This is a genomic window from Zobellia sp. OII3 (assembly GCF_002211465.1).
Taxonomy (GTDB): domain Bacteria; phylum Bacteroidota; class Bacteroidia; order Flavobacteriales; family Flavobacteriaceae; genus Zobellia; species Zobellia galactanivorans.
On the sequence record NZ_MWRZ01000002.1, the window covers coordinates 634,384 to 749,726 of the forward strand.

Genomic DNA, 115,343 nt, shown 5'->3' on the forward strand with positions numbered 1-115,343 from the left:
GTCGTTTTTTCAATAACAGGTTTGGCTTTTTCCTCGAGGGCGATGTTATGATCGCCATGATAAACTAACGCTTTCATAAGTCTTACTTTTTTATGTTATGAATTACTATGTATGTGTTCTTCCCTGCACTAATCTTTTTGCTGGCATTCTGATGTGTCCTTGTTAAGGATATCCGTTTTTATAAAATCGTTTCTTAACACCGGTTTCCACTTGAAATCGACGGTTTCCGTAACGGTAAAATTGTTCTTAGGGTCGGTCGATAATAGGGTTTCGGTGAAATCGTCCTCCATTTTTCTAAGCTTGTCCAGTTCGCACGGGGGCAATTCCCCTTTTACGGCAAGGGCGCCCAGTTTATCTATTTCCCCTGGTTTTACTCCTTGGTTCATGCGTACGGTTACGGCTTTTTGGGTATCGATACGTTGCACGGTAAACAGGCCGTCGATATCCTTGGAAACATAAAAGGTGTTGAATTGATACCGTGCCCCTGTATCGTATATGGCCGCATCGGTAAGGCAGGGCGAGGGTTGACTCACAATGCGGGTATTGGTACGGTCTATGGGGCCGTCTCGATACAGTTCGCCCAAGGCCTCTTGCAGGGCCAGATGGCCCACTACCAAACCGTCGCAAAGGTGACCGTGAAATTTGACGAGGTCGTTAAGGTCTATATCTTGTACATTTCCCAGTCGCCCTTTGGAGAAATCGGTGTCATTGACCCGCATTCCGGTCTTGATATGGTTTTCCCTTTTGGGCAGGTAAAGTGTAAAGGATCGGGCTCCCGAGTTAATTTTGTCCAAATGGCCCATAAAGCTTTGGTCGTCCTTTAAAAAATGGACGTGGACAAAGCTTTTCGAACCTGTAAATATTCCCTGGTGTTGTGCCGAATAAAAGCCTACCAATTGCCCTTTCTCGTTTTGTGACGTGAATTTTTGGGACTTTACATCGGGTTTGTAACCTTCTACCTCAGGGTTTCTGGGAGTAACGATATGTATCGTCATTTCATCGAACTGCCCTGTAATACGAAACGCAAAAGGTTCTTTGAGATTATAGCCCTTTGTTTCGGCAAGGGCCGCCACCTTTTCCTGGATTTCCTGAACGCTGTTCAGCGGACCGTCTAGATCAAAGCCTTCCCACTCGGGCACATGGCTATACACGAAAAAAGGGGATCGGATGTCCCAACTTTGCCCCACAAGGGCCTTCCCGGTTTCAAAAGCCGAGGCATGGAAGGGCATGCCGTCAACAACGGTTATTTCGCCTTTCATGCGGTCATAGGGCCCCATGCCGTACAAGTGGGATTTCTGGGGAAGGGTATCCAACCAGACCTTAAGATCGTAAGTGTTGCCTATATCCTTCATCGCCCCAACAGCGTACACTTCTGGCACGGTCTGTCCTATGAGGAACTGCGATGTAAAAACGATGATGGAAAAGATGGAAATTAATTTTTTCATAGATGATAGGAATTACAAGATGAGGTTGAATAGATATCCCGATAGAATGATGCACAGCGTCACGACCCCAAAGAAAATAGCAATCAGTTTTAAGGACATCACTTTTTTGAGCAAGGTGGCCTCGGGAATGGAGAGGCCTACCGTGGCCATCATAAAGGCAATGGCCGTACCCAAGGGCACCCCTTTGGCCACAAAGACCTGGATGATGGGAACAATACCGGCGGCATTCGCATACATGGGTACGGCCACCAGAACGGCCAAGGGAACCGTCCACCATTGGCCACCGCCCAAATAGCGGTCAAAGAAGTTCTCGGGCACGTAACCGTGCATGGCGGCGCCAATGGCGATGCCTATAATTACATATAACAGCACTCCCTTGACAATATCCCAGGCGCCACGGGTTATCTCGGGCAGGCGATCGCGAAAACTTCGCTTCTCTTCTTGGTACTCGGCCTGCTGCCTCTTGTTTTCAAGAATTTCCTTTACCCAATCGGAGAGTAAGGGCTCCAAATTCATTTTACCCAAAAGCCATCCCCCGACCGAGCCCAATAAAATGCCCGACAAGGCATAGATCAAGGTGGCCTTTATGCCGAACATCCCCAAAAACATGGCAACGGCCACCTCGTTGACCAAGGGTGAGGTGATCAAAAAGGCAAAGGTGACGCCCAAGGGAATGCCCCCTTGTACAAAACCGATAAAAAGGGGTACGGACGAACAAGAGCAAAAAGGGGTGATGGCCCCAAAGATGGAGGCGAAAAAGTATTCCAGGCCATAGAGCTTTTTCCTGTTCAGATAGTCCTTTAGGCGTTCAATGGGGAAGTAGGCGTTTACGACCCCCATGATAAAAACGATAAAGAACAGGAGGATTAGAATTTTCAGGGTGTCGAACACAAAGAAATTCAAGGCCGTGCCCAAATGGGTATCCGCTCCTATTCCAAACACCGAATAGATCAACCAATCGGCAAAATGCTGAAGCCAATCAAACATTAGGAACGGTTTTTATGGTTCCCGAAATGGAACATGACAGTTTTACGGTATTGTAAATAGTACCGAACTTTTCGATATTCTTTTTCAATAGGGCCGTATTCAATTTGTCATCGTCGCTGTAGATCGTTAAGCTGTATTCGATGTTATCCATTCTTGGGGGATTCTCTAGGCGCGTAGCCTTTACCTCGAGGGTGGTTTTGGTATAGGAGAATCGCATCATGGTAGAAAAACGCTCCACGTTCTTTAGCATACAGGCAGCGAACGACCCCAAGAACAACTCGGCGGGATTGGGCAGACTGTCGGCAGTTTTTGAAGTCGTGCCAAACGCGATGTTCGATTCCTTTATATGGATCGTTGCATCGTCATTGGCCATCGAGGAAGCTTTGATTTGGTAGTCCATAATACCCTTATTAGTTCAACAGTGCCAATACTTCGTCTTTTGAGGGTACCCGGCCTTTTATGGTAATCACGTCGTCGATGACCAATGCCGGGGTGGTCATTACGTTGTATTTCATGATTTCCATGATATCCTCTACTTTTTCGATCGTGGCGTCTATGTTGTTTTCGGAAACCACATCCTTGACAACACCTGTCAAGGATTGACATTTTGGACAACCGGTTCCTAAAATTTTAATTGTTTTGCTCATGACAACTTCTTTGTTTATCGCCAATGGACGATTTGATGATTAAAAAAATTATTTAAAAAAATCCTGAAACAACGCTTTTGCAATGTTCCAGTTTTCTTGGTTGATACAGTATTTTATTTTGGGCGGTTTTAATTCTCCCTGAATAAGTCCCGCATTCTTTAGTTCCTTCAGATGTTGTGAAACGGTAGATTGCGCCAAGGGAAACACGTCCACCAAATCGCCCGTAAAACAACAGGACTGACTTTCAAGGTGTTTTAAAATGGCAATGCGTGTCGGATGCCCCAGTGCTTTGGAAAATTTTGCCAAGGCTTCGGTATCTTCCTTGTATTCGATATGTTCCAAACTTCTTTTCATATTGCTTATCGTAAAATTACGATAGACGATTGGCCTGTAATGTGACCAAAGTCACATAAGGCCATTTTTTTGAAAAAGTTATTTTTTTTGCAGATAGAGGCCGGGTAATGGTGCGGCCAGGGTAGGTATAAACAAAAAGCGGTCCGAGTGCAGGCCCAGACCGCCTTTATATAGATAAAACTATCTTTTTAAGGTAAAGTGACCGGACAATGTTTTTCCCGTTTCTTGGTCTACGTATGTGAACCAATAGTCGTCGGAAGGCATTGGCCGACCGTTGTATGTGCCGTCCCAAGAGGCATTGTTGTTCGGGTCCAATTGCACCAACAATTTACCATAGCGATCGAACACATAAATATAGGTTCTGTTTCCCCCCGCAAGAATGGAAGTGTCCCAATAATCGTTAGTTCCGTCATTGTTGGGTGTGAAGAATTTTGGAAGCTCCAAAGATTCGGAATCGTTACAGGCGACAGTGTCAATGGTCACGGTAAAATTAGTTTCTCGGGCACATCCATTGGATTCCGAACGAACATAGATCAATTGCGTTTCAACGATTTCATCTCCAGGATATAATTGCAGGCCTTCGCCATTACTCTCCGTAAAATAGCTTTCGTCTGTAGGTAAGATGGGAAGAATATATCCCTTACATTCAGTTACATCTTCCAACAGGGTAACGTCGTTTACCCCATTGATGGTAACCGTAAAGTTACTTTCGTCCGTACAGGTATCCGATCCCGAACCGTTTTCCGCATATATGTACAGGGTGGTCGTTTCCGATATGACATCCCCGGGGTATAGTTGTGTTCCCGTTTTGTTCGGCCCCGTATAATAGTAGTTGTTCGCGCTCAACGCTGGCAACTCAAAATTATCGCACCGTTCTACATCTCCAAAGATGTCGGCCACCGGTGCCTCTTGTACAAGAAGGCTGAAAACGGTCTCATTATAACAACCTGAGGAACTGGTCACCCGAACCGTAATATCTTGCTGGCCGGGAGTGGTATTGGTATATGAAGCCGTTAAGTTTAAGGGGTTTCCCATGGCGTCGAAATAGGACACGGTGACCCCGGTCTGTGGGCCGATCACTTGAGATTCGATCTGAGCCAGATCCAAGGCAAAGGTTTCAATACCGTCGCCGTCCGTATCACATGCATATAAATTCTCAATGGGGTTGGCGGTGGACCCTACGTCGCTTACGGTAAGCGTTATCGGGTTTCTTTCCAGTACCAGATCTGTGACGATAGCACTGGTTATTATACAGGTATAGACCCCCGAATCGGAAATTTGGAGGTTGTCGAGTTCCAAATTGACACTGTCGGAACCGGGGATGGCAACGCCGTCCTTAAACCATTCATAAGTGTTGGCGGAACCACTTACCGTGGTTTCGAGGGTAACTGTGTTTCCCGTACAGGTGGTAATGTTCTCTACCTCGTCGACCTTTGCCTGGGGTGTGTCTTCAAATATGATAAGGTTAGAGTTGAAATCATTAAATTGATCCTCAAAGTCCCCAAATTCAAAACGATTATCACCGAATCTCAAAAAGTCCAAATCATTGGCATTGGAAAAATCCGGTAAGACACCTTCAAAATTATTATTGTAGATATATAGTAATTCTAATTCAACCCAATTAACAAGACCGGACGGCAAAGGGCCACTCAATTGATTATTCTCAACCTGAAAAGAATGTAAGTCAAGAAGATTGGAAAATGTATCGGGAATTTCCCCTGTTAATTGATTATCGGATAATGATAAGGTTTTAAGTTTGGTCAAATTTCCTAGCTCATCAGGTATTTCCCCCGTAAAATTATTTTTACTTAAGGATAACTGTTCCAGATTAATTAAATCTTCCAGTTCTACTGGTATTTCTCCTGAAAGATTATTATCCTGCAAAAATAATAGGCTTAGATTATTTAAAAGAGTTAGTTCAATCGGAATTCCGCCCGAGAGTTCGTTAACTCTCAATGAAAGACTTCTTAAATTAGATAACTGTCCAAGTTCAACGGGTATAGTTCCTGTTAATTCATTATACGATAATGACAATGATTGTAAGTTGGGCAAATTTCCCAGTTCCACTGGTATATTTCCTGATAATTGATTACTGCTCAAATTCAATTGTATTAGATTAACAAGCTTTTCTAAAGCAACAGGAATTGTTCCACTTAGATTATTTGCGCTTAACCATAAATATTCCAAAGATGACAAGTTTCCTACTTCTGGGGGAATAGCTCCTGTAAGTAAGTTTCCATCAATTAATAAACTTTCCAGATTAGAAAGATTGCCAATGGAAGGAGGGATTGTTCCCGTCAATTCGTTTTCACGTAATACAAGGTTTATCAGAGAAGTCAGATTCCCAATATCTACTGGAATCTCTCCTGAAAAATTGTTCCTGCCTAGATTAAGAGTTGCTAAATTGCTTAATGAGGTAATACTTTCGGGTATTGTTCCTGATAAATCTTCTGAAAACAAGTTCAATACTTGCAAAAAAGGGAGGTTCTCTATTTCGGGTGGTAAAGTTCCTGTCAAGTTATTTCTATCTACATCCCTAGATGTAGGGTTCATACTGATCTGGGTGATATTATTTCCTGATATGGTCAACCCATACCAATCATTGGTTACCACCGTATTTTCTATGGGGACCACAAAATTCCAATCGTTTGTGGGGTCTCCATCCGATTCGCTGAACCAACCAGGTCCCCCGGTCGCATCATAAAAAGCCTTTAGTGCTTGTATTTCGGATACGGGAATTTGAGCCGATGAAATGAAACTTCCTAAAAAAAGCAACATTATGAATAATAGGGGATTTTTCATGAGCTAAAATTGCTTAAACCACAAAATAGGGTAAAATGTAATAAAAATTATTGAATATTGAAGACATTGGTTAAAATGACAAAAAGAAAAGAGGAAGTACTCTTCTTTTTCTTGTTCGGTGTCGAGATCTAGGTTTTCTATCATTCTGAATAGTGCAATGATATCTTTTGCATTTTACGGCATAGGTAGCTTCTATGTTAATGCTGTATTGGTAGTCGTTGGTAAACAGGTATAAACAAAAAGCGGTCCGAGCCTGCGCTCGGACCGCTTTTATATGTCGGTATAAACGTTTTATGTCCGTGATTACTTGGCCCTTACCGGACAACCGATCGCCTTGGTAAAATTTGGGTCTGGTTCCGTACCGTTCTCCACGGCGCGTATGACATTTTCCACATACTTTACCTTTACGACTTCGGCCGATCGGGCATTATCGTCAATGGTTCCGAAAGACGCTATGCCGTTCACCTATTTTTTGGCGTCAAGAACTGGGCGACCCGTCTTTAATGGCCTGGTTTTTATCCCCCATTTTTGAGGCGAGTACACTTATGACCAATAACTGCAGGGCGTGAAACAGCATAAGGGGCAAAAGAATAATACCGATCGTAGCGGCATTGCCAAAGATAATTTTAGCGAACACCGTACCGTGTACCAATGATTTTTTCGTTCCGCAAAATTGGGCGGTAATTTGATCTTCGGTATTGAACTTCAGCTTCTTGGCCAAGAATCCCGTTAAAACGTATAGGATGACGAACAAAGCCAAAACCGCTATAAAAACTATGAGCAGGTCTAAAAAGGAAATGGCGTTGAAAATATTATAGTCAAAAGACCTTGCAAAACTCTTGTAAATGATGAGCAGAATGACCGATTTGTCGAACAGGGTCAATTGCTTGCCGTATTTCTGTGCATATTCCCCCCACAAACGCTGTAGCACCACCCCGAGCAATACCGGTAAAATAATCTGTACGATCAGTTGTAGATAGATATCGGCAAAGTCAAACTCCGTTTGGGCGTTCTTGACAAAGAGTCCCATCCATAAAGGCGTAAGTAGCACCCCGATAATACCCGAAATACTGGCGTTGAAAATAGCGGCGGGGATGTTGCCCTTGGCTATGGAAAACCATAACTACCGATGAGGATACGGTAGAGGGAAGCGCGGCCAAGAAAAAAAAGGCCAACCAGATGATTTCCTGCTCCCCGTTCTGGATGAGGGGGCGAAATAGCAAGACCAATAGGGGGAAAATCAGAAAGGTGGAGGCCTGTACCAAAAGGTGCAATCTCCAATTTTTAAGCCCGTCCTTTAATTTAGAGGGACTCAATTTGAGTCCGTAGAAAAAGAATATAAGCGAAATTCCTATCGCACTTATGGTATCGATAGGAATCTTACTTTCCGGTATTCCCCACTGGGGAAATAGATAGGCCAAGCCAATAACCACTATTACCGATAGTACAAACCGATCTATCTTTAGTTTCATATTTTTTGGAAATGCGTATAAAAGGTCCAAAAACCATCATGATGTTTATAAAAGGGACAAAGATACTTTTTTGACCTAGGTTAGAAGGGGCAAATATCGATTTTAGGGAGAATTTAAAATCAGAAATACAACTCCCTTGTGTTTGTTTGAACGTGCGAAAACAATGTGGTCACAGGCCTTTTTCCGCCTGTGGTTACTTCAGTAGGTCAATATAAAAAGGACAGTACTTCCAGTTCCCTTTCATTTCGGCATGGTCCACAGCCATTTTGTACGGCATAAGGGCCACCAAGGACGCGTATAGGTAAACTCCCAGTCGGAATAGCACCCCTCTCTTATGCGTCTATCGCATTGTTCCCGTCTGCGTCCTGCACCTTAAAGAAGTAAAAATGCATGCCCCCATCTGGCCCAGCATTTGGCGGAACATGGGCTTCATGGGTTTCAAAAACAGGAAGCATCGGGACATACCTCAACGTTCCCCAAGGGCCGATGCACGGTCGCATCTTCATCGGTAAGAAAAATCGGCAAAAATACGTATCGCATATTACTTATATACAAATACTTACATCTACCCCATTTATCCAATGACAAAAGTCATAAACGAGATGGATTTTGGACTATAGTTTTATCGAATAATTTAATAAAAACAGCAATATGACAATGATTAAAACCATGTACAGGGCCGTCTATGGTATGACGTTCTTCTTATTGATACTGTCGAATACCGTTCGCGCCCAAGAGTTCAATTTAGTAAACAAATCGTCCACTATGACCGTTCTGGGAACTTCCAGTTTACACGATTGGGAAATAGATGCCGAAGAGCAAAGCGGAAAAATCGTATTTAATGATTTGGAGGCCGCCGAGTTAGGGCAATGCCAAGTACAGGTAGTAGCCGAAAGTTTAAAAAGCGGCAAGTCTTCTATGGACAAAAACACCTATAAGGCTTTAAATACCAAAAAGTACAAGCGTATTTATTTCGAATTGGCCGAGGTAAAGGAAAGCACCCGAAAAGGCGATGGAAGCTATGCCGTTAGCGCAATGGGCGACTTGACCATTTCAGGGGTCAAAAAAAGGATACCCTTACAATTTTCCCTGCAAATCGACGGCGATAAAATAACGCTTACCGGAGAAAAGTCGCTCAAGATGACCGATTTTAAGGTAGAGCCGCCAACCGCCTTGTTGGGAACCATTACCACAGGTGATGAAGTAACCATAAAATTTACCACCGTATTTCAATAACAACAAATAAAAACAATTATTAAAAAGAGTAGACTATGAGAGCAATTTTTAAAAACGCAATATTGTTTGGAACCGCTTTGGTCGGGGTCGGTCTATCGGCCCAGAACAGGCAAATCGACAACTATCGGCAACCGGACAAAAGAGGTGTAAATGTGTTTGAAAGCCCAAAGGACACCATAACCACCTTTGAGAACGTAAAAGTAAAGATCGGCGGATCTTTTGCCCTTCAATACCAGGCCTTGGACAATGAAAACTCGGGTGTTCTGCCCTTGGCGGAGGTTGGTAGCAATTTTAACCTCGCAACCGCTAACCTAGACTTGGACGTAGCCCTTTACGATGGGGTAAACATGCACCTAAGAACCTATTTGTCTTCTAGACACCACCACGAACCTTATGTAAAAGGAGGCTATTTTCAAATAGACAAGCTCGATTTTATCAGCGAAGGCTTCTTAGGGGATTTTATGGACCATGCAACGATTAAGATCGGGCATATGGAGAACAATTATGGCGATGCCCATTTTAGAAGAAGCGACAACGCCCAGGCGATTTACAACCCCTTTGTCGGAAACTTGATCATGGATTCGTTCACTACCGAAGTTGGTGCTGAACTGTACTATAGGACCGATAGCGGATTCTTGGGAATGATCGGGTTCACCAACGGTAAATTGAACCAAAGCGTCACCAAATCGAACGGGTCTACCGGCGGTGCCGCCCTATTGGCCAAGTTGGGTTACGACAAACAAATTTCCGACGACCTAAGGTTTCGGTTAACCGGATCCTTGTACAACACCGGGTACGCCCCCAACGTATACCTCTATTCTGCCGATAGGGCCGGATCTCGATATTACGACATTATGCAAGATGCTACGGCCACTGGCGACAACTTTAGATCCGGACGGTTCGACCCCGGTTTTACCAACCAGATTACTGCCGTTATGATCAACCCATTTGTAAAATATGGCGGTCTGGAATTTTTTGGAACGGTAGAGGTCACTTCTGGAAAAGGATTGAGCGAAGCCGATAGAAGAAATGCCGAACAATACGCTGGTGAACTTATCTACAGGTTCGGCAAAAGCGAGAACCTCTTTATAGGTGGCCGCTATAATACGGTCAGCGCAGAATTGGCCAGCGGCGACGATATAAATATCAATAGATTTCAACTAGGTGCGGGTTGGTTTATGACCAAGAACGTTCTTTTAAAAGCCGAATATGTAAACCAAAAATACAAGGATTACCCGGTAGGAGACCTTCTTGAAGACGGTCAGTTCGACGGACCTATACTTGAAGCCGTCATTAGTTTCTAATTAAAAAGGTAAAAATAGCAGGTCTCATTGTGTACCATTTTCTTTATAGTTAAGAACCTACTTTGAGACTTGCTATGTTTATTATAACCTCAGATGATTTAGTATTATGATATTAAAAAAGGTAAGGCTGTTTTTTTTCGTTATGGCCATAATGGCCTTTACTACAGGTGCGACCATCCGACGTACCTTTGTAGCCATTACTCCCGATAGCTCCTTGTACATTAAGGGAACTACCAATGTAAACACCTTTTCTTGCCGGTTCGACGTGGAGAATATTAATAACCCGGTGCATGTGGACTATTATAAGGAAGGCAATAGGATAAAGTTCGACGAAACCGCCCTGGTTTTGAACGTCGATTGTTTTGATTGTGGCGGAAGAGGAATTAACAGGGATTTGCGTGACATTTTAAAATCAGAAGAGCAACCCCATATATTTTTGTTTTTAAAAGAGATCAAGCCTATAGAAAGCACAGCTGCCTATAAGGTGGTGTTGGATATAGAAATTGCAGGGGAGACCAATACCTACGAAGTTCCAGTGGAGGTAGAAAAAGATAATAAGCTCTTAATAAAAGGGGACTTGAATATAAGTTTGCCCGATCACAATATAGCGGCACCGAGCAAGTTGTTCGGACTCATTAACATACATGAAAATGTTGAAATCTCTTTTAAATTGGGGGTTAAAGAGATTCGCAATTAGAAAATGTGCCCGCACCGACGGTACAAAAAGTACAATGGTAATTTGGTCTACACGCCACCTAACGTCACAGACTTCTTTCTGTTCGTTATTCCTTAAGTAAGTCCCCATGAAAAGGACAGTACTTCCAGTTTCCTTTCATTTCGGCATGGTCTACCGGGCATTTTTTGCTCGGCATCAAGGTTACCAAGGGTAGCTCATATTTAAACTCCTTATCGGAGTGTTTTATGGTAAAACTACCCTCTTTGTATTCATCTATGGCCGTCTTCCCGTTTTCGTCCTGCACCTTAAAGAAGAAAAAATGCATGCCCTCCCCCATCTGGCCCAGCATTTGGCGGAACATGGGCTTCATGGGTTCCAAAAAGCCCGAAGCCTCGGGACTTACCTCATCGTCATCTAAGGGCAAGTAGACCTCCCCTTGTTCGTCTATAAGGGAAATCGATTGGCGCAAAGTGGCCTCGTCGGTGAACAATGCCGTGCCATTGGTATGGATATCTACATCGAGACCACATACCAAGACGTAATCGTCGAAGGCCGAAACGATTTGGTCTACCGTTTCACCGGATATTTGAGGATTGCCCTCCGTAGCGATTTTCCAATAGCCTGTGGGGATCCAAAAGGCGAGGGACATATGGTTGTTTTCCTTGTGCCATATTTGGATCTCCCTGATATAATCGGTAAGGTTTACTTTTTGTGGCGCTTGCCCAAAAGAGGTTGCGGTAGATAGTAAGACAAACAATAAGAATAGGCGTCTCATAAAGTACGGTATGGTTTATTAGTGTTTTTTGCCAAGGTAAATAAAATTGATAAGGTGCCAGCAGAAAAATGGTTGCACGGTTGGCTTTTTGCCTTATAAGGGAAAATGAAATGGACTTGTCGAGAGGGAAGAGGGATTATTTCAAACGATTGTTCTGTCTACATTAAATTTGATTCGTATTTAACTTTGCTACTACCGAGTAGTTTTAAAAATTTCTTGGATTCTCCCTCTAGCTGCCGCAAGCGTCACCCTTCTTCCGATATAGCATTATTGGAACGAAAAATCGATTACCAAAACTTCCACCAAGGTTTTGAACTGCCTTTGGACTCCGTGTTTTCCTTTGCAGGGGCCTTGGTGTTGGTCGGTTTTTCCGATGTATCGGAAAATTCGGGAGGAAAGGTTTTTGTGCCTTCAATATAATGGTAAATGGCCGTTCCAAAACCCTCTTCAGGGGCGATGTTCGCACTTTGTTGGATAATGAAGGCCGTGGCAATGGCAGCCGATTGGGCCATTTGTTCGTAGCTTAAATCATTATTTTTCATGATTTCCAAGGCCGGGTCCTGAACCTTGGCAATGGCATCCACAAAATTGCTTTCGGCCCGTTTTCGGTTGCTGCCCGACATCTTGTTATTGTCAATCTGTACTCCATATTTTTGCAGTACGGCGTGGGTAATTTGAACAAGCTGGGGACCTTTGGTATTGGCCTCTTCGGATAACATGGCAGAACCCGGTTTTGCATCCGCTACATTAAAACCAAAGGACCGGAACAAAAAACTGCCGGCCAGTCTCGCAGTGCTCGAAATAGCTTCCGTAGCATCCATTTCCTTTGATCCCTTTCCGATTACCGAGACCACCATCTCAACGATGTCGTCAACGGCCTTGTTTTGTTTTTTTGTGATTTCCATGGATCGTACTTTTTTCAATGGCTCCCAACAACTAAACCTAGATATAGCCATTGACGCTACCTTGTTTATACCCATAAAAGTAAGAATTTCGCAAATACCTAGCCCGACTAGCCCAGGCGTTGCCTGTGTCGATATATTGTACTTTGTCCGGCAGGGGTATGGGTTCCACATTCTGCCGGATTGCCTCCCTTCGGCTTCGAGAGGGCATCCTCCGCCCATCTTTTAATTTACCCCGCTAATTTACAGTGATTTAACATCCATACCTTACAGATTTACGTAAGGTTTTTAAGAAATTTTTCAATAGGGCTTCCGTAGAAAGGGGGCGAAAAATTAACAAAGTCTTTACACCCTACCTTCCTGTGCTTTCTATAAAATAAGTTATTTTTCGCCCTAAAAAGCTTCGCCCAAGCTAGTGCTTGCGGTGACCCTACCCTTAAAAAAATCGCTATGAAAAGCTCTACTTCCCTCTGTCTCTTACTTCTTTCCCTAGTACTCGGTTCTTGTTCCTCGACAAAAAAAACGGCGGACAATCCGCTCTTTGGCTCCGTTTGGGAACTGGAATACCTATCAGGCCCGCGCATTGCTTTTTCGGGACTCTACCCAAATCGCAAGCCCTTCATCCGATTTGACCAAGAGAAGTCCCATGTGGTAGGCAACAACAGCTGCAATGGATATTCGGCCGATTTTACCCTTGACGGCAAACAAATTTCCTTTGGCGAGCCCGGCCCTACCACCATGATGTTCTGCGGCCAAGGGGAAGGCTTCTTTGTCAATACCATGAAGAAAATCAACGCCTACCACATCGATGCCGATGGCAAATTGGAACTGTTGATGGACGAGGTGCCCATGATGCGTTTTAAGCCCAAGGAAGACGCCTCGGCCACCGACCAACGTTAATCCTCCCACCCACCACGACGTACGAAAACGGGCCCTGGCGGTACGCCGTTCCCCTTATCGCACCCCAAACTTCCACTTTCGCACGTTCGATTTGATCTTAACAAAACATTATTGCGACCTTCTAACAGGAAGATTTACTTTTGCCCTTTGTAACCCCTTACGGCTTATAAAACGACCTTATGTCAATCAGCTCCCCTAATCCCTAGCTTAGAGAAAGGCTGTTCGGTCATTGTTGCCCCTTATGTTACTGGGGACTAACCATAGCCCTAACAAGAACGAAAAAACACAAAGTCAAAATCATGAAAAAAATCATTCCCGTCCTCCTTGCCCTGATCACCGTTCACGTGGCCCATGCGCAAGCGGAAAAACTCGAATGGCTCGATATCGAATTGGCCAATTACGAGTATCCCTTTCCCGTGTCCTCCCTGAGCATCAGCAATCAGGAGCAACAACTGAAAATGGCCTATATGGACGTAAAGCCCGAGAACTACAACGGTAAGAACATTGTATTGCTCCACGGTAAAAACTTTAACGGCGCCTATTGGAAGACCACCATCGAGGCCTTGACCAAGGAAGGTTTTAGGGTCATTGCCCCCGACCAGATCGGTTTCGGAAAATCATCTAAACCGGCCCATTTTCACTATACCTTTCAGCAACTGGCCCAAAACACCAAAAGCCTTTTAGATACATTGGGAGTCTCCCAAACGGCCGTTTTGGGACATTCCATGGGAGGCATGATCGCCGTCCGCTTCGCCTTGATGTATCCGGAAACCACCGAAAAACTGATTTTGGAAAACCCTATCGGTTTAGAGGACTGGAAACTTAAGGTACCTTACAAACCTGTGGAATGGTGGTATCAAAACGAATTGAAAAAGAGTTATGAGGGCATACGTAAGTATCAACTTGAAAGCTATTACGACAAGCAATGGAAGCCCGAGTACGATCAATGGGTAAACCTTTTGGCGGGATGGACGTTAAATTCCGATTACGAACGCATCGCTTGGAACGCGGCCCTTACCTACGATATGATCTTTACCCAGCCCGTGGTCTATGAGTTTGAAAACATCAAGGCCAAGACCTTACTGATCATCGGTACCCGAGACCGTACGGCCTTAGGAAAACCTTTGGTTACGGAGAAGGTGAGAAAGACTATGGGACTCTATAACCAACTGGGCAAAAAGACCCAAGAGCGCATACCGGATGCGGAGTTGGTAGAGTTGGCGAATATCGGCCACCTGCCCCATATTGAGAGTTTTGACCGCTATATCGCGCCCCTGACCTCCTTTCTAAAGGAGTAAGGCCGAGTGCCAAAAATCGAAGACTTGTTTAAAGAAAAGAACTAAGACGGGGGGCATACCCCCTGATACGGAAATAGAGGCTACATCCTTTTGCTGGTGGTGGCCTCTTCTTCTTTATAGACCTTTTTTACGATTTCGTACAGGTCCGGAATTACGGTCTTGGCTATGGGCGAGTTATTGTTCAAGAGTACACAGATGCCCAAATCCGATTCCGGATACACGGCAATCTCGTTTCTGTAGTTATTGACGCTTCCACCATGGTGCCAGATCGTTTTTTCTACATTGGCCTGCCCTTCGGTAAACTTATGGATTCTCCATCCAAAGCCGTAATAAGAACGGGTGTGGCCCGGCCATCGCTGATAATATTTTCTATGTCCTGAAATCTCGATAAAGGGATTAAAGGCTTCCCTTATGGCCGAACTATCCATAACATCAGGGTTGTGTCCCAATAAAAAACGCATCCACCTTCCCATATCGTGGGCATTGGAACTGATTCCCCCTGCAGCTACGGCATTGTAGTAATTGTCCCTTAAGTGGGCAGCCCTCCAACCGTTCCGAGCTTTTACGTGCGGCATGGCAATATTGGCCTCATGCGTCAGGGTCTCGAAATCGGTAGTCGTGGTACACATTTCCAAGGGCTTAAAAAAGCGATCGTCTAAAAGGGTGTTTATCTTTTTGCCCGTAGCCTTCTTCATCATTTCCCCACAAAGGGCGAACATGGCGTTTTGATAGCTGTACATGATTCCCGGCTTGCTAATGGGCATTACCTCCTTAAAACGCTTGGCTATATCCTTTAGGGGAAGACCGGCTTCCACTAGATTCGTATAACTGTGATAGGGCGTGCCCGAAGTGTGCGATAGAATATTGGCCAAGGTGATGCTTTTGGTATTGGAGCCATCACCCAATTGAAATTCGGGAAGGTAATCGCTTACCCGATCCGTCCAATTCAATTTTCCCTCGTGCTTTATGTTGGCGGCCAACATGCCGGCAAAACCTTTTGATAATGAACCCAACCTAAAAACCGTCTCCCCGTTTACGGGACTGTTATCCGTACTTTTCTTTGTTCCAAAACCGTCGGATATCACTATGGAATCGCCCGTAACGATGCTCACCCCTGCCCCGACGACATCGCCATTGGCAATGGCCTTCTTGAAATAGGCATTCAGGGCGGCCTGTAATTTCTTTTGTCGGGAAGCGTAAAGAAGGACTTCCTTATCGATTTTAGGGTCTTTTTCAATTGTCGAGGCCGTTACCGCCTTCTTGGGGGCTTTGGTCGATTCTGCATTGAATGCACGTGAAATAAATACGGATAAAGTGAAGACGACGAACGCAGATGCGATCAAAATTTTATATCTCTGCATTGATAAGCTATTCTTTTGGTAGGTTGAGATGCACGAAAATAGGATGAATTGCTTAAATAACGGATAAAATGCACTTTTTCTTATAAATTTTTCCCGTTTTTATATTGTTTTTAACATTTTGAACAATTATACCCCTTATTCGATACCGTCTCGTACATTTTCACCATATAATCAGTGCCGATGTTCTTACTTTTGTTCCCTTTGCACAGTTCTTCCTTAATTTCATCCTATGAGTTCAAAACTAGAAAGCCTTTCGCTCCGTGAAGCCCAAAAACTGGCCTTGTTATCGCAAGGTTTACCGCCTACCGCCCGTACGGGTCCCGCCCAGGCTACCACGCTTTCCGCCATTGAACGTTTGGGCTATATTCAAATCGATACCATTTCCGTAATCGAAAGGGCACATCACCACACCCTGTACAACCGAAACCCGAACTATAAAGCTTCCCATATACATAAGTTGATAGCCGACAAGAAAGTTTTTGAATACTGGTCGCACGCCGCCTCGTATTTGCCCATGTCCGATTATCGCTTCAGCCTTCCGCGCAAACACGCTATTGCCACGGGCCAAATGAAACATTGGTTTAAACGCGACCTCAAGCTTATGAATGCCGTCAAGGAACGCATAAAGGACGAAGGCCCGTTAATGGCCAGGGATTTTGATAAAAAGGGAAGTAAACTGGGCGAATGGAAAACCGCACCCACCAAACAGGCCCTTGAAAATTTGTTTATACAGGGCGACCTGATGATCTGTAACCGTATTAATTTCCATAAGGTATACGACCTTACCGAAAGGGTGCTTCCCGACTCCGTGAACACCACGGCCCCGACCCAAGCGGAATACGGAAAGTTTTTGGTGAAAAAATACTTGCGTGCCAATGGGCCGGGCAAACTTTCAGAAATGACCTACCTGCTCAAAAACGTAAAACCCCTAGTCTCAAAGGCGCTTGACCATATGCTGGCCGAGGGTGAAGTATTGCCTATCAAAGTTTCCGGAAATCCCTATTACCTTTTACCCGAATCCCTTGAACTATTAAACCGGCCCTTGCGAAAGAAAGCCAAGATTTTATCGCCTTTTGACAATCTCCTCATACAACGAAAACGAACACAGGAACTCTTTGGTTTCGATTATCTTTTGGAGTGTTATGTTCCGCAACACAAGCGCCAACACGGTTATTTTACCCTGCCTATTTTATGGGACGGAAAACTTGTGGCCCGTATGGACAGTAAGGCGGACAGAAAAACGGGAATTTTGCACATCCATCGATTGAGCCTAGAACCAAGCTTAACGAAATTGGACGCATTTTCGGCCGCCCTTGGGAAGGAACTCAAGGCCTTTGTTCGGTTCAATGGCTGTAAGGGGCTCTACCTGCACACCACCGTTCCCGCAAATTACAAACCACAGTTCTTCAATATCAACCCCGATTTGGTCGTTTAAATAAAACATGCGACATTTAGTCTGATACAACATAAACACTTAGTGCCATGAAGCCAAGAATAAGTATGATTTCTTTAGGAGTGAAAAATTTAGAAGCTTCGATCCGCTTTTACAAAGAAGGTATGGGCCTCCCCCTATTCGAATCCCCTCCGGGTGTGGCCTTTTTCGATTTGAACGGAACCTGGCTCGGGCTCACCGAGAAGGAACACTTGGCAAAAGATGTGGGTATTGCTCCCGAAGGAAGTGGTTTTTCAGGTATGACCCTCGCCCATAACGTCTCTAGCGAAGAAGAGGTGATTTCGGTATTGAACGAAGCCATACATGCCGGGGCCATTTTGGTGAAGCCACCGCAAAAGGCCGATTGGGGCGGTTTTCACGGCTATTTCAAAGACCTTGACGGATATCTATGGGAAGTGGCCCACAATCCCTTCGTCTGGATGGGTCCCGAAGATTAACGCCCCCATACCTGGTATACGGCCGAAAAAGCATAGTTTTGCCGCCTTTTAATTGTCCAAACAAAGAAGGAGATGATCGAAATACAGAACGTAAAATTCAACAACGAGACCAGGCCCGATTCGGGTTTTGAGCTGCTTAAGTTGGAAGTACTTTTTGCACGAAATATAGAGCAAGATATTACTTCGCCCCATAAGGTGGAATTTTACCAAATTATGATCATTACCGAAGGAGATTCAAAGCATACCATTGATTTCACCGATTATCCCTATGGTAAAAACACCATTTTTACCATACGCAAAGACCAAATACACCGCTTCTTTAAAAGCCCGGGGACCAAAGGATTTATATTAATTTTTACCGAAGACTTTTTGGCCAGCCTCTTAAGTCAAAAAGAAGTTGCCCGCTCACACGAACTCTTCAACGAGTTTTTGACTACGCCCTGCATCAATACCAGCGATACCGATTTTGCGGGTATCCATGACCTCGTTAAGGAAATAGAGGTGGAATACAACGAGAATTACGACGAGTTTTCTAGCGGCATTATCAGGAACCTACTCCATATCTTGATCTTTAAACTCTTCCGCGTCAAGCTGAAGCAAGGCGTCAGTTTTACCCAGCATAAATACGTAAGCGATTTTATCGCCTTTCAACAGTTGGTGGAAAAACGCTGTTTTGAAACCAAAAAGACCTTGGACTATGCCAGTTTAATGGGCTGTACCCCAAAAACCCTAAACAATATATGCAAGACGATCGTAGGTAAATCGGCCAAGGCGATCATAGATGACATTCTTGTCACCCAAATCAAACGTTTGTTGATCAACACCTCCATGTCCATTACCGAAATTGCCTATACTTCCGGTTTTGACGAACCTACCAATATGTATAAGTATTTTAAAAAAAATACCGAGACCACCCCCGAAGTTTTCCGCCAACTCCACTCCTAGCCTGCTTTCCGTTTTTTACAGTATAACTTCATTTTTATATAGTCCCTCCCACAAAGCGCCGAACTACTTTTGTCCTATAAATTTTAATACATCCATCAAAACCTATAGGAGATGAAAATAGCAGTAACCGGTGCCACCGGAAAATTAGGCAGACTTGTGGTTGAAAAACTAAAGGAAAGAACCGCTGAAGCCAACATTGTCGCATTGGCCAGAACCCCACAAAAAGGACAGGACCTAGGGGTTGAAGTACGCGCATTCGACTATGGAAACCTTGCACAAATGACGGAATCCCTGGCAGGGATCGATACGCTTTTGTTGATTTCAGGAAGCGAGTTGGGGCAACGTTTGGCCCAGCACGCCAATGTAATAAACGCGGCAAAAAACGCAGGGGTAAAAGCCATGGCCTATACCAGTCTTTTACATGTCGATACATCTAGTTCCCCCTTGGTTCCCGAACACCTGGGCACCGAAAAGGCCTTGGCCGAATCGGGAATTCCGTACACCCTTTTGAGAAACGGATGGTATACCGAAAACTATACCGATACCCTGAAAGACGTTATCGCCAAGGGCGCCGTATACGGTAGCGCGGGCGAAGGAGAAATCTCTTCCGCCAGTCGCGAAGACTATGCCGAGGCGGCCGCCATCGTATTGACCACCGAAGGCCACGAAGGAAAAACCTATGAATTGGCCGGTGACAAATCGTTTACCATGACCGATTATGCCCTAGAGCTTTCCAAACAGGCCGGAAAGGCAATTCCCTACGTAAACCTTCCGGAAGCCGAATACGCCAAAGCCTTACAAGAAGCGGGAGTGCCCGCCCCTATTGCGGAGTTCTTGGCCAGTTCCGATGTATCTACCGAAAAAGGCGACCTCTTTGACGAGGGCCATCAACTATCCCTGTTATTGGGCAGGCTTACTACCCCATTATCCAGCTCCATAGCGGCCAGCATAGGGTAAACCCATTGGTTGTTCGTAAAAGGGGGTGCCGTTTGTTTATATACCAAACGGCACCCCCTTTTTCAATTCATATTGTGTACATCGTTTACAAAAGTGGTGTCCCATATTTTTGTCACATCTTTGTAAGTAACACAGAACATTTCATCTTTTCACCCCTTAACAGTTCAAGTCATGAGCGATTCAGAATACAAGCTTCCGCAAAACACAAGTATCGGACACATACATTTAAAAGTAGCCGACCTGCAACGCGCCCTTGATTTTTACCACGGCCTGCTCGGCTTTGAGATTACCACCTTATACGGAAAAGAAGCGGCATTTATTTCCGCTGGCGGATACCATCACCATATCGGCCTAAATACATGGCAAAGTAAAAATGGACCTCGACCTCCAAAAAACAGTACCGGTTTGTTTCATACGGCCATTCTCTACCCCACGAGAAAAGATCTCGCGCAAATACTGGCCCGCTTGAGAGATGCAGGCTATCCGTTGACCGGGGCGGCCGACCACGGTGTCTCGGAGGCCATCTATCTAGACGACCCGGATGGAAACGGGGTGGAATTGTATTGGGACAGGCCAAGGGAGCAATGGCCGAAGCAAGCGGACGGTAGCCTCGAAATGTACACCAGACCCCTCGACGTTCAAGGGCTTCTGGCCGAATTAGCATCTTAAATACCCCCTTCTAGCCAGCCCCTATTCCTCTTTAACCTACTAATTTTTAGGGACCAGTAGAAACACGCGCATTACAGCCTTGTGTTTTTTCGTTCCCAACTTCAAACTTTCCCTTTTTTACAGTTGAAAGGCATTTTTTTATCCCGAACAGGGTGGATGCCCAACGTATTTTTGCCCCGAATTTAACACCTATAAACTTAGAAAAATGAAAAGCACATTCTTAACAGCAATTTTTATTTCGGCCTTGAGCCTTTCTTCTTGCAACGGGCAGGATGATGACGTGACCACACCGAAAGTATCGAACAAGGAAAAAGTAATTGAAGTACTCAAATCGATAGAGACAGGCGCACAAGAACCCGCCTCCTACATCAATCCCGAATCATATACACAACACAATTTAGGGGTGGCCGACGGTCTGGCCGGTTTTGGTGAAATTTTACAGGCCTTGCCCCCAAATTCCGCTAAGGTAAATACAATAAGGGCCTTTGAAGATGGCGACTATATATTTACGCATACAGACTACAACTTTTTTGGCCCAAAGATCGGCTTCGATGTGTTTAGGTTCGAAAACGGCTTGATCGTAGAACACTGGGACAACCTACAAGTAACGCCCGAACAGCCCAACCCAAGCGGCCATACCATGATCGATGGCGCCATCGAAATCACCGATCTCGATAAAACCGAAGCGAACAAGACCTTGGTAAGAAACTTTATTACCGATATTTTGATAAACGGCAATATGGATAAAATTGGAAATTATTTTGAAGGCGACCAATACATCCAGCACAATCCGAACATTGCGGACGGCCTATCGGGCCTAGGAAGCGCCTTGGCCGCCATGGCCGAACAAGGGGTTACCATGGAGTTCTCTGTAATACACAAGGTATTGGGGCAAGGTAATTTCGTCCTGAGCATTAGCGAAGGTCATTTTGGAGGGGCACATACCTCTTACTACGATCTGTTTCGGGTAGAGAACGGAAAAATAGCCGAACACTGGGATGTTATCGAAACGATTGCCCCCGAAGCCGATAGAAAGAACACTAACGGTAAGTTTAACTTTCCTAATTAATCCATCATGAAATATCTAATTATAATCATCACCTGTTTCAGCTTGGCAAGTTGGAACCAAAGAGAAGAACCAACGGATCCCTACATTTTGGAAATCACCAGTTTTCAATACAAAGACACGGTCAACCCCGATGATTTTTGGAAGGAAGACGCCAAGATACAGGAGACGTATACCAGCAAGCAACCCGGCTTTATCAGCAGGGAAAGCGCCTATAACGAGGAAGGAAATGAGGTTTTAGTGGTCGTACGATGGAAGTCAGAAACAGACGCCGAAGCTTCTATGAACAAGTTTATGAACGATACATCGGTAGCCCCTTATGCGAAAATGATCGAAGGAAGTACCATGAAGATGATGAGGTACAATGTAAAGTGATGCATAAGTTTGCATTCCGATTGGGAAAAGGCTGCCTTGGGGCGGCCTTTTCCTATTTTTTACCCTAGTCTTCAAATACGAACTCCTCTTTTTGCTTCCGGCAGCTTGACCCAATTCGTCTAAAGCACGTTCCATATTCAACAATGGCTCCTTAGTGAATCGCTTTGTAGGCCAATGAATTTTCCGTAAGAAAGCACACATGCTCTTTCAAAGGCAATAAAACACCTAAAGACATACGTTATCAAGATTAATTCTGTTAGATATAAATCTTTACTGTATTTTAGGAGTTGACATTCGTCCCACATATAAACTAGACCATTGCCCTTGGAGTCTCTGATTGAAGACATTATTTTAAATTATAGTTATACAGTGCTATACGGCCTTACCTTCGGCTACTTTATAGGCTTGTACTTTGGCGTAGGCTCCCTGTTTTTATTCGTTTGCAAGGTGTTGGAGCGCAAAGGCATCCTCAACAAGATAAAATCCATAGCCGTTCCAAAAGACCAAATCGCCTTTGAAATCAAGCACTCCGTAAAATCGATTGTAATTTTTGGGTTTTCCATCATCCCCATCGTTTTTCTTATTCGGAAAGGAGTGATTGAGCTCTTGCCCAATACGTGGTCCAATATATTGATCGGGATCGTAATCCTTTCCCTGTGGAACGAGGTCCACTTTTATTTGGTACACCGGTTAATGCATCAAAAATTTATGATGAGGCATGTGCATTTCATACACCACAAATCTAGGATTCCGACGGTATATTCCGTTTTTAGTTTTCATTGGGTAGAGGCCCTTCTACTTAGCACGGTTCCCGTAACCATTGCCCCCTTCGTCCCTTTTTCGATAATAGCCATATTTATTTATCCGCTGATAAGCATCTTGTTGAATTTTGCGGGACATTGCAACTATCGCTTTGGAAGCGGAAAAGGGAAAGGCTGGAAACTTTTTGGCACCCATCACAACGAACACCATAGCAGGGGCCGACAAAACTACGGATTTGCGTTACACCTTTTAGATAAAATATTTTCAAGACATAACAAATAATATATGAGTGAGGTATATATAACAAGTACAGGTTCCTTTTTACCCAACAAGGCTGTTTCCAATGAGGAAATAGAAGATTACCTAGGCCGGATAAACGGCAGGGATAGCCGCGCAAAAAGCCGTGTACTGAAACAAAACGGAATCAAGACCAGGCATTATGCAATCGATAAAAACCAAGAGAGCACCCACTCCAATGCGCAATTGGCGGTTAGCGCCATTAACGATGCCATACAAAAAAGTGGTCTAAGGAGCAGTGATGTTGAATTGCTATGTACGGGAACGACCCAAGGTGACCTCCCCATACCCGGTTTTGCCAGTATGGTACATGCGGGATTGGACTTTAACAGATGTGAGGTGGCCAATTTTCAAAGTGTATGCGCTAGCGGTATAATGGCCTTAAAAAATGCCTATGCGCAAATAAAAAGCGATGAAAAAGAGAATGCCGTCTGTGTGGGAAGCGAATTGGCCAGTAGATTGTTCAAAGCCTCACGATTTGAAGCCCAAGGCGTAGATGACCTGCCCTTTGACGCCGAGTTCTTAAGGTGGATGCTTTCTGACGGTGCAGGTGCCTTTGTGCTTCAAAACAAGAAAAACAAAAACGGAATTTCCTTAAAAATAGATTGGATCGACTTAAAATCACATGCCAACGAATTTCCCGTTTGTATGTATACCGGGAAGACGGACAACAAAAATGAAACGGAAAAAACATGGTTGGACTACCCGAGTTACGAAGAAGCTTCAAAGGCCGGTGCCATTAACTTAAAACAAGACACCAGGTTATTGGACAAAGTAATAAAAACCGGAGTTGCCCACTACTTTGAACTTATCGACCAAGGAAAAATAAACCGGAAGGAAATCGATTGGCTATGCTGCCACTATTCTTCGGAAATGTTCAAAGCCCCCATTAAAGAGCTCATGCTCAAGGGAGGGGGCGAAATCGCCGATAAGAAATGGTTCAGCAACCTTACGTCTAAGGGAAATACAGGCTCGGCCTCCATTTTTATCATGTTGGACGAATTGATGCACTCCGGAAAGTTGGTACCCGGAAACAAAATCCTGTGTATGGTACCTGAAAGCGGCCGATTTATCACCTCATTTATGCAACTCACCGTAGTAGGCGACAACAATACCGCCACTAAACGGTATCCCTTGCGAAAAATTGAATCCCCTGAATTGGTTATTAACAAGAGTGAGACTTCCGAATGGTTGATCAGGAACCTTACGCAAGTATGGATAGATTTCGAGACGGCCTTACTTAAAGTGCCCATCGTCGAGAAAATACACGATGGCACCCTTAGCATGTCGGATTACAAACTTTTATTGACCGATCTCAGACAACAGGTAATCGATGGCTCCCAATGGATATCAAGGGCGGCATCAAATATCGACATCCATCTTTTTGACCTACGGTCGGCCTTTATAAAACACACCGCTACCGAACATAAAGATTATCAAATGCTGGAGCGAAACTATGTGGCCTTGGGAGAAGACCTGGAAGCAATCCAGAAAGCGGAAAAGAATATCGGTACCGTGGCCCTAACCTCCTTTATGTTTCAACAGGCCAGTAAGCCCAACCCGGTCGATTTACTGGGATCTATGTTTATCATTGAGGGTATTGGCAAGCGTTTAGCGGGATATTGGGGCGAAATGATTAAAGATCAATTAAATTTGAAAGACAATCAGGTCTCCTTTTTCACCTATCACGGAGTGGCCGACGAAAACCATTTCCACAACTTGGAAGAAGCATTGAACCATCCGGAAATGAATATGGAGGTAGCCGAAAAAATAGTAAAGACCGCAAAGATTACAGGTAAATTGTACACCATGCAGTTAAACGAATTAGGTAATTATTAAATTGAGGATATGATAGACGAAAACTTAGATATATCAAAGCATGACGAAAGGGACCCCAACCCTTGGTTGGCTCTGTTTTTAGACGAAAGTATTCCTATAAACCAAACTACAAAGTTGGCCTTAATGCGGGACAATGCTTCCAAATCGGCAAGATACCTACTGCCCATTATACACCTCTGGTCGAAGGTGACCATGTTCTTTATCCACATTTTCAAGTTCTTCTTTCCCAACCTTATAAATTCATCGAAAGTATTGCACCGAATTTTGGCATGGGGACTCAAAAACTTCGTTAGCCCAGATGCCAATTTGCTCGTTTTTCGGCATTTTCATATCGGAACCGAGATCTTACAATTTATAGCGGCGAACACTCCCGAAGCGGAAATCGTGGGAAATCCTTTAAAACCAAAGGACTTTGAAGATGTCAAGGATGACCTGTTTTTACAGCACGACTTGAACCTGTACAATTTTGTGATCCAATTGAACAATCAGTTGAAACAGAAGGGCACCAAAATCCAACCTCCTGAAAAGATAAATTTGGACATGATTACCGAGGATCAATTTGACCATATCGAATTTCCGAAAAAATGGACCAATTTTCTCGATCTTAGGTCGGCCATAGAGTTGTTTACCCCCTATTACCAATTGTTTTTAACCTCCAACGACTTTATACGGGCATCCAATTCATTGCAATTAGACGAAACCATAGCCATTTACACTTCGCAAATCATAAACACCCCGGGGCATTTGGGCCTAGTGAACAACAAACACCCCATGGTGCCCGCTACCACATACAGTGTAGCCTATAGATTGGTATTACATGGCCTGGCGGCCGAAACCCTGCACGAAGTCTTGGTAAAAATGAAACTCAATAAAAACCGTGACGGTATCGTAACCCCCATGGCCTAGACTTGACCTTTAACGGCAAGGGGCCCAAGGCAACCTTTATACAAAACCTAATCTTCCAATAAGAACTCGCCCTTGGTTTCCGCGGCGTAAAGTCCCCAATCACGTATCCCGTGGAGAATGGGCACCAAACTTTGTCCGAATTCGGTCAAGGCATATACTACTTTTAACGGTGGCTTCTTCGAGAAGACCTTCCGCGTCACCAAACCATCGGCTTCCAATTGCTTTAACTGCAGACTTAGGGTACGTTCCGTAATTCCCTCTATTTCCTTTCGTAATTCATTATAGCGCTTCTTGTCGTCCGCCAAATGGATCAGTATAACACTCTTCCATTTTCCACCGATCAACTCCATTGCCGCACTGGTCGGACAGGAAGAAATCTTTCCGTTGATCTTAATCTTCGGTTTTTTTTCAAACAACTCTTTTCTATCCATATATCAATTTATTTAAAAACCTATCCCTAGATAGTACTACATATATAACAATACAAATTTACGTAACTATACTTTAGTATACAACTATAATTTTGATAGTAAAAATTTTACACCTCAAACAACTGATTACAAGTGTTTTAAAAAATATTTTACATACTATCAATCTTGACCGTTATTGCACACAAAAGTCACTATACATACTTTTGCTACTATAATTTTGATAGTGTAAAAAAATAAAATAAAATGAACATCACAGAAATTTTGAACAATCGTTACTCCGTAAAAGAATTCGATGCCACTAAAAAAATCTCAGATTCAGACTTTGAACAAGTAAAGGCTTTATTGCGTTTGAGTCCTTCAAGTGTAAACCTACAGCCTTGGCATTTTCTGATTGCCGACACCCAAGAAGGTAAAGAACGAATTGCAAAAGGCACGCAAGGCTTTTTTCGGTTCAACACCCCCAAGGTTTTGGACGCATCGCATGTTATCGTCGTTGCCGCAAGAACGGATGCAGACAAAGCCTATATGAGCAGCATTTTGGAACAAGAAGATAAAGATGGCCGATTTGCCGCCCAGGAATTTAAAGATCAAATGCATGGCGGACGTATGTTATTTGCCGACATACACAAGTACGACCTCAAAGACCTTCCGCATTGGATGGAAAAACAAGTGTACCTGAATATGGGGTCTCTATTGTTAGGGGTTGCCGCCTTGGGTATAGACGCCGTACCCATGGAAGGTATAGATGTAAAAGCTTTGGACGAGGAGTTTGGTTTACGTGAAAAAGGATACACAGCCTTGGCCGTGGTTTCCTTGGGCTACAGAAAAGATACCGATTTTAACTCGAAATTACCCAAATCAAGATTTCCCGAAGAAACTATAATCACCCAGCTATAATCCTCTTAAAAAAGGTAGAAATCATGAAAAAATTCTTAAAAATAGGAGCAGGAATCGTCTTGGCGTTGATGGCAGTCGGTGTCCTTATATTTTTCTTTTTCCCAAAAGTACTTGTCGACCAAACCAACGCAAGTTATGCCAGGGCGGCAAAACTTGAAAAGAAAACCGTGGCTGTAAATGGCTATATCGTAAATTTTTACGAAAGCAAGGCCGGTGAAGACAAGCCTTATTTTGTACTTCTTCACGGTATGGGAGACGACAAGAGCAGTTTTTTGCAAACTGCCCAATTTTTATCGGAAGACTACCATTTGATTCTTCCCGATCTGGCCGGTCACGGTGAAAACGAAAGAAAGGCGGGACTAAATTATTCCATAGACGGCCAAGCCACTTTTGTAAAGTCCTTTTTAGAGCAAATCGGCGTACACAGGTTTTATCTCATTGGAAACTCAATGGGAGGCCATACCGCCGCCGCTTACGCCATAAAATACCCTAAGGACGTAGCCAAACTGATCCTTCTAAATGCCGCTGGCATTACCTTAGACGACCATGTGGTCTATGGCGGATTTGGCAAGGAAATAGAAAACAAAGAAGAACTTAATGCCGTGCTTCAACGCGTTTTTTATAAGGTACCTGAACTTCCCGGACCCATAGCGGATTATATGATCGAGCAGATCAACAATAGCAAGGATTTTGTCGACGACACGCTGATTCCCGCTATAAAGAACGGAACCTATTTCAACTTAAAAGATGAGGTAGCTTCCATAAAGGCTCCCACCTTGGTGCTATGGGGAAAACACGACAAGGTGGTGAGTTTTAACGTAGCGGAATATTACCGCGACCATATTCCCAACGCCAAATTGGAGCTTATTCCAAACGCTTCACACTCCCCTCAATTGGAAGTTCCCGAAACCGTAGCCACAAGTATCAACCGATTTATTCAATAAAGATGGAAGTATCAAAACTAACGACAAGAGACCAACATTTGGCAAAGGTTCAGTTGTACCGATGGTATCAATTGTATGAACGCCCCATGAATGACCAGCGTATTAACAACCAACTAGAAATGTTGGACGAAAACATTACTATGATCAATGCCTCAGGAGAATTTAAAGGGACCAAAGACTATCCTAAAAGACTTAAGGTGTATGACGGCTGGCAAAATGCCCACCATATTAAATCTATCGAGGTTTCACTATTGGAAGACAATTCTATCGGGTTGGAAGCCGATTTGCACTACCAAAACATCAAGCCCAATGGAGAAAAGCAAAGTTATGCCCTGCATTACAATGATATTAGGTTAGAAAAATTTGTTAGCGACCTACCCAAATTCACACGAGTGGAAATCGTACCCGTAGGGCCTACCGATGAAGATTTTGAAGATGCCTACCCTACGAACCGAACCAAGTCACTCATGCATTTTTGGTTGGCCCACATGGAAAGCCTAGACGGAAATGTAAGTCCTTTTAAAGAATTGTTAGTGGACAATTTCAAGCTTCACTTTTCAACCAACAACGCGCCCATTGTCAATATAGACGATCTTGAAAAGTGGTTGAACGGAACCCCTAAACAATTAAAGGAAAGCAGTCACTTCCCCGAAAATTTTTCCGTGAAGGTAATTTCTGAAAAAGAATACGAAGTCGATGTAGATTTTGTTTGGGAAGGCCTAACGAAAGAAAACCAAAAACTTACTGCTACCACCACACACCATTGGGTCGTACAAGATAATCCCAATGACAGGTTTGCAAAAATAAAAGAGGCGACCATAACCCAAAAAGTACCTCTTGCGCCATTAAAATAAAACTCTAATTCAATATATAAGAACAACTATTATGAAAAGTACTATTGTAAAATTTACGGCAAAACCGGAATATAGGGAAGCGTTTTCCACTACCTTAAAAGAAGTACAGGCCGCCACGAGAAAAGAAGCGGGCAACAAAGAAATCAGCGTGTTTGTTTCTAAAGCAGATGCCAATGTATTCTTTGTTTATGAACGTTGGGCCAATAAAGCGGCCATTACCTCCCACGATAATGAGCCGCACACAAAAAAGCTAATGCAAGTGGGGCAAACCGCCTTAAAGTCTGCTCCGGATTTTTATTTTTTAGGAGATACACCCCCCCTACCCGACCATTCTAAATCGGCTAACCCAGAAGATGAGGTCTTTGTCATTTTCTTCATTTTTAAATTGAAAACGGAATTTAGGCCCGCACTTCTAAAACAGTTTGAAGACCATATTACCCACACTCGAAAAGAGGAAGCAGGAAACATCATTTTTGATTTATATACAGTAGATGATCAGGAATATACACTAGCAGTTTATGAGCATTGGAGAAAAGAATCTGATGTTTGGGACATTCACTTCAACCAAACCTATGCAGTAAAAACAGGCAAACTAATGGAAGAAGCTGTCATTGGTGACTTAAAGCAGTATATGAATTTCGTCACGGAAATCTAAACGAAACGTCAGGTTCAACTAAAAACCACTATCATGAAAACAGCAATAACATTACTTTCCTTGGCAATTTTAGCAAGCTGCGGAAATCAGGACAAAAAAGAAGCAGGTTCAACTACAGAAACGCAAAATCACGAACATCCGCATCCACACAATGTAGATGAAAACGGATTAGCACCCCATACCGAAAATACCATTCATCAATACGCACCCACCGTTGCCTTATTGAACAGTATCTACGAAGGCGACATTACTCCTCGACAAATGGTACAACAAGGCAATATTGGTATTGGCACCGTAAACCATTTGGCCGGTGAACTGGTCGCCGTAGACGGAGTGGTATACACCATTGATGCCGAAGGCGGAATTAAAGAGGCTCCAGAAGATTTAGAGTCGCCTAATATGACGATGATTAATTTTCAACCTAAAAAAACGGTAACCGTTGAAAACATTACTTCATACGAAGAACTAAACAAAGAACTTCAAAAATACTCTACTTCTAAAAACAGTTTTTATGCATATAGAATTAAAGGGGAGTTTGAGTATTTAAAAATGGCATCGGCACATAAGGTAGAAAATGAAGATGTCTCTTTGTTCGAGTATTTAGACACGCGGGTAATGTATACCAGGGAAAACATTAAAGGGACATTAGTAGGCTTATTTACTCCAGATTATTTAGGGAATATTGTCATTCCCGGCATGCACTTTCACTTTTTATCGGAGGATATAAAACTAGGTGGACATTTAGAGGACATAAAGTTCGATAGACTTCAGGTTGAAATTCAAGAAGTAAACCAAGTAAACCTGCAGCTTCCTCAAACCGAAAAATTCAGAAACAAAACGTTGAAGCAAGGTGCCTCACCAAAAGCAACCGCAAAGCAAAACGGTAAATAAATAATCTTATGAAAAGCCAAGTATTACTACTGTTGGCATTGGTTTTGGCATATCTAGTTCCGTGTTTACACAAGACGAAGCCAAAGGCATGCAATTTGCCCAAGGTATCGAAGCTGGAATGACACATATTAACGACCAACCTGTCAACGACAGTGCCTATGCACCCTTTGGAGGCGTTAAAAATTCCGGTTTAGGCAGGTTTAACGGACAATGGGGCATCAAGTCATTTACCGTTGCCCATTGGATCAGCATTCAAAAAGAACCGAGAAAGTATCCGTTTAGGGCAGCGGATTTTCAATAATGACCGTCCCTATATATCACATTCCCGTATGTCTAGGCAGGTATTCCCTCCCACCTTGGCATACGGTTTTTTTGGCTATCTTGTAAATCACATCCCTTCCCTACGGAAGAAAGATGAAAAAAGAAATGCTAACCCACCCGAAAAACAGAATTCAGTTTTGGTTTTTCACTAAGGGAAAATTGTTTTTACATGGATAACCTTATTACCTTTTCCATTACCGTGTTCACCGGCTTTTTTGCCATAATGAACCCGCTGTCGAACATACCCGTCTTTCTATCCTTGGCAGGTGGGGCCGATAGAACCACCCAACGGAACATCAGTAAAAAAGCGACACTTACGGCCTTTGTCATTGTTACGCTCTTCCTCGTTCTCGGGAAATTCATTTTCCTGCTTTTCGGTATTACCATACCTGCTTTTAAGATTACAGGGGGCATTTTGATCTTCGTAGTAGGTTTTGATATGCTCCAGTCTAAAAAATCGAACGTAAAGCACTTAAAGGAAACCCATATCGATGAAGACATTGCCATATCGCCCCTGGCCATTCCAATTTTGGCGGGACCGGGAACCATTGTAACGGGGATGAACTTTGTTTCGAACGCCGGCTACCTTAAGATCGGGATGGTCATAATGATTTTCGGCCTCTTGTGCTGGATGACCTATATCTCGTTTATGCTAAGTGAACTCTTCATCAAAAAAATCGGTCATAACGTAATATCGGTAATCGGGAAAATCATGGGATTGATTATCGCCATCATAGGAACCGACATGATCATACAGGGGATCAAAATATCCTTCACCCTATCTAATTAACCCAAGCCCAGTAAAAATTTAGATATATGAATATCAAGGAAAACAAGAAAAATGCCATTGCCTTTTACCGAATGGCCTACGAAGGCAACCCCAAGGCGGCCATCGAAAAGTATTGTGGCGGGACCTATATTCAACACAACCCCCATGTGGCCAATGGCCCGAAAGGCTTTGTCGATTATTTTGAAAGAATGCAAAGGGAATACCCCGAAAAGTCCATTAAATTCGTGCGGGCCGTTGCCGAGGGCGATTTAGTAGCCCTGCACACGCACCAAATCTGGCCGGATAACGACCAATATATCACCATGGATTTTTTCCGCTTTGACACTAAGGGGAAAATCTGCGAACACTGGGATTCCATTCAACAAATCCCAAAAACATCGGCAAACCCAAATACCATGTATTGATCGCCCCTTCTATATTTTAAGATCACTTTAAGAAAAACGACGATGTTCGCATCCAATATATGCTTAGTTTTATCATCTTTAAAGTTGACAAATCACTCGCTATGACTATTGAACTTCTACACAAATACGATCTCAACGACGCCATTCAGTTACAGATAAAAAATCTATATAAACAACTGAACGACAAGAACGAACAGCGACCTTTGCATCAAATACTTCAAGATGACAACCAAGTTATCTTTGTGGTTTGCAAAGAAGAAGGGCAAATCGTCGGTATGGCCTTATTGGCCACCTATAAAGTGATTTCAGGTTATCGGGGACTGGTGGAAGATGTCGTCGTCGATGCCGACTATCGAGGTAAGGGAATCGGTAGAAAACTAATGGAGAAACTCTTGCAAGAGGCCCAACACAAGAACATAGATGATATCCTTTTATTTTCGGGCCACCATAGAACCAAGGCGATTGCCCTGTACAAAAGCCTAGGGTTTACCCTGCGTGAAAGCGGGGTCTACAATCTGAAAGTACCGAGGCCATAAAGCGGACCTAGACCTTCTTTACATGGCGTAACTGACTTTTGAGTTCGTCCATAGACTCTTTCAGTTGTTTTAAAAGCCCTTTCTCCGTAGTGGCGTCTTCCCCAAAGGTGATCCTGCTACTTACCTGCCAAATTTCCTGTATTTGATACGGTTTGATTTCATAGGGCGGATAGGTCTCGTTCAATGAAACCAAGGTAATGTTGTTCGAATTCGGGCGCTTTTCCACTTTTTTGACCAATACCGCATCTTCTAGAACCACCACGTACATTTTGTTGGGACTCACATCGTCGATATGCTCTACGGCCCTGGCCAAGACCCATTCGCCCGGTTTTAGGTTTGGGAGCATACTATCCCCTTCTACTTGAAACCCGCGATAGGTAGCATTCCTGAATTCCGGTATGGGAAGGTCGAAGGCCGGCAACTGTTCGTACCAGCTTGTATCCTGAATGTTTTGCGGATAGCCCGCCGCTGCCTTGGCATTCACCAAGACCATATTTTCGTTTCCGGAGTTATCGACCGTTACGACTTTTGGAATAACGCTGGTCTTCGAAGTCTCCAAGTACTGATTGTCGCTACTTCCAAAAAGCCACAAGGGATTGATCTTAAACTGCTTCAGCAGCTCCATTACCACTTTTCCCGAAAGTTTGGTCCTCCCCCTTTCAATATCGGCCGTAGTACTCGACAGGCCTAATAATTTTGCAAATTCGGCTTGGGTATAGCCCAAGTCTCGGCGTACCTCGATAAATCGTTTTAATGTGATTTCATTTTCCATAGAACTCTTGCATTGGGTCTCTTGTTCAAAACTGTCGAGGGCTTGAAGTTTCCACTACCCTTTCATTTTCAAATATACACATTTTGGAATATATCCAAAATAATATTTGGATTATATCCATAATATGGATTTTTTCCATAATTTTGGAATAAATACAAAATACGCCTATGTCCTTGTCATTTGATAGAATAAAGGAAAAACTGAACATCTTGGCAGATGCCGCCAAGTACGACGTTTCGTGCTCAAGCAGTGGAAGTGTTCGCAAGAACGATACCAATGGCCTGGGCGACAGTAGCGGTATGGGCATCTGCCATAGCTATACCGAAGACGGCAGGTGCGTCTCCTTGCTCAAGATCCTCTTGACCAACCACTGCATCTTTGACTGTGCCTATTGTGTAACCCGCAAGAGTAACGACGTGCAACGGGCGGCATTCAAGATCCAAGAGGTAGTAGACCTGACCATCAATTTTTATCGTCGCAACTATATCGAAGGCCTTTTTCTCAGCTCGGGCATTTTCAAAAGTCCCGATTACACCATGGAGCGCCTAGTGGCCGTTGCCAAAAAGCTCCGATTGGAAGAGAATTTCAACGGCTACATCCACCTAAAGTCCATTCCCGGGGCAAGTGACGAGCTGATGCGCGAAGCGGGACTCTACGCCGACCGATTGTCGGTCAACATCGAGGTACCCACAATTTCAGGGCTCAAACTTTTGGCCCCCGATAAAAAACACGAAGATTTTACCAAGCCTATGCTAAAGGTGAAAAACGAAATCATTCAATATAAATCGGAGAAAAAAATCATCAAAAGCACCCCCAAATATGCCCCTGCCGGGCAAAGCACCCAAATGATCGTAGGCGCAACCGGGGAATCGGACAAAGATATTATGTACTCGGCCACACACTATTATAAAACCTACCACATGAAGCGGGTCTATTATTCGGGCTATGTACCGGTAGCAGACGATAGCCGATTGCCTGCCATTGGAACCCAAGTACCCATGCTCAGGGAAAATAGACTCTACCAGACCGATTGGCTCTTGCGCTTCTACGGCTTTGGGGTTCAAGAACTTTTGAACAATGACCACCCCAACTTGGATATGGACGTAGACCCTAAATTAGGCTGGGCCCTTCGGAACATGCAATACTTCCCCGTTGACATCAACAAAGCCGATAAAAGCGTATTGGCGCGTATACCGGGCCTCGGTATGAAAAGCGTTCATAAAATCATTAGCGCCCGGCGCTTTAGAAAACTCAACTGGGAGCACCTTAAAAAAATCGGCGTGGCCTTGAACCGGGCCAAGTATTTCATTGTCTGTGATTCCAGCAAATGGGAACATAGGGATATGGAAGGCGCCAAGATAAAGGGATTGATCCTTCAAAATTCGACAGGAAAGTTTAGAAAGGAATACAGTAACCAATTGCAATTGTTTTAATGGAATGCACATAGCCTAAAGTAGTAACCGAAAAAAACATGTATTATGAATTCGACTAAGACCCTTATTTACGACGGTAGTTTCAACGGATTTCTTACGGCCATTTTTGTGGCCTTTGAAGAAAAGGCAGTGGTGTCCGACATTCAGAAACACTCGGTCTGCCAAAACGGACTGTTCTCGGAAACGGAAACCATTTTTACCCAAATGGACAAGGCCAAAAGGGTCTGGAACGGAATTCACAAGAAGAGCCACAGCGCCATAAAGGATATCTACTTTGCATTTTTGAGCGAGCACAAAGGCATTGAGATGTTGCTCTACCGCTTTATTCGGAAAATGTTCGCCTCCAATACTTCCATTGCCTCCGATTACTCGGACGGCCTAGTACTAAAAATCAGTCAACTCGCTCGCTCCGTGGGTCGTGAAAAGCATCGTATGGAAGCCTTTGTAAGATTTCAATTGACCAAGGACGAAATCTATTTCGCCAACATAGAGCCCGATTTCAATGTGCTTCCCCTCATTTCGAAACACTTTCGCTCAAGATATGCCGACCAGCAATGGCTGATTTACGATGTCAAACGGAAATACGGAATTTTTTACGATCTGAACCAAGTAGAAATCGTATCCCTAGACCTTGAAGACATCCATACCAACAGCATAAATAAAAGGGCCCATCTCACCGATGGGGATTACAACTATCAAGACCTTTGGAACAATTACTTTAAAAGCACCAATATAAAATCGCGCATCAATTTAAAGCTTCACAAACAACATGTACCCAAGCGGTATTGGAAATATTTAAGCGAAAAAAAGGCGGTATAGGCCCATTGCTTAGCAGACGCTTCGGGAATACCTCGCCAAGAGAGGGCTTTTATCGCATTAAATGTGCGCCCATATCGTTCGAAACACCTTTTATTTAGGGTGTTGGCCCTAATTACCTTAACATAGATATAAGTAAAGGTCGCTTCTTTCTTAAGGGTCAAAAACGTACCTTTGCCACTTTGCTATAGAAAATGATAAATTACGAAGAAAATATCGAGGTTCAGGGCGCCCGTGTCCATAACCTTAAAAATATAGATGTTACCATACCCCGGGAAAAGCTGGTGGTTATAACCGGACTTTCAGGAAGTGGGAAATCTTCCCTTGCCTTCGACACGATCTATGCCGAAGGCCAACGTCGTTACATCGAAACCTTCTCGGCCTATGCCCGTCAGTTTTTAGGGGGATTGGAGCGACCCGATGTAGACAAGATCGATGGGCTATCACCCGTAATCGCCATAGAACAGAAGACCACTTCCAAATCACCGCGTTCGACCGTGGGCACCATTACGGAAATATACGATTTTCTCCGCTTGCTTTTTGCCCGTGCCGGCGATGCCTATAGTTACAATACGGGCGAAAAAATGGTAAGTTATAGTGATGACCAGATCAAGGAACTTATCAAGAAAGACTATAACGGAAAAAAGATAAACGTACTCGCCCCGGTCATCAAATCAAGAAAAGGACATTATCGCGAGCTTTTTGAGCAAATTGCCAAACAAGGCTTCGTAAAAGTTCGGATCGATGGCGAAGTGAAGGATATCGTCAAGGGCATGAAAGTAGACCGCTACAAGACCCACGACATTGAAATCGTTATCGACCGCCTTAAGGTTTCCGATACGGAAGACATGGACAAACGTCTTTCCGAAACCATAAATACCGCCATGTACAGTGGAGAAAACGTACTTATGGTCTTGGAGGAAGGGCAGACCGTGGCGCGGTATTTTAGCCGAGACCTGATGTGTCCCACTACGGGCATCTCCTACCCTGTACCCGAACCCAATACCTTTTCCTTTAATTCGCCCAAGGGCATGTGCCCCAATTGTAACGGGTTGGGCCATGTGTACGAAGTAAACGAAAAGAAGATATTTCCCAATAAAAAATTATCCGTAAAATCCGGGGGGATCGCTCCCTTAGGTGAGTATAAAAAATCGTGGGCGTTCAAACAGATAGAGACCATTGGCCAACGCTACAACTTTGAGCTCACCGATCCTATCTCCAGCATTTCGGAAGAAGCCATCGATGTATTGCTCAATGGCGGACACGAAACCTTTGAGGTAGATTCTAAGACCCTAGGCGTAAAGCGCAGCTATAAAATCGATTACGAAGGTATTGCCAACTTTATCAAAAGCCAATACGAGGAAGCCGGAACAACGGCATTAAAGCGCTGGGCCAAGGAATATATGGACAAGATCACTTGTCCCGAATGCGAAGGTGCCCGCCTACGAAAAGAGTCCCTCTACTTCAAAATAGACGAAAAAAACATTGCCGAATTGGCCCATTTGGATATTGCGGAATTGGCCGAATTCTTCAAGGGTCTTGAGAAAAAACTGGAAGGCAACCAGCTCAAGATTGCCGAAGAGATCATTAAAGAGATCAAGACCCGTATTCAATTTCTCTTGGATGTTGGCCTTGATTACCTCTCCTTGAACCGAAGCTCTAAATCCCTCTCGGGCGGGGAAGCCCAGCGTATTCGCCTCGCCACCCAGATCGGCTCTCAATTGGTCGGGGTACTGTACATTCTCGATGAGCCGAGCATTGGCCTTCACCAAAGGGACAACACCCGCTTGATCAAATCTTTGGAAGCCCTGCGCGACATCGGGAACTCCGTTATCGTAGTGGAACACGACCGCGATATGATCGAATGCGCCGACCATGTGATCGATATCGGCCCAAGGGCCGGTAAACACGGCGGTGAAATTATTTCCCAAGGACATCCCAATGAGCTAAAGAACGAAAATACCCTTACCGCCGATTACATTACCGGCAAAAGGGAAATTGCAGTCCCCAAAAAACGACGAAAGGGGAACGGCAAGAAAATAACGCTTTCCGGCTCTACCGGAAACAACTTGAAAAACGTTACGGTCTCTTTTCCCTTAGGACAGATGATCGGTGTTACGGGAGTTTCAGGCAGTGGGAAATCCACTTTGATCAACGAGACCCTCTACCCTATCATGAACGCCCATTATTTCAATGGCGTAAAAAAACCTATGCCCTATAAGAAAATTACGGGCTTGGAGCATATTGACAAGGTAATAGACATCAACCAGTCGCCTATTGGAAGGACCCCGCGTTCCAACCCGGCCACCTATACCGGTGTTTTTGGTGAGATCCGTTCGCTTTTCGCCAAAACCCCGGAAGCCGCCATTAGGGGATACAAACCCGGCCGTTTCAGCTTCAACGTCAAAGGCGGTCGATGTGAAACTTGTCAAGGTGGGGGACTCCGGGTCATAGAAATGAATTTTTTACCCGATGTATACGTAGAATGCGAAACTTGTAATGGCAAGCGTTTTAACCGTGAAACCCTTGAAATACGGTACAAAGGCAAATCTATTGCCGACGTTTTGGAGATGACGATCAACGAAGCAGTTGATTTTTTTGAGCTTATCCCCAAAATTTATCGTAAGTTAAAGACCATACAAGATGTCGGATTGGGATATATTTCCCTAGGACAGCAGTCCACTACCCTTTCCGGAGGTGAAGCCCAGCGCATTAAGCTGGCCACGGAACTTTCTAAACGGGACACGGGCAATACTTTTTACATCTTGGACGAACCCACAACGGGACTCCACTTTGAAGATATTCGGGTTTTGATGGAAGTTTTGACCCGATTGGTAGACAAAGGAAACACCATATTGGTCATCGAGCACAATATGGATGTTATTAAAATGGTCGATTATATTATCGATATCGGCTATGAGGGTGGCCGTGGCGGCGGAAAGGTCGTTGCCCAAGGAACACCCGAAGAAGTGGCCCAAGACAAAAAAAGTTATACGGCCAAATATTTGAGACCGGAGCTGAACATACCGGACTGAAAAGAAAGAAATATTATATGTATTTGAAAAAGAACATAGAAAATGACGCGAAACTATTGGAACGAAGAATGGAAAGAAATTGAATTCGATGATAAGATAGCGGAAAACGAAAAGTTTAAAATATCAAATTACGGCCGGATACTTAACTGTAAAGGCCCTGAAGAATTCTTGGTTACCGAATCCTTCATAAATGGATACCAAAACTTGCCCTTAAAGCAAAAACGAAACGGAAAATCGACCAGTAGATACGTTCACAAGCTGGTAGCCGAGCATTTTTTAGAACGAAAAAATGGCGTTTTCGTCATTCATCTCGATTACGACAAGACGAACAACCATGTGGACAACCTAAAATGGGCGACAAAAAAAGAAAAAGAGGAACACCAGTTCAGCGGCCCTAAATGGAAGAACAAACCAAGGCGAATTACCTACTCCAAGCTTACGGAAACCAAGGTCAAATTAATCAAGCGAAAGCTGAACGACCCCAACCGCAGGACACGTTTAAAGATGATCGCAAAACAATTCGGTATTTCGGAAATGCAGTTGCACCGTATTAAAACAGGCGAAAACTGGAGTTCGGTAACAGAATACTAAATACGGGCACAAGGAGTTTTAATTATAGTTTAAAATTTAAACGAGTTTTGTGCCACTGTAAAATAAAAGTAATAAATTCATTGGCTGATTTTAAGTGACGGGAGCGAGCATCCCGCCCTTATCCAAACCATAGTCAATACCGTTAGTTGGGTAAACAACCCCCTAAAACAAAAGAATTAGCATACATGAGAAAAGAACAACACCACAAAGGTTGGAACGAAATAAAAACAAACGATTCTTGGGCCATTTTTAAAATAATGGGCGAGTTCGTAATGGGATTTGAAAAGATGGGCACCATTGGCCCCTGTGTTTCCATTTTCGGTTCGGCCCGTACCAAGGAGGGTGAAAGATATTACGAGTTGGCCGTTAGTATTGCCAAAAGTATTGCAGAAGCAGGATACGGTGTCATTACCGGTGGTGGGCCTGGCATCATGGAAGCCGGTAACAAAGGCGCCCACCTTGCCGATGGTACATCGGTGGGACTGAACATAGACCTACCCTTCGAACAACACGACAACCCCTATATCGATGCGGACAAGAGTTTGGACTTCGATTACTTTTTCGTCAGAAAGGTCATGTTCGTAAAATACTCCCAAGGTTTTGTAGTGATGCCCGGCGGTTTTGGCACCCTTGACGAACTCTTTGAAGCCATTACCCTTATCCAAACCAATAAAATAGAAAAATTCCCCATCATCTTGGTCGGCAGTGAATTCTGGACCGGATTGATCGATTGGATAAAGAATACCATGCTCGGCGTAAAGAATATTAGTCCCAATGACCTAGACCTTATTAAGATTGCGGACACCGAAGATGAAGTGGTCGATATCATCGATGCTTTCTACAAAGGTCGCAATCTGAGTCCTAATTTTTAATGCCTTCCTTGAAATTAAAATCCCTCATATATTGTTTTTTTCTAGGTGCTGTATCGATATCCGGTATCGGGGTACTTTCGGCGCAGCACCAGAACGTACTTACGGCCAACCTCGACGGGGAAAGCAAGGAAATACGTATTCAACAAGAATTCACGTATCAAAACAATTCGAACGTCACCCTTAGCACCCTTTATTTCAATGACTGGGCCCATGCCTACGCCAGTAAGAACACGGGATTGGCCAAGCGGTTTTCAGAGGAATTCAAAAAGAGTTTGCACCTCGCAAAGAAGGAAGAACGCGGATATACCACCATCATAAGTGCCGTTGACGATGAGTATAGGGGACTTTTTTGGCGGCGCACCACGGAACTCGACATTCTAAAGATAGAATTGAACAGTCCCTTACCACCAGGTGAATCGACCAAGCTCTTCCTGACCTATACCATAAAGCTTCCTGAAAACAAGTTTACGCCTTATGGTTACGACAAGAAAAAGAACAGTTTCTATCTAAAGGATTGGTACCTGACCCCGGCCTACTTTGACGGTACATGGCATCTGTACTCTAACAAAAACCTTGAAGACCTTTACACCGGAGTGACAGAAACGGTGGTCAATTTCGTTTACCCGCCCCATTTGTACCTGGCATCCAACTTTACCATATTGGGCAACAGTAATTTCCCGAACGGTCAAATGGCCCAACTTTCGGCTACACAACAAAAAAATTGCGAAATCTTACTGAGCCCCCAAAAGCGCTTCGTAACCCACGTAACACCGCAAATGACGGTCATAACCGATATCGAAGCCTCTAAATATGGAGAGATCGGCAAGGGCATTTCCATCAATCGGGTGACGGAATTTATCGAGAATAACCTAGGCAAATTTCCCCACTCACAGCTATTGGTCAGTCAATTGGACTATGAGAAAAACCCCTTGTACGGCATCAACCAATTGCCCTCATTCATCAGGCCTTACGAAGAACAGTTTCAATTTGAAATGAAGTTTTTAAAGACGGCACTGATCAACATTCTTGAAGAAACCTTATTTCTCGACCCCCGAAAAGAACAATGGCTAAGCGATGCCATCGCCAATTACCTGATGATCGCCTATGTTGAAAAATACTATCCCGACCAAAAACTACTGGGGAAACTATCCAGGATCTGGGGTATTCGCAGTTTCAATCTGGCTAAAATGGACTTTAACGAGCAGTATCCCTTCCTCTATATGCTCACGGCACGTACCAATTTAGACCAACCGCTGAACACCAGTAACGATTCACTCATCAAGTTCAATCAAAAAATAGCCAACAAATACAAGGCCGGACTTGGTCTCTCCTACCTGGCGAGCTATATCGGTAAGGAAAAGGTCGACAAAAGCATAAAAACCTTTTACAAACATTACAAACTAAGCCAAGTCAAGACCCTCGATTTTGAGTCCATTTTAAAAAGGGAAACCAATATTGACATCGACTGGTTCTTTAACGAATATGTGTCCACCGATAGAAAAATCGACTTTAAAATCAAAAAGGTAGAAAAGACCGAAGATTCACTTCGGGTGACCATAAAGAACAAGAAAGGAACCAATGTTCCCATTTCCCTATTCGGGCTCAAGAACGATTCTGTAGTTTCTAAATATTGGTTTTCGGATATCAATACGATCAAGACGGTCACCATTCCGAAAAACGGTGAAAAACGTCTGGTATTGAACTACGACCAAAAAATACCCGAATTTAACCAAAGGGACAACTGGAAATCTTTGGGTGGCTTCTTTTCCGGAAACAAAAAGTTGAAGTTTACGTTCTTTCGCGATTCCGAAAACCCCTATTACAATCAGGTCTTCTACGTACCGATCTTAAATTTCAATATTTACGACGGATGGACGCCCGGTATGCGCCTCTACAACAAAACCTTGTTAGAGCGCCCCTTCGTTTACGATTTTGCGCCCTCCTATTCCTTTCGTGAAAAAGCCTTCGTGGGCTCGGGAAGGGTGACCTATAGAAAATACCTGAGCAAGAGCGGACTTTACGTGGCCAATTACAGTGTGGGCGGCTCTACCTACCACTTTCAGGCCAATTCGCGCTACTCTACCATAACCCCCTCTGTCACCTTCGGTTGGAGGCCCTCCAATCTGATTTCGAACAAAAGGGAGTTTTTAAATTTAAGGTACGTTAACGTACTAAGGGACAAGGCCGAAAATCTCGGTGATTTTGAAACCCCTCCCGATTACAGCGTACTGAACCTAAGATACACCAATCGCAACCCGGGAATCATCAACTATATCTCTTGGTTTGCCGACGCACAGCACGCCAGTGATTTCAGTAAGGTGGCCTTTGAACTTGAGTACCGCAAACTTTTTGAGAACAACCGTCAATTCAACTTCCGCTTTTACGCCGGTAAGTTTATCAGAAACAAGACTACGGAATACAAAGACCCGAACTACTTCAGCTTTGCCCTTGACCGCCCTACCGATTATTTGTTCGACTACGGTTACCTCGGACGGTCTGAAGACTCCGGTATTTACAGTCAGCAAATCATAATAGCGGAAGGTGGCTTTAAGTCCTTTCTCCCCCAAGAGTATCGCTTTGCCAACGATTACCTAACGACCATAAACACCAGTGTCAACCTTTGGCGATGGATCGAGGTATACAGTGACCTAGGTTATGTGAAGAACAAAGGGGTCAGTGGCAAGTTCGTTTACGATTCGGGTGTCCGCCTCAATCTACTGACCGACTATTTTGAACTTTACTTTCCGATGTATTCCAATAATGGATGGGAAGTCGCCCAACCCCAATATGGTGAAAAAATTCGCTTTATCGTTACGGTAAGCCCAAAAACCCTTATTGGCCTGTTTACCAGAAAGTGGTTCTGAACCGATCAGAGAATCTCTAAAAAAAATTCGAAATACGGATTCAAAATTACCAAAATATCATTTCTAAAGGTATATTATTAATTATTTTTTAACCAACTATGATAAATTGGCATTGTAAAAATGCTTTCAGTTTGTTATTTTTGTAGAAACTCGATTTTCTTAATGGATATTTCGCCTAAAACTAGTAATGACATTTCGTTTGATGATTTTAAAACCCAAATTTTAAACGATTATAAAATTGCGGTACTTAGCAGGACTTGCAGTTTATTGGGAAGAAAAGAGGTTTTGACCGGTAAGGCAAAATTCGGCATTTTCGGAGACGGCAAAGAACTACCGCAATTGGCCATGGCCCGATCCTTCAAGAACGGGGACTTCAGAAGTGGTTATTATCGTGACCAGACTTTTATGATGGCCTTGGGCCTAATGACCCCGAAGGATTTATTTCACGGTCTTTACGCCACTACCGATATAGAAAAGGAGCCCATGAGCGCAGGCCGACAGATGGGAGGGCATTATGTCACCCATAGCCTAAACGAAGATGGCAGCTGGAAAAACCTTACCGAACAAAAGAACAGCAGTGGCGATATTTCGTGTACCGCGGGTCAAATGCCTCGCCTTCTAGGCCTTGCACAGGCTTCTAAAATGTATCGAAACCTTAGCAATATCGATGCTTCTAAATTTTCCAAAAACGGTAACGAAGTAGCTTGGGGAACTATTGGCAATGCCAGTACCAGTGAAGGGATGTTCCTAGAGACCATCAATGCCGCGGGAGTACTTCAAGTGCCCATGGTCATCAGTATCTGGGATGACGATTACGGTATATCGGTACCTGCCGAATACCATACCACCAAAGAAGATATTTCCGAAATGCTAAGCGGCTTTAAACGCACCGACGAAAAAGCCGGCTTTGAAATGTTCAAGGTTAAAGGATGGGACTATACCGCCCTGATGCACGCTTACGAGAATGCTTCCGACATTGCACGCGAAGAACACGTACCCGTAATCATACATGTTACCGAACTCACCCAACCCCAAGGACATTCCTCATCGGGTTCACACGAGCGATACAAGAGTAAGGAACGATTGGAGTGGGAAAAGGAAAACGATTGCAACAAGCGTTTTCGCGAATGGATACTCGAAACCGGCATCACTACCGACGAGGAACTCAAAGCCCTGGAAAAAAGCATCATACGAGAGGTGCGTTCCGCCAAAAGGGAAGCTTGGTCAGAATACCTGTCCGAACACAAAACCCTGAAAAAAGAATTGGTCCTCCTCTTGGACCAAGTGGCCGCAAAAAGCCAAAATAAAAATTTCATTGCCAAGGTCAAAAACGACCTGATAGCTATAGAGGAACCGATCAAAAAAGATTTGGCCGTTAGCTCCAGAAAAGCTTTACGATACGTATTGGGTGAGTCCTTTCCCGAAAAGGATGCGCTCTTAAAATGGACGAATACCTTTTTAAAGGAAACCCAACCGAAATACAGTGCCGATTTATATAACGACGGACCAACGGGCGCCTTGAGTGTTAAAGAAGTAAAACCGCATTATCCCGCCAATACCGAAAAAGTAGACGGCCGTATCATACTTCGTGACAATTTCGACAAGATATTCGAACAATACCCGAACGCCTTGGTCTTCGGGGAAGACAGTGGGGCCATCGGTGATGTAAACCAAGGGCTCGAAGGCCTACAGGACAAGTTTGGCAAGTTTCGCGTTTCCGATACGGGCATTCGTGAAACTACTATTATCGGACAAGGCACAGGTATGGCCTTACGCGGTCTCCGACCCATTGCCGAAATCCAATACCTCGATTATATCTTTTACGCCTTGGCCACCTTGACCGACGATGTTGCCTGCCTGCGTTACCGTACCTTCGGAAAGCAAAAAGCACCCCTTATCGTACGGACAAGAGGACACCGCCTTGAGGGTATATGGCACTCCGGTTCGCCTATGGCAGCCTTGATACACGCCTTGCGAGGTATGTACATCCTATCCCCCAGAAACATGACCCAAGCGGCAGGTTTTTACAATACCCTTCTAAAAACCGACGAACCCGCCCTGGTCATAGAAAGCTTGAACGGTTACCGGTTAAAGGAGGACAAGCCCACCAACCTAGGTGAATTTTGCACGCCCATAGGAAAGGTCGAGACCTTAAAAGAGGGCAGCGATATTACATTGGTGTCTTATGGTTCTACCCTTAGGATCGTTATGCAAGCGGCAGACGAGCTGAAAGAAGTGGGTATCGATGCAGAGGTAATCGACGCACAGACCTTATTGCCCTTTGACGTATACGAAGACACGGTAAAGAGCGTTCAAAAAACAAATCGAATATTGGTCATAGACGAAGACGTACCCGGAGGCTGCTCGGCTTATTTACTTAACGAAATCATAGAAAAACAAGGGGCATACGCCTATTTGGATTCCGCTCCGCAAACCTTGAGTTCTAAAGCACATAGACCTGCGTACGGTACCGATGGCGACTATTTTTCAAAACCCAATGCCGAGGATGTTTTTGAAAAGGTATATGCCATTATGAGCGAGGCCGACCCTCAAAATTACCCAAGATTACGCTAACACTTTAGTTGTCAATATAATGATCACGGTATGTCCTATGGGCTAGTCCTTGCCTCCCCAATATTTGTACGGCATTTGTTGGAATGCATTTTGCCCAATTCGTAAAAAAGAATACTTTTATCTTTATTATAAATTGAAATCTACTATGTCTAACACACTTTTAAAGGATATCGGCCTTGCTTTCTTACGTATTGCCGCATCTTCAATGATGGCCGTTCACGGGTATGGAAAATTACAAATGTTAATCAATGGTGCTGACTTTGCCGACCCGATAGGTATTGGTTCCACTCCCTCTCTATTTTTAGCCGTATTGGCAGAATTGGTTTGCCCTGTTTTGATCATTTTCGGGTTTAAGACAAGATGGGCCGCCATACCTACAGCGATTACTATGGCCGTAGCTGCCTTTATTGCACATGGCGCGGACCCTTTTCAAAAGAAAGAGATGGCCTTGGTTTACTTGACCATTTTCGTAGCCATAATGCTTGTTGGCCCAGGCAAATACAGTGTAGACAAAAGGTAAGCTCGCTCACTATATAATTTTGACCAATAGCTCCTTTAGCAAGTCGGCTTGGGACGGAACGTTGGCTCCAACCCCCTTTCCCTTCATGTCCATCTCACGCAATGCAGAGATTACGCCACTGACTTTCTTCATTGGATAGTTACGTGCGGCCGTCTGAAACTCCCCTACAAAATAGGGGTTGATACGTAGCGCACTGGCAACGCTCTTGGGCGAATGGTCCTTTAGACCATGATACTGCAGCAATTGGGTGAAAAACGTATTTAACAGGGTTACGGTCAACACAAAAGGGTTGTCCTTCGGGTTCTGGGCAAAATAAGTGATAATACGTGTCGCCTTAAGTATGTTCCTTTCCCCAATGGCTTTTTTAAGCTCAAAGTTATTGTAGTCTTTACTGATTCCGATATGTTCTTCAATATCTGCCGGGGTAATCTCACTCTCCTTGGGCAATACCAATTCCAATTTCTGGAGTTCGTTGTTGATGCGACTCAAATCGGTACCCAAATATTCGGTAAGCAAAATAGCGGCTTTGTGGGAAATACTATACCCCCTACCGTGCAGGTTTTTCCTGATCCAATCCGAAACCTGGTTTTCATAGAGCTTTTTGCTCTCAAACAGCACCCCGGCCTTTTGAACGGCCTTGTAAAGTTTCTTTCGCTTATCTAGCTTTTTGTATTTGTAGCACATGACCAAGACCGTGGTCGTTTGCGGATTCTCGACATAGGAAGTCAAATTTTCAATGGTACGGACCAAATGCTGCGCCTCTTTGACCACCACGACCTGACGCTCGGCCATCATGGGGTAGCGTTTGGCATTGGCTACAATATCGTCTATGGTCACGTCCTTTCCATAGAGTACGACCTGATTAAAGCCTTTTTCTTCGTCGGCAAGTACGTTTTTTTCAATATAGCTTGAAATGGCATCAATATAATAGGGCTCTTCCCCAAATAAAAAATAAATGGGTTTAATGGTGCCGTTTTTAATATCGGTAACTATGCGTTTTGCTTCATCCATCCAAAAAAAATCATCAAATTTGCGGAATGGTACCCCTTAATTTTCCAGAGTATAATTTCCGCTTCAAAAATAGCGAAAATAACGTGCGCATTTTTGACCGCATACGTAAAAAGTTTGTGGTATTGCAACCCGAGGAATGGGTAAGGCAGCATGTAGTGAACTTTTTGACCTTTGAAAAGAACTATCCGTTAAGCTTGGTAAACGTTGAAAAGCAATTGGTTGTGAACAATATAAAAAAGCGATACGATGTCGTGGTGTTCAACTCCGATGGAAGTATCCGCATCCTTGTAGAATGCAAGGCTCCCGAAATTACCATTGACCAGACCACCTTTGACCAAATCGCCCGATACAACCTCGAACTCAAGGCCGATTACCTTATGGTGACCAATGGACTGGACCATTTTTATTGTAGAATGGATTTTGAATCAGAAAAATATACGTTTCTAAGGGATATTCCTGATTTTAGCCGTTAATTTGCCATCGTTTTGCGTATAGCCATAGTCATACTTAATTGGAACGGAGAGGTACTTCTAGAAAGATACCTACCCTCTGTTATACAATATTCGGAAGGTGCCGATATCTACGTAGTGGACAACGCCTCTACCGATGCTTCCGTAGCCTTTATTGCCGAGAACTACCCCGCTATAAAAGTGGTTCAAAACACTGAAAACGGCGGATTCGCCAAAGGATACAACGACGGCCTCAAGACTATCGATGCCGATGTATACTGCCTGTTAAATTCAGACGTAGAGGTCACCGAAGGCTGGTTGGCCCCAATAGAAAAAGCTTTTAACGACCATCAAGAAGTAGCCATCATTCAACCCAAGATCCTAGACCTCATGCGTCAAGACCATTTTGAGTATGCCGGTGCCGCAGGTGGTTTTATCGACCAGTTGGGCTACCCTTTTTGTAGGGGACGGATTTTTCAGGAACTTGAAAAAGACCAAGGCCAATACGACGATACAATTGAAATTTTCTGGGCTACAGGGGCCTGTATGTTCATCAAAAAAGAAGTGTTTTGGAACCTAAACGGTTTTGACGAGAGCTACTTTGCCCATCAGGAAGAAGTGGACCTCTGTTGGCGGGCCAAGAACCAAGGCCATAAAGTCTTGTACGTTGGCGCCTCTAAGGTATATCACTTAGGAGGGTCTACCCTGAGCAACATGAACCCCAAGAAAACCTATTTGAACTTTAGGAACTCGCTCTTCTCCATTACCAAAAACCTACCTAGAAAGCAGGCCTTCATTTTGATTTTTATACGACTATTACTAGATGCCGTAGCGGCTTTACGCTTTGTATTTCAGTTGAAATTCAACCACTGCTTTGCCATTTTAAGGGCCCATCTCAGTTTTTACCGCCAATTCAGAAAAATGTACAAAAAACGTGAAAAAGCTAATTTTATCCCAAAATACTACCTTATTAAATCCATTGTATGGCAGCATTTCGTACATCATATAAGTAATTTTAACAATTTAGTAAAAGATTAACTAATTTTACAAATGGTAGATTTGGCGATTATATAATTTTGTCCCTTATTACAGTTATCAAAAAAATCAAATAACAATCATTAAATACTTAGTAACTCTCATTATGAAAAAATTAATTTTAGGCTGTTTAGGAGTGACCATGTTGTTGTCTTCTTGTGTATCTCAAAAGAAGTATTCCGATTTGGAGGCAAAACATAAAGAAGCGCAGGATCTGTTGAATTCGGCCACCGTGAAATTGAACGATTGTTTAGAAGAAAAGGCTACCGCCAGTTCTAGACTAAAAACCCTACAAGATCAAAATGCATTCTTGAAGGCGAACAATCAAGAGTTGATAAACAATATGGGGAACTTGACCACCTTAACTACCAAGGGTGCCGAGAACCTTGAAAAGTCTTTGGAAAGTTTAAAGGAAAAAGACCTTACTATCCGCAAGCTTCAAGATGCCATTACAAGAAGGGATTCTGTAAACCTTTCTTTGGTACAGAGCTTAAAAGGAGTGTTGGGCAACCTAGACGACGAAGACATTGAAATCAGTGTTGAAAAAGGTGTGGTTTTCGTTTCTATTTCCGACAAATTGCTTTTCAGCAGCGGAAGCTACAACGTAACCAGAAGAGCTAAGGAAATCCTTGGTAAAGTTGCTCAAGTAGTGAACAACAAGCCTGATTTTGAATTCATGGTAGAAGGCCATACCGATGATGTACCTTACAGAAGCGGTGTTCTTTTAGACAACTGGGATTTGAGTGTAAAACGTGCTACTGCCGTAGTTCGAATTTTACAGAACGATTACAATGTTGATCCTAAGCGTATGACCGCAGCAGGTAGAGCTGAGTTCATTCCAGTTTCACAAACCGAAAAATCGAAAAACAGAAGAACCCGTATCGTTGTTCTTCCAAAAATCGACCAATTCTACAGTATGATCGAAGAGGGTATGAAAGACCCTGCGATCAACTAAGTTGATTCGAACGGTATAAATAAAAACCGCAACCCAAGGGTTGCGGTTTTTTTATGCCCAATAGTTTCAGACTTTGCCGTACTAAAGGCTGGAAACCCTATTCGAAAGTATAGTCGGCCTTCACTACTTGGGTCACCCTAAAATAACCATGGGCGTAGTTATCGGGATCACTAAGGTTTACACAGTTTCCTTTTACGGCAACAGGTGTAGCATCGAACATCCCCATACCCCCGATTTGATTGACAAGGATTTGCAAGTAGCTCCTATAGGCCTGTGAAATGGCATAAAATTCTATATGAAGCACATCGCCAGGCTCAAAGGCCTCCGTTTCTTCCGTATCATCATCTTCCTCACTCTCGTAATACCAGTCAATCTCATTTCCGTTTACGAACTCATCGTCGAATTCTTCAAAAACAGGCAATAGTTCACCTTGCTCTTGAAACTTGAAAAAATAGCTGTTTCCCTCTTCCTCCGGGTCTTTAAAGACCATGTTCACCTCTAGGTCGTCCTCACTAAAACCATTATCTCTCGATTGCCCCATCACGGTAAGATCGGGTACGGCGTTCAGGGTTTCTTGGGCCGAATAGGTTTCCCCATTATAAATGATTTCCAAGGAATACGATTGCCCCACAATAGGCTCGAAGACACTGGTGGTATAAGTACCATCATTTTGGTCCTCAAATATAAATTCTGTTCCACTGCTATCATTCGTCACCTTTACAAATGCCCCTGTGACCTCCGTATTGGAGGTGGTATCAAAAAATGCGGTAGAAGTACTTAATCGTATGGTCTGCTCATTTCCTAAAGTCCCCTTTTCCCAATCAAGGGAGGCTTCGACCGTTAACCTTGTCGGTGCCGATTGTACGTCTACATCGATGACGTCCGTACAGGAAAAGGCCAATACGGCCAAAGATAGAAGGCTTATGATTTTTATGTGTTTTTTCATAATGTTTTAGAATTTGAAGTTATACGTAATGGAGGGTACAATACCGAAAATGGCGGTTCGGGTAGCTTCATTGGCCCCGGTTTCCCGGTTCTGCCCAAAGGAAACAGAAGCCGCGTTCTTACGGTTGTACACGTTATAGATACCGAGTACCCATTCACCTTTCCAACGATTTTCAGGTTTACGGTTCGGCTTGTAGTTTACCGAAAGGTCCAAACGGTGATATGACGGCAAACGGTCTGAATTTCTAGCGGCATAACTCGCCACCGAAATCCCTTCGTATTCGTATTGCCCGTTCGGGTAGGTTACGGGCCTTCCGGTCTGAAAAACAAGATTGGTACCGAAACTCCATTTCTCGTTCAATTGATAGGCCCCTGCCAAGGATACATCATGGGTACGGTCATAGGAAGTATTGTACCATTCCCCATTGTTGATACCCAGGCCTCCTGCAGCTCCGCCAGGCGTGCGTTGTTCCGATTTGGAAAGGGTGTACGCCAACCATCCGGTAAGTTTGCCTTCGTTTTTACGGAGCAACACCTCCAATCCGTAAGCCCTGCTTTCCCCGCTTAAAATTTCGGTTTCGATCGTATTCTGTCCGATAAGGTTGGAACCATCGATATAATCAATACGATTGTCTACCGTCTTATAGTAAGTTTCCACTTCCATGGAATAGGCCTGCCCCTTAAAGTTCCTGAAATAGCCCAGTGCATATTGGTTGGAAAGCTGGGGGTCGACATACTCGCCGCTTGGCGTCCAAACATCTACCGGGGTCACCGCTGCGGTATTGGACAACAAATGGACGTATTGCGCGGAACGCGAAAAACCCGCTTTTACCGACGAAGCCTCGTTCAATTGATAGGCAAGGGAGACCCTCGGTTCGACATTCCCGAAAGTTTTTACCGATTCGCCTTTATCATAAGAGGTCTCCCCTATAGGGGTTCCACTCTCATAAATCCCCAGAACGGAATTGTACACCACGGGCAAATCGTTGGCATAGCGGGTTATGGGCTGGCCCCCTAGCCTATTGAAAACACTATACCTTAACCCGTATTGGGCCGTTAGATTTTTCGAAAGCTTATGCTCCGCGTTTATATAGAGTCCACCTTCAAAGGCCTTCTTACGGTCTAATGACAGTGGGTTTATATCGGAACTATCACTGGTCGGCTTTATTTGTCCCGGGTCAAAATCATAATATAGGCCACTGGCCCCAAAATCGAGTTTAAACTTATCGCTGAAATAGTATTTTAGATCATACTTTAGATTGTAATTGGTGATCGAGGCCACCCACACAAAATCTTCCATGGTAAACCCTAGGTCGTAGTCATATTTACTGATAATGGCCGACATATTCGAAAACAGTCGATCATTAAAAATATGGTTCCATCTCAAATTTCCCGAAGTATTTCCGTAGCTACTATCAAAGATATTTCCGAATTTGAGCACATCACGACCAAAATATCCCGACAGATATAATTTGTTCTTATCGTTCAGACTGTAGTTGGTCTTCAAGTTCAGATCGTAAAAACTTGCACTGTTCTTTTCCCCTGCCACTTTCAGCAAGAGGTGCGCGTAAGAAGTTCTGCCCGCTATCAAAAAAGACCCTTTATCACCGAATATGGGCCCCTCTGCCGCCAGTCTGCTCGAAATAAGTCCGATCCCACCGGTCAAGGCGAAATTCTTATTGTTCCCGTCTTTTTGACGGACATCCAGCACCGATGACACACGACCTCCGAAACGTGCGGGTATTCCCCCTTTATACAATTTGATATCCTTTATGGCATCGGCATTGAAGACCGAGAAAAAACCGAACAAGTGCGAGGTATTGTAAATAATCGCTTCATCTAAAAGCACCAAGTTTTGGTCTTGTGCCCCGCCGCGAACATGCAAACCTCCCGTACCTTCACCATTGTTGGTGACCCCCGGAAGCATTTGCAGGGATTTTAAAATATCGACTTCCCCCAAAACCACCGGCATCTGTTTTACAGTTCCGATATTCAATTTTGAAACGCTCATTTCGGGTTTTCTCAAAACTGCCATTTCCGGTTCATCGGCAGTAACGACCACCTCCTCAAGCTCGGTAGAATATTCCGAAATCTCAAAATCGAGTTTTTGGTTTTTGTCCAGGCTTACCTCTTGATATTTTTCCGAATACCCCATATAGGAAATCAGCAATCGATAGTTTCCCTTTGGAGCGGTAATCGAATAGAACCCGTACTCATTGGTGACCACACCGATGGTCGTTCCCTCTAAAAAAACAGAGGCCCCAAAAAGGGTTTCTCCGTCCTCCTTATCACTTATCTTACCGCTAATGGTAAAGTTTTCCTGTGCCATGCCAGATGTGGTTACCAACAATACCAATAGACTTGCCAAGGCATTCAACCACCTTTGCCGAACACTAGAGTTTACTTTTCTTCTCATTTTACTTCTTTTAATTTTGATTAATGAACACCCCTATGGACAAGAAAACTTCTAGAAGGTTGCACACCTTTTCATTATTCGTTCAAATACCATGTTTATAGAGGTCTTTATAGGACCAAAACAGAAGTAGATGCGTTTATTCATACTTTAGCAATAAAATATTCCCTCCCTAATGCAACCTTAGGGACATTTGCTTGTCTTTGTTATTGAAACCGAATTTAGAGCTCAATCAACCCTCTTAAATTAATTGGAAACCGAAATCCGTTTTACGCATAGGTCACTTGTTGAAAGCAGCAAGTCGGGCGATAGAAACTCACAGTACCAACTGTATGAGCTCTACGTGGATGCCATGTACAATATCGGCATGCGGTTTTTGGGAGTGAAGGAAGATGCGGAAGACATTGTACAAGACAGTTTTATCGATGCTTTCAAAAACCTGCACAAGTTTAAATACGAATCGACTTTCGGGGCCTGGCTCAAACGGATCGTGATCAACAAAAGCATTAACCATTTAAAGGTCAGGCGCTTACCGCTTACAACAATAAACGACCACGAATACCATTTAACGGAAGAAGAGCATAAGGAAGCAGTAGAGGCCGTAGATATTCAAAAAGTAAAAAAAGCAATTGATATCCTACCCCTAGGCTACAAACAAATTATTAACCTGTATTTGCTCGAGGGATACGACCATATGGAAATAGCCGAAGTATTGGACATTTCTATCTCGACCTCAAAATCGCAATACCACAGGGCAAAAAAGAAACTCGTTGAAATTATAAACACTTTATAATGGACAATTTTGAAAAACATGTCAGGGAGAACAGGGCGGCGTTCGACGACCATAAGGCGGACCGCGCCAAGCTCTGGGCGAACATAGAGGCCGAATTGGCCCCATCAAAACCAAAAACGGTTCCCCTTTGGAAATCGCCCATACTGCGCATAGCCGCCAGCGTACTCATTATCTTGGGGGTTTCCGGACTTATAGGGCTTTCGTTCTTAAACGGATCGACCGAGGAAAACAGCTTCGTATCAAAAGAACTGCAAGACATTGACATGCACTACAAGGGATTGGTAGCTTACCAAGTGCAATTGGTGCAGAAAAACGAACAACTGTCAGAGGCCGACAAGGCCGAATTTCTATCCTTTATGGACGAGTTAGATGCCGAATACGACACCCTGAAGCTCGAAATGCAGAACAACCTCGATAACGAACTGGTACTCGAAGCCATTGTTTCGAACTACAGAAAGCGCATAGAACTTATTGAGAAGCTATTGCATCAGCTCAACGAATCAAAATTAAAAGATGATGATTATGGATACACTTTATAAAAAACTGCTCCTTTTTGCTGCGGCGATGGTCTTTGGCCTTCCGGCCATGGCGCAGGAAAAGGTGTCTAAAAAGGTAATCAAAACCTACGGCCTCACCAATGCCGGAGAACTACATCTAGACAACAAATACGGCAACATCAATATTTACGGATGGACAAAAAATGAAGTGTCGATTACGGTGAACATTACCGTTACCCATAAAAAACACGACAATGCGCAAGAGCTTTTAGAACGCATACGCCCTATACTCCGCAATAGCGAAAACTTCGTTTCCGTCGCCTATGAAATCGGGGAAAACAGCTCTGGGTTCTTTTCGACCCTTTTTGACAAGGCCAACCCCTTCGATTTTGACCGAAGCAATGTGCAGATCGACTACAAGGTATATATGCCCGAAAAGGCCGAAATAGAAATCACCAACAAGTTCGGTGACGTCTTTATCGAAGATTGGATAGGCGTTTTAAAGGCTGATATACAACATGGCGACATGTGGATCAACGATAACCTGAACAAGGCCGATATCAACTTGAAGTACGGAAAGCTCAGGGCCAAGAACATCAATTACAGTAACCTTGACCTAAAAAATGGCGGATTGGACATGGACGATTCAAAAAGCATGCGACTCAATAGTGCCGGCAGCGAAATCGACATCCATACCGTAGAATCATTAGAGTTCTACTCGAATAAAGACGAAGTTGATATTGAGGAAGTCAGCACCCTATACGGCATGCTCCGATTCAGCAATCTTCGCCTAGGTCGCTTGACCAAAGACATAGACCTTATTTTAAAAATATCGGATTTTAGCATAGAGCATATAGCGACACCTAAAGGCAATATCTCCATTGAACAAGAATCTTCGGAGGTAAGCCTGAATATCACCGACTTCCCCCATCAATTTACAGCAGTACTCGAAGAAGGCCTGGTACGCCTGCCGAAATCCTTCCACAATGTAAACTCCCATATGCTGGATAAAGGAAAAAAACTACGGGAAATCAAAGCGATTTACGGTAAAAAAACTCAAGGGCATATTTCTATTACAGGGAAGAAAGGGGTTGTTTTGTTGAAGGAGTTGTAGGGGGGATGAGTGACAAGTACTAAGTATTAAGTACTAAGTATTAAGTATTAAGTACAAAGTAGTGAGTGATGAGTGACAAGTACTAAGTACTAAGTATTAAGTACTAGACACTTAACTATTGTCCTCTCGTTTTTATTATTTTTTTTCAAAAAAGTTCATTTTAAATGCAACTTTTTCGGGCTTCGGTTGTCTATTAGGTAAATCAATCGAAAAACGAACAGTAATGAAATCACTTAAAACGAGTCTCCTTCTATTAATCATAGGAGCTACCTTTTCAAGTTTTGGTCAAGATGAAACCGATGAGTACCTAGAATTCAACGACCGTAACAATGTGGTACATGGGGTATATTTAGGTCTCGACCTTGGCCTTGGGGAAATAGATGGCGAGCCCTCATACACAGGCGGACTAAAGGTTGCCTATGTAGCCAACCAACAATTTGAGGTTGGTTTTGCAGCCACTTTTCTTTACTCCGAGCAAGATGTCTTTAACAATAGCCTTTCCCGTAACGAAGATCTGATCGGGGTGTATGGTGGACTGCATCTTGAGCCCATTTTCTTCAGCAAGAAACGTGTAAACCTTTCTTTTCCCCTTTTGTTAGGGGCCGGGGGCGTCGGTTATATCGAAAACAACTTCCATCATGACGATCACTATGAGGAAGAACTTACCGAAGACGATTTCGATATGGTCTTCGTTGCCGAACCCGGTGTAAGCGCCCTATTTAACATCTCCCGCTATCTACAATTGGAAGCGGGTGTAAAATATCGATTTTCCAGCAGAATAGAACTTCCCCCAACGCGCACTACCCGTATCAACGGCTTCTCGGCCGGATTGGGAATAAAAGTCGGCATCTTCAATATGGGCCGCAACCGCTACAAAAAGAATATTCAATGAAAACAACTCAAAAAAAAATCTGCTCACATTGCCATGACGTTATTGAAACACAGCATGTGTTCAGTGAAAACAACCAAGTGTTTCTGAAGAACAACTGCAGCAACAATACCTTAACCGAAGAACAATGGTCGCCCATCAACTTTCAGTGGATTCCGGTGGTGCAGTTGCAAGAGCGTTTAACGCACATTTAAAAAAAATACAATTCATCAACCCGCTTGCCCGAGGCAAGCACTAAATCAATCAAAAAAATGCGAACAAGAAAAATAATAGTCGCCATGGCCTTGGCGTGTGTAGTTTTGACTTCCTGTGATTACGAACATGTTAGGGCTTCCAATGAAGTAAGCACCAAAGATCTATCCCTTTCCGATTACGACGGGTTAAAGGTTTCAAATGCCTTTGATGTTTTCGTTAGCTTTTCAGACGATGAAGAGCGCATTCGTATAGAAGCAAACGACAATTTGCACGACCGCATCGTGGTAGCCCGTGAAGGCAACAAGGTCATCATAAAATTAAAAAAGTACACTACCGTACGGGGAGACGTTACCCTAAAGGCTTTTATCACTACCAAAGACATTCACGAATTTGACCTTTCGGGAGCCGCAAGCGTTACTTTAGAAACGCCATGGGATATTCAAAGAGGCGAGATTGAACTATCTGGGGCCTCACACTTTACCGGGGAAGTTATAGCCGACAAATTAGAGATCGATATGAACGGTGCCTCCAAGGCCGATATCTTCGGAAATGTACAATCGGTCTATGCCGACCTTTCGGGAAGCAGTGACCTTAGGAATTACGATCTTGAAATCGAACGCCTGAATATTGAACTCTCGGGTGCGAGTGAAGCCTTCCTTACTGCGAACGAATCTATCGATATCGATGCCACGGGGGCCAGTACCCTCAACTACAAAGGCGATGCGGTCATCAGCCATCAAAGGTTAAAGGGGGCCTCACAACTAAAAAACAGAAACTAGCAAACGACTATTTGTGCCGTTTTACCAGTTCCGCTTCTATATCTTTTAAGGTAAATCCTTTGGCCTGAAGTAAGATCAAGTAGTGGAAAAGTAAATCGGCACTTTCATACAAGAAGAGCTCATCATTGGAATCCATGGCCTCTATTACGGTTTCCACAGCTTCCTCCCCTACTTTTTGGGCTATTTTGTTGATTCCCTTTTCAAACAAGGAAGCCACATACGATTTGCTCGAATCGGAAGCTGTACGGCGTTGTTCTATAACTTGTTCCAGTTGTGAAAGAAAACCGAAATTAGACGTGTTCTCTTCGCTCCAGCAGGTGTCGGTACCAGTATGGCAAGTAGGGCCTTCAGGCTTCACGGAAACCAAGAGCGTGTCATTGTCACAATCGTTTTTGATGTCTACCAAAATCAAAAAGTTTCCACTCTCTTCCCCTTTGGTCCACAATCTTTTTTTAGTACGGCTGAAGAAGGTCACCTTCTTGGTCTCTTGAGTTATTTCAAAAGCCTCTTGATTCATATACCCCAGCATTAAAACGTTCTTGGTTACCGCATCTTGAATAATGGCAGGTACGAGTCCGTTTTCGTTTTTGTTGAAATCTATTTTCATTTTGTATGTTTTATCTATCGGATGGGTTAAAGTTGATGAACAGGTCTAATCGAGCCCTACAACCGTACCGGAATACCGTGTTCTTTTAATTCTTCTTTTAAATCCCTAATACCGATTTCCTTAAAGTGAAAAACACTGGCCGCAAGGGCCGCATCTGCCTTACCTTCTACAAAGGTATCGGTAAAATGTTGCATATTGCCCGCTCCTCCCGAAGCAATTATCGGAATATTCAATTCCGTACTTAGTTTGCTCAAGGCTTCGTTGGCAAAACCATCTTTGGTACCATCATGGTCCATTGACGTAAACAGGATTTCACCGGCTCCCCTTTCTTCCACTTCTTTGGCCCATTCGAACAGTTTACGTTCCGTGGGCACTTTCCCCCCTACCAAATGAACAATCCACTCACCATCGATTTGTTTAGCATCAATAGCCACCACAATACACTGCGAACCGAACTTGGCCACCAAGTCATTGATCAACTGTGGATTTTTTACCGCCGAAGAATTGATGGACACCTTATCGGCGCCATTCTGCAATAGGATATCTACATCTTCGACCGAAGAAATACCCCCTCCTACGGTAAAAGGAATGTTCACCTTTTCCGCTACGTGATATACCAATTCGGCCAAGGTCTTTCGTTTTTGTTCGGTAGCAGAAATATCCAAAAAAACGAGCTCATCGGCCCCTTCCCTACTGTATATTTCCGCTAATTCCACAGGATCGCCCGCATCTCGTAAATCGACAAAATTAACGCCCTTTACCGTTCGTCCGTCCTTGATATCCAAACAAGGAATTATTCGTTTTGCTAACATATTTTAAAATTAGATCCTGAACAAAGGATTTAAAAAATCCCCTCTTCACCGTTCATTATCGTTATCACTTTAATTCTTGACCGCCAATCTTTAAAATAAAATCTTCCAGTTGTTTTAAACTGATCCGATTTTCATAGATGGCCTTTCCTATAATGGTTCCTTCACAACCCATTTCCGCAAGTCTGGGAAGCTCGTCAAAGGTAGAAATACCACCACTGGCTATCAATTTCAATCCTTGGGTCACCTTTCCCCCAATTTCACTCATACTCACCTTGCATTGCCCTAAAATCTTCTCGTACAAATCAAAGGAAGGCCCTTCAAGCATACCGTCTTTGGAAATATCGGTACAGATAACATAGGCGATTCCTTTTTCTTGGTAGGATTTTATAAAGGGAACCAAATCTTCCGTAGACTCTTCTTGCCAGCCCGAAACGGCCACTTTTTCATCCTTGGCATCGGCGCCGAGAATAATTTTTTCCGCCCCATAGGTCTGTATCCATCCCGAAAAGGTATGTTTATCCTTAACGGCAATACTTCCTCCGGTAATCTGATCGGCCCCACTCTCAAAAGCAATTTGCAAATCTTTGTCCGATTTGAGTCCCCCACCAAAATCGATTTTTAAGGAGGTTTTTGATGCAATCTGCTCCAGAATTTTATGGTTGACGATATGATGGCTCTTTGCGCCGTCTAAATCCACCAAATGCAAATATTGAATTCCGTGCGCCTCAAATTCCTTGGCTACCTCCAGCGGGTTTTCGTTATATATTTTTTTGGTATCGTAATCGCCTTTTGACAAGCGGACACATTTACCGTCTATGATATCTATTGCGGGGATTATTCTCATTCTATTTGTTAGTGGTTAGTGATTAGTGATTAGTGTTTAGTATTAAGTATCAAGTATTAAGTGGTTAGTATTAAATACTTTGTACTTAGTCCTTTGTACTTTGTACTTAATACTTGGTACTTTGTACTTGATACTTTGTACTTTGTACTTGATACTTAATACTTTGTACTTTGTACTTTGCATATATTTTATTAATTCAAGCTCTTCTGTAAAGCATAGCTCATTTTCCTGATTTCATTACACTTTTTGATTATGGGTTTTACGCTATCCTTCTTTACAAATTTTAATCGATGTACCAATATTAGTTGTGTTTCCAATTCAGACGTAGAACCGTTGGCTATAATTAAAAAGTGCCTGAATTCCTTTTTCGAGTTTCTTCCTGCTCCCTCGGCAATATTAGACGGAATAGAAATACTACTTCTTTTAATTTGTGAAATCAAAGCAAACTTTTCGTCATTCGGCAATTGTTTCATCAATAGATAAACATCTTCCACCAAGTCCATAGCTTTTTTCCAAATTTTTAAATCTTCATATCTATTCATAAATGATACAATTTAACAACTTAGCACTTCACACTATTTACTACATACCACAGATAAAATTCTTAAGAATCTTCTCTCCTACGCTACTGCTCTTTTCCGGGTGGAACTGGGTGCCGTAAAAGTTGTCTTTGGCCAATGCGGCGCTGTATTTTATACCATATTCCGATTCCGCTATGGTTTCGCTACACAACGGGGCATAAAAACTATGAACCAAGTAGATGTGTTCTTTCTCTTCGATGTCGTTAAAAAGTCCTGATTTTAAATTGGCGATTTGATTCCAACCTATTTGTGGCACCTTCACCTCATTCGAGAACTTGACAACATCCACATCAAAAATACCCAATCCTTTGGTATTCCCCTCTTCTGACGAGTGGCACATGAGCTGCATTCCCAAACAGATGCCCAAAACAGGCTGCTTCAAATTGGGAATAAGTTTATCCAAGCCACTTGCCCTCAGTTTGGCCATGGCACTACTGGCCTCGCCCACTCCTGGAAAGATTATCTTATCGGCAGATTGTATTTCCGCTACATCGTGGCTGAGAACGGCCTCGTAGCCCAAACGCTGAATAGCGAATTTGATGCTCTGAATATTCCCTGCCCCGTAATTTATGATTACAATTTTCATTTATTTCGTATTGAGTATCAAGTAATGAGTACAAGGCAAATATTAAAAAAGTTAATACTTTGTACTCACTACTCTTTTAAAGAACTCCCTTTGTACTAGGCAGCACCATTTTTTCCACATCACGTTTTACCGCCATTTTAATGGCCTTGGCAAAAGCTTTAAAAATCGCTTCTATTTTATGATGTTCATTTATTCCTTCTGCCTTCACGTTCAAATTCGCTTTAGCCCCATCGGTAAAGGATTTAAAGAAGTGATAGAACATTTCGGTAGGCATATCGCCTACCATTTCACGTTTGAACTCCGCATCCCACACCAGCCAGTTACGACCGCCAAAATCTATGGCGACCTGAGCCAGGCAATCATCCATAGGAAGGCAGAAACCATAGCGCTCAATTCCCATTTTAGAACCTAGGGCCGTATGAAAAACCTCTCCTAGGGCAATGGCCGTATCTTCTATCGTATGGTGCTCATCGACCTCAAGGTCACCATCTACCTTGATTTCCAAGTCCATTTGACCATGACGGGCCAATTGATCCAGCATATGGTCAAAGAATGCCAATCCGGTTTTGATATCGCTCTTACCGGTACCATCAAGGTTTAGATTGATATAAATATCGGTCTCATTGGTTTTTCTATGGGTTTCGGAAACCCGGGCTTCCAACTTTAAAAATTCATATATCTTCTCCCAATCATTGGTTTCCAAGGCAATGACAGGATTCAATTCATCTCGTTTTACCGTGATTTCCCCCGTTCCTAAATTGGTGTCATCATTAATAAAGATGCCTTTGGCCCCTAAATTTTTAGCCAATTCAATATCGGTCAACCGATCACCGATAACAAAGGAATTCTTTAGGTCATAATCCTCTGAAAAATACTCGGTCAACAAACCGGTTCCCGGTTTTCTGGTATTTGCATTTTCATGTGGAAACGTGCGATCTAGAAAGACCTTGTCAAAAACTACACCCTCGTTTTCAAAGGACTTCAATATAAAGTTATGCACGGGCCAAAAGGTGTCTTCGGGAAAGACGTCGGTACCCAAGCCATCTTGATTGGTGATCATTACCAATTCATAATCGAGTTCCTTGGCTATTTTTCCTAAAAAGGTAAATGCCTTAGGGTAAAAAATCATCTTTTCGAAGGCATCGATCTGTTCATCAACGGTCTCCTTAATTATGGTACCGTCCCTATCTATAAATAAAACTTTTTTGGCCATGGTATTGCTATCTTGATCTTTAGGTTAGCTTGTTAAGCACTTCTATTAATTTTTTGTTCTCATCGGGCGTACCCACGGTAAACCGCAAAGTATTCTCGCAAAGTGGTTGGGTGGTTCGGTTGCGTACCACAACACCCTCTTCCAATAATTGTTTGTAGCGTTTATTGGCATCGTCTACCTTTGCCAGTACAAAATTGGCATCGGAAGCATATATTTTTTCAACAAACGACACTTCACGCAAGACTTTAAGTAATCGCTCCCTTTCATTTAATATATTGGTTACTTCGTTTTTTACAGAAGCCAAATCAAGAACCCTGTTCAGCGCTTTTTGCTGCGTGAGTTCGTTGACGTTATAGGGAGGCTTTATTTTGTTGACCGCGGCTATTATTTCCTTGGATGCGATACAGATTCCCAAACGGATACCGGCCATTCCATAGGCTTTTGAAAGCGTTTGGGTAATGACCAGATTGGGGAACTCCCCTAAACGGGAAACCCAACTTTCGCTCTCGGCAAAATCGATATAGGCTTCATCGATAACTACCAGTCCCTCGAAAGCGTTCAACAATCGAACGATTCGTTCTTCGCTAAAAACATTCCCCGTAGGATTGTTCGGCGAGCATAAAAACAAAAGCTTCGAATGTTCGTCCACTCTTTCCAAGATAGCTTCTACATCGGGTTGAAAATCCTCTGTCAAAAGAACTTCGCGGTTTTCGACGGTATTGATACCAGCCAATACTTGATACATCCCATAAGTTGGGGGCAAGGAAATAATATTGTCGATTTTAGGCTCACAGAAGGTCCTGAATATCAAATCCAATACTTCGTCACTACCGTTTCCCAAAAGGATGTTCTCGGCAGTAATCCCTTTTTGTTCGGCCAAAACGGACTTTAATCCGCGTTGTTGGGGGTCGGGATAGCGATTCACCCCATTCTCGAACGGGTTCTCGTTAGCGTCTAAAAACACCATCTGAGAGCCATCTGAGACGTATTCATCACGGGCGGAACTATAAGGACTCAGTCCTTTTACATTCTCCCTTATCAGGTTCTGTATATTAAAATCCTTATTCATTGTTCAAGCTATTGAGTCGTAAAGTAACCGCATTTTTGTGCGCCTGAAGTCCTTCGGCCTCGGCCATGATCTCTATTGCGGCGCCAATTTCCTTGATTCCGGTCTCACTGATTTTCTGAAAAGTCATGCTCTTCATAAAACTATCTAAATTCACACCACTATACTGCTTGGCATAGCCATTGGTAGGTAGGGTATGATTGGTGCCCGAAGCGTAATCGCCCGCGCTTTCCGGGGTATAGTTCCCTATGAAGACAGAACCCGCATTCTTTATATTGTCTACAAAGAAATCTTCGTTTTCCACACAAACGATATAATGCTCAGGCCCGTAGGCATTGATCAAATCATTTGCCGTTCGGTCATCCTCTACATAGATCAACTTGCTGTTGGCAATGGCCTTTTCGGCAATCTCCTTTCTCGGCAGCTTCTGCAGTTGTTTTTCAACCTCCTTTTCAACGGCGTCGATCATATCTTTCGAGGTAGAAACCAAAACAACCTGACTGTCCACGCCATGCTCTGCCTGACTCAATAAGTCGGAAGCCACAAAAGCGGCGTTGGCCGAGTCGTCGGCAAGCACCAACAATTCACTGGGCCCGGCCGGCATATCTATCGAAACCCCATGTTTGGTAGCTATTTGTTTGGCCACGGTAACGAATTGATTGCCCGGTCCAAAAATCTTATACACCTGCGGAATGCTTTCCGTACCAAAGGCCATGGAAGCAATCGCCTGAATCCCCCCTGCCTTGAATATTTTCGTCACCCCACATAAATTGGCCGTATAGAGAATCGCAGGATTGATCTTTCCTTCTTTGTTCGGTGGCGAACACAGAACCAATTCTTCACAACCCGCAATCGTAGCCGGTACGGCAAGCATTAGAATCGTTGAAAACAAAGGTGCCGTACCCCCGGGAATATAAAGCCCTACCTTTTGAATAGGCCTTTTTTCTTGCCAGCATTGTACGCCGTTAGCCGTTTCAACTGAAACCTTACTCGTCTTTTGGGCCTTATGAAAAACTTCTATGTTATTCTTTGCCAACTGAATGGCATCTTTAAGTTCTTGAGAAACTAGAGCTGATGCCTCTTCTATTTCATCTTCCGAAACCACGATATTTTCAAGCACCACACCATCGAACTTTTCGGTGTATTTTCTTAACGTGGCATCGCCATTCGCCCTTACTTCCTTAAAAATAGCCTCTACGGTCTGTTCTATATCGGCTACGGTCTGGGTCGGGCGCTCCAAAATACGGTTCCACTCCGACCTATCAGGACTATAAATCTTTTTCATTTTTCTTCGTCTAAATTCTTGATCATATGGTATCCTAGGGCTTCAAAACCATGGCGCTGCCAAAACTTGAGTCCCTTTTCATTCTCTAAATAGCAATTAAGTTCCAAACTGGCACAATCTATACTTTTGCCATACTCGGCCAACCAATTCATCATTAGCGCCCCAACTCCGCTACTACGGTACCCTTCTTCAACGAACACATTGTCAAGTTCAATATGCTTTCCCTTGTATAGCTTTTGCAAAAGCCAAATACCGCAGCAAGCGATCAGTTTATCACGGTCATAGACCCCTAGACACTCATAGCCGCCCATGGTCAACATAGGCTGCAAACGACTTTTCAATACTTCTTCGGAAAACTTCCCTCGATTCAGTTTATAGACCAAGGGTAGAATCGATTCCATTTTACCATAGGGAATCAGCCCTAGTTTTAAATCGCCCGTCATTCCTGAATCGGTTAAAGTACCATCTTTTCGATCGGGCAAACCAAAATACCTTCTGCCCCGGCCTGCTTCAGCTCATCGATCACATCCCAGAACTTATCTTTGTTGATTACCGTATGAACCGAACTCCATCCTTCTTCCGCCAATGGCAAAACGGTAGGACTACGCATCCCCGGCAACAGTTGCAATACCTTTTCCAACTTGTCGTTAGGGGCATTTAAAAGCACATATTTCGATTGACGTGCCTGAAGAACGGATTTGATACGAAACTGAAGCTTCCTTAAGATCTCTTTTCTTTCTTCTGATATTTTCGGGGAAACCGCCAAAACGGCTTCGCTCGTCAACATCACTTCAACTTCTTTTAAATTGTTTTTAAAAAGCGTACTTCCACTGGAAACAATATCACAGATACCGTCGGCAAGGCCAATATTAGGCGCAATCTCCACAGAACCGTTAATAATGTGCAAATCGGCGTTCACCCCTTTTTCCTTCAAATACTTTTTGACCGTATTCGGATAGGAAGTCGCTATACGCTTGCCCTCAAAATCTTGAACCGATTTGTATTTAACGGATTTGGGTACCGCCAAAGACACCTTACACTTTGAAAAACCTAATTTTTCGGCTATTCCTATATCCTCGCCCTTTTCAATAAGTACGTTCTCGCCAATAATGGCAATATCTACCACCCCATCTCTTAAATACTGGGGAATATCACCATTGCGAAGGTAAAATGCTTCTAATGGAAAATTTCTTGATGAGGCCTTTAATTGGTCTTTACCGTTATCGATAGATACGCCGCAGTCTTTTAAGATCTGCAGGGAATCTTCGTTCAACCGACCGGATTTCTGAATAGCAATTCTAATTTTTGTCATTTTCTTCTTTTGTTAGGTTCAAGCGACCAAAAGAGTTCTAAAAATAAAACCCGCTTGATTGCTCAAACGGGTTTTTAATATTTTGTAATACTACAATACATCTTTACCTCGCCTGAGAGCCAGTGTAAAAATGATGATGTGTATTTCTGTTTTTCATTATGCAGTAAAAGTAAAAGGTATTTTCCATTTCACAAAACAAAAGTTTGAAATGAAACAAAAATAATTAACTCCGTGTATTAGTTATTGCCTAAAATCAACGGAAGACCATCGCTACCCCCTACGATTACCACCTTTGTATTTGCCGATTGCGATAATTTCAACGTAGCATCGATCCCTTTATCCTTTAAGATTTGATCATTCAGCGAAGCACTTAGAATGCGGTTGGCATCTGCCTTACCTTGGGCTTCAATGGTTACTTTTTCCGCTTCCTTCTTAGCGGTAACCAACCTAAACTCATATTCCAAAGACTCTTGCTCTTGCTTTAACTTACGCTCAATGGCGTCTTTGATCGTTGGAGGCAAAGTAACGTCCCTTACCAATATTTCATTCAACTGAATATACTGCCCAGACACAATTTTTTGGGTCTCGTCAAAAATCTCCTGTTGAATGGCATCCCTCTTGCTTGAATACAATTGTTCGGGAGTATAACGCCCCACCACGGAACGGGCGGCCGATCTAATGGTCGGCAACAAAACCCTTTGCACATAGGCCTCTCCTTTTTCTTGGTGCAATTTTCCCAAATCACTTCGTATAGGCTCAAACCACGCAGATGCTTCAAGTTTGATATCCAAGCCATTGCTTGACAATACATTCATTTGTTCAAGAACCTCTTGTTGCCGCACCTCATAAATAAAAACCTTGTTCCATGGCGCCACAACATGAAAACCCTCACCCAAGGGAGGTTCATCGGTCACGACACCACCACCAAAAGTCTTGTATAGCACACCTGCCTGACCGGACCCGATAGTGACCGCTGATTTTGATAATAATATAATAATAAGAATAACAGCGAAAATCGCCGGTAATGCAACTTTTGGTAACTTGTCCATTTATGTATAATTAAATTAATCCGTTATATTTCCTTATAACCCATTCGGTTGTCAAGGCTAAAACAATAATAGCCAAGAGGACCTCGTAATCTATCAAAGATACGACATTTTGTTCGTTTTTCTGTATTGGTAAATAGCGGTCATCGGTGGTGAGTTGACCTAGCAAATCATCGATATGATCTGGAAAAAAAAGTTGGGCTCCGGTATTTTTTGCCAAGCGGGCGAGTTTTTCATCGTTTGTAGCCACGAACTGTTTCTCCACATCAAAATCAAGCACCGTAAACGTACCTGATTTAGAGATGTTCTCATTGGCCACGGTAACGGTAAAGCTGTACTTTCCGGCATCTAAGTTGCTCAAATCGGCCTCGTAGTAGATTCCTTTTAACAGCATGGGCACAGAAAGCGTTTTTCCCGTATCGCTATTTTTCAATTGCAGGTTCAATTGGGCATTTGCATCGAAAGTAAAGGCCTTGTCAAAATAAGTCGCCTCTACCTTGGCCCCATTGGTATTTTCATATACGTTTTCATAGATCAAAGCCAGTCTTTCCCTCGATTTTTGGGTGGCCAAATACCGTATCACCAACCCCATAAAATCATCGAAATTCTTAAAATTACGATCATTCCTAAAGGCCTGCATTCTCCACTTCCATATATTCTCCCCAAAAAACACGGCCTCCCGTTGGGCCTGTTCGGTTTCAAAGAAAGCCAACAAGGGTTGGTTGGTGTCTATTCCCCTGATACGCTGGGTCAACAACACATCGTTTTTCCCGTGCAAAACAATATCGCCCAAACTACTTTTAAGCGGCGGAAAATCGGTCAACGAAAAATCGCCGCTACCGAACAAGGCAAATGCCGGATTAAGCACGGCAAACACTTCTTCCTCTTGATTATAACTGTTTTTTGTAAAACTCTTTTGTACACGGTTGAGGAAGTTGAAATCGGTCTGTGGGCCGGTAACCAACAGTCTACTCGCCCGTTTCTTCTCGGTGTACCCAAATACCGATTTAAACGAGGCATTGGGCTGATATAGGATAAAAAGATCTACATCGTCCCACGAATTCATAGCATCCGTAGGTTTTTTTATGACCACATTGCGTTGTCCGTTGCTCTCTATTGATTTTTTCAACGTCCCTATATCCGGATGCATCAAACTGGACACAATGGCCACCTTGGTCTTCTCATCGATGACCTCGACGACCGTTTCCCTTTTGTTGTTGGCCAAATTCCTTTCATTCTCCAGGCTTCCCACACTTAGCTGAAGACTCTTTACCCCGACCGAATTTGCATCGAGAAGGGTTTTGACCACCGCGCTGTTCTTTGTCCCCGAAAGGTTGACATTTTCCCTAAATACCCTTTTTCCTCCCTCAGAAACCGTAACCGGGACCGTTATTTTGGAATTCCCGAAATACGACACATATATCTCAATGGGATACTTGTTCTTTAAAAACGCATAGCGATTGACGTTTACCTGGGTAAGGGCCACATCTTCATACTTCGTGGTATCGCCTATAGCGACAGGATATACGGGAAGGGCACTATTTTGCCCATAGAAGCCATAATCTTGGCCTAGGGTCTGGTTTCCGTCCGAAAGCAACACTACCGCGGCCTTTTTTGAGGCATATATCTCCTGCAGGCCTTTTAACCCTCCAGAGATATTGGTATTTTGCCCATCTAAGCCCAGACTATCGAAAGCCCCCAATCTACTGTCGAACCTGTATTTTTCTATATTGAACTTCTCGGCCAAGGCCGGGTTTCCATCAATAGCTTCAAGAATGGTATTTACGGTTTCCTTTGAGGAAGCCATTGAGGAAGAATTATCGACCAAAACCACAAGGTCTACTTTCTCGGTAGAATAGGTATTTTGGGTAAACTTCGGATTTATAAGTAATAAAAAGCTCCCGAAAAAGGCTATAAAACGTAAAAACGCCAAAGCTATAATAAGCTTTCCGCCCCCTTTATTTTTGTAGGAATATTGAAATAACACCAGCGCCAGCGAAACAATTGCGGCCAAGATTATAAAGAGAATCGTCTGGGTATCCATTAAAGAAGTTTCTTTTAAAGCCAAATGTCCGGAGGGGCATCAATGTCCCTCCGGACCATATAAGCTATGTCAACATGCCCCCATCTACGTTCAGCACCTGGCCCGTAACATAGGCCGATAGGTCCGAAGCAAAAAATAGACAGGCATTTGCAATATCTTCAGGAGAGCCGCCCCGTTTAAGCGGAATACCTTCTCGCCAGCCCTGAACTACTTTTTCATCGAGCTTAGCGGTCATTTCGGTTTCGATAAAACCTGGTGCTATGGCATTGCACCTAATATTTCTTGAGCCCAACTCCAAGGCTACGGATTTGGTAAACCCGATCATACCTGCCTTTGAAGCGGCATAATTGGCCTGGCCGGCGTTTCCTTTGACACCCACCACGCTACTCATATTTATAATACTCCCTTTTCTTTGCTTCAACATGGTACGCTGAACCGCCTTGGTCATATTGAAAACGGACTTCAAATTTATTTCTATAACGCTATCAAAATCAGCTTCCGACATACGCATAAGCAAGTTATCTTTTGTGATGCCCGCATTGTTGATCAAAATATCGATACCACCAAAATCTTTCAAGACCGCGGCTACCAGTTGCTCAGCCGCCTCAAAACTGGCCGCATTACTTTTATAAGCCTTGGCCTTAACCCCTAAACCCGATAGTTCTTTTTCAAGTTCCAAGGCCGGTGCTTCACTTGAACTGTACGTAAAGGCTACATTGGCCCCGTTTTCGGCAAAAACCCTGGCAATACCGGTACCAATTCCCCTACTCGCACCTGTGATAATCGCATTTTTTCCTTCTAACAATTTCATGCTCTAAATAAATTTGCTTTGTTCTACTCCAAATATAAGTTTTGTTTTATAGAACGGCTATAAAAAATCCCGTTTCCGAGAAATCGAAAACGGGATTCTTATATCCGTAAGGGAATTACCCCATAACTTCCTTAACTTTTAATCCAATCTCTGCAGGAGAATCCACCACGTGAATTCCGTGCTCCCTCATGATTTTCTTCTTAGCTTGAGCGGTATCATCGCTTCCACCTACAATAGCACCAGCGTGGCCCATGGTTCTTCCCGCAGGGGCAGTTTCACCGGCAATAAAACCTACTACAGGCTTCTTGCTACCACTTTCTTTGTACCATTTAGCGGCATCGGCCTCCAATTGTCCACCTATCTCACCGATCATAACAACACATTCGGTTTCGGGGTCATTGATCAAAAGCTCAACAGCTTCCTTTGTAGTGGTTCCGATAATCGGATCACCACCGATTCCGATGGCCGTAGTAATACCCAAACCTTGACGAACCACCTGATCGGCGGCTTCATAAGTTAATGTACCTGATTTAGATACGATACCCACATTTCCCTTTTTGAAAACGAAACCTGGCATAATACCTACTTTAGCCTCACCCGGGGTAATAACACCAGGACAGTTAGGACCTACCAAACGGCAGTCCATATGCTTGATGTAATTAGAAGCCTTTACCATGTCGGCAACGGGTATACCCTCGGTAATGGTTATGATTACTTTTATACCTGCACTAGCAGCTTCCATAATAGCGTCAGCAGCAAAAGCGGGTGGCACAAAAATAATGGTCGTATCCGCCCCTACTTTTTCTACGGCTTCTTCAACCGTGTTAAAAACCGGTCTACCTAAATGCTCTTGACCACCTTTGCCAGGGGTAACCCCACCTACAACATTGGTACCGTACTCGATCATTTGTTCCGCATGAAAAGTACCTTCACTACCTGTAAAGCCCTGAACAATTATCTTGGAATCTTTATTGACTAAAACGCTCATATACTCTCTAGTTTATTTTAATGTAACAAAAATATAGGTTTACAAATGAAATCTGAACTCAGACCGCATATTATTCTTCTAATTTTTTGAGAATGGACGGAATTTTTTTGACATTGGCCAGTTGCTTCAACTTTTCACGGGATTCTTCAATGGGTGTCCCAAAGTAGCTCTTTCCTCCCACCACTGATTTTGTAACCCCGGTCTGCCCCATAATTACGGCCTTTTTTCCTATGGTTATACCACTATTCGTTCCTACTTGTCCCCAAATAGTCACTTCATCCTCAATAATAACACAGCCCGCAATGCCGGTCTGGGAAGCGATCAAACATTTTTCACCGATTACGGTATCGTGCCCTACATGGACCTGATTATCCAATTTCGTCCCCCTCTTGATCAGGGTATCACCCGTAACCCCTTTGTCTATGGTACAAAGTGCCCCGATTTCAACATTATCTTCAATGACAACACGACCACAGGAAACCAGTTTATCAAAGCCTTCAGGGCGGTTTTTATAGTAAAAGGCATCACCTCCCAAAACCGTTCCCGAGTGAATAATAACATTATCACCGATCACACAATTGTCGTACAAGCAGACATTGGCATGGATCAAACAGTTCTTTCCGATCTTGACATTGTTGCCAATAAATGCATTGGGTTGAATTACGGTATCTTCGCCAATTTCAGCGGAAGGCGAAACAACGGCCGTAGCCCTCTCAAAAGGCTTAAAGTGAAGCGAAAGTTTATTGAAATCACGAAAAGGATCATCAGAGATCAAAAGTGCCTTCCCTTCAGGGCAGTCCACCCTCTTATTGATAAGAACTATCGTAGCCTTTGAAGCCAAGGCCTTATCGTAGTATTTCGGATGATCGACAAAAACGATATCCCCGCTTTCGACCACGTGGATTTCGTTCATTCCCAAAACTTGAAAATCATCTGCCCCCACATATTCACAATCGATCAGGGTGGCAACAGCTTTAAGGGAATGCGGCTTTGGAAATTTCAATGGACGGTAGTATACGGTTAGTACTAAAAGAAAAGCGTCTGATAAAAGCTTGCGGTCAAGATTCGTTACTCCTTAACACGCTCCATATAGGTACCCTTTTCGGTCTCTATCTTTATTTTATCCCCTTCATTGATAAACAATGGCACGTTAACCTCTGCCCCTGTTTCAACTTTGGCAGGTTTTGTGGCATTGGTAGCCGTATTTCCTTTTACGCCCGGTTCGGTATAGGTGACTTCCAAAACAACACTGGCAGGCATCTCTACCGCTAAAGGCATACTGTCTTCCGTATTGAAAAGAATCTTTACCACTTCTCCCTCCTTTAACAATCCAGGAGCATCAAGTGCACTTTCTTGAAGGGTAATCTGGTTATAATCATCGGTATTCATAAAGTGATAGGTTTCACCTTCGGCGTACAAAAATTGGTAGGTACGGGTCTCAACTCGTACATCTTCAATTTTATGGCCTGCAGAGAAAGTATTGTCCAATACCTTTCCCGAAGAAACGCTCTTCAACTTTGTACGAACAAAAGCCGGCCCTTTACCGGGTTTTACGTGTAAAAACTCAATGATTTTATATATATCGTTATTATAACGGATACAAAGTCCTTTTCTAATATCTGATGTTGATGCCATTTCTAATTTACTGTTTTATTAACGATCTTTAACGGAGGCCACCTTTATCCTGCAATGATTTGGTTTCCCCCCTAAGTGCTATGATTAATTATTGCTAAAATACCCTTTCATGATTCCACGCTGGGAATCCCTTATAAATTGAAGGATTTCGTCCCTTTCGGGCGTTGCTTCCATTTCAGCCTCTATAATTTGGGTTGCCTGTGAATTGTTGTAGTGTTTTTGATAAAGAATACGATAGATATTCTGGATTTCACGGATTTTTTCCGAAGGAAAACCACGTCTACGCAAGCCTACAGAATTGATTCCTACGTAGGACAAAGGTTCACGGGCCGCCTTCACGAAGGGAGGTACATCTTTTCTTACCAATGACCCACCCGTAACAAAGGCATGTTGCCCCACTGACACGAATTGATGCACGGCTACCAAGCCTGCCAGAATAACGTTGTCTCCAATGGTAACATGACCCGCAAGGGTCGAATTGTTTGAAAAGATACAATTATCCCCTACAATGCAATCGTGAGCTATATGACAATATGCCATAATCAGGCAGTTCTTACCTATTACGGTCTTATGTCTATCGGAGGTACCTTTATGAATGGTGGCACACTCACGAATGGTGGTGTTGTCTCCAATGGTTACAATAGTGTCTTCTCCGTTATATTTTAAATCTTGGGGCGGAGCGGAAATCACGGCACCTGGAAAAATATTACAATTCTTCCCAATACGTGCGCCTTCCATTATGGTTACATTAGAACCGATCCAAGTGCCATCACCTATCGTTACATTATTATGAATTGTGGTAAAAGGCTCTACCACAACGTTTTTAGCAATTTTTGCGCCCGGGTGAATATAGGCAAGGGGTTGGTTCATACTATTTCTTTTTTACGATTTGAGCCATCATTTCAGCTTCACAGACCAATTTCCCATTGGCATAGGCATAAGCCTGCATATGACATATACCCCTACGGATAGGCGAAATCAAGCTACAGTGAAAAATAAGCGTATCACCGGGCAATACTTTTTGTTTGAACTTTACATTGTCTATTTTCATAAACAGAGTAAGATAGTTCTCTGGATCCGGAACCGTACTAAGCACCAAGATACCCCCCGTCTGCGCCATAGCCTCTACCTGAAGAACCCCTGGCATTACCGGTGCTCCCGGAAAGTGACCTACAAAGAAAGGCTCGTTCATGGTAACGTTTTTCATACCCACAACGTGGCTATCGGAAAGTTCCAAAATACGGTCGATCAACAAAAATGGAGGCCTATGTGGCAACATATCCATAATCTGATGGATATCCATTAAAGGCTGCTTGTCCAAGTCGTACTTCGGTACGCTATTTCGCTTTTCAAGTTTTATGATTTTCGCTATTTTTTTAGCGAATTGGGTATTCACATGGTGTCCCGGCTTGTTGGCTATTACCTTTCCGCGAATTCGGGTACCGGCCAAGGCCAAATCACCGATTACGTCAAGTAGTTTATGCCTTGCGGCCTCATTGGGCTGATGCAAGGTAAGGTTATCCAATATTCCATTGGGCTTAACCGAAAGCTTCTTTTTATTGAAGGCATTTTCAAGCTTGCGCATGGTTTCCTCGGAAATTTCCTTGTCAACATACACGATAGCATTGTTCAGATCACCGCCTTTTATAAGTCCGTTTTCCAAAAGCATCTCCAATTCATGAAGGAAGCTAAAGGTACGGGCCTCCGAGATTTCATCCTTAAAATCGGACAATCGCTCTAAGGTGGCATTCTGCGTTCCCAACACTTTAGTACCAAAGTCTACCATGGTAGTCACTTGGTAATTCTCTGCCGGAATAACGGTAATTTCACTACCCGTTGCCTCATCTTTGTATGAGATTACGTCTTTTACGATATACTCTTCCCTTTCCGCGTTCTGTTCTTCAACACCTGCTTCTTCCAAGGCTTCTACAAAGAATTTTGACGAACCATCCATAATGGGAGGTTCGGGAGCATCGAGTTCAATGAGGACATTGTCGATTTCCATACCTACCAAAGCGGCCAATACATGCTCTGAAGTCTGTATTTTAACCCCTCTCTTTTCCAAGTTGGTACCTCTTTGTGTGTTCACCACATAGTTGGCATCGGCCTCAATAATAGGCTCACCCTCTAAGTCTACCCTCTTGAACGCGTACCCGTGATTCTCTGCTGCGGGAACAAATTTCATGGTTACTTCTGCGCCGGTGTGAAGACCCACGCCTTTTAAAATAACCTCTTTCTTAATGGTTCTCTGTTTCATTCTTGTATTGATCGCTGTAGTTTTTTTCCAGTTCGTCAATTCTATTTAAAATCTTCGGTAAATTCTTGAAGTAAACATACGACTTATTGTAGTCACCATAATTCAAGGCAGGGGATCCCTGTAATACCTCATTACTCTTTATATTTCGACCAATACCCGATTGGGCCTGGATTTTAACATTGTCTCCTATCGTAATATGGCCAACGATACCGACCTGCCCACCGATCATACAGTGCTTACCTATCTTGGTAGACCCTGCAATGCCTGTTTGTGCGGCAATAACGGTATGCTCCCCGATTTCCACGTTATGTGCTATTTGAATCTGGTTGTCTAGTTTGACGCCCTTTCTCAAAATCGTGGAACCTAAAGTAGCCCTATCTATAGTGGTACCAGCTCCTATATCAACGTTATCTTCAAGGATAACATTACCCGTCTGGGGCACTTTTTGAAATTCACCGTCTTTATTCGGGCTAAATCCAAAGCCATCCGCACCTATAACGACACCGCTATTAATGACACAATTGTTTCCTATAACCGTTTCGGAGTAAATTTTGGCCCCGGCAAATATAGTAACGTTGTTGGCAATGCTAACATTGTCGCCAATGTATACATTAGGATGTATTTTTACATTATCCCCAATGGTAACGTTATTACCCAGATAGGAAAAAGCACCGAGGTAGAAGTCCGCACCATATTTGGCCGTCTCCGATTTAAACACCGGTTCCTCTATTCCTGTTTTGTTATTCTTTACCTGATTGTAGAACTCCAAAATTTTTGAAAAGGCCTCGTAAGCATCATCCACCTTGATAAGAATGGTCTCGAGCTCGTGCTCAGGAACGAAATCTTTATTCACTATAGTGACGGATGCCTTCGTGGAATATATATATGAAGTATACTTGGGATTTGCCAAAAAGGTCAATGCACCTTCCTCGCCCTCTTCTATCTTGGCCAATTTATGAACGGTCACCTCTGGGTTTCCGTGTAGTTCTCCTTCTAAAATACCTGCAATTTGACCTGCTGTAAATACCATGAGCACAAAAGTAAGAAAAATTGTTAAACAGAATCTTTGGGATAACAGATATAATATTTGGTAACTGTTTTTGAGAGCGCTTTCAGATTCAACTGATCGGAAGCCTTTGCTACATCAATAAGCTTCTTGTTCTTTCTTAAAATATTGATGTTCTGGTGATGACGATCGTAGGCCCGGTTTTCGATCACCCCCTTAAAAACAAAATACGCCGCCTCACTTTCCGTAAGCTTATATTTTTCTTTTACACGTGATGTATGCTTTTGAAAAACGGTATCGGCTATAGGACTATTCTTCAATTTCACCTTAAGGAACCGACGATTTATCAACATTTCACAGAGCTTGGAAAGGATGAAATCATCGTGATCTTGCCATGATTTTATGGCCCCCAAGACATCAACATCGTCAAGTTTTGAAAAAATATTCAATATTTTAAGATCAAAATTTTCCTTTTCGATACGGTGCTCCATAAAAAAGCGAAGGGCATCGCTACATACAATAATCTGCCCCTCTCCCATAATTTCTTTGGCCCGCTTGAGAATTCGGATCAATAACTGTTCGGCCACAATACCCGTTTTGTGCAGATAAACCTGCCAATACATAAAACGACGGGCCATCAGAAATTTCTCGACGGAATAAATTCCTTTTTCTTCAACCACCAGGTTACCACCGACTACGTTAAGCATGGTAATCAATCGTTCCGAATTGATGTTACCTTCGGCCACACCGGTATAAAAACTGTCACGCTTCAAATAATCGAGTCGGTCCATATCCAATTGACTCGACACCAACTGGTTCAAAAAGTGTTTTTCGTACTGCCCCCTAAAAATTGAAATGGCCATCGATAGCCGACCATCAAAGATTTCGTTCAAGGCGTGCATAAACTGCAATGAAATATATTCATGGTCCGTACTCTCAACTATGCTGTGTTCCATGGCATGGGAAAACGGTCCATGACCGATATCGTGCAAAAGGATGGCACAGCAAAGGCCCTCCTCTTCTTCTTCCGTAATCTCGACCCCTTTATACTTCAAAACCTGTAAGGCCTTCTGCATAAGATGCATAGAACCCAAGGCATGATGAAACCTTGTATGGTGCGCCCCTGGATAAACCAGATACGACAGTCCCATTTGGGAAATCCTCCTCAAACGTTGAAAGTAAGGATGCCCGATCAAGTCGAATATTAGTCCGTTAGGAATTGTAATAAATCCGTAAATTGGATCATTAAAAATTTTAAGCTTTCTAGAATTTATCAAAATGGCTGTTGCTTTGCAATGTTCACAGTGGTAAAGTTAGTCAAAAGAGAAAGTAATAAACTCGGTAAATTAATATTTTGATGGCATAAGCAGGTTTAAAATCATAAATTTCGCCATCAAGAAACGAAGCAATACTATAATTGAATGAATAAAATCACCATATTATGGGTAGATGACGAAATCGATCTACTCAAACCGCATATTATATTCCTCCAAGGAAAAAATTACGATGTTATTACCTGCCAGAGCGGCCAAGAAGCCCTGGAAGAGCTACAGCAATCTCAAGTAGACATTGTTTTTTTGGACGAAAATATGCCCGGCATCTCAGGACTGGAAACCTTGGCGGAGATTAAAAAAATAGATTTATCGCTCCCCGTGGTAATGATAACCAAGAGCGAGGAAGAATTCATTATGGAAGAGGCCATCGGTTCCAAAATTGCCGATTACCTAATAAAACCGGTCAATCCGAACCAGATTCTTTTATCCTTAAAGAAAAATTTAGACCATTCGCGTTTGGTTTCCGAAAAAACCACCTCTAACTATCAACAGGAGTTCCGAAAAATTGCCATGGACCTTTCCATGGTAAATTCCGTGGAAGAATGGGTAGACCTATACAAGCGACTGATCTATTGGGAACTTCGACTCGAAGACATTGAAGACAGCAGTATGTTCGAAATTCTCGAATCACAAAAAGCCGAAGCCAACACCCATTTCGGAAAATTCGTCGAGCGAAATTACGAAAGCTGGTTCGACGGTGACGGCCCCGTACTCTCCCACAGCTTGTTCAAGGAACTCGTCCAACCCGAATTAAAAGAAGGCCCTACCCTACTTCTTGTAATCGACAACCTACGCTATGACCAGTGGTACGCCTTTGAAGACACCGTGAGTTCATTCTACAAAAAGAACAAGGAAGAATCGTATTTCAGCATTTTACCTACCGCTACCCAATATGCGCGTAACGCCATTTTTTCTGGCCTAACCCCATTGGCCATGGAAAAAAAGCATCCCGATTGGTGGAAAAACGATACGGAAGAAGGTGGAAAAAATCTGTATGAAGCCGATTTCTTAGGAGCGCAAATCAAGCGACTAGGACTTGACATAAAATGGGAGTACCACAAAATCAGCACCCTTAAACAAGGTAAAAACCTATCGCAAAATTTCAAATCGCAAAAAGACAACGACCTCACCGTACTCGTGTACAACTTTGTGGATATGATCTCGCATTCAAAAACAGAGATGGAGGTCATAAAAGAATTGGCCAGCAACGACAAGGCCTACCGATCGCTTACCCAGAGTTGGTTCAAGAACTCTCCATTACTAGAGATAATACAACAGGCCCAACAGATGGGCATGAAGCTGATCATCACCACCGACCACGGAACGATCAACGTAAAACAGCCTTCAAAGGTCATCGGGGACAAGGAAACAAGCCTCAACCTTAGATATAAGACCGGAAGAAGCCTGACCTACGAAGAAAAGGACGTTTTGGCCGCCAAAGACCCGACCGAGATCCATTTGCCGCGTATCAACATGAGTAGTTCGTTTATATTCGCAAAAAACGATTTATTTTTTGCCTACCCCAACAACTACAACCATTACGTTAGCTACTACCGAAACACCTATCAACATGGCGGAATCTCATTGGAAGAAATGATAATCCCCTTTGTAGTCCTATCCCCCAAATAACCTTTATATATCATGGAGACTATCTATACAGAAAGTGAAATCGACAAGGTTGCGGCAGCGGTAATCGCCAAGGCCCCTAACAAAACACTTCTCTTCCGCGCCCCTATGGGAGCCGGAAAAACTACCCTGATCAAAGCTATCGCCAAAAACCTTGGGGTAAGTGACGCGGGCAATAGCCCCACTTTCGGCATTGTAAACGAATACCAAAACGAAAACGGCCAACTACTGGCCTATCATTTTGACTTTTACCGCTTGAACGATGAGACCGAGGCTTTGGACATGGGATTGGAAGACTACCTAAACCAAGACGCCTATATCTTTATAGAATGGCCCGAAAAAATCGAGTCCTTTCTTCCCATTGACAGTACCGAAATAGAGATAGAAATAATAGATATACACACAAGGCGAATTAAGCTAAAAGAGTAAGGCTTAGGGTAAAAAGTAAAAAACATCGTTCTATATTGAAATTTATTGTATAAAACTTGTTAAATTAGACCAAGTACAATTCTTTCGGACAAAATGCTCTTTTTTAACATTTAAAGACGTACGATCAGAGATTTTTTTTCCTACATTTGAGAGAAATAACTAATTAATGTACAATTTAAACCCCCTAAAAATGAAAAAACTAGCGTTTGGCCTTTTGGCATGTGTAACCTTGTTAGCCGTATCTTGTGATTCATCAACTGCCGATGAAGATTCAGTATATGAACAAGGAGTGGATAAGAGAAAAATCCCATCACAAGCGAATAAAGGTTTTGTAGACAAAACAAAAATTCCTTCCCAAGCCAAAAAACAGAGCTTTGTTGACAAAACAAAAATTCCTTCCCAAGCCAGAAAATAACAGGCTTGAAAAAAAAATAAATATATTTCAAAGGGTAATCAATAAATTACCCTTTTTTTCGTTTCAAGAACTAAGCAATGGCCATTCTTGAAAAATACAATGCAAAACGAACACCCAGAAACTAGGAAAAAAGCGCGTAAAAAAATCCTCATGGACACCATTGGGGTCCTTCTTATCATACTTTCTCCTTTTGTTTTCAAACTACACCAATACCTACCGAGTGAACCTAATGCTACCATAAATATTCTAGGACTGGAAATCAACAATCATGGTTTTGCTGACCTAAATACGTTCGCTTGGTTTTTACTTAGTAAAATTGTCCCTTTTTATTTATTCATCCTTTGGTTTCTAACTTGCAAACATTGGTGGTACCATATTATTTTAATCCCGGCAACCATGTACGCATTTCAGATATACGAAGTACTGTATTCCGAAGACAACATTGTAGACACCAAAAATATTATTTGGCTTTTACCTGTATGTATGGTGGTAATCCCCCTAGTTTACTTCATCAGGATCAAACTCGTAGACAAATATGTGCACGGAATCGATTTAGAAGCTATGGAAGCTGAACTTACTGCCTTAAAGAAAAAACAGGCCTCACGTGAAGAAAATGCCAAGCTCGATAAATTCATCTCTTCCGAAACTGCGGATAAGGTCGATGAAGACGGGAATACCGAAGACACCGACAAGGTCGCGCAACTCAATACAGAGAAAGGCAATTCCTTTAAACAGGCACAGCATAGAATATCTAACTGGCTGCAATTTAAATTTTAAAACCACCACATTTTTGGACCGTTGAATCGACTAATACTACCAAAAATCCAACAAATTATCGTATTTTTACTGCTGATCGATTAAGATACGATTAGAAGAAAAACTATGGATCAACCACCTTCTCCTTTCAGTAAGCAACAGCTGCTTCCACAAGAGGAAACTCTGGAAGTTCTTCGTCAAAAAGGAGAGCTTTTTATAGGCATTCCCAAAGAAAACCAATATCAGGAACAGCGCGTCTGCCTAACCCCTGACGCAGTTAATGCCATTACATCGAACGGACACCGGGTCCTTATCGAATCCGGGGCCGGGGAAGGCGCCAATTATACCGATTTAGAATACACCAATGCCGGAGGCGAAATAACCCGAGACACCAAGAAAGTTTTTTCTTGTCCGCTCTTACTAAAGGTAGAGCCCCCTACACTCTTGGAAATCGAAATGATGAATCCGCAAGCGACCATTATTTCCGCCCTGCAAATCAAAACCCAGAGTAAGGCCTATTTTGAAAAAATGGCCAAGAAAAGAATTACCGCCATCGCCTTTGAATACATACGGGACGATGATGGAAAATACCCTGCCGTACGCTCATTAAGTGAGATTGCCGGAATATCTTCGGTTCTTATCGCTTCTGAGATCATGGCCGCTACCAACGACGGTAATGGACTCATGTTCGGAAACATAAGCGGGGTACCCCCTGTAGAGGTCGTCATTATCGGCGCCGGGACCGTCGGTGAGTTTGCCGCCCGTTCAGCTTTAGGACTTGGAGCCAACGTAAAGATTTTTGATAATTCCATCTCTAAACTACGCAGCATTCAATCGAACCTTAGGCAAACGGTATACACCTCTACCATTCAACCTAAGAACCTATTGAAATCACTGAAACGTTGTGATGTCGCCATTGGCGCTACCCGAGGAAAGGACCGGTCTCCCGTGGTGGTCACCAGTAGCATGGTAGAACATATGAAAAAGGGCGCCGTTATTATTGATGTCAGCATCGATATGGGCGGTTGCTTCGAAACCAGTGTACTTACCACACACAACAAACCCACCATTGAAAAATATGGCGTAATCCACTACGGCGTACCCAATATTCCTTCGAGATACCCAAAAACGGCCACGTTATCGATCAGCAATATATTTACCCCATACTTATTGGAACTAGGAGAAAACGGAGGACTCGAAAATTCGCTTCGCTTTGACAAAGGCTTGCGAAACGGGCTATACATGTACCACGGTATACTGACAAACAAATCGGTAGGCGAATGGTTTGATTTACAGTACAGTGACATTAACTTTCTTATTTTTTAAAGCTTTATTTACGCATCTATGGCACTTGCCGATCATAGATAGAAGGTTTATTGCTATTTTTGCCTTCGCTTTGGATCATCGGACTTCAACAGTAAACACCCGACCAAGGAATCGACAAGAGCACTAATTTCAGCAATAACATAGAATGGATTTTTTAAAACGTTTGGGCTTTTACCTAGTAGGACTTTCCATAGGAATAGTTTTTTTAACCTTTTTCCTAAAGAAAAAATCGGAGGAAACCGGTACCGAGTTCTGCTATTTTCCGAATTGCAGAACCCTAAAGGACATTCGCTCGAAACCTATGTCCTATTCCGATAAAGTCAGCCAATTGTTTTTAGAAAAGAAAATCGACACCCTCGACATCCTCGATGTTTTAAGAAATGGCGACGTTGATTTTTCAAATAGCGAAACCAAGACTACGCCATGTAAAACCTACATTATAGAGGGCTCGATCAAAGAAAGGGAAGCCATTCTCAAAATTAGGAATTGCAGGGAAAAAGCACTTTTAGAATCTATTTCCTACCCATAAAAAAACCCGAAAAAATCATCTTTCCGGGTCTTTTATTTTCTATATTTTTCTTCGTTGCCGTTCCTTTTTTAGAAGGGACAGCTCACGAGTCGTCTGCCCTGCCACCGAAGTATTTTCTTCAGCACGGCGTATCAGATAAGGCATAACATCGCGCACGGGCCCGAATGGCAGGTACTTGGCCACATTGTAATCTTCATGGGCCAAGTTGAAGGATATATGATCGCTCATACCATATAACTGCCCAAACCAAACACGATTATCATTAGGGGCTATCCCTTTTTCAGCCATCAATGCCATCAGCTTATACGAGCTTTCCTCATTATGTGTTCCCGCAAAGATGGAAATCGAATCTAGATGGTTTACAATATACGCGACGGCATTATCAAAATTCTCATCGGTTTCTTTTTTCGAGGAACAAATAGGTGACCTATAGCCTTTCTCCTCCGCCCTTTCGTTCTCCTTTTCCATATAGGCGCCCCGTACAACTTTTACCCCGATTTTGAAGCCTTCCTGTTCGGCGCGTTTTTCCAATTGCTTCAAGTAGTCCAACCGATCCCAACGATACATCTGAAGGGTATTGAACACTATGGCCTTTTCCTTATTGTACTTGCGCATCATTTCCTCCACAAGCTGATCCGCGGCATCCTGCATCCAGCTTTCTTCGGCATCGATAAGCAGGGAAACATCTAGATCATGGGCTTTTTTACAGGTCTTATCAAATCGGTTCACCACCCTTTCCCACTCTTCCTGCTCTTTATCGGATAGCGATTTCCCTTCCGACAGTTTTTGAAAAAGGGCAAACCTACCATATCCCGTAGGCTTAAAAACCGCAAATGGAATAGCATCTTTTTCCTTTACAAAATCCAACACTTTTAAAATCATATCCATAGCATCATCAAAAGGATCTTCCGTATCCTTTCCCTCTACCGAATAATCTAAAACGCTACATACATTTTTAGTGTACATCTTATCCACTACCGGCATACAATCCTTTTCACTGACCCCTCCACAGAAATGATCAAAAACCGTTGCCCGTATCAACCCTTCAACGGGAAGATGGGCCTTAATCGCAAAATTCGTCATTGCGGTACCGATCCTGACCAAAGGCTCATTGGCGATCATCCGGAACAAAAAATAGGCACGTTCCAGTTCGGAGTCCGTTTTCAAGGCAAAAGCCGTTGCAGTATCTTCAAAAATTCGTTTCATTTATTATGATTTCTAGCGGGACCAAATATAAAGACAGAATTTGTATTCTTTAGAGAAAAAATATGCTTTATTTTGTGAATTGGTCATTAAAATTATCACCGCGATAGCGGAAGCAAAAAATCAACCTTTAATGCAATCTATAACATCATCATCTTACGCCGTACATTTTAACCAAAGGGCTTACGACGCCCTGAACACCCACTTATCGGAAAAAACCTATTCCAAAATATTCATTTTGGTAGACGAAAATACGCACACACATTGTCTGCCCAATTTTTTGGCACAGGTTCGCGGCGATTATGATTTTGAGATTATAGAGATCGAATCTGGGGAAGAAAACAAGAATATCGAAACCTGCACCGGCGTCTGGAACGCTTTATCGGAACTCGACGGTGACCGAAAAAGCCTGGTCATCAACCTAGGTGGCGGGGTACTTACGGATTTAGGGGGATTTGTAGCATCGACCTTTAAAAGAGGAATAGATTTCATAAACGTACCTACCACCCTGCTTTCTATGGTAGACGCTTCCGTGGGCGGAAAAACGGGGGTCGACCTTGGGCCCTTAAAAAACCAAATAGGCGTAATCAACCAACCGCAAATGGTCTTGATCATCACCAGCTTCTTACAGACCCTGGAAGAAAGACAACTGCGTAGCGGTTTTGCCGAAATGCTGAAGCACGGCCTTATCCAAAACAAAGCATACTGGGAAGCCCTTAAAAAAGTACAAGACTTTATCCATATAGACGATTTGATATATGACTCCGTAGTCATTAAAAACGAGGTTGTCTTACAAGATCCGACCGAACAAAACCTTAGGAAAATACTGAATTACGGTCACACCCTAGGGCACGCCATTGAATCGTATTTTCTTGAGAGCAAGACACACAAAACACTTTTGCATGGCGAGGCCATCGGTATCGGAATGATTTTGGAAGCCTACCTATCAAAAGAATTACTCGGCCTCCCCGAAGAAGAGCTTAAGGACATCAAGTCAACTTTTCTTTCGTACTACGACAAGGTCGTTTTCAACAAAGAGGATATCACTACGATTCTTTCGCTTTTGAAATTCGACAAGAAAAATTCACATGGCAACATCAATTTTGTTCTACTATCGGCCATAGGGACACCGGAAATAGACATTACCATTCCCGATGAACTGTACGAAGGAGCCTTCGCTTACTACGCTGATCACTAGCTACATATACTAATATTCGATTTTGACAACTCTTTCACGCATTCACTAAAAAAATTATATAGTTTAGGTAGGGATTTCTAACCCAAATCAATTAATCGACCCAAAGCATCGGGTCTAAAAACCGACCTACCATGTTACGAAAATTAGTAGATTACCAAAAACTAGACCATCAGTTAGCCGCATTGCTCATTGAAACATACCCCAACGGCTATGGAGACGATGACATCATCATTTTCAAAAACCTAAAAGGAGAAATTGTTGAGGCCGTAGAAATAAGGACTTCCGACACTATTTACCTCGTAAAGATCAGCAAGAGCCTTTCTAATTTTATCGCCAATTTTGAGGAGAACATGGAAAAGGAACTCGAAGACAAGGAATCTCCTATTCTAGACGAGTCAAAACATCAAGATTTTGAATTGGAAAATTCCTCCGAAAACGACCCGGAAGAATTAGACTAAAGCCCACCTCAAAAAAAACTTATAGCAAATAACGTTCCCGTAAAATATTACGGTGGTGTTTTTGATGCCCACAGATAACGAATCCCAGTGAAGCAACGCTCCACGGCAAGTTACTGGCAAACCCCTCACGGCCTAGAATTGACGGGTCAAAACTTCTATAGAGCGATATAGTCGACTCCCTCACGGTCCGATATTCTTCTATGATACTTTCTTTTGTACGCTTTTCCGCTTCGGAATTGGGCACGTACAAATCTTGATCAAATCCTGGCAAGGACGTTTGATCCCCTCTTGAAAACCGAAGGGCACGATATTGAAACACACGTTCCGAATCGATGATATGCAAAAGTACTTGGGCCATCGTCCACTTATCCTGGCCATAGGCATATGACATTTTATCGTCAGGAATGCTTTCGATGAATTTTGGGAAATTATCCAATTGTCTCTCGAGCATATCCAAAAGCTCCACATCACCCAACACATCAATATAAGCCTTGTAAAAGGGTGCCGGTTTCGTCAGTACTATATCGGAAGTTCTCATAGGGTGGGTATAAATAAAAATTCCCGAGCAGTTCAACCCACCCGGGAATTTATGATTATCTCAACAGGCAGTTCTACAATTCGTTAAAAATCGTATGCATCAACCTCTTTTTATCATTTATGCTTTCCTCAAGGGAAATCATGGTTTCCGTACGACTGATTCCATCGATATCGTCGATCCTAAAAATAATGTTCTTGGCATGATTGGTATCTTTTGCCCTAATCTTGCAAAAGATATTGAATTTACCCGTAGTGATATGCGCTACAGTTACATTCGGAATTTGCTCCAATCGCTCCAAAACGAATTTCGTCTGATGTGTCTTTTCCAAAAAGATTCCTACATAAGCGATAAAGGCATACCCTAGCTTTACATAATCCAAGGTTAACGAAGATCCTTTTATAATACCTGCTTCTTCCATTTTCTTCACACGTACGTGTACCGTACCTGCAGAAATCAAGAGTTTTTTAGCTATATCCGTAAAAGGAGTTCTAGTGTTATCGATTAACATGTCTAGAATCTGGTGATCAATTTCGTCTAATTTTACTTTTCCCATCGTGGTTGTGTTTTCGGCAAAATTAAAAAATTAAGGAATAATACGCATTAAAACTTGCATTTTTTTAACAAAAACGTAAAGATTCAATGATTTTAAAAAATAATGTTCAAAAATTTCACGCTTTAATCAGCTGATAAAAAGACTGTTGCCTTAGTTCTTCCCTTTCGGCCTCATTAAGGCAATCGTAAGTTTTATGGCCAAAGCACCCATCTAGTTTCCCAGATTTAGCGAGCGAAGGTACAAATTCCAAGGTATTTCCTTTTAAAGTTTCTACATATAAAATACCTATAGCCTCCCCATCGCCCCATTTTTCACCGAGAACTTGGGCATTCTTAATAAGGATATCATAAAACAACTTTCCATTTTCAGGAATATCAAAGTAGGCCTGCTGCGGATAGGCATCTATATTATTTTCCGAAATCACCTCCAACACCTTCAACAAAGCATAAAAAATATACTCCCTTGTACGCTCCCGTTCATAGTCGCCCGGATAATGGCCCGACTCGAACAGAATGGTCGGCACGTTCAACATCTGAAAACTATCGCCAATACAATTCGCATTAAAGGCATCATCATATCTCCCCACCTGACCAGGAATCATTTTTTGCAAAAGTTGGTTCATCGCTACGATCAACTGCATACTCACCCCCCTTGTTTTTGAAATACTGCGTTCAGGGTCGTGGGCCGGAGCCAAAAACGATACCGTTGCCGGCTTATCGGTAAGCCCTACATTAAATATGGTACGCTGATCATGAAGATTCAAACAGTAATCTGGCTGAAAGGCATCAAAAACCCCTCGCAAAACAACACTCTCAGGCTGCGTCCTTTCCTGCGCATCCCTATTCAGATCGACCTGGTTTGCATTTACACGTGTATATACCGAAGCCCCATCAGGATTCAACATCGGTATGATCAACAATGTACAATGCTTTAAAATGGATTCAGCTACGGAAGTCCCTTCATTTAAAAAGTTGACCAAGTCCAATACCGCCTTCGTTGTGGTCGATTCGTTGCCGTGCATCTGAGACCACATCAAAACCTTTATGGGACCCGCACCCATTTGCAGACTTTTAATCGGACGCCCCTGCACGGAACTCCCAATAGTTTTTACTTGATGCCGATCTTCATTCCTACTTAAGAAATCTAAAATCTGCTCGTTGACAACATAGCGTCCGTAAACCGAATTTTCCTTGATCGTATTATAGTGGGATGGTGTGATGCTCATTTGACCTATATATTTTAACCGCAAAAATAAGTCCTAATTATTTTACAAATGTAACCAACAAAATATACAATTGTAAACTTAATTTTAAAGGCACTACCCGCTTACCTATACATTTGTAAACGAAAAACACTCCATTTTTACACAACGAATGATTTTATTTACTAAAATAATTATTATCAGTTAATTAACCGTTACTACATAAAGTAACACACCTAAAAAATTTCATATTTTAGTACGAAGGACAGCCGTATTTGTGTCAAATTCACTACTTTTAAGCTTACAACTGTTACAATGGTAAACACAACGGATTTTATTCAACGTTTAGAGCACCTTTTGAGTTATTACGGCTTGTCCGCCTCGGGTTTCGCGGACAAAATCAATGTACAGCGCTCGAGCATTTCCCACCTATTGTCTGGCAGAAACAAACCAAGTTTAGATTTTGTTTTAAAGGTCGTAAAGGCTTTTCCCGAAGTAAACCTCTATTGGCTACTAAACGGAAAAGGGTCTTTCCCTTCCGAACCTAAACCCGAAGAACCGCCCCGGCCCAAACCCCAAGCCCCTTCTTCCACACCACAAAGTATTGTACAAAAGGCAGTTGCCGAGTCGAAAAAAACCATTGAGAAAATCGTCATCTTTTATTCCGATGGAAGTTTTAAGGCTTATGACAATAAATAGGCTTTTATTTCTTTATTTTGCAGGAATGATACAGAGAATACTCCCCATTATGGCTACGTTGCTCCTAACGGCATCGTGTTACCAGCCCGAAAGAAACTGCGCTGATTTCAAGGACGGAAAATACTCGTTCACCACCACCATTGACGGCAAAGAAAAGACAACACTGTTCGAACGTTACGGCGACCTCGAAATCGATTACTACGAAGGAAAATCGGATTCATCATCCGTTCGATGGATCAACGATTGCGAATACATCGTCAAGAAGCTGAACCCGAAAAACAAATCGGAAGAACAGTCGATCCACATGAAAATACTATCTACAACGGAGGATTCATATATTTTCGAATTCAATATCGTAGGCCAAGGCCAACCCTCCAGGGGTACCGCCGTAAAAATAGAGTAAAGCCCCACAGCTTTTCCCCAACAAGCAATTTCAACTTCCAGGATAAGCCGCCCCAAAGCCCTATCATCTTCATACGCGACTTCTGGGCGGGGATTTAAAAAGAAATAACCCTAACCTTTGCTTGAACACAAAAAACACCCCTAAAAGGCTTAAAAAACCAAATCCAAAGAAGATGTCCCATATCTTCATCACCCAAAATCAAAATGCCGGACACAGCAAAAAAAAAAAAAAAACCCACCCAAGACTAACTAACAGCTAAACTAAAACTGCAATAAACAAAACACAACTAATTTAGGTGTAGTATTTTAAACGAAAAAACGACCCGTTTGGGTCGTTTTTTCGTTTATCACAAAACCTTTGTCAATTCGGCCGGCTATAGACCACTTCAGGACTCTTTTTACGATGCTCCTTAAAGAGGCGCTGCTGTTGTTTGACCGTAAGCGTGCTACCATCAGGACTCCATCCTGGAGGTCCAAAAATATACATTAGCTTGTGCGAGAATTTCTTGGCCTTTTTAACGTCGGCCCATATATCCTTAAATTCATGGGTTAGAATCACCAAGGGATTATAACTTTTAGGAGCATGGATAACACCAAACTTTACTTCTACATCATCATCAAGCTCCTTCCAAGTACCGAACATTTTATCAAAGATATTTAGAAAGCCCCCGTGATTCTTGTCCAAGTATTCCACATTTTGAGAATGGTGCACCTGGTGCATGGTGTGGGTGTTGAAAATCTTTTCGACCCACCCCATTTTAGGCACATACTTTGAGTGCAATTGAAATTGCCAAAAAGACTCAATGGCCAAGGCAAAAATTACCACTTCGACCGGAAAACCGATTGCCGGCATCCACATATAGAAAAACGGCTTGTACAGAAGCGTAAACCAACCGTTACGAATGGCCGTACCCAAATTAAAATGATCGGAAGAATGGTGTACGATATGTGCGGCCCACAATATCCTCACTTCATGATTGGCCCGGTGAAACCAGTAATAGGTAAAATCATCGGCTAATTGACACAGTAAGAAAACATACCAAGAGTACCCGAAAGACTCATACCCCATTATATTGGTACGAACCCCATCGACTACAGGGTTAAAAAATTCATAGGTATATGTAAACACCGTAATAAGAACGGTAACCTTGATAAGCGGACCCAATATTGCCGAACCGATACCCATTGCACCACTGGCCATAAAATCTTTCCACACATAAAGGTCTTTATCTCCATGTGTGTGGCTATAAGTGATTTCTAGCAAAATAAATGCTATAAAGCAGGGCACACCATAAATTAGGGGGTTCGTCAAATCCATATTTTAAACAATTTTGGCCAAAGATAACATTAATAAGACCTAATTTGCATTCTGCTCATCATTTAAGACTATTATAGTATAGTCAACACAAATAGGGCTCCGTGAAGTAATCATTTTATTTAGAAATAAAATGCCCAAGCCTTTATCGACGCTTTTTCAAGCGCCGATATTGAACAATTTATTCGATTTTTTATTTTTTTTCCAAAAATTTCCGTCATTTCAACAAACCTTCCTCGACACGGTTTTATCATCGAAAATTACTCGAACAAAGAGGTCTGCACATCGTCATCGCCTCCTTTATCCGATTTTGGATCGGTCGGTCCATCTGTCTTTGCTCCGGCATTACCCCCTAAGCTTTCCTCGTCAACCACCTCGATATCCTCGGTTTTTTGAGGCTCGGGCTCTTCATATGGCAAAGGATCCAAAACATTGATTTCCAAGACCTTTTCCTTGGTCAACTGATTCCCCATGGCCCCTATTCCCTTAATGGAAATAAACTCCTCTAGATTTACCAACCAATTCTCTTTTCTTTCCTGACCACGCTTTTTCGCGTAAATCACCTCGACCATCGGCCTATAATCGGTACTGAATATCTCAAGATGCGATTTTGGATGGTCGGTCAACACATTCTCTTCCCTGTCGGGGTGTTCTATCAGAAAGCGTTTTACATAATACAGCTCCTTATCCCCTTCCCAGTACACTACAGACAAAGGCTTTTTTGGAATCCACTTCTCAAGAACAACGATATCTTCATCGAAATGGAGGGTCAATTCCGGAATTACGGTTTTCACAAGACCGGTCTGATTAACGATCAACAATCGGTCCTCGCTAGTGAATTCACCCAAAAACTCCCCACGTTCATCCATATTCAAACGCTGCACCGTTTCATCGAACCATAATTTTCGTGGTTTTAGGGTAGAAAGTCCCTTTTCTTTTAAATCGATGCGTTTTACGGCATATTTGGTCACGATATTGCCTTTCGAAGCCCGTCCCTTGATCATGATATCGGCAAAATCAATATCCCATCTCAGTTTCTTAATGCTTCCCACATGGCGCAGGTTCACCGTTACCACTTCGGCCTCCCCGTTAGGGTTGCCCGAAAAATAATGCACCAAAGTGCCCGGTTTCCCCCGGCCCATCTCATAATGCTTGTCTCGGGTAATACTGGTCACATTAAAGCGCTTAATATAGGTCGGACCGCCTTTGCCATCCCTATAGATCATATTGTACACCGTACGCTTATCCTTTTTCTTAAATACCGCCACGTAAATTATCCCCTTGCCCACAAAAGTCTTTGAATCGACCTTAAATACCATCATCTTTCCATCTTGGGTAAAAGCGATAATATCATCGATATCACTACAATCGGTAACGTACTCATCGCGTTTTAACGAGGTTCCCACAAAGCCCTCCTCACGATTTACATATAGTTTTGTATTTCGAATGACCACCTTGGTCGCCTCAATATCATCAAAAAGACGTATTTCAGATTTACGCTCACGCCCTTCACCATAGGTATCCTTCAATCTTTGGAAATAAGCGATGGCATAATCCGTCAGATGCTCTAAATGATGTTTTACTTCCGCAATCCTTTCTTCCAGATTATCAAGGTGTTGTTGTGCCTTATCTAAATCGAATTTTGAAATCCGTTTAATACGGATTTCGGTCAAGCGAACAATATCTTCCTCGGTCACCGCACGCCTTAAATGCTTCGTATACGGAGCAAGCCCCTTATCGATTGCCGCAATAACCCCTTCCCACGTCTCTTCTTCTTCAATATCGCGGTAAATACGGTTTTCTATAAATATTCTTTCCAGAGAGGCAAAATGCCATTGCTCCTCTAATTCCGAAAGTTGGATCTCAAGTTCCTGTCGAAGCAATTCCACCGTAGCATCCGTAGAACGACGCAGCATTTCCGTCACCCCTATAAACAGAGGCTTATTGTCTTCGATAATACAGCCCAAGGGCGAAATCGAAGATTCACATGCCGTAAAGGCGTACAAGGCGTCAATCGTCTTGTCGGGCGAGATACCCGGTGGCAGATGCACCAATATCTCTACCTCGGCAGCGGTATTGTCTTCAATTTTCTTGACCTTTATCTTCCCTTTTTCATTTGCCTTAAGAATAGAATCGATTAAAGAAGAAGTATTGGTCCCATAGGGTATCTCACTTATAATCAAGGTAGATTTCGACTGCTGTGCAATCTTGGCCCGTACCCGGATCTTTCCTCCACGGAGCCCGTCGTTGTAATTGGATACATCTATAATTCCCGCTGTTGGAAAATCAGGAAACAACTTGAAGCGCTGCCCCTTTAAGTGCTTGATAGAGGCATCTATCAACTCGATAAAGTTATGCGGCAATATCTTGGTCGAAAGTCCTACTGCAATACCTTCTGCCCCTTGCGCCAAAAGCAAGGGAAACTTTACCGGAAGGTTTACCGGTTCTTTTTTTCTACCATCGTATGACAGCTGCCATTCGGTGATTTTCGGACTAAAAACTACCTCTAAGGCAAATTTCGACAATCGCGCCTCAATATATCGCGAGGCCGCTGCACGGTCACCCGTTAAAATATTTCCCCAGTTACCCTGGGTATCTATCAAAAGGTCTTTTTGCCCGATCTGCACCATGGCATCGGCAATACTGGCATCACCGTGCGGGTGGTACTGCATCGTATGCCCTACCACGTTGGCCACCTTATTGTAACGACCGTCATCAAGATCTTTTAAAGAATGCATGATACGCCGTTGCACAGGCTTAAAGCCATCTTCTATGGCCGGCACTGCGCGCTCTAATATCACATAAGATGCATAATCCAAAAACCAGTCCTTGTACATTCCGGTAACCCGCGTAAGCGCGTCATCCTGTCCCTGGTCTTCTCCATCCGTTACCTCCGAATCATTGACTTGCCCCTGGCCTTCTTCGGCGGATTGCTCCGATTGGCCTTCAGGCGAATTCTGATTGTTAGCTTCGTTCAGTTCGTCATTTTCCTCCATTCAGAAAAAATCGTATTTCTTTGGTTTATAATTGATTTTCTTCTACAAGGTCAACCTCTACTTTAAGGTTTTCTATGATGAATTCTTGTCGGTCGGGCGTATTCTTGCCCATGTAAAAACTCAATAATTGCTCTATGGACATAGCCTTGTCGAGCATAACGGGCTCCAAGCGAATATCACCCCCGATAAAATGCTTGAACTCATCGGGAGATATTTCACCCAAACCTTTAAAGCGTGTTATTTCAGCTTTACCGGTCAATTTTTGAATTGCATTTTTTCGCTCTTCCTCACTATAGCAATATATGGTCTCCTTCTTGTTCCTGACACGGAACAATGGGGTTTGCAAAATATACAAATGATTTTCTTTTATCAACTCGGGAAAGAATTGCAGGAAGAAAGTGATCAAAAGTAGGCGAATGTGCATACCATCCACATCGGCATCCGTAGCGATTACAATATTGTTATATCGCAAATCTTCCATCGACTCCTCAATATTCAATGCCGCCTGCAACAAATTGAACTCCTCGTTTTCATAAACGATTTTCTTTGACATGCCGTAGGAGTTCAAGGGCTTACCACGAAGACTGAATACGGCCTGCGTATTCACGTCCCTTGATTTGGTAATGGACCCCGAAGCGGAATCCCCCTCGGTAATGAACAAGGTGCTCTCTAAACGGCGGTCGTTTTTCATGTCGCCCAAGTGTACGCGACAATCCCTCAACTTCTTATTGTGCAAACTAGCCTTTTTCGCCCGGTCACGCGCCAGCTTCCGAATACCGGAAAGTTCCTTTCTTTCCTTTTCGGCCATCATGATCTTACGCTGAAGCTTATCGGCCGTTTCAGGGTTCTTATGCAGGTAGTTATCGAGATGTGTCCCGATAAAATCATTGATATAGGTACGTACCGTAGGGAAATTTCCTCCCATTTCCGTTGACCCCAGCTTGGTTTTGGTCTGACTTTCAAAAACAGGCTCCATCACCTTGATGGAAATCGCCGAAATAATCGATTTTCGAACATCGGACGCATCGTAATTCTTTCCGTAAAAATCGCGAATGGTCTTAACCAAGGCCTCACGGAAGGCCGCTTGGTGCGTACCACCCTGGGTCGTATGCTGTCCGTTTACGAAAGAATGGTACTCCTCGCTATATTGGGTCTTACTGTGTGTAATGGCCACTTCGATATCTTCCCCCTTAAGGTGGATGACCGGATAAAGGATGTCTTCGGCGTTGTTATTGTCTTCCAACAAATCCTTTAGACCGTTCTCGGAGTGAAATTTTTCCCCATTAAAAACTATGGTCAACCCCGGATTGAGGTAGACGTAGTTTTTGAGCATGCGCTCAACGTATTCGTTTCTATACTTGAATTTCTTGAATATGGTCTCGTCAGGAATAAAGGTAACCTTGGTCCCCCTACGTCTGGTGGTTTCCTCTAGCAGTTCCTCGTTCTGTAGTTCCCCGGTCTTAAATTCGGCGGACTTTGATTTTCCGTCCCTCGTACTTTCTACACGGAAATAACTCGAAAGGGCATTTACCGCCTTGGTACCTACACCGTTCAGACCAACGGACTTTTTAAAGGCCCGCGAATCGTACTTACCACCGGTGTTCATTTTTGAAACCACATCCACCACCTTACCTAAAGGAATACCACGACCGTAATCGCGAACGATCACACGTTCCCCTTGAATGGAAATCTCTACGGTCTTACCCGCCCCCATTACAAACTCATCGATACAGTTGTCAATGGTCTCTTTTAATAATATATATATACCATCATCGGCAGATGAGCCATCGCCCAACTTACCGATATACATACCAGGTCGCAGTCGAATATGCTCTTTCCAATCGAGTGAACGGATATTGTCTTCTGTGTACTGGGAATTATCGGACATAAATCAGGGGTTTGGAACTAAAGTATCGCTAAAGATAATACGACAATTAAAAAGATAAAACCCCAAAGTGTTAAAGTAATTAACAATGAATTTATTCTTTTTGTTGATATATTCACCAATTATGTCAAATTTTGCGCTTTAGAAGGGGTATTTTAAACAGAAAATCAGAAATATAGCCTCTTTCGGACTTTTTATAACAAAAAGCTTCTTTCAAAATAAATCACAGTAAAAAATATTACCGACAAAACCCTTTATCTAATGAAAAAACTGTTTATAGGCCTATTGCTCTATTTTGGACTCACCCTTCCGACCTTGGCCCAAAAGTTCGAGAAGGACTACAAAGCGATCGAAAGCAAGGTCATCGAATGGCGGAGGGAAATCCACCAAAACCCCGAACTCTCCAATCGCGAGTTTAAAACGACCGAAAAAATAGCGGAACACCTGACCGCTTTAGGCATAGAAGTGCAGACCGGGGTGGCCCATACCGGGGTTGTCGGTATTCTACGAGGGAAAAAACCAGGCAAGGTAGTGGCCTTGCGGGCCGATATTGACGCCCTTCCCGTTCTTGAACGGAACAACCTCCCTTTTAAATCCACCGTAACCGCCGATTTTAAAGGAGAGCAAGTCCCTGTCATGCACGCTTGCGGACACGACACCCATACCGCCATCCTCATGGGCGTTGCGGAAATCCTTTCCAAACATACCGACAAAATAAAGGGGACCGTAAAATTCATTTTTCAACCTGCAGAAGAAGGTCCCCCTCCAGGGGAAGAAGGCGGCGCCCTACTCATGGTCAAGGAAGGTGTGTTAAAAAATCCCGATGTCGATGCCATTTTCGGACTCCATATCAACTCCCAAACACCCGTTGGCGTCATCCGCTATAAATCCGGAGGAACCATGGCCGCCGCGCAAAAATTCACCATCAAGGTAAAAGGAAAACAAAGCCACGGCGCCCGCCCCTGGTCGGGAGTCGACCCCATATTGATCAGTGCCAAGATCATCGACGGACTACAGACCATTATCAGCCGTGAAGCCGAACTCACCAACGAGGCAGCCGTTATCACCGTAGGAAAGATCACAAGCGGTGTTCGCTTCAACATCATTCCGGAAGATGCTGAAATGATCGGCACCATACGTACGCTTGATTACGACATGAAAAGCTTTATCAACAAACGTATGGAAGAAATGGTGCCCGCTATCGCAAAGGCCTATGGCGGTGATGCCACCATTGAAATTGTAGATGCAACGGAAATCACTTACAACGACCCCGACCTGGTCACACAAATGCTCCCCACCTTGAACAGAGTGGCGGGCGAACACAATGTACAGACCCAAAAAGCCGTTACAGGAGCTGAAGATTTCTCTTATTTCCAAAAGGAAGTCCCTGGGTTCTTTTTCTTTTTAGGAGGAATGACCCCTGGAAATACAGCGTCGTTTCCACACCACACCCCCGATTTCATCATTGATGATAGTGGTTTGCTACTAGGTGTTAAAGCCTTGACGGAAATAAGTATCGATTATCTTAACAAGCAATAACTTAAAACACTCAACTTAAATTATCAATTTAAACACACCGTTACTACTTATGAGCCAAATTCTCGACACTTTACAGGCCATTCCTTGGTGGGGATGGCTTTTGATCATTCTTGTTTTAGTGAGTATTCGCGACATATTTTTTCAACGTTCCCACACCATTTCACACAATTTTCCGATTGTCGGACATTTACGTTATTGGCTCGAAAGCATAGGGCCCGAAATGCGTCAATATTTTGTGGCCAATAACCGTGAAGAACTTCCTTTCAACCGTATCGAAAGAGGATGGATATACGCTTCCGCCAAAAAAGAGAACAACTACGAAGGCTTTGGTACCGATCGGGACATCTACGCCCATCAGCACATTTTCGTAAAGAACCAGATGATGGCCTACAAGGTTCCCGAAGGCCATATCAATGCCATCGACAAAACCTTTGTTCCCTGCGCCAAGGTCATGGGCGCCTACAACAACAGACGGAAGCCTTTTCGGCCCAAGTCCATCATCAACGTATCGGCAATGAGTTTTGGTTCATTATCGGCCGCGGCCATTGAAGCGATGAACAAAGGGGTGGCCAAGTCGGGCGCCTATCACAATACCGGCGAAGGCGGACTTTCATCTTACCACAAGCAGGGCGGCGATGTCATTTTCCATTTTGGAACGGGCTATTTTGGTGTACGTACGCCTGATGGTAATTTTTCCATGGAAAAAATGAAAAAACTCGTAGAGGAAAACCCCAGTATAAAAGCCATAGAAATCAAATTATCACAGGGGGCCAAACCGGGAAAAGGCGGTGTATTGCCCGGAGCCAAGATAACCCAGGAACTCGCCGATATACGCGGTGTGGAAGTTGGCAAGGACGTACTCTCGCCCGCCACCCATAAGGCGTTCAACAACGTAACGGAACTTCTACAGCTTATCGAGGACATCGCGGAAGAAACCGGATTGCCCGTAGGCGTCAAGGGAGCCATCGGGAAATTGGACCAATGGGAAGAACTGGCCGATTTAATGGAAAAAACGGGCAAAGGTCCCGATTTTATCACCGTTGACGGTGGGGAAGGCGGAACGGGCGCCGCTCCCCCATCGTTCGCCGACCATGTGTCCTTGCCTTGGGTATACGGATTTTCAAGCCTTTACAAGGTATTCCTCAAGCGCAAGCTCACCGACCGCATCGTATTTATCGGCAGCGGGAAACTCGGTTTTCCCGCCAAGGCCGCCATGGCCTTTGCCATGGGCGTAGACTGTATCAACGTGGCCCGTGAAGCCATGATGAGCATTGGCTGTATTCAGGCGCAAGTCTGCCATACCAACCGCTGCCCAGCAGGGGTGGCCACCCAAAACAAGTGGCTGCAAAAAGGCATTGACATACCGTTAAAGTCCGACCGCTTGGCACAGTATTTTATGACCTTTAGAAAAGAGTTCCTGGAAATCACCCACGCTTCGGGATACGAACACCCTTGTCAATACACTATGGACGACATCCAACTGAACGTCGACGACAACGACCTAAGCCGTAGTTTGGCCTCTGCCTACGGATATAACAAGACAAAAGTACCGTTCGAGAATATGCAAAAACTATACGATTGTATTTACTTAGGTGGAAAGCATTGTGAAAACACCAAAGAATAATATACATTTGTTTACGGTTATTTAGTATTTCCAAATCATATTAACAAAATAATTAATCAGTGTAATTCATGAAAAAATCCCTACTTGCCCTTGGCCTTATCGCATGTACCTGTATATCGTTACAAGCCCAGAGAAAAAGTGATCTTTTAGCCGAAATCGACCAATTAAAGTCCCAGTTAGACTCTGTGAACGCCGAGATATTCGACGCCAGAAAGAACGAGAAAGTGGCCGTAGCCAAGGCCGAATCCTTCGAATCACAGGTAACCGAGCTTCAAGACGCGAACAATACCCTCATGAAAAACCTAAACAGTTTTGCCGAGGTATCGAACAAAAACTCGAATATTGTAAACAGCGCCATGGAAAGCCTCGAAGCCAAGGAAAGACAATTAAAGGCCATCAAGGATGCAATCGCTACGAACGATTCCACTACCATAGTAGTGCTTACCAATGTAAAACAGACTATGGGCGAGAATGCCAAAATCGGTGTTTCCGAAGGCGCCGTGGTCATTTCGTCGGACCTCGCCAGCCTCTTTGGAAGTGACACAGGAACGACCCCGACCCCACAGGCGGAAGCTTGGGTTGAAAAAATAGCGAACATCTTGAATGCCAATCCCACTACAGCGGTGACCATTGAAGGCCTTAGCATGACCGGAGACCTCGAAACCCCGGCCAAACAAGCCGTAGCATTGGCTACATTGCTTCAAAGCAAGTTCAATATCCCCGCAGAGCGCATTAAGGCCCTTGGACGCGACGGAAACCTAAAAGAAGGGGTTCAAGTAAACATCCACCCTGAATTCGACAAGTTTTACCTGATGGTCAGAGAGCACATGAAGAACTAAAAGTTATACGAAACGTCATATACTTTTTGCTAAAATCCTCCGTTCTAATACCCAAATTAACCAAATACCAAAAACATGTCTGGAGAAGGAATTTTACAAATGTTCGGTTTTTTATTACCGGCGGTAGTCACTGGCGTTGTGGCCTTTTACTTTTTTAAGATGCACACCAAGAACGAAGAAGGACGTAGACGATTTCTTTTGCACAAAGACTCGCAGAAGAACACTATTCCGGTTCGCTTACAAGCCTATGAACGTATGGCCCTTTTTCTTGAGCGCATCGCCATACCGAGCCTCGTGGTTCGCGTGGCTCCAAAATCATCCGATAAAAATGCCTACGAGAGTTTGCTGATCAAAAGCATAGAGACCGAGTTCGAACACAATCTATCACAACAGATATACATGAGCGATGAGTGTTGGAACGTTATCAAGGCGGCAAAAAGCGCTACGGTACAAATGATCAGAAAAGCGGCCATGAGCGAAACCGAATCGGCCGACAAACTACGGGAAGACATCTTAACGGAAACGATGGAAAAACAATCACCTTCTGGTACCGCACTCTCTTTTATAAAGAAAGAGATCAAATACCTTTGGGAGTAAATTAATTAGTATCCTTTCAATCTAATAGTTGACCACTGGGCATTTTTTTGTTCAGTGGTCTTTTTTTTATAACACTTCGCCTTTTTCGGGCTCGATCTGGTTGAGTTCCGTATTCTTGTATTTTGCGAAATTATAGCCACTCTCCCACCAGACCGTCATTTTTTCCTTATCGAAAATAAGGGAATTTGTAGTGAGCACGGTCGGGGTATAATAAAAATTGATAATGGCATCGTTATGCTTGGCGACGTATTTACCGATCCTTATATTTTGATGCTCGATACGATCAAGCATATATTCGAACATGGTGGTAAGCAAGGAAAAGGCATTACGTGACGGCAAGCGGTTCAGATGGCTCACCTCGGTCTGCAAAACAATGACATCGACCTCTTTGGCCCCTCGTTTTATGGCTTCCTCTATCGGCACCATATTCCCAAGGCCGCCATCGGCATATTCACAGCCGTTCTTGCGCACCAAACTCATAAACGGGGTGTAGTTGCACGAAATCCATATCCACTCACAGAACTCTTCGTAACTGTAGTCGTTTATACTCTTGTATTCCACTTGATTTAGGGAAAGATTGGAGACCGTTGCAATAATTTCCTTTGGGCCCTGCTTTAAAATTTCAAACTCCTCTACCGTCAAGGTCCTTTTAATCAGTTTTAAAAGATTTCGGCTTTCCCCGAAGGTCTTCCTTCCCTTATAAAAATTCTTTAGCACATTCCAGTGATCGATACCGATCGTGTGTACCCCGTGCTTCTTTTGTATGGTAAAGGGGCAATTGCTAAAAATACTGTGCTGGTTCACCGAGGTATACACCTCCTTGATCTTTTCGATTTTCTGAAGGGCCAGATGCGAAATAAGCAAACTGCCCGTAGACGTTCCCAAAAACAGGTCGTACTTGTGATGGAGTTCCTCCATAAGGTATTGCGCTACGCCTCCTGCAAAAGCGCCTTTACTACCTCCGCCCGATATGACCAATGCCCTCATGATTTAGTTTAGTTTGGTGCTAATATAACGTGTTTCCTCTTGGTTTAGTTTCCCTACCAATTTTTCAATACGGGTTTTATACTCTTGATCTTCCAAAAGTTGACCGATTAGGCCCCGTGCATACTTTTTAAATTGCCAAGAGTGATGGTTTGTAGCATTTATAAGATTGGCCAGTCCCTCATCGGTAAAACCTATTTCCCGCAAATACTGAAAAGCTCCGATGCGCACTTCCCAACCCTGCTCGGGCGAAGTGTAAGCGGTCAATTCCGCAAAGTATTTCCGGGTGTTTTCCGCCTCATATCCATCAGTAGCCACGGCAAGGAACAACCACAGTAAGCGGACGTTCTTGTTCGGTAGGCCGATCACTTCCTTCGTCGCATCCAAATAGGCCTTACGGCTCTCGGGAAAAGACGACCAAAGCTTGAACAGGGCCAACTCTTGGGTTATATAACTCGTATCGTCCAATAATTTTTCCGCACTTTCCTTATGGATACTTGAAATTTGGTCGATCAGCTGAATAGCTTTTTGGCGGACTTTTAACTGAGGATGATCGAACAAAGGGGCAAACCGATCTTTGCCTAAAATCTCTTGGGCCAGTTCATCTACCAGGGCTTCTTTGTACTGTACCGGCCTTTCCGCCTGTAATTCCTTTTCCAAATCCTTCAGTTCGTGTCCCGATCCAAGAAAGGCGGACAGGGCTTCGTTTTTATCCATAAGGTAGGTCTTGGCCTCGTCCCATGGAAATTCGGAGGACTCTAACCATTTTACCCTAAACCCCTCTAAGTTTACGGCTGACGCCCGTTCCATTTCCCTTAAGAAATCGTCGATTGTTACATTTTTAAATCGATGGGTGTTCAAATAATCGGAAACTCCTTTTTTAAAAGGCTTATCCCCTACCAATTCCCTGAGCATCACCAAGGCCCAAGCCCCCTTTTCGTAAAACGTGGCGCTACTGGCTTTAGGGTCGACCAAGGCTTGCCCCTTGCCGCCTTCGCTGATTTCATGAAGTTCCTTGGCCGTATCGAATAGTTTCCAATAGAAATGGTCATCACCAAAAATTTCCTTTTCGGCCAAATAGGCATAGTAGGTAGCAAAGCCCTCTTGCAACCAATGATGGCTTCCGTCTTTTTCAGTAACCAAATTACCGAACCACTGGTGCGCCAATTCGTGGGCATTGACATTGACGTAGTTCTTATCTACAAAGGCCGTAGCATCTATGACATATCCATCGGAAAAAATCGTGGCCCCCGTATTTTCCATCCCTGCGTAAAGAAAGTCCCGAACCGGAATCTGCTTGTAATCCTGCCAAGGGTAGGAAACCCCTATTTCATCCTCTAAAAAATCAAAAATCCGTCGGGTATGGCGATAAGTAGGTTCAACCCTTGCACTATCCTGCGGATAGAAATAATTTAGAATGGGAACTCCCGTTGAAGAGCTCAGTTCTTTCTTGCTATAATGGCCGATGGCAAAAGCCAAGAGATAGCTACTCATGGGGTTTTCCATATCGAAAAGCCACACAGGCCTACCGTTCTCGCCCTTAGAGACCGACAGCAACTTACCATTTGCAATTACCTCGTAGGTTTGATTCGCCTGAATAGCCAAGTCGAACTCGACCTTTTCGTTCATATCGTCAAAACTAGGCAGCCAATGACTGGTGTACTTGCCCTGACCTTGCGTCCACACCTGTTCGTTCCCTTCTATTTTATCGCCCCAGCCCAAAAAGTAAACGGTTTGCCTTGGTTTGGCCACATAGGCTATCGTAAGCTCGTGGGATGTATCCTTTTTTAGTTTTTTACGAATGGAAATCGTCTTATCGGTTGCAATGAAATCGACTTGCTTACCGTTCATCTCTACTTTTTCAAACCTCATATCCTTGGCATCGAGAAAGACCGAATCTACATTTTGAAGCACCTTAAATCGATAGACCACCCTCCCTATGATCTCTTTATTCAAAGGAACGGGTTCTATATATACATCGGCACGAACAAAGTCGACCTTATCTTGATGCTGCCCAAAGGAAAAAGAAACAAAACCGAAAAAAAGAAGTAATAAAAAGTATCTCATGAAATTTTAAGAACAAATAGTAGACCAAATTTAATGTTTTAGTTTGTCGCAATTGCACCTATCACCTATTTTAGTCCCATGAACGCTAATTCACTTCAGACACCTATTGTATACCTAAAAGGTGTAGGCCCCAATCGGGCCCAAACCTTGCAGTCTGAATTGGGTATACATACGTTTCAAGATTTACTAAATCTTTTTCCCAACCGTTATATAGACAAAACCCGTTATTACAAGATAGGCCAACTGCAGCGCAGCAATGCAGATGTGCAGATTATCGGAAAGGTGGTGCACATCAAAACCGTGGAGCAAAAAAAGGGCAAACGCCTTGTTGCCAGTTTTGTCGATGAGACCGGCGAGATGGAGCTGGTGTGGTTCAGGGGACAAAAATGGATCAGGGAAAATTTAAAGCTGAACACCCCATATGTGATTTTCGGAAAATGCAATTGGTTCAATGGCAAGTTTTCTATGCCCCACCCTGAAATGGAACTTTTAAAAGACCATGAGCAAGGCCTTAAGGTGTTGATGCAACCCGTGTATCCATCAACCGAAAAACTCAACAACAAAGGAATTACCAACCGGGTAATAAGCAAACTGGTACAACAAATATTCATTGAAACCAAGGGAAAGTTTACCGAGACCCTTTCGGAAAAATTGATGTTCGAGCTAAAGCTTATCCCCAAGAGCGAAGCCCTGTTCAATATTCATTTTCCAAAGAACCAAGAGCTATTGGCCAAGGCCCAATTCCGATTAAAGTTCGAAGAGCTGTTCTACATTCAGCTTCAATTGATTGCCAAAAACATGCTGCACAAGCAAAAAATAAAGGGCTTTAACTTTGACCAAGTAGGAGTGCTTTTTAACGATTTTTACAAAAACCACTTGCCTTTTGAGCTTACGGGCGCCCAAAAGCGGGTCATCAAGGAAATTCGGGCCGATTTAGGAAGCAATGCCCAAATGAACCGTCTTCTACAGGGCGATGTAGGCTCAGGAAAGACCATAGTCGCCGTAATGACCATGCTCCTGGCCATTGACAACGGTTTTCAGGCCTGCCTTATGGCCCCCACTGAAATTTTAGCGAACCAACACTATACCGGTATCGTAGAGCTTCTGGAAGGTACGGGCATCAACTGCGCCCTATTGACGGGCTCGGTAAAACAGGCACACCGGCGTCCGATCCACGAAAAACTGGAAAGCGGCGAGCTCAACATTATAATAGGTACCCACGCCCTACTGGAGGACAAGGTGAAATTTAAAAATTTAGGACTCGCCATTGTAGACGAACAGCATAGGTTCGGTGTTGCACAGCGATCCAAGCTTTGGCACAAGAACCAGATTCCACCCCACATACTAATCATGACGGCAACGCCCATTCCCCGTACCTTGGCCATGAGCCTTTATGGCGACTTGGATGTTTCCATAATCGACGAGCTGCCTCCAGGAAGAAAACCCATAAAAACCGTACATCGGTACGACAGCAACCGCTTAAAGGTTTTTCAATTTATACGGGACGAAATAAAAAAAGGGCGTCAAATCTATATCGTATACCCCCTCATTCAAGAGTCAGAGGCCTTGGACTACAAAGATTTAATGGATGGATACGAAAGTATTGCGCGCGACTTCCCCCTACCCGATTACCAGATTTCCATTGTACACGGACAAATGAAGCCGGCGGACAAAGACTATGAAATGGAACGCTTCGTAAAGGGAGAAACCCAGATCATGGTCGCCACTACGGTTATAGAGGTAGGCGTAAACGTCCCCAATGCCTCTGTGATGATCATAGAGAGCGCCGAACGATTCGGTCTATCACAACTCCACCAGCTGCGGGGTCGTGTGGGCCGGGGAGCCGACCAGAGTTTCTGTATCCTTATGACCGGGCACAAATTATCTACCGAAGCCAAAACCCGATTACAGACCATGGTACATACCAACGACGGCTTTGAAATTGCCGAGGTCGACATGAAGTTACGTGGCCCTGGCGACATCATGGGCACCCAACAAAGCGGCGTACTGAATTTAAAGATCGCCGATATCGTAAAAGACAATGATATTCTTAAAACGGCCAGGTACCACGCCATACAACTATTAAAAAACGATCCTGGCCTTGAAAAACCGGAAAACATGGCCATTAGACACACTTATGCCCAGCTGGCGAAATACAAAAATATCTGGAATTACATAAGCTAGCATTCCGTTTCATATAACGCCAGTATCTACTATTAATCTTCCCACTTATAAAGTATGGCCCCCTATTTCATCAGCGACCACTTATTTTCACTTCTTTCAACGATTGCCGAAGCTACCCTACTAATACATCGAAACGAAAAATTGAGAATTATGACCCTATTTTCTTATGCGTATTTATAAATTAAATTACATTTAACCATTAATCTAACCTAGATAATAAATGAAAAAGCTTTTTGTATTCTCCCTGCTTGTTTTGATGTTGGCCTGTGACGAAAAGGATGAAGCAGATGACAAACTAAGTCTACCCCTTAACGGTGATCATTTAATCGAACAGATCGATGTTGTATATTCTAACAACATTTCCTTTTCGAAAAATTATTACTACGGGAACGACAATGAATTATCAGAAGTAAGGTCATTAAATGGCAATGAAGAATATACCTATAAAGATGGCTTCATTACAAAAATAAAATACACCGCTCTTCCTTCGGGAGCGATTGACGAACGTTTTTTCACATATAATAACGAAGGCAAACTTACAGAAGAGACAAAATTGTACTATACAAAATCTGTCGGTGAGCGAATTGTCTTTTCTTATCCCGACGAGACAACGGTAACTTTTGAGCGATATGGGGGAGACTTAAACGCTCAAAACTCACTGCAAGCGAAAGGCATTTATGATTTGGAAGCGGGTAGTTTCAACATTCTAAAGCTAACCGAAACTACTATCGAAACCCCACAGACCAGAGTCTTATCCTATTCATACGATAACAAAAAAAGTGTGACCCATGGTATAAAGGACAATATGAAAGGTTTTGAATACTTATTTTCTGGCGAAAATAATGTAACCGCATATTCTTTTAAACTCAACGACCTTGATGTTTATTCATACTCTTCTACATTCATGTACAACAACGATATTTATCCAAGCAAGGAAAGCCAAACGGACCAAGATGGAGCTATAAACACTTATACTTTTTATTATCAATAATAATCTGAGTTACATGTTTTATAAAACCGCTTTTTTACATACGTCTCCTTTTTTTATTTCTAAATTATTGATGACAATACTATTTCATTTGAGGTTTTATGTGTGAACAATAATTCAGGCGCACTCATTAGGCAATCGCTTATTCTGATGAAAATAACAATCCTCCCAAACAGCATTAAAGTAGTCTTACACTAGCCCATTGTTTAATATTATGGACCATATTGTTCGATAAATAAGCCTTACAAATTACTTGACAACAATCCAGATCTTAAGGTTGAACATCGTAATTTTCAACCACAATAATTTCTTAACAACGCCCACATTCGTTAGATTTGTGAGCTTAGAATTTAAATGAGATGAATACAAAAAAAACATTATTCGATAAAGTTTGGGATTCGCATGTGGTACAACACATTGAAAACGGACCCGACGTATTGTTTATAGACCGCCACATGGTGCACGAAGTAACGAGTCCCGTTGCTTTTTTAGGTATAAAAAATAGGGGCATCAAGGTGCTGCATCCTGAAAAAACGTTTGCTACGGCCGACCATAACACCCCTACCATCAACCAACACCTACCTGTTGAAGACCCACTTTCCGCCAATCAGTTGCGCATGTTAGAGGAGAACTCCAATGAGTTTGGTATTTCATATTGGGGCCTTGGGCATGAAAAAAACGGTATTGTTCACGTTGTGGGACCGGAATACGGCATCACCCAACCTGGCGCCACCATCGTTTGTGGTGATTCACACACCTCCACTCACGGGGCTTTCGGAGCCATCGCCTTTGGTATCGGCACCTCGGAAGTAGAAATGGTTTTGGCTACGCAGTGTATTATGCAGACCAAGCCAAAGAGTATGCGGATCAATGTTGAGGGCAGCCTTAACAAAGGGGTTACCCCTAAAGATGTGGCCTTGTATATCATTTCACAATTGACTACATCAGGTGCCACAGGCTATTTTGTGGAGTATGCCGGACAAGTTTTCAGGGATATGACCATGGAAGGCCGAATGACGGTCTGTAACCTTAGTATTGAAATGGGTGCCCGTGGAGGAATGATCGCCCCTGACGAAAAAACATTCGAATACGTAAAAGGAAGAGAATTTACACCGACCGGTGAGGCATGGGACAAGGCTATGGCCTATTGGAAATCCCTTCCTACCGAAGAAGGCGCAGAATTTGATAAAGAGATCACTTTCAACGCTGCCGACATAGAACCGATGATCACCTATGGTACCAACCCTGGTATGGGCATCGGAATTACACACGGTATTCCGCAAGCGGAAGCTGTTGAAGGTGGTGTTGCCACTTACAAAAAGTCCTTACAGTACATGAACTTCAGTGAAGGAGACAGCATGATGGGCAAACCTATCGATTTTGTTTTCTTGGGAAGCTGTACGAACGGAAGAATTGAAGATTTCAGATTGTTCACCTCCTTGGTAAAAGGCCGTCAAAAAGCCCCTAATGTTACCGCTTGGTTGGTTCCCGGTTCACATAGGGTAGAAAAAGCCATTAAAGACGAAGGCCTATTGGCCATTTTAAACGAAGCCGGTTTTGAACTTCGCGAGCCTGGGTGTTCGGCTTGCTTGGCCATGAACGACGACAAGGTACCTGCCGGAAAGTATGCGGTGAGTACATCAAATAGAAACTTTGAAGGAAGACAAGGCCCAGGTTCAAGGACTTTATTGGCCAGTCCCTTAGTTGCCGCTGCAGCTGCCGTTACAGGAAAGGTTACCGACCCAAGGGACTTAATGGAACTTGAAACCGCCTAACCCTAATTTACTTTTAATTCAGAATTACAATTTGAAATTATGGCATACGATAAATTCAATATATTAAAATCATCGGCCGTACCACTTCCCATAGAGAATGTGGATACCGACCAGATCATACCTGCTAGATTCTTAAAAGCTACCGAACGCAAGGGTTTCGGCGACAACCTTTTTAGGGATTGGCGCTATAACAGCGACGGTACCGAAAAGAAAGACTTTGTACTGAACAACCCAACCTATAGCGGCCGTATTTTGGTCGGTGGCAAAAACTTCGGATCAGGTTCTTCCCGTGAGCACGCCGCTTGGGCCGTTTACGATTACGGATTCCGTTGTGTAGTATCAAGTTTCTTTGCCGATATTTTCAGAAACAACTGTTTGAACATCGGTGTTCTTCCCGTACAGGTAAGTGCCGAATTTTTAGACAAAATCTTTAAGGCCATCGAAGCCGACCCTAAGGCCTCTTTTGAGGTGAGCCTTCCCGAGCAGACCATTACCATTGAAAGCACAGGGGAATCGGAAAGCTTTGACATCAACGCCTATAAAAAAGCGAATATGTTAAACGGTTTTGACGACATCGACTACCTTTTGAACATTCAGGACGAAATCAAGGAGTTTGCCGCAGACAGACCATTATAGGCTTCTGTTGCAGACCTCCTAAAAGATTAACGCAATCTGCCGGACCATCAGCGTTTCGGCAGGTTGTTTTTTCCTTTACATCAATCGCTAGAAAATCACCCTAATACAGTTCTAAAGAAACCCTAGAGCAAATGAAAAGAAAACTGGAAATTATGGATACTACGCTGCGAGACGGCGAGCAAACCTCTGGTGTATCCTTTTCCGTTTCCGAGAAACTGACCCTGGCCAAACTACTTTTAGAAGAATTAAAAGTTGACCGTATCGAAGTTGCCTCGGCACGGGTTTCCGATGGGGAACTCGAAGCCGTCAAACAAATCGCACAATGGGCTTCCGAGGAGAACTGTATCGACAAAGTAGAGGTGCTCACCTTCGTTGATGGCGGTGTATCGATAGATTGGATGAAAACGGCCGGGGCCAAAGTACAGAATCTCTTGACCAAAGGTTCGTTGAACCACCTTACCTATCAACTTAAAAAAACGCCTGAAGAACATTTTGCCGATATTGCAAGATCTTTAGAACAGGCTTCAAAAAACGGCATTTCCACCAATGTTTATTTAGAAGATTGGAGCAACGGTATGCGCTCTTCAAAGGAGTACGTTTTTCAATACCTCGATTTTTTAACAAAGCAACCCATTAAACGGGTCTTGCTTCCCGATACCTTGGGCGTACTCACCTATTCGGAAACCTACGCCTATATTTCAGAAATCGTAACACGTTACCCCGATACCCATTTTGATTTTCACGGGCATAACGATTACGACCTCGGGGTCGCAAATGTAATGGAAGCCGTAAAAGCCGGTTGCCATGGCCTTCACCTAACCGTGAACGGTATGGGAGAACGGGCCGGTAACGCCCCAATGGCAAGTGCCATTGCCGTAATCAACGATTTTTTACCGAACATCCAGATTCAGGTCAACGAGTCTTCGCTCTACAAAGTCAGTAAATTGGTTTCGGCCTTTACCGGGGTCGGAATTCCTTCGAATAAACCTATTGTAGGGGATAATGTATTTACACAAACCGCTGGCATACATGCGGATGGGGATAGTAAAAAGAACTTGTATTTTAACGACCTATTGCCCGAACGTTTTGGTCGCAAAAGAAAATATGCCTTAGGCAAAACCTCGGGAAAAGCCAACATACAGAAGAATTTGCAGGAACTCGGACTCACCCTTAACGATGAAGAGCTGAAAAAAGTCACCCAACGCATCATTGAATTGGGCGATAAAAAAGAAAGGGTAACCAAAGATGATCTGCCCTATATCATTTCCGATGTTTTAGGCGAGGGAGATGACCATCAACAGAAAGTATTCATACGATCCTACGTACTCACCCATTCAAAGGGGCTTCGCCCATCGACTACGGTTTCCTTAGAAATCAATGGCGAACTCTTAGAGGCCCATGCCCAAGGAGACGGACAATACGATGCGTTTATGAACGCCCTTCGCAAACTCTACTCCTCAAAGAAAATGGAGTTTCCGAAACTAACGGACTATGCCGTAAGGATTCCACCGGGCAGTAATTCAGACGCCCTATGTGAGACCATAATCACCTGGCAGAATGGAAGTAAGGAATTGATTACCCGGGGACTGGATTCCGATCAAACCGTATCGGCGATCAAAGCGACTGAAAAGATGCTCAATATCATTTAGTTATGCTATCGGCCCACGAACTGGAATACTTTACGGTTCCAGGGAAGGATTTGGGGTATATAGAACGACAATTTTTTGAGGACCTTAAGGACAAAGTTGACAGGACCAGAAAAAGTTTAAATAATTTGATAAATAAAATTTAATTAACCTTACACACCAAAATAGATACACAGCACAAAGTAATTGGCGTGTAGCGTAAAGCTAAAAAAGAATGAAACTAGACATTGCACTATTGGCCGGAGATGGAATCGGCCCCGAAGTTATTGACCAAGCCGTAAAAGTTTGCGATGCTATCGCAGCAAAATATAAGCATGAGATCAGCTGGAAACCTGCGTTGACAGGTGCCGCGGCCATTGACGCCGTTGGAGAACCATATCCGGATGAAACCCATGAAGTTTGTGCCAGTGCAGATGCCGTTCTTTTTGGAGCCATAGGCCACCCTAGATTTGACAATGACCCTTCCGCAAAAGTTCGCCCTGAGCAAGGTTTATTGAAAATGAGACAAAAATTGGGTCTTTTTGCCAATGTACGCCCGACTTTCACCTTCCCTTCTTTAATCGATAAGTCGCCCTTAAAGCGCGAGCGCATTGAAGGTACCGATTTGATAATTCTTCGTGAATTGACCGGTGGTGTATATTTTGGAGAGCGCGGTAGAAAAGACGATGGCAATACGGCTTTTGACACCATGACCTACACGCGCGCCGAAATTCAACGTTTGGCCAAAAAAGGTTTTGAGATGGCCATGAACCGTTCTAAACGCCTTTGTTGTGTTGACAAGGCCAACGTTTTAGAGTCATCACGTTTATGGAGAGAAACCGTACAGGCCATGGAAAAAGACTATCCTGAGGTTGAGGTTTCTTACGAATTTGTTGATGCCGTTGCCATGCGATTGGTGCAATGGCCAAAAGGATACGACGTTATCATCACAGAAAACCTTTTCGGAGATATTTTGACCGATGAAGCCTCTGTAATTTCAGGCTCTATGGGATTAATGCCTTCCGCTTCCGTAGGCGAAAAAACAAAACTGTACGAACCTATTCACGGTTCATACCCACAGGCCGCAGGAAAAGACATTGCCAACCCATTGGCTACCGTACTTTCAGCAGCTATGATGTTTGAAGATTTCGGTCTACAGGAAGAAGCCGAGGATATCCGTCGTGTAGTAAACAAGTCTTTAGCCGAAGGTATTGTAACCGAAGACCTTTCCGAAGATGCTAAAGCATACAAGACAAGCGAAGTTGGCGATTGGTTAGCGAAGAACGTTTAAGTAGAACCCTTTTCCCGACAACTAGCGTGGGACAATTAATATTTAAAAGTGCTAAATCTCTGAACATCCTTTCCAAAGGAGGCTTTAGGATTTAGCACTTTTCTATTTATCCGGCCAACATTAAAAAATGCTAAAAGGACAATATTGACATATTAAACTACTCAACATCTTCTTTTCCATAAAGCCAAGCAATGTTTATTTCTTCATAAAACAGATATATATCTTCTTCGATATTATGCGTAAAAATTGGTAGTACATTCAAGATTTCAAGGGTTTCACCGGAAACAACCCCAGTTTGCGTGTATGGCTGATCAGTATCCGCATCATATTTCAAAATCCGTTTATCTCCATCTTTAGTCCAAACTATTGCAACTTCAGATTCTGATTCTTCTACTGGCTCGTAAATTGTTTCGTAGGTATCCTCCTCTTCTGAATATATTATATACAAAGCACCAAAGCTAGATGCCGTTCCTGTGCCGTCACTCTTAAGAGTAATAGTTCCCTGAGGGACACCTTCTACCTCTTTATTAAAATCCGTATTCTTCGTCCCGTCATTATTAAAGTCACTGGCTTCTTCCATAATTGAAGCGGTAGATTTCCAGATTTCAACAATAGTGACTTCTTCTATATCTTCCCCATCTGTTTTATCCTCAGTATCATCGCTTTTATCGCAAGCAACAAAAAATAGCCCTAGAGCAAAAATCGATAAGTAAAATTTCATTGTAGTTTTCATAATTTATAGTGTTTAGAGGTTCATATTTAATTTCGTGATTTGTAATCTTAGCAAACGGCTTGAATCATCCCATTCAAGTTTTATTCATACTCTTCTTTTTGATTTGTTAGTGGCAGCGCTACGTTGTAAGGTTTCTAAGCGTAGAATTTGCCATCTGCCTTGTTCTTATAGGTTTTAGACCGTAGAATTTTAAATCGGAATCAAGAAAAAATGTAACAAAAGCACCTTCATCTTGATTCCGAATGATTTCTATGAGATTACGCCCCGTTTTAAGAAATTATGTCTTCCTTAAATTCTAAGGCCTAAGCATTTTGATGAAAAAAGCACTGCACATTTTTAACAAAGTAATTATCCGTAGTAGACGATTCCAGTTCAAGTTCATTATTCCCTTGCACTTTCAAATAAGACCCTGGAAAAGTAAGGATCTGTGTAAACCAAGCATCTTGAAAATCCCAAGAAGGATCATAAGCAGTCAAGTCACCGATATGCTTTCCATTAATTTTAACAGGAAGAGTCTCCCTTAAATTTCTAACCATAATAAAAATAATAGCATTACGATTACCTTCCCTCCCACCTGTTCCGAAAGGAAAATCTCGTTCTACATCTGTGATTAATACATGGTCATTACCAATAACTGTAATAAAATCCGATACAATAGGCATAGCTTATATATTTAAATTAAACAATCATATATACTATCTGCGCGGTCATTTACTCCGCTCAAGCTTTTATGAAGCCAAAATACTTGGAAGAAAGACTGTTATGGGGGTAAAAAACCGACTAAAATGCAATCTGCTTTAAAAATGATTGGGCGGCCTCATTCTGAAAGCCCATGTAGGAAGAAAGTGTTGTATGTGTTATCGCTCGAAATTGTTTGCGAAAATGTGATTTGTCATAATACTCATATTGACATAATAAATCGATCAAGGGAGCTTTGGTACGATTAAAATCGTTTACTATATGATTGACCTTAACAATGGTGGCATATTGATGGGGCCGAAGACCGATACGTTCCTTAAATGCACGTTGTAAATGACGTTCACTTACTTTTAGCGTTCGGGCCAAGGTATTGGTATGAATGATTCCTTTCCGATTGATGATTTCCTCAACCGCCCAATCAGTGAATACCGGATCTTGTCTCTGTTTCAAAACTTGGGAACCAAGCCATTGTTCAAAAAGTAAAACCCGACTATTAATATCGCTCCCCATCATTTTACCATGGAGCTCCTTTAAACTTTTGTCTAAGTGGTAATTGGCCTCAATTGCAAAATTCCGTAATTCGTTAATAGGTATTCTCGTTAAACGACAAGCCGTCGTCGGCTTTAAAACCACCCCAAACAAATCGCTATCTTGAGGCATTTCCATTGCGTACATACAGTCTTGTTGACCGGCTATATAAACGGGGTAATCAATAAGTCCAATTTGATCGCTGTAGTCAAAAACCAATGAACCATTAAAATTAAACCCAAGAAAAACGCATCCTGTGGGTAAGGTGGTCTGCCGATACAAATGAGGATTCTTTTGCCTATCTCCACTAATCTTTTGTTGAAAATAGAAATAAACGTAAGGTTCCAATAATTTGGAAGGCGCCTTAGTAATAAAATCATGTGTAGCCATATTACAAAAATTGAATTAGAATGTCATCGAACCCTAGAGGGCCTTCGTACAGAGCGCAAAAACAAAAGAGCTTTTGCAAACTCATTTATTGATGTGATACAGGGGAATCGTCAATGATACATTCGTCTTTTACACTTGACAACGAAGAAAAGAAATAGGTTTTAGGAAAGAATGTAAAAATGCGTTCTAAATACCCAGAAATAAAACTAACTTACTGATAATCAAATGAAATATATCAAAGCGTTTGTACATTTTTTATAAAAAGTGAATCCTTGACAAATACTTCTTGAATAAATTTAAATCGTTCTATATGAAACTCGCGAGGTGTATGGCCACAGTACTTTTTAAAGTCTTTATAAAAATGTGAAAAATCATAATAATTATACAATGTACCTAGGCTGGCATAATCGTTTTGCGCATTCATATCAATTTCAGAAAACAGATTATTAAAGCGTACGATACGGTTAAAGGTCGAAGGGGGAATTCCGACGACCTCCTTAAATTTTTTTTGAAAATAACGCATACTCACATTCAGTTTGTCCGAGACTTCCCTTACTTGAATACACCCATAAGATTCGTACATCATTTCTAACCCCAAATCAACCATAGGGCTAGTTTTATTGGCCCTGTCTACTCTGTCCAACAATAATTGCTCTACCATTGAAATTCTTTCTTGTGGGTCTGTAGTCCGTTCAAGCTGATGTGAAAGCTTAGTGAGATTCACATTGAGAAGGCTTTCCGTACTCAAGGGAGTATCTACCAAAGTATGCATATCAAAACCAAACAATTTACGGAGTCCTGCCGGCTTAAAGGCTACACCAATTAACGCTACAATTTCGTCATCGGAAGTAAGGGTGTAGGCGTTAATTTGTTGACCTGTAGTATAGCACTTTGGGACAAAAGGCTTTTTACCGCCTATAGAACGACCATAAATGCTCCCTGAATATTGAAACACCATAAAGCCCATTCCACTAGGAAGTATGAATTCCTCTATCTTTTCCCCATAATCTTTTCGCTCCCATTTTATTTCATAAAAGAAAGAAACAAAAGGGAGCAATGCTTCGGGTGGAGGGTATGCAGTATGCATATTTAACGAATTGATTATTACCAAAGTAGTAAAAAACAGACATTTATAACGTATGAATTGTATAGTTTGTAGCGAATACGGTATAATCGACCATCTACCCTTTGCTTATAAACACAAGGATTAATAAAGAAAAAAATCAATATATAGCCGCTGAAAAAAAGTACACAAAACAAGCAGAGTTACTATACAAAAGCGAAAAGGTCTCGCCTCATTGGCCACAAAAAAACTCCCAAGAATACCCTTGGGAGTTTTTTTATCTCATTTTATAATGTGATTTTTTTGCGTGCTACCTTAATTAGCTATTATACGCCAACTTTCGGTACTTATTGGCCCTTTGCCTTCTATATACAAGAATACCTATAGCCATGGCCACCCCGGTACCGGCCAGTACCGCACCTACGACTCCTGAATAGACCACCCCATAACCATAGGCAATTGGCAGTCCGGCCAAATAGGCTCCAGATGCATTCCCCATATTAAAAGCACTTTGGTTCATTGATGATCCCAGCATTTCATTTCCTTTTGAGGTGTTGATTATCGCCATTTGTATGGGGGTCGAAACCGTAAAAGAAGCTAACCCCATCAAGAAAGTCATAATCAATAACATCTGTGGGTTTGTTGCTACTACCGCATTGATAAGTAATAAAAGCACCATAAAACTCAAACTTATAGCTACTGCTTTTAAAGGTACAAACCACTCAGCCATTTTTGCTCCTAAGAAATTGCCGACCACCATACCAAGACCGGCCAAAATCATGGCGTAACTGACCATGTTTTCTCCCATTCCCGCAATATCGGTTACCAAAGGGGCTATATAGCTATACCAAGCGAAAAAGCCTCCTGTACCTATAGTAGTTAATGCAATAAGCGCCCATAATTCGCCATTTCTTAAACCTTTATTCTCATTTGATCGCGCTTTGGGAAGCTCTGGTTCTATTTTTGGCATCCAAAAAAACACACTTAAAATCGCCATAAATCCAACAATTCCCACCATAAAGAAAGATAAACTCCAATCATAATGGTGTCCTATATAAGTTCCGGTTGGCACACCAATAACATTTGCAATGGTCAACCCTGAGAACATTACGGCAATTGCTTGAGCAGACTTGCCCGCCTTGACCAATTTACCCGCTACAACGGCGCCGATACCAAAAAAGGCACCATGGGGCAAACCAGATAAGAATCGGGTCACCAACAACGTACCGTAACTATCGGCAAAACCGGATAAGGTGTTAAAGAGGGTAAACCATCCCATCAACAACAACAAAACGGTCCTGGAATTCAATTTTGAGCCTATTTTGGCCAATAATGGTGCTCCGACCACTACACCAAGGGCATAAGCGGCAATGGAATGGCCCGCTTCGGGAATACTAATATTCAATCCTTTGGCCACATCGGGAAGAATGCCCATAATCACAAACTCCGTCAATCCAATACCGAAACCTCCTATCGCTAAAGCTATTAGCGCTTTTCTATTTGCTGTGTTTGTTTTCATAGCACACACCTTTTTAATTAAACAAAATTTATTTGTAAGATTTGGAGCTTACATTAAAAATTAACAAAAATTTTAAGCAAAGTTATGGCGAGAAAATCAATTAAAAATATGCGCGATTATCAGATTTATGTTCATAATTACCCATAAAAAAAGAATACCCCTGTAA

At 43.0% G+C, this 115,343-nt stretch carries 113 protein-coding genes (1 of these 113 running past the window's edge); 61 read left to right on the forward strand and 52 right to left on the reverse strand.

All coding sequences use genetic code 11. The features are described 5' to 3' along the window. The 10 genes from B4Q04_RS10005 to B4Q04_RS23125 all read right to left on the reverse strand — a co-directional run. Nucleotides 1-77, reverse strand: the beginning of a protein-coding gene (locus tag B4Q04_RS10005; protein WP_013995765.1) for a zinc-dependent alcohol dehydrogenase family protein. It extends 961 nt beyond the left edge of the window; only the first 77 of its 1,038 coding nucleotides appear in the window; the start codon lies at nucleotides 75-77; the stop codon falls past the left edge of the window. 51 nt (nucleotides 78-128) lie between these two features. Continuing rightward, nucleotides 129-1,445, reverse strand: coding sequence for an FmdE family protein (locus B4Q04_RS10010; RefSeq protein ID WP_088696720.1), 1,317 nt, complete (start codon nucleotides 1,443-1,445; stop codon nucleotides 129-131). A gap of 12 nt (nucleotides 1,446-1,457) precedes the next feature. Continuing rightward, the gene (locus tag B4Q04_RS10015) at nucleotides 1,458-2,432 is read right to left on the reverse strand and encodes a permease (RefSeq protein WP_013995767.1); all 975 of its coding nucleotides are present in this window, start codon (nucleotides 2,430-2,432) and stop codon (nucleotides 1,458-1,460) included. Then, nucleotides 2,425-2,832 carry an OsmC family protein gene (locus B4Q04_RS10020; protein ID WP_088696721.1) on the reverse strand — a complete coding sequence of 136 codons (408 nt, stop codon included), beginning with the start codon at nucleotides 2,830-2,832 and terminating at the stop codon, nucleotides 2,425-2,427. Before B4Q04_RS10020 ends, B4Q04_RS10015 begins: the two co-directional genes overlap by 8 nt. A 10-nt stretch (nucleotides 2,833-2,842) precedes the next feature. Beyond that, nucleotides 2,843-3,079: a thioredoxin family protein gene (locus B4Q04_RS10025; protein WP_013995769.1), complete on the reverse strand. Its 237-nt coding sequence runs from the start codon at nucleotides 3,077-3,079 to the stop codon at nucleotides 2,843-2,845. A gap of 48 nt (nucleotides 3,080-3,127) precedes the next feature. Next, the gene (locus B4Q04_RS10030; RefSeq protein ID WP_088696722.1) at nucleotides 3,128-3,433 is read right to left on the reverse strand and encodes an ArsR/SmtB family transcription factor; all 306 of its coding nucleotides are present in this window, start codon (nucleotides 3,431-3,433) and stop codon (nucleotides 3,128-3,130) included. Nucleotides 3,434-3,613: 180 nt separating this feature from the next. Then, complete coding sequence (locus B4Q04_RS10035) at nucleotides 3,614-6,235, reverse strand: T9SS type B sorting domain-containing protein (RefSeq protein ID WP_088696723.1); 2,622 nt, start codon at nucleotides 6,233-6,235, stop codon at nucleotides 3,614-3,616. 303 nt (nucleotides 6,236-6,538) lie between these two features. Then, nucleotides 6,539-6,700, reverse strand: coding sequence for a hypothetical protein (locus B4Q04_RS22710; protein WP_161496064.1), 162 nt, complete (start codon nucleotides 6,698-6,700; stop codon nucleotides 6,539-6,541). A gap of 13 nt (nucleotides 6,701-6,713) precedes the next feature. Beyond that, nucleotides 6,714-7,346 carry a bile acid:sodium symporter gene (locus B4Q04_RS23120; protein WP_317042120.1) on the reverse strand — a complete coding sequence of 211 codons (633 nt, stop codon included), beginning with the start codon at nucleotides 7,344-7,346 and terminating at the stop codon, nucleotides 6,714-6,716. Then, entirely contained in the window at nucleotides 7,228-7,707 is a 480-nt protein-coding gene (locus B4Q04_RS23125; protein ID WP_317042117.1) for a bile acid:sodium symporter, read from the reverse strand. The genes B4Q04_RS23120 and B4Q04_RS23125 overlap by 119 nt, the downstream gene beginning before the upstream one ends. A gap of 651 nt (nucleotides 7,708-8,358) precedes the next feature. Between B4Q04_RS23125 and B4Q04_RS10045 the strand changes: the two genes are divergently transcribed. From B4Q04_RS10045 to B4Q04_RS10055, 3 genes are all read left to right on the forward strand, one after another. Beyond that, entirely contained in the window at nucleotides 8,359-8,943 is a 585-nt protein-coding gene (locus tag B4Q04_RS10045) for a YceI family protein (RefSeq protein WP_046287634.1), read from the forward strand. Between the two features lie 35 nt (nucleotides 8,944-8,978). Next, nucleotides 8,979-10,247 carry a hypothetical protein gene (locus tag B4Q04_RS10050; protein ID WP_013995776.1) on the forward strand — a complete coding sequence of 423 codons (1,269 nt, stop codon included), beginning with the start codon at nucleotides 8,979-8,981 and terminating at the stop codon, nucleotides 10,245-10,247. Between the two features lie 106 nt (nucleotides 10,248-10,353). Further along, nucleotides 10,354-10,944 (forward strand): YceI family protein, encoded by a 591-nt coding sequence (locus B4Q04_RS10055; protein ID WP_088696724.1) that lies wholly within the window; start codon nucleotides 10,354-10,356, stop codon nucleotides 10,942-10,944. Nucleotides 10,945-11,029: 85 nt separating this feature from the next. On the opposite strand, the gene B4Q04_RS10060 is transcribed toward B4Q04_RS10055, so the two are convergent. Together B4Q04_RS10060 and B4Q04_RS10065 are read right to left on the reverse strand one after the other, a co-directional pair. Continuing rightward, nucleotides 11,030-11,698 (reverse strand): hypothetical protein, encoded by a 669-nt coding sequence (locus tag B4Q04_RS10060; RefSeq protein ID WP_088696725.1) that lies wholly within the window; start codon nucleotides 11,696-11,698, stop codon nucleotides 11,030-11,032. Nucleotides 11,699-11,985: 287 nt separating this feature from the next. Further along, on the reverse strand, nucleotides 11,986-12,603 hold the full coding sequence (locus tag B4Q04_RS10065) for a hypothetical protein (protein WP_123772355.1): 618 nt from the start codon (nucleotides 12,601-12,603) through the stop codon (nucleotides 11,986-11,988). Between the two features lie 447 nt (nucleotides 12,604-13,050). On the opposite strand from B4Q04_RS10065, the gene B4Q04_RS10070 reads away from it, so the two are divergent. Together B4Q04_RS10070 and B4Q04_RS10075 are read left to right on the forward strand one after the other, a co-directional pair. Next, nucleotides 13,051-13,500, forward strand: coding sequence for an META domain-containing protein (locus B4Q04_RS10070; protein ID WP_013995781.1), 450 nt, complete (start codon nucleotides 13,051-13,053; stop codon nucleotides 13,498-13,500). Nucleotides 13,501-13,799: 299 nt separating this feature from the next. After that, the gene (locus B4Q04_RS10075) at nucleotides 13,800-14,798 is read left to right on the forward strand and encodes an alpha/beta fold hydrolase (protein ID WP_088696727.1); all 999 of its coding nucleotides are present in this window, start codon (nucleotides 13,800-13,802) and stop codon (nucleotides 14,796-14,798) included. An 80-nt stretch (nucleotides 14,799-14,878) separates the two neighbouring features. Here B4Q04_RS10075 and B4Q04_RS10080 read toward each other — a convergent pair whose 3' ends face one another. Further along, nucleotides 14,879-16,159, reverse strand: a complete 1,281-nt coding sequence (locus B4Q04_RS10080; protein WP_088696728.1) for a serine hydrolase domain-containing protein — start codon at nucleotides 16,157-16,159, stop codon at nucleotides 14,879-14,881. A 229-nt stretch (nucleotides 16,160-16,388) separates the two neighbouring features. Here B4Q04_RS10080 and B4Q04_RS10085 point away from each other — a divergent pair, with 229 nt between their 5' ends. From B4Q04_RS10085 to B4Q04_RS10130, 10 genes are all read left to right on the forward strand, one after another. After that, entirely contained in the window at nucleotides 16,389-17,594 is a 1,206-nt protein-coding gene (locus B4Q04_RS10085; RefSeq protein WP_088696729.1) for a winged helix-turn-helix domain-containing protein, read from the forward strand. A 47-nt stretch (nucleotides 17,595-17,641) separates the two neighbouring features. After that, nucleotides 17,642-18,049, forward strand: coding sequence for a VOC family protein (locus B4Q04_RS10090; RefSeq protein ID WP_088696730.1), 408 nt, complete (start codon nucleotides 17,642-17,644; stop codon nucleotides 18,047-18,049). Nucleotides 18,050-18,121: 72 nt separating this feature from the next. Beyond that, nucleotides 18,122-18,994: an AraC family transcriptional regulator gene (locus B4Q04_RS10095; protein ID WP_013995786.1), complete on the forward strand. Its 873-nt coding sequence runs from the start codon at nucleotides 18,122-18,124 to the stop codon at nucleotides 18,992-18,994. 111 nt (nucleotides 18,995-19,105) lie between these two features. After that, nucleotides 19,106-19,951 (forward strand): SDR family oxidoreductase, encoded by an 846-nt coding sequence (locus B4Q04_RS10100; RefSeq protein ID WP_088696731.1) that lies wholly within the window; start codon nucleotides 19,106-19,108, stop codon nucleotides 19,949-19,951. Between the two features lie 171 nt (nucleotides 19,952-20,122). After that, nucleotides 20,123-20,620: a VOC family protein gene (locus B4Q04_RS10105; protein ID WP_088696732.1), complete on the forward strand. Its 498-nt coding sequence runs from the start codon at nucleotides 20,123-20,125 to the stop codon at nucleotides 20,618-20,620. 205 nt (nucleotides 20,621-20,825) lie between these two features. Further along, on the forward strand, nucleotides 20,826-21,689 hold the full coding sequence (locus B4Q04_RS10110; protein WP_236631001.1) for a nuclear transport factor 2 family protein: 864 nt from the start codon (nucleotides 20,826-20,828) through the stop codon (nucleotides 21,687-21,689). A gap of 6 nt (nucleotides 21,690-21,695) precedes the next feature. Continuing rightward, nucleotides 21,696-22,061, forward strand: a complete 366-nt coding sequence (locus B4Q04_RS10115; protein ID WP_013995790.1) for an antibiotic biosynthesis monooxygenase family protein — start codon at nucleotides 21,696-21,698, stop codon at nucleotides 22,059-22,061. Between the two features lie 324 nt (nucleotides 22,062-22,385). Further along, nucleotides 22,386-23,105: a sterol desaturase family protein gene (locus B4Q04_RS10120; RefSeq protein ID WP_084724410.1), complete on the forward strand. Its 720-nt coding sequence runs from the start codon at nucleotides 22,386-22,388 to the stop codon at nucleotides 23,103-23,105. 3 nt (nucleotides 23,106-23,108) lie between these two features. Beyond that, complete coding sequence (locus B4Q04_RS10125; protein ID WP_013995793.1) at nucleotides 23,109-24,959, forward strand: StlD/DarB family beta-ketosynthase; 1,851 nt, start codon at nucleotides 23,109-23,111, stop codon at nucleotides 24,957-24,959. Nucleotides 24,960-24,968: 9 nt separating this feature from the next. Further along, on the forward strand, nucleotides 24,969-25,865 hold the full coding sequence (locus B4Q04_RS10130) for a DUF6999 family protein (RefSeq protein ID WP_013995794.1): 897 nt from the start codon (nucleotides 24,969-24,971) through the stop codon (nucleotides 25,863-25,865). A 47-nt stretch (nucleotides 25,866-25,912) separates the two neighbouring features. Here the strand turns inward: B4Q04_RS10130 and B4Q04_RS10135 are convergent, their stop codons facing one another. Next, complete coding sequence (locus B4Q04_RS10135) at nucleotides 25,913-26,296, reverse strand: winged helix-turn-helix transcriptional regulator (RefSeq protein ID WP_013995795.1); 384 nt, start codon at nucleotides 26,294-26,296, stop codon at nucleotides 25,913-25,915. A 243-nt stretch (nucleotides 26,297-26,539) separates the two neighbouring features. Between B4Q04_RS10135 and nfsB the strand changes: the two genes are divergently transcribed. The 9 genes from nfsB (at nucleotide 26,540) to B4Q04_RS10180 (ending at nucleotide 32,588) form a co-directional block, all read left to right on the forward strand. Continuing rightward, nucleotides 26,540-27,193, forward strand: coding sequence for an oxygen-insensitive NAD(P)H nitroreductase (nfsB, locus tag B4Q04_RS10140; RefSeq protein ID WP_088696733.1), 654 nt, complete (start codon nucleotides 26,540-26,542; stop codon nucleotides 27,191-27,193). Nucleotides 27,194-27,216: 23 nt separating this feature from the next. Then, complete coding sequence (locus B4Q04_RS10145) at nucleotides 27,217-28,137, forward strand: alpha/beta fold hydrolase (protein ID WP_013995797.1); 921 nt, start codon at nucleotides 27,217-27,219, stop codon at nucleotides 28,135-28,137. 2 nt (nucleotides 28,138-28,139) lie between these two features. Then, on the forward strand, nucleotides 28,140-28,991 hold the full coding sequence (locus B4Q04_RS10150) for a hypothetical protein (RefSeq protein WP_088696734.1): 852 nt from the start codon (nucleotides 28,140-28,142) through the stop codon (nucleotides 28,989-28,991). 31 nt (nucleotides 28,992-29,022) lie between these two features. After that, on the forward strand, nucleotides 29,023-29,646 hold the full coding sequence (locus tag B4Q04_RS10155; RefSeq protein ID WP_088696735.1) for a putative quinol monooxygenase: 624 nt from the start codon (nucleotides 29,023-29,025) through the stop codon (nucleotides 29,644-29,646). 33 nt (nucleotides 29,647-29,679) lie between these two features. Continuing rightward, nucleotides 29,680-30,537: an acetolactate decarboxylase gene (budA, locus tag B4Q04_RS10160; RefSeq protein ID WP_088696736.1), complete on the forward strand. Its 858-nt coding sequence runs from the start codon at nucleotides 29,680-29,682 to the stop codon at nucleotides 30,535-30,537. Nucleotides 30,538-30,586: 49 nt separating this feature from the next. Next, the gene (locus tag B4Q04_RS10165) at nucleotides 30,587-30,838 is read left to right on the forward strand and encodes an aldehyde dehydrogenase family protein (RefSeq protein ID WP_262508232.1); all 252 of its coding nucleotides are present in this window, start codon (nucleotides 30,587-30,589) and stop codon (nucleotides 30,836-30,838) included. A 189-nt stretch (nucleotides 30,839-31,027) separates the two neighbouring features. Next, nucleotides 31,028-31,648, forward strand: a complete 621-nt coding sequence (locus B4Q04_RS10170; RefSeq protein ID WP_013995805.1) for a MarC family protein — start codon at nucleotides 31,028-31,030, stop codon at nucleotides 31,646-31,648. Between the two features lie 26 nt (nucleotides 31,649-31,674). Continuing rightward, the gene (locus B4Q04_RS10175; protein WP_013995806.1) at nucleotides 31,675-32,052 is read left to right on the forward strand and encodes an ester cyclase; all 378 of its coding nucleotides are present in this window, start codon (nucleotides 31,675-31,677) and stop codon (nucleotides 32,050-32,052) included. 101 nt (nucleotides 32,053-32,153) lie between these two features. Continuing rightward, the gene (locus tag B4Q04_RS10180) at nucleotides 32,154-32,588 is read left to right on the forward strand and encodes a GNAT family N-acetyltransferase (protein WP_046288130.1); all 435 of its coding nucleotides are present in this window, start codon (nucleotides 32,154-32,156) and stop codon (nucleotides 32,586-32,588) included. A 7-nt stretch (nucleotides 32,589-32,595) separates the two neighbouring features. On the opposite strand, the gene B4Q04_RS10185 is transcribed toward B4Q04_RS10180, so the two are convergent. Next, nucleotides 32,596-33,360 carry an XRE family transcriptional regulator gene (locus B4Q04_RS10185; RefSeq protein WP_013995808.1) on the reverse strand — a complete coding sequence of 255 codons (765 nt, stop codon included), beginning with the start codon at nucleotides 33,358-33,360 and terminating at the stop codon, nucleotides 32,596-32,598. A gap of 173 nt (nucleotides 33,361-33,533) precedes the next feature. Here B4Q04_RS10185 and B4Q04_RS10190 point away from each other — a divergent pair, with 173 nt between their 5' ends. From B4Q04_RS10190 to B4Q04_RS10225, 8 genes are all read left to right on the forward strand, one after another. Then, entirely contained in the window at nucleotides 33,534-34,793 is a 1,260-nt protein-coding gene (locus B4Q04_RS10190; RefSeq protein WP_088696811.1) for a putative DNA modification/repair radical SAM protein, read from the forward strand. A 45-nt stretch (nucleotides 34,794-34,838) separates the two neighbouring features. After that, entirely contained in the window at nucleotides 34,839-35,612 is a 774-nt protein-coding gene (locus B4Q04_RS10195; protein ID WP_088696737.1) for a TIGR03915 family putative DNA repair protein, read from the forward strand. Nucleotides 35,613-35,803: 191 nt separating this feature from the next. Then, nucleotides 35,804-38,644, forward strand: a complete 2,841-nt coding sequence (gene uvrA / locus B4Q04_RS10200; RefSeq protein ID WP_088696738.1) for an excinuclease ABC subunit UvrA — start codon at nucleotides 35,804-35,806, stop codon at nucleotides 38,642-38,644. Nucleotides 38,645-38,686: 42 nt separating this feature from the next. Further along, nucleotides 38,687-39,235, forward strand: a complete 549-nt coding sequence (locus B4Q04_RS10205; protein WP_013995812.1) for an HNH endonuclease — start codon at nucleotides 38,687-38,689, stop codon at nucleotides 39,233-39,235. 185 nt (nucleotides 39,236-39,420) lie between these two features. After that, entirely contained in the window at nucleotides 39,421-40,107 is a 687-nt protein-coding gene (locus B4Q04_RS10210) for a TIGR00730 family Rossman fold protein (protein WP_013995813.1), read from the forward strand. Further along, nucleotides 40,107-42,971: a metalloprotease gene (locus B4Q04_RS10215; RefSeq protein WP_236631002.1), complete on the forward strand. Its 2,865-nt coding sequence runs from the start codon at nucleotides 40,107-40,109 to the stop codon at nucleotides 42,969-42,971. The genes B4Q04_RS10210 and B4Q04_RS10215 overlap by 1 nt, the downstream gene beginning before the upstream one ends. 162 nt (nucleotides 42,972-43,133) lie before the next feature. Next, complete coding sequence (locus B4Q04_RS10220; RefSeq protein ID WP_013995815.1) at nucleotides 43,134-45,545, forward strand: thiamine pyrophosphate-dependent enzyme; 2,412 nt, start codon at nucleotides 43,134-43,136, stop codon at nucleotides 45,543-45,545. 145 nt (nucleotides 45,546-45,690) lie between these two features. Next, on the forward strand, nucleotides 45,691-46,065 hold the full coding sequence (locus B4Q04_RS10225; protein WP_088696739.1) for a DoxX family protein: 375 nt from the start codon (nucleotides 45,691-45,693) through the stop codon (nucleotides 46,063-46,065). A 9-nt stretch (nucleotides 46,066-46,074) separates the two neighbouring features. On the opposite strand, the gene holA is transcribed toward B4Q04_RS10225, so the two are convergent. Then, a complete protein-coding gene (gene holA, locus B4Q04_RS10230; RefSeq protein ID WP_088696740.1) occupies nucleotides 46,075-47,076 on the reverse strand; it encodes a DNA polymerase III subunit delta in 1,002 nt (333 codons plus the stop codon). Between the two features lie 26 nt (nucleotides 47,077-47,102). Between holA and B4Q04_RS10235 the strand changes: the two genes are divergently transcribed. The 3 genes from B4Q04_RS10235 to B4Q04_RS10245 all read left to right on the forward strand — a co-directional run bounded on the left by B4Q04_RS10235 (nucleotide 47,103) and on the right by B4Q04_RS10245 (nucleotide 49,515). After that, nucleotides 47,103-47,549, forward strand: a complete 447-nt coding sequence (locus tag B4Q04_RS10235) for a type I restriction enzyme HsdR N-terminal domain-containing protein (protein WP_046287637.1) — start codon at nucleotides 47,103-47,105, stop codon at nucleotides 47,547-47,549. Nucleotides 47,550-47,561: 12 nt separating this feature from the next. Beyond that, nucleotides 47,562-48,563: a glycosyltransferase family 2 protein gene (locus B4Q04_RS10240; protein ID WP_088696741.1), complete on the forward strand. Its 1,002-nt coding sequence runs from the start codon at nucleotides 47,562-47,564 to the stop codon at nucleotides 48,561-48,563. A gap of 103 nt (nucleotides 48,564-48,666) precedes the next feature. Continuing rightward, a complete protein-coding gene (locus tag B4Q04_RS10245) occupies nucleotides 48,667-49,515 on the forward strand; it encodes a flagellar motor protein MotB (RefSeq protein ID WP_013995821.1) in 849 nt (282 codons plus the stop codon). Nucleotides 49,516-49,612: 97 nt separating this feature from the next. Here the strand turns inward: B4Q04_RS10245 and B4Q04_RS10250 are convergent, their stop codons facing one another. Together B4Q04_RS10250 and B4Q04_RS10255 are read right to left on the reverse strand one after the other, a co-directional pair. Further along, nucleotides 49,613-50,461, reverse strand: a complete 849-nt coding sequence (locus B4Q04_RS10250) for a DUF4249 domain-containing protein (RefSeq protein ID WP_013995822.1) — start codon at nucleotides 50,459-50,461, stop codon at nucleotides 49,613-49,615. Nucleotides 50,462-50,467: 6 nt separating this feature from the next. After that, a complete protein-coding gene (locus tag B4Q04_RS10255; protein ID WP_088696742.1) occupies nucleotides 50,468-52,876 on the reverse strand; it encodes a TonB-dependent receptor in 2,409 nt (802 codons plus the stop codon). A gap of 247 nt (nucleotides 52,877-53,123) precedes the next feature. Between B4Q04_RS10255 and B4Q04_RS10260 the strand changes: the two genes are divergently transcribed. From B4Q04_RS10260 to B4Q04_RS10280, 6 genes are all read left to right on the forward strand, one after another. Beyond that, nucleotides 53,124-53,666 carry an RNA polymerase sigma factor gene (locus B4Q04_RS10260; RefSeq protein WP_236631003.1) on the forward strand — a complete coding sequence of 181 codons (543 nt, stop codon included), beginning with the start codon at nucleotides 53,124-53,126 and terminating at the stop codon, nucleotides 53,664-53,666. Then, complete coding sequence (locus B4Q04_RS10265; RefSeq protein WP_013995825.1) at nucleotides 53,666-54,205, forward strand: hypothetical protein; 540 nt, start codon at nucleotides 53,666-53,668, stop codon at nucleotides 54,203-54,205. Before B4Q04_RS10260 ends, B4Q04_RS10265 begins: the two co-directional genes overlap by 1 nt. Further along, complete coding sequence (locus B4Q04_RS10270; protein ID WP_161496065.1) at nucleotides 54,189-55,277, forward strand: DUF4097 family beta strand repeat-containing protein; 1,089 nt, start codon at nucleotides 54,189-54,191, stop codon at nucleotides 55,275-55,277. The genes B4Q04_RS10265 and B4Q04_RS10270 overlap by 17 nt, the downstream gene beginning before the upstream one ends. A gap of 223 nt (nucleotides 55,278-55,500) precedes the next feature. Then, on the forward strand, nucleotides 55,501-56,169 hold the full coding sequence (locus B4Q04_RS10275; protein WP_088696744.1) for a hypothetical protein: 669 nt from the start codon (nucleotides 55,501-55,503) through the stop codon (nucleotides 56,167-56,169). Beyond that, nucleotides 56,166-56,360, forward strand: a complete 195-nt coding sequence (locus B4Q04_RS22440; protein ID WP_123772356.1) for a hypothetical protein — start codon at nucleotides 56,166-56,168, stop codon at nucleotides 56,358-56,360. Before B4Q04_RS10275 ends, B4Q04_RS22440 begins: the two co-directional genes overlap by 4 nt. Before the next feature lie 57 nt (nucleotides 56,361-56,417). Beyond that, on the forward strand, nucleotides 56,418-57,140 hold the full coding sequence (locus B4Q04_RS10280; RefSeq protein ID WP_013995829.1) for a head GIN domain-containing protein: 723 nt from the start codon (nucleotides 56,418-56,420) through the stop codon (nucleotides 57,138-57,140). A 7-nt stretch (nucleotides 57,141-57,147) separates the two neighbouring features. Here B4Q04_RS10280 and hisIE read toward each other — a convergent pair whose 3' ends face one another. From hisIE to B4Q04_RS10380, 20 genes are all read right to left on the reverse strand, one after another. Continuing rightward, on the reverse strand, nucleotides 57,148-57,747 hold the full coding sequence (gene hisIE / locus B4Q04_RS10285; protein ID WP_088696745.1) for a bifunctional phosphoribosyl-AMP cyclohydrolase/phosphoribosyl-ATP diphosphatase HisIE: 600 nt from the start codon (nucleotides 57,745-57,747) through the stop codon (nucleotides 57,148-57,150). Nucleotides 57,748-57,803: 56 nt separating this feature from the next. Next, nucleotides 57,804-58,559 carry an imidazole glycerol phosphate synthase subunit HisF gene (gene hisF / locus B4Q04_RS10290; RefSeq protein ID WP_076455194.1) on the reverse strand — a complete coding sequence of 252 codons (756 nt, stop codon included), beginning with the start codon at nucleotides 58,557-58,559 and terminating at the stop codon, nucleotides 57,804-57,806. Between the two features lie 64 nt (nucleotides 58,560-58,623). Then, a complete protein-coding gene (gene hisA / locus B4Q04_RS10295) occupies nucleotides 58,624-59,403 on the reverse strand; it encodes a 1-(5-phosphoribosyl)-5-[(5-phosphoribosylamino)methylideneamino]imidazole-4-carboxamide isomerase (RefSeq protein WP_088696746.1) in 780 nt (259 codons plus the stop codon). 191 nt (nucleotides 59,404-59,594) lie between these two features. Beyond that, on the reverse strand, nucleotides 59,595-59,945 hold the full coding sequence (locus B4Q04_RS10300) for a four helix bundle protein (protein WP_088696747.1): 351 nt from the start codon (nucleotides 59,943-59,945) through the stop codon (nucleotides 59,595-59,597). Between the two features lie 40 nt (nucleotides 59,946-59,985). After that, nucleotides 59,986-60,570 (reverse strand): imidazole glycerol phosphate synthase subunit HisH, encoded by a 585-nt coding sequence (hisH, locus tag B4Q04_RS10305; protein ID WP_088696748.1) that lies wholly within the window; start codon nucleotides 60,568-60,570, stop codon nucleotides 59,986-59,988. Between the two features lie 76 nt (nucleotides 60,571-60,646). Further along, the gene (gene hisB, locus B4Q04_RS10310; RefSeq protein ID WP_013995835.1) at nucleotides 60,647-61,783 is read right to left on the reverse strand and encodes a bifunctional histidinol-phosphatase/imidazoleglycerol-phosphate dehydratase HisB; all 1,137 of its coding nucleotides are present in this window, start codon (nucleotides 61,781-61,783) and stop codon (nucleotides 60,647-60,649) included. A 19-nt stretch (nucleotides 61,784-61,802) separates the two neighbouring features. Further along, nucleotides 61,803-62,852, reverse strand: a complete 1,050-nt coding sequence (hisC, locus tag B4Q04_RS10315) for a histidinol-phosphate transaminase (protein ID WP_088696749.1) — start codon at nucleotides 62,850-62,852, stop codon at nucleotides 61,803-61,805. Further along, a complete protein-coding gene (gene hisD, locus B4Q04_RS10320) occupies nucleotides 62,845-64,134 on the reverse strand; it encodes a histidinol dehydrogenase (RefSeq protein ID WP_088696750.1) in 1,290 nt (429 codons plus the stop codon). Before hisD ends, hisC begins: the two co-directional genes overlap by 8 nt. After that, complete coding sequence (locus B4Q04_RS10325) at nucleotides 64,131-64,577, reverse strand: GNAT family N-acetyltransferase (RefSeq protein WP_046288132.1); 447 nt, start codon at nucleotides 64,575-64,577, stop codon at nucleotides 64,131-64,133. The genes hisD and B4Q04_RS10325 overlap by 4 nt, the downstream gene beginning before the upstream one ends. A gap of 11 nt (nucleotides 64,578-64,588) precedes the next feature. Beyond that, the gene (gene hisG, locus B4Q04_RS10330) at nucleotides 64,589-65,446 is read right to left on the reverse strand and encodes an ATP phosphoribosyltransferase (RefSeq protein ID WP_013995839.1); all 858 of its coding nucleotides are present in this window, start codon (nucleotides 65,444-65,446) and stop codon (nucleotides 64,589-64,591) included. A 236-nt stretch (nucleotides 65,447-65,682) separates the two neighbouring features. Then, the gene (locus B4Q04_RS10335) at nucleotides 65,683-66,495 is read right to left on the reverse strand and encodes a prohibitin family protein (protein ID WP_013995841.1); all 813 of its coding nucleotides are present in this window, start codon (nucleotides 66,493-66,495) and stop codon (nucleotides 65,683-65,685) included. 10 nt (nucleotides 66,496-66,505) lie between these two features. Next, nucleotides 66,506-68,536 carry a VWA domain-containing protein gene (locus B4Q04_RS10340; protein WP_088696751.1) on the reverse strand — a complete coding sequence of 677 codons (2,031 nt, stop codon included), beginning with the start codon at nucleotides 68,534-68,536 and terminating at the stop codon, nucleotides 66,506-66,508. A gap of 64 nt (nucleotides 68,537-68,600) precedes the next feature. After that, a complete protein-coding gene (gene fabG / locus B4Q04_RS10345; RefSeq protein ID WP_013995843.1) occupies nucleotides 68,601-69,347 on the reverse strand; it encodes a 3-oxoacyl-[acyl-carrier-protein] reductase in 747 nt (248 codons plus the stop codon). Nucleotides 69,348-69,462: 115 nt separating this feature from the next. Next, nucleotides 69,463-70,335, reverse strand: coding sequence for a succinate--CoA ligase subunit alpha (sucD, locus tag B4Q04_RS10350; RefSeq protein WP_013995844.1), 873 nt, complete (start codon nucleotides 70,333-70,335; stop codon nucleotides 69,463-69,465). 70 nt (nucleotides 70,336-70,405) lie between these two features. Next, complete coding sequence (locus B4Q04_RS10355; protein WP_013995845.1) at nucleotides 70,406-71,338, reverse strand: UDP-3-O-(3-hydroxymyristoyl)glucosamine N-acyltransferase; 933 nt, start codon at nucleotides 71,336-71,338, stop codon at nucleotides 70,406-70,408. 65 nt (nucleotides 71,339-71,403) lie between these two features. Then, complete coding sequence (efp, locus tag B4Q04_RS10360; protein ID WP_088696752.1) at nucleotides 71,404-71,970, reverse strand: elongation factor P; 567 nt, start codon at nucleotides 71,968-71,970, stop codon at nucleotides 71,404-71,406. 84 nt (nucleotides 71,971-72,054) lie between these two features. Continuing rightward, a complete protein-coding gene (gene lpxA, locus B4Q04_RS10365; RefSeq protein WP_013995847.1) occupies nucleotides 72,055-72,840 on the reverse strand; it encodes an acyl-ACP--UDP-N-acetylglucosamine O-acyltransferase in 786 nt (261 codons plus the stop codon). A 1-nt stretch (nucleotide 72,841) separates the two neighbouring features. Then, on the reverse strand, nucleotides 72,842-74,227 hold the full coding sequence (locus B4Q04_RS10370) for a bifunctional UDP-3-O-[3-hydroxymyristoyl] N-acetylglucosamine deacetylase/3-hydroxyacyl-ACP dehydratase (RefSeq protein ID WP_013995848.1): 1,386 nt from the start codon (nucleotides 74,225-74,227) through the stop codon (nucleotides 72,842-72,844). Continuing rightward, on the reverse strand, nucleotides 74,208-75,257 hold the full coding sequence (lpxD, locus tag B4Q04_RS10375) for a UDP-3-O-(3-hydroxymyristoyl)glucosamine N-acyltransferase (protein WP_013995849.1): 1,050 nt from the start codon (nucleotides 75,255-75,257) through the stop codon (nucleotides 74,208-74,210). Before lpxD ends, B4Q04_RS10370 begins: the two co-directional genes overlap by 20 nt. 23 nt (nucleotides 75,258-75,280) lie before the next feature. Next, entirely contained in the window at nucleotides 75,281-76,510 is a 1,230-nt protein-coding gene (locus B4Q04_RS10380) for an HD domain-containing protein (protein WP_088696753.1), read from the reverse strand. 144 nt (nucleotides 76,511-76,654) lie between these two features. Here B4Q04_RS10380 and B4Q04_RS10385 point away from each other — a divergent pair, with 144 nt between their 5' ends. The 6 genes from B4Q04_RS10385 to B4Q04_RS10410 all read left to right on the forward strand — a co-directional run bounded on the left by B4Q04_RS10385 (nucleotide 76,655) and on the right by B4Q04_RS10410 (nucleotide 81,648). Then, nucleotides 76,655-78,196, forward strand: coding sequence for a PglZ domain-containing protein (locus tag B4Q04_RS10385; protein WP_013995851.1), 1,542 nt, complete (start codon nucleotides 76,655-76,657; stop codon nucleotides 78,194-78,196). Nucleotides 78,197-78,208: 12 nt separating this feature from the next. After that, nucleotides 78,209-78,622 carry a tRNA (adenosine(37)-N6)-threonylcarbamoyltransferase complex ATPase subunit type 1 TsaE gene (tsaE, locus tag B4Q04_RS10390; protein WP_013995852.1) on the forward strand — a complete coding sequence of 138 codons (414 nt, stop codon included), beginning with the start codon at nucleotides 78,209-78,211 and terminating at the stop codon, nucleotides 78,620-78,622. Nucleotides 78,623-78,812: 190 nt separating this feature from the next. Beyond that, nucleotides 78,813-79,037, forward strand: a complete 225-nt coding sequence (locus B4Q04_RS10395) for a hypothetical protein (RefSeq protein WP_123772357.1) — start codon at nucleotides 78,813-78,815, stop codon at nucleotides 79,035-79,037. A gap of 396 nt (nucleotides 79,038-79,433) precedes the next feature. Next, the gene (locus B4Q04_RS22930) at nucleotides 79,434-79,814 is read left to right on the forward strand and encodes a hypothetical protein (RefSeq protein WP_231854777.1); all 381 of its coding nucleotides are present in this window, start codon (nucleotides 79,434-79,436) and stop codon (nucleotides 79,812-79,814) included. Nucleotides 79,815-79,919: 105 nt separating this feature from the next. Then, nucleotides 79,920-81,119, forward strand: coding sequence for an alanine dehydrogenase (locus B4Q04_RS10405; RefSeq protein ID WP_013995855.1), 1,200 nt, complete (start codon nucleotides 79,920-79,922; stop codon nucleotides 81,117-81,119). A gap of 145 nt (nucleotides 81,120-81,264) precedes the next feature. Continuing rightward, entirely contained in the window at nucleotides 81,265-81,648 is a 384-nt protein-coding gene (locus B4Q04_RS10410) for a DUF4258 domain-containing protein (protein ID WP_013995856.1), read from the forward strand. Between the two features lie 39 nt (nucleotides 81,649-81,687). On the opposite strand, the gene B4Q04_RS10415 is transcribed toward B4Q04_RS10410, so the two are convergent. Then, nucleotides 81,688-82,854 (reverse strand): proline dehydrogenase family protein, encoded by a 1,167-nt coding sequence (locus tag B4Q04_RS10415; protein WP_013995857.1) that lies wholly within the window; start codon nucleotides 82,852-82,854, stop codon nucleotides 81,688-81,690. A gap of 130 nt (nucleotides 82,855-82,984) precedes the next feature. Here B4Q04_RS10415 and aroB point away from each other — a divergent pair, with 130 nt between their 5' ends. Together aroB and B4Q04_RS10425 are read left to right on the forward strand one after the other, a co-directional pair. Beyond that, a complete protein-coding gene (gene aroB / locus B4Q04_RS10420; protein WP_088696814.1) occupies nucleotides 82,985-84,049 on the forward strand; it encodes a 3-dehydroquinate synthase in 1,065 nt (354 codons plus the stop codon). Between the two features lie 131 nt (nucleotides 84,050-84,180). Next, nucleotides 84,181-84,507 carry a hypothetical protein gene (locus B4Q04_RS10425; protein WP_013995859.1) on the forward strand — a complete coding sequence of 109 codons (327 nt, stop codon included), beginning with the start codon at nucleotides 84,181-84,183 and terminating at the stop codon, nucleotides 84,505-84,507. A 19-nt stretch (nucleotides 84,508-84,526) separates the two neighbouring features. Here B4Q04_RS10425 and B4Q04_RS10430 read toward each other — a convergent pair whose 3' ends face one another. The 3 genes from B4Q04_RS10430 to B4Q04_RS10440 form a co-directional block, all read right to left on the reverse strand. Beyond that, a complete protein-coding gene (locus B4Q04_RS10430; RefSeq protein WP_013995860.1) occupies nucleotides 84,527-85,045 on the reverse strand; it encodes a DinB family protein in 519 nt (172 codons plus the stop codon). A 73-nt stretch (nucleotides 85,046-85,118) separates the two neighbouring features. Further along, nucleotides 85,119-85,598: an Lrp/AsnC family transcriptional regulator gene (locus tag B4Q04_RS10435; RefSeq protein ID WP_013995861.1), complete on the reverse strand. Its 480-nt coding sequence runs from the start codon at nucleotides 85,596-85,598 to the stop codon at nucleotides 85,119-85,121. Nucleotides 85,599-85,713: 115 nt separating this feature from the next. Then, nucleotides 85,714-86,823 carry a M14 metallopeptidase family protein gene (locus tag B4Q04_RS10440; RefSeq protein ID WP_088696754.1) on the reverse strand — a complete coding sequence of 370 codons (1,110 nt, stop codon included), beginning with the start codon at nucleotides 86,821-86,823 and terminating at the stop codon, nucleotides 85,714-85,716. Between the two features lie 291 nt (nucleotides 86,824-87,114). Here B4Q04_RS10440 and B4Q04_RS10445 point away from each other — a divergent pair, with 291 nt between their 5' ends. Both B4Q04_RS10445 and B4Q04_RS10450 read left to right on the forward strand, forming a co-directional pair. Next, a complete protein-coding gene (locus B4Q04_RS10445; protein WP_013995863.1) occupies nucleotides 87,115-87,498 on the forward strand; it encodes a helix-turn-helix transcriptional regulator in 384 nt (127 codons plus the stop codon). Between the two features lie 25 nt (nucleotides 87,499-87,523). After that, nucleotides 87,524-87,901 (forward strand): DNA topoisomerase IV subunit A, encoded by a 378-nt coding sequence (locus tag B4Q04_RS10450; protein WP_046288134.1) that lies wholly within the window; start codon nucleotides 87,524-87,526, stop codon nucleotides 87,899-87,901. Nucleotides 87,902-88,261: 360 nt separating this feature from the next. Here B4Q04_RS10450 and B4Q04_RS10455 read toward each other — a convergent pair whose 3' ends face one another. The 3 genes from B4Q04_RS10455 to B4Q04_RS10465 all read right to left on the reverse strand — a co-directional run bounded on the left by B4Q04_RS10455 (nucleotide 88,262) and on the right by B4Q04_RS10465 (nucleotide 94,099). After that, a complete protein-coding gene (locus B4Q04_RS10455; RefSeq protein WP_013995866.1) occupies nucleotides 88,262-89,218 on the reverse strand; it encodes a sterol desaturase family protein in 957 nt (318 codons plus the stop codon). Nucleotides 89,219-89,475: 257 nt separating this feature from the next. Next, nucleotides 89,476-92,211: a DNA gyrase/topoisomerase IV subunit A gene (locus tag B4Q04_RS10460; protein ID WP_013995867.1), complete on the reverse strand. Its 2,736-nt coding sequence runs from the start codon at nucleotides 92,209-92,211 to the stop codon at nucleotides 89,476-89,478. Between the two features lie 25 nt (nucleotides 92,212-92,236). After that, nucleotides 92,237-94,099 (reverse strand): DNA topoisomerase IV subunit B, encoded by a 1,863-nt coding sequence (locus B4Q04_RS10465; protein WP_013995868.1) that lies wholly within the window; start codon nucleotides 94,097-94,099, stop codon nucleotides 92,237-92,239. Between the two features lie 258 nt (nucleotides 94,100-94,357). Here B4Q04_RS10465 and B4Q04_RS10470 point away from each other — a divergent pair, with 258 nt between their 5' ends. From B4Q04_RS10470 to B4Q04_RS10485, 4 genes are all read left to right on the forward strand, one after another. Then, nucleotides 94,358-95,635, forward strand: coding sequence for an amidohydrolase (locus tag B4Q04_RS10470; protein WP_088696755.1), 1,278 nt, complete (start codon nucleotides 94,358-94,360; stop codon nucleotides 95,633-95,635). 49 nt (nucleotides 95,636-95,684) lie between these two features. Further along, a complete protein-coding gene (locus B4Q04_RS10475) occupies nucleotides 95,685-97,259 on the forward strand; it encodes an FMN-binding glutamate synthase family protein (protein ID WP_013995870.1) in 1,575 nt (524 codons plus the stop codon). Nucleotides 97,260-97,327: 68 nt separating this feature from the next. Beyond that, the gene (locus B4Q04_RS10480; RefSeq protein WP_013995871.1) at nucleotides 97,328-98,098 is read left to right on the forward strand and encodes a membrane protein; all 771 of its coding nucleotides are present in this window, start codon (nucleotides 97,328-97,330) and stop codon (nucleotides 98,096-98,098) included. A gap of 75 nt (nucleotides 98,099-98,173) precedes the next feature. Beyond that, nucleotides 98,174-98,695 (forward strand): hypothetical protein, encoded by a 522-nt coding sequence (locus tag B4Q04_RS10485; protein WP_013995872.1) that lies wholly within the window; start codon nucleotides 98,174-98,176, stop codon nucleotides 98,693-98,695. Between the two features lie 66 nt (nucleotides 98,696-98,761). On the opposite strand, the gene B4Q04_RS10490 is transcribed toward B4Q04_RS10485, so the two are convergent. Together B4Q04_RS10490 and B4Q04_RS10495 are read right to left on the reverse strand one after the other, a co-directional pair. Next, nucleotides 98,762-99,682: a patatin family protein gene (locus tag B4Q04_RS10490; protein ID WP_013995873.1), complete on the reverse strand. Its 921-nt coding sequence runs from the start codon at nucleotides 99,680-99,682 to the stop codon at nucleotides 98,762-98,764. Between the two features lie 3 nt (nucleotides 99,683-99,685). Further along, nucleotides 99,686-101,746, reverse strand: a complete 2,061-nt coding sequence (locus tag B4Q04_RS10495) for a M1 family metallopeptidase (protein ID WP_088696756.1) — start codon at nucleotides 101,744-101,746, stop codon at nucleotides 99,686-99,688. A gap of 78 nt (nucleotides 101,747-101,824) precedes the next feature. Here B4Q04_RS10495 and recG point away from each other — a divergent pair, with 78 nt between their 5' ends. From recG to leuB, 6 genes are all read left to right on the forward strand, one after another. Then, entirely contained in the window at nucleotides 101,825-103,930 is a 2,106-nt protein-coding gene (gene recG / locus B4Q04_RS10500; RefSeq protein WP_088696757.1) for an ATP-dependent DNA helicase RecG, read from the forward strand. 220 nt (nucleotides 103,931-104,150) lie between these two features. After that, nucleotides 104,151-104,921: a hypothetical protein gene (locus B4Q04_RS10505; protein WP_088696758.1), complete on the forward strand. Its 771-nt coding sequence runs from the start codon at nucleotides 104,151-104,153 to the stop codon at nucleotides 104,919-104,921. A gap of 356 nt (nucleotides 104,922-105,277) precedes the next feature. After that, a complete protein-coding gene (gene leuC, locus B4Q04_RS10510) occupies nucleotides 105,278-106,693 on the forward strand; it encodes a 3-isopropylmalate dehydratase large subunit (RefSeq protein WP_013995878.1) in 1,416 nt (471 codons plus the stop codon). A 39-nt stretch (nucleotides 106,694-106,732) separates the two neighbouring features. Continuing rightward, nucleotides 106,733-107,329, forward strand: coding sequence for a 3-isopropylmalate dehydratase small subunit (gene leuD / locus B4Q04_RS10515; RefSeq protein WP_013995879.1), 597 nt, complete (start codon nucleotides 106,733-106,735; stop codon nucleotides 107,327-107,329). Between the two features lie 131 nt (nucleotides 107,330-107,460). Next, complete coding sequence (locus tag B4Q04_RS10520; RefSeq protein ID WP_088696759.1) at nucleotides 107,461-108,978, forward strand: alpha-isopropylmalate synthase regulatory domain-containing protein; 1,518 nt, start codon at nucleotides 107,461-107,463, stop codon at nucleotides 108,976-108,978. A 211-nt stretch (nucleotides 108,979-109,189) separates the two neighbouring features. Continuing rightward, nucleotides 109,190-110,245: a 3-isopropylmalate dehydrogenase gene (leuB, locus tag B4Q04_RS10525; protein WP_088696760.1), complete on the forward strand. Its 1,056-nt coding sequence runs from the start codon at nucleotides 109,190-109,192 to the stop codon at nucleotides 110,243-110,245. Between the two features lie 157 nt (nucleotides 110,246-110,402). On the opposite strand, the gene B4Q04_RS10530 is transcribed toward leuB, so the two are convergent. From B4Q04_RS10530 to B4Q04_RS10550, 5 genes are all read right to left on the reverse strand, one after another. Then, complete coding sequence (locus B4Q04_RS10530) at nucleotides 110,403-110,978, reverse strand: hypothetical protein (protein ID WP_013995882.1); 576 nt, start codon at nucleotides 110,976-110,978, stop codon at nucleotides 110,403-110,405. Nucleotides 110,979-111,280: 302 nt separating this feature from the next. Beyond that, complete coding sequence (locus B4Q04_RS10535; protein WP_046287640.1) at nucleotides 111,281-111,640, reverse strand: hypothetical protein; 360 nt, start codon at nucleotides 111,638-111,640, stop codon at nucleotides 111,281-111,283. Nucleotides 111,641-111,758: 118 nt separating this feature from the next. Then, complete coding sequence (locus B4Q04_RS10540; protein WP_013995884.1) at nucleotides 111,759-112,595, reverse strand: helix-turn-helix domain-containing protein; 837 nt, start codon at nucleotides 112,593-112,595, stop codon at nucleotides 111,759-111,761. A 235-nt stretch (nucleotides 112,596-112,830) separates the two neighbouring features. Continuing rightward, the gene (locus B4Q04_RS10545) at nucleotides 112,831-113,682 is read right to left on the reverse strand and encodes a helix-turn-helix domain-containing protein (protein WP_088696761.1); all 852 of its coding nucleotides are present in this window, start codon (nucleotides 113,680-113,682) and stop codon (nucleotides 112,831-112,833) included. A 295-nt stretch (nucleotides 113,683-113,977) separates the two neighbouring features. Beyond that, a complete protein-coding gene (locus B4Q04_RS10550; RefSeq protein WP_013995886.1) occupies nucleotides 113,978-115,177 on the reverse strand; it encodes an MFS transporter in 1,200 nt (399 codons plus the stop codon). Nucleotides 115,178-115,343 lie beyond the last annotated feature (166 nt).

Bases quoted from the DNA above. Each gene is read 5' to 3' on its own strand.
- lpxA (WP_013995847.1), bottom strand. From the start codon at position 72,840: ATGAACCAACCCCTTGCCTATATTCACCCGGGCGCAAAAATTGCTAAA.
- B4Q04_RS10455 (WP_013995866.1), bottom strand. From the start codon at position 89,218: ATGGATTTGACGAACCCCCTAATTTATGGTGTGCCCTGCTTTATAGCA.
- B4Q04_RS10125 (WP_013995793.1), top strand. From the start codon at position 23,109: ATGAGTGAGGTATATATAACAAGTACAGGTTCCTTTTTACCCAACAAG.
- B4Q04_RS10150 (WP_088696734.1), top strand. From the start codon at position 28,140: ATGGAAGTATCAAAACTAACGACAAGAGACCAACATTTGGCAAAGGTT.
- B4Q04_RS10415 (WP_013995857.1), bottom strand. From the start codon at position 82,854: ATGAAACGAATTTTTGAAGATACTGCAACGGCTTTTGCCTTGAAAACG.
- B4Q04_RS10475 (WP_013995870.1), top strand. From the start codon at position 95,685: ATGAGCCAAATTCTCGACACTTTACAGGCCATTCCTTGGTGGGGATGG.
- aroB (WP_088696814.1), top strand. From the start codon at position 82,985: ATGCAATCTATAACATCATCATCTTACGCCGTACATTTTAACCAAAGG.
- B4Q04_RS10550 (WP_013995886.1), bottom strand. From the start codon at position 115,177: ATGAAAACAAACACAGCAAATAGAAAAGCGCTAATAGCTTTAGCGATA.
- B4Q04_RS10075 (WP_088696727.1), top strand. From the start codon at position 13,800: ATGAAAAAAATCATTCCCGTCCTCCTTGCCCTGATCACCGTTCACGTG.
- B4Q04_RS10020 (WP_088696721.1), bottom strand. From the start codon at position 2,832: ATGGACTACCAAATCAAAGCTTCCTCGATGGCCAATGACGATGCAACG.
- B4Q04_RS10085 (WP_088696729.1), top strand. From the start codon at position 16,389: ATGAGTTCAAAACTAGAAAGCCTTTCGCTCCGTGAAGCCCAAAAACTG.
- B4Q04_RS10245 (WP_013995821.1), top strand. From the start codon at position 48,667: ATGAAAAAATTAATTTTAGGCTGTTTAGGAGTGACCATGTTGTTGTCT.
- B4Q04_RS10405 (WP_013995855.1), top strand. From the start codon at position 79,920: ATGGATCAACCACCTTCTCCTTTCAGTAAGCAACAGCTGCTTCCACAA.
- B4Q04_RS10425 (WP_013995859.1), top strand. From the start codon at position 84,181: ATGTTACGAAAATTAGTAGATTACCAAAAACTAGACCATCAGTTAGCC.
- B4Q04_RS10385 (WP_013995851.1), top strand. From the start codon at position 76,655: ATGAATAAAATCACCATATTATGGGTAGATGACGAAATCGATCTACTC.
- B4Q04_RS10340 (WP_088696751.1), bottom strand. From the start codon at position 68,536: ATGGATACCCAGACGATTCTCTTTATAATCTTGGCCGCAATTGTTTCG.
- B4Q04_RS10080 (WP_088696728.1), bottom strand. From the start codon at position 16,159: ATGCAGAGATATAAAATTTTGATCGCATCTGCGTTCGTCGTCTTCACT.
- B4Q04_RS10110 (WP_236631001.1), top strand. From the start codon at position 20,826: ATGAAAAGCACATTCTTAACAGCAATTTTTATTTCGGCCTTGAGCCTT.
- B4Q04_RS10410 (WP_013995856.1), top strand. From the start codon at position 81,265: ATGGATTTTTTAAAACGTTTGGGCTTTTACCTAGTAGGACTTTCCATA.
- B4Q04_RS10545 (WP_088696761.1), bottom strand. From the start codon at position 113,682: ATGCATACTGCATACCCTCCACCCGAAGCATTGCTCCCTTTTGTTTCT.
- efp (WP_088696752.1), bottom strand. From the start codon at position 71,970: ATGGCATCAACATCAGATATTAGAAAAGGACTTTGTATCCGTTATAAT.
- B4Q04_RS10215 (WP_236631002.1), top strand. From the start codon at position 40,107: ATGCCTTCCTTGAAATTAAAATCCCTCATATATTGTTTTTTTCTAGGT.
- B4Q04_RS10480 (WP_013995871.1), top strand. From the start codon at position 97,328: ATGAAAAAATCCCTACTTGCCCTTGGCCTTATCGCATGTACCTGTATA.
- B4Q04_RS22930 (WP_231854777.1), top strand. From the start codon at position 79,434: ATGTACGCATTTCAGATATACGAAGTACTGTATTCCGAAGACAACATT.
- sucD (WP_013995844.1), bottom strand. From the start codon at position 70,335: ATGAGCGTTTTAGTCAATAAAGATTCCAAGATAATTGTTCAGGGCTTT.
- B4Q04_RS10530 (WP_013995882.1), bottom strand. From the start codon at position 110,978: ATGAAAACTACAATGAAATTTTACTTATCGATTTTTGCTCTAGGGCTA.
- hisC (WP_088696749.1), bottom strand. From the start codon at position 62,852: ATGAATAAGGATTTTAATATACAGAACCTGATAAGGGAGAATGTAAAA.
- B4Q04_RS10370 (WP_013995848.1), bottom strand. From the start codon at position 74,227: ATGAAACAGAGAACCATTAAGAAAGAGGTTATTTTAAAAGGCGTGGGT.
- B4Q04_RS10135 (WP_013995795.1), bottom strand. From the start codon at position 26,296: ATGGATAGAAAAGAGTTGTTTGAAAAAAAACCGAAGATTAAGATCAAC.
- B4Q04_RS10520 (WP_088696759.1), top strand. From the start codon at position 107,461: ATGAAAAGAAAACTGGAAATTATGGATACTACGCTGCGAGACGGCGAG.
- tsaE (WP_013995852.1), top strand. From the start codon at position 78,209: ATGGAGACTATCTATACAGAAAGTGAAATCGACAAGGTTGCGGCAGCG.
- B4Q04_RS10010 (WP_088696720.1), bottom strand. From the start codon at position 1,445: ATGAAAAAATTAATTTCCATCTTTTCCATCATCGTTTTTACATCGCAG.
- fabG (WP_013995843.1), bottom strand. From the start codon at position 69,347: ATGAAATTGTTAGAAGGAAAAAATGCGATTATCACAGGTGCGAGTAGG.
- B4Q04_RS10540 (WP_013995884.1), bottom strand. From the start codon at position 112,595: ATGGCTACACATGATTTTATTACTAAGGCGCCTTCCAAATTATTGGAA.
- B4Q04_RS10225 (WP_088696739.1), top strand. From the start codon at position 45,691: ATGTCTAACACACTTTTAAAGGATATCGGCCTTGCTTTCTTACGTATT.
- B4Q04_RS10030 (WP_088696722.1), bottom strand. From the start codon at position 3,433: ATGAAAAGAAGTTTGGAACATATCGAATACAAGGAAGATACCGAAGCC.
- B4Q04_RS10235 (WP_046287637.1), top strand. From the start codon at position 47,103: ATGGTACCCCTTAATTTTCCAGAGTATAATTTCCGCTTCAAAAATAGC.
- B4Q04_RS10535 (WP_046287640.1), bottom strand. From the start codon at position 111,640: ATGCCTATTGTATCGGATTTTATTACAGTTATTGGTAATGACCATGTA.
- B4Q04_RS10435 (WP_013995861.1), bottom strand. From the start codon at position 85,598: ATGGGAAAAGTAAAATTAGACGAAATTGATCACCAGATTCTAGACATG.
- B4Q04_RS10280 (WP_013995829.1), top strand. From the start codon at position 56,418: ATGCGAACAAGAAAAATAATAGTCGCCATGGCCTTGGCGTGTGTAGTT.
- B4Q04_RS10470 (WP_088696755.1), top strand. From the start codon at position 94,358: ATGAAAAAACTGTTTATAGGCCTATTGCTCTATTTTGGACTCACCCTT.
- uvrA (WP_088696738.1), top strand. From the start codon at position 35,804: ATGATAAATTACGAAGAAAATATCGAGGTTCAGGGCGCCCGTGTCCAT.
- B4Q04_RS10105 (WP_088696732.1), top strand. From the start codon at position 20,123: ATGAGCGATTCAGAATACAAGCTTCCGCAAAACACAAGTATCGGACAC.
- B4Q04_RS10255 (WP_088696742.1), bottom strand. From the start codon at position 52,876: ATGAGAAGAAAAGTAAACTCTAGTGTTCGGCAAAGGTGGTTGAATGCC.
- hisH (WP_088696748.1), bottom strand. From the start codon at position 60,570: ATGAAAATTGTAATCATAAATTACGGGGCAGGGAATATTCAGAGCATC.
- leuB (WP_088696760.1), top strand. From the start codon at position 109,190: ATGAAACTAGACATTGCACTATTGGCCGGAGATGGAATCGGCCCCGAA.
- B4Q04_RS10325 (WP_046288132.1), bottom strand. From the start codon at position 64,577: ATGACGGGCGATTTAAAACTAGGGCTGATTCCCTATGGTAAAATGGAA.
- B4Q04_RS10025 (WP_013995769.1), bottom strand. From the start codon at position 3,079: ATGAGCAAAACAATTAAAATTTTAGGAACCGGTTGTCCAAAATGTCAA.
- B4Q04_RS10045 (WP_046287634.1), top strand. From the start codon at position 8,359: ATGACAATGATTAAAACCATGTACAGGGCCGTCTATGGTATGACGTTC.
- B4Q04_RS10130 (WP_013995794.1), top strand. From the start codon at position 24,969: ATGATAGACGAAAACTTAGATATATCAAAGCATGACGAAAGGGACCCC.
- B4Q04_RS10180 (WP_046288130.1), top strand. From the start codon at position 32,154: ATGACTATTGAACTTCTACACAAATACGATCTCAACGACGCCATTCAG.
- hisB (WP_013995835.1), bottom strand. From the start codon at position 61,783: ATGGCCAAAAAAGTTTTATTTATAGATAGGGACGGTACCATAATTAAG.
- B4Q04_RS10145 (WP_013995797.1), top strand. From the start codon at position 27,217: ATGAAAAAATTCTTAAAAATAGGAGCAGGAATCGTCTTGGCGTTGATG.
- B4Q04_RS10115 (WP_013995790.1), top strand. From the start codon at position 21,696: ATGAAATATCTAATTATAATCATCACCTGTTTCAGCTTGGCAAGTTGG.
- B4Q04_RS10185 (WP_013995808.1), bottom strand. From the start codon at position 33,360: ATGGAAAATGAAATCACATTAAAACGATTTATCGAGGTACGCCGAGAC.
- hisIE (WP_088696745.1), bottom strand. From the start codon at position 57,747: ATGAAAATAGATTTCAACAAAAACGAAAACGGACTCGTACCTGCCATT.
- hisG (WP_013995839.1), bottom strand. From the start codon at position 65,446: ATGACAAAAATTAGAATTGCTATTCAGAAATCCGGTCGGTTGAACGAA.
- recG (WP_088696757.1), top strand. From the start codon at position 101,825: ATGAACGCTAATTCACTTCAGACACCTATTGTATACCTAAAAGGTGTA.
- B4Q04_RS10485 (WP_013995872.1), top strand. From the start codon at position 98,174: ATGTCTGGAGAAGGAATTTTACAAATGTTCGGTTTTTTATTACCGGCG.
- nfsB (WP_088696733.1), top strand. From the start codon at position 26,540: ATGAACATCACAGAAATTTTGAACAATCGTTACTCCGTAAAAGAATTC.
- B4Q04_RS10155 (WP_088696735.1), top strand. From the start codon at position 29,023: ATGAAAAGTACTATTGTAAAATTTACGGCAAAACCGGAATATAGGGAA.
- holA (WP_088696740.1), bottom strand. From the start codon at position 47,076: ATGGATGAAGCAAAACGCATAGTTACCGATATTAAAAACGGCACCATT.
- B4Q04_RS10450 (WP_046288134.1), top strand. From the start codon at position 87,524: ATGATACAGAGAATACTCCCCATTATGGCTACGTTGCTCCTAACGGCA.
- B4Q04_RS10490 (WP_013995873.1), bottom strand. From the start codon at position 99,682: ATGAGGGCATTGGTCATATCGGGCGGAGGTAGTAAAGGCGCTTTTGCA.
- B4Q04_RS10275 (WP_088696744.1), top strand. From the start codon at position 55,501: ATGAAATCACTTAAAACGAGTCTCCTTCTATTAATCATAGGAGCTACC.
- leuC (WP_013995878.1), top strand. From the start codon at position 105,278: ATGAATACAAAAAAAACATTATTCGATAAAGTTTGGGATTCGCATGTG.
- B4Q04_RS10335 (WP_013995841.1), bottom strand. From the start codon at position 66,495: ATGGACAAGTTACCAAAAGTTGCATTACCGGCGATTTTCGCTGTTATT.
- B4Q04_RS10090 (WP_088696730.1), top strand. From the start codon at position 17,642: ATGAAGCCAAGAATAAGTATGATTTCTTTAGGAGTGAAAAATTTAGAA.
- B4Q04_RS10395 (WP_123772357.1), top strand. From the start codon at position 78,813: ATGAAAAAACTAGCGTTTGGCCTTTTGGCATGTGTAACCTTGTTAGCC.
- B4Q04_RS10060 (WP_088696725.1), bottom strand. From the start codon at position 11,698: ATGAGACGCCTATTCTTATTGTTTGTCTTACTATCTACCGCAACCTCT.
- B4Q04_RS10210 (WP_013995813.1), top strand. From the start codon at position 39,421: ATGAGAAAAGAACAACACCACAAAGGTTGGAACGAAATAAAAACAAAC.
- B4Q04_RS22440 (WP_123772356.1), top strand. From the start codon at position 56,166: ATGAAAACAACTCAAAAAAAAATCTGCTCACATTGCCATGACGTTATT.
- B4Q04_RS10445 (WP_013995863.1), top strand. From the start codon at position 87,115: ATGGTAAACACAACGGATTTTATTCAACGTTTAGAGCACCTTTTGAGT.
- B4Q04_RS10035 (WP_088696723.1), bottom strand. From the start codon at position 6,235: ATGAAAAATCCCCTATTATTCATAATGTTGCTTTTTTTAGGAAGTTTC.
- B4Q04_RS10300 (WP_088696747.1), bottom strand. From the start codon at position 59,945: ATGAATAGATATGAAGATTTAAAAATTTGGAAAAAAGCTATGGACTTG.
- B4Q04_RS10460 (WP_013995867.1), bottom strand. From the start codon at position 92,211: ATGGAGGAAAATGACGAACTGAACGAAGCTAACAATCAGAATTCGCCT.
- lpxD (WP_013995849.1), bottom strand. From the start codon at position 75,257: ATGGTATTTACAGCAGGTCAAATTGCAGGTATTTTAGAAGGAGAACTA.
- B4Q04_RS23125 (WP_317042117.1), bottom strand. From the start codon at position 7,707: ATGAAACTAAAGATAGATCGGTTTGTACTATCGGTAATAGTGGTTATT.
- B4Q04_RS10270 (WP_161496065.1), top strand. From the start codon at position 54,189: ATGGATACACTTTATAAAAAACTGCTCCTTTTTGCTGCGGCGATGGTC.
- B4Q04_RS10495 (WP_088696756.1), bottom strand. From the start codon at position 101,746: ATGAGATACTTTTTATTACTTCTTTTTTTCGGTTTTGTTTCTTTTTCC.
- B4Q04_RS10195 (WP_088696737.1), top strand. From the start codon at position 34,839: ATGAATTCGACTAAGACCCTTATTTACGACGGTAGTTTCAACGGATTT.
- B4Q04_RS10250 (WP_013995822.1), bottom strand. From the start codon at position 50,461: ATGAAAAAACACATAAAAATCATAAGCCTTCTATCTTTGGCCGTATTG.
- B4Q04_RS10070 (WP_013995781.1), top strand. From the start codon at position 13,051: ATGAAAAGCTCTACTTCCCTCTGTCTCTTACTTCTTTCCCTAGTACTC.
- leuD (WP_013995879.1), top strand. From the start codon at position 106,733: ATGGCATACGATAAATTCAATATATTAAAATCATCGGCCGTACCACTT.
- B4Q04_RS10050 (WP_013995776.1), top strand. From the start codon at position 8,979: ATGAGAGCAATTTTTAAAAACGCAATATTGTTTGGAACCGCTTTGGTC.
- B4Q04_RS10465 (WP_013995868.1), bottom strand. From the start codon at position 94,099: ATGTCCGATAATTCCCAGTACACAGAAGACAATATCCGTTCACTCGAT.
- B4Q04_RS10440 (WP_088696754.1), bottom strand. From the start codon at position 86,823: ATGAGCATCACACCATCCCACTATAATACGATCAAGGAAAATTCGGTT.
- hisD (WP_088696750.1), bottom strand. From the start codon at position 64,134: ATGAAAAAGATTTATAGTCCTGATAGGTCGGAGTGGAACCGTATTTTG.
- B4Q04_RS10100 (WP_088696731.1), top strand. From the start codon at position 19,106: ATGAAAATAGCAGTAACCGGTGCCACCGGAAAATTAGGCAGACTTGTG.
- hisF (WP_076455194.1), bottom strand. From the start codon at position 58,559: ATGTTAGCAAAACGAATAATTCCTTGTTTGGATATCAAGGACGGACGA.
- B4Q04_RS10505 (WP_088696758.1), top strand. From the start codon at position 104,151: ATGAAAAAGCTTTTTGTATTCTCCCTGCTTGTTTTGATGTTGGCCTGT.
- budA (WP_088696736.1), top strand. From the start codon at position 29,680: ATGAAAACAGCAATAACATTACTTTCCTTGGCAATTTTAGCAAGCTGC.
- B4Q04_RS10430 (WP_013995860.1), bottom strand. From the start codon at position 85,045: ATGAGAACTTCCGATATAGTACTGACGAAACCGGCACCCTTTTACAAG.
- B4Q04_RS10095 (WP_013995786.1), top strand. From the start codon at position 18,122: ATGATCGAAATACAGAACGTAAAATTCAACAACGAGACCAGGCCCGAT.
- B4Q04_RS10065 (WP_123772355.1), bottom strand. From the start codon at position 12,603: ATGGAAATCACAAAAAAACAAAACAAGGCCGTTGACGACATCGTTGAG.
- B4Q04_RS10220 (WP_013995815.1), top strand. From the start codon at position 43,134: ATGGATATTTCGCCTAAAACTAGTAATGACATTTCGTTTGATGATTTT.
- B4Q04_RS10170 (WP_013995805.1), top strand. From the start codon at position 31,028: ATGGATAACCTTATTACCTTTTCCATTACCGTGTTCACCGGCTTTTTT.
- B4Q04_RS10175 (WP_013995806.1), top strand. From the start codon at position 31,675: ATGAATATCAAGGAAAACAAGAAAAATGCCATTGCCTTTTACCGAATG.
- B4Q04_RS10055 (WP_088696724.1), top strand. From the start codon at position 10,354: ATGATATTAAAAAAGGTAAGGCTGTTTTTTTTCGTTATGGCCATAATG.
- B4Q04_RS10015 (WP_013995767.1), bottom strand. From the start codon at position 2,432: ATGTTTGATTGGCTTCAGCATTTTGCCGATTGGTTGATCTATTCGGTG.
- B4Q04_RS10265 (WP_013995825.1), top strand. From the start codon at position 53,666: ATGGACAATTTTGAAAAACATGTCAGGGAGAACAGGGCGGCGTTCGAC.
- hisA (WP_088696746.1), bottom strand. From the start codon at position 59,403: ATGAGAATAATCCCCGCAATAGATATCATAGACGGTAAATGTGTCCGC.
- B4Q04_RS10205 (WP_013995812.1), top strand. From the start codon at position 38,687: ATGACGCGAAACTATTGGAACGAAGAATGGAAAGAAATTGAATTCGAT.